Genomic DNA, 115,343 nt, shown 5'->3' with positions numbered 1-115,343 from the left:
ACGATCTGAATAAACTTAGCCAAACGCAGCAGAAAACTTCAACCCTTGCCGGGCTTAGAAAACTGTTGCAGTTAATTGCGCACGAAAAGAAGGTGCTTTTACTGGCTCTTTTGGCTATATTAACCAATTCCTCGCTCAACTTATTGGGGCCTCTTGTTATTGGACATACAATTGATAAGTATGTGCAGCATAAGGATTATAGTGGGGTTATACATAACGCTGTTATATTGTTATGCATGTATTTGCTGGCCTTGTTTACAAGTTATAATCAAACCAAGTTAATGGGAGGTGTAAGTCAACGTATGTTGTTTACCCTTCGTAACTCTATATTCAACAAATTGCAGCAACTGCCGGTAAGCTTTTTTAATCAAAATAAAGCCGGTGACCTGATATCGAGGGTAAACAATGATACTGACAAGTTGAACCAGTTTTTTTCCCAATCGCTGATGCAGTTTATCGGCAATATCTCTATCATGGTTGGCGCGGGTGTGTTTTTATTATTGATCAAGTTTGAATTGGGCGCGGCTACGCTTGCTCCGGCTGTACTTATATTGATACTGACGCTGGCTTTGTCGCCATGGATAAAACGCAAAAACGCCCGGAACCTGAAAAGTGTAGGGGGGATGAGTTCGGAGATACAGGAAAGCTTGCATAATTTTAAAGTGATCATCGCCTTTAATCGCCGCGATTATTTCCGCAAACGCTTTGATACGGCCAATCGCGATAATTACAAAACCGCCATCGGGTCGGGTTTGGCCAATAGTGTATTTGTACCTGTTTATGGCTTGTTTGCCAGCATAGCACAATTGATTGTATTAGCCTTCGGTATTTATTTGATCACTATCGGGCAGTTTAGTATTGGGTTGCTGGTGAGTTATTTATCATACTCTACCAACTTTTACAACCCGCTAAGGCAATTGGCTGCATTATGGACAAACTTTCAGCTGGCTATGGCGGGTTGGGACAGGATATCGCAAATATTATCACTGGAGACAGATCTGCCCGTTATTGAAAATGGCATAGCCGAATCCAATGTAGCTCTGCTGGAATTCAGAAACGTGTATTTTGGTTATAACGAAGATCAGGAAATACTGCACAATGTTTGCCTTAAGCTGGAACAGGGCAAAACCTACGCGTTGGTTGGGCCAACCGGCGGAGGCAAAACCACAACGGCATCACTGATTGCCCGGTTATATGATCCCTCAAAAGGGTTGGTGATGCTGGATGGCCGCGACATCAGAACTTACAGCGCGGAAGAGCGTACGCAAAAAATAGGGTTTATTTTGCAGGAACCGTTTTTATTTACCGGTACAGTTAAAGACAATATTTTGTACGGTAATGATTTGTATAAGGATCATACCAATGAACAACTGGAAAAAGTGATCGTTGATGCCAACCTGGGTAGCCTGCTGGCTATTTTTGAGAGTGGGTTAGATACGCAGGTGCTTTCTTCCGGTGATAGTATCAGTCTTGGTCAAAAACAACTGATCGCTTTTATGCGGGCAGTATTGCGTAACCCGCAGATACTGATATTGGATGAGGCTACAGCAAATATTGATACGATAACCGAACAGCTATTGAGTGATATATTGAACAAATTACCGGATACCACCACCAGGGTAATTATAGCCCATCGACTGAATACTATTGAAAATGCCGATGAGATATTCTTTGTTAACTCAGGCGAAGTATCACGTGCAGGCTCGTTGAATGATGCCATGGATATGTTGCTGCAGGGGAAAAGGGTTAGCTAAGAAATTTGCGGCAAAATATTTCGGCAAAACATCGTTTTGACATAAAACTTCCACAGTATAGAATAGAGTTAATATGCTGATTTTGTCATCCTGAACGGTGTGAAGGATCTGTTAACAGGCTTTGTGTACTGGTAAATAGATTCTTCGTTCCTCAGAATGACAATTTTTATTGAGACCTAAGTTGAAAAATAAAAAATGCCGTCCCGAATAAAATAGTTGTAGTATCGACACTAAATATTTGCATAATTATTTTTACACTTGTAAATAAACTTTAACCAAATTATGCATAAGTATACCGGCGAGACACGCATTTTAGCTGCGACAGATTGTATCATTTTTGGATTCGACGGATTTAATATCAAATTATTGCTTGTACAGCGTGGTCTTGAACCCGAGAAAAATAAATGGAGCCTGATGGGCGGCTTTATACAGCCTTCGGAGTCGCCTGATGATGCTGCCAATCGCATATTAGAATTACGCACCGGGCTTAAAAACGTGTACATGGAGCAATTTCATGTATTTGGAGCGCCTGATCGCGACCCGGTGGAAAGAACCTTGTCTATAGCTTATTTCGCACTTATAGATATTCATCAGTATGAAAAACAGCTGAGTGAAGAGTACCATCCCGAGTGGTTTTTACTGAATGAGATGCCCGAGCTTATATTTGACCACACAGAAATGGTAAGGCTTGCCTTGCGCCAGCTGCGCTATAAGGCCGCGCTGCACCCAATCCTGTTTCAGCTGTTGCCCGAAAAATTCACCATTCCGCAATTGCAGGCGCTTTATGAAGGTGTTTATGAAACCAAGTTTGACGATCGTAACTTTAGCCGTAAGCTATTATCAACTGGCTTGCTTGTAAAACTGCCCGAAAAGGATAAACTGTCGTCAAAGAAAGGCGCTTTTTATTACAGGCTTGATCAATCACATTACGAACAGAATTTTGAATCGTTCCTTAACCTGGTACCTAATCCCGAGAAGTTCTTTTAGTTAAGACGGAAGGTTGGGTTAGTCCATTGGGGATTCTTTATGCTTAAAAAGTGGGTTTACATGTAAATCCACTTTTTAAGCATAAATTTAATATATATAATTGATTTTCAATTATATATATTGATATAAACCCTGAAAAGTGTAAACCATGTAAACCCACTTTTTTAACCAAATCTGCCGCCTTTTAGGGTTTACTAAGCTAAGCTTTTAGGGATCGATACCTTAAACGTAGCACCTTTATCGGGCGAGGATATTACTTCGATACTGCCGCGGTGTTTCTCGATGATACCAAATACGATGGAAAGCCCCAGACCTGTACCTTCACCAATACCTTTAGTGGTAAAAAAAGGTTCGAAAATGCGTTGTTTGGTTTCTTCGCTCATGCCTATGCCGGTATCGGTTACTTCAATAGAAATATGGTCTGGATGATCCCTGGTGATGATCATGATACACTCATCACTATGATGATGCTTACTTTTTATGGCATATATGCTATTGTTGACCAGATTAATAATGAGCTGGTTAATTTTACCAGGATAACAGTTTAAAGGCTCCAGCTTGTCAAAAACAGGTCTGATCTCGATGTAATACGGAATGGTGCTTCTTAAGATCAGCAGGTTATTCAGGATCGATTTATTGATATCTGCCGTTTTTAATACCTGCTCATCGGTGCTGCTAAAAGTGCGCAAACTGTTTACTATTTCTGCTGTCCTGTTAGCGCCATCCTCTATTCCATTCAATAAGATAGTTATTTCATCCTTTATGAAATTAAGATCGATCTTTTGTTTATAATCATCAAGCGCCTTTAAAAAAGGAACTTGGTCCGGGTTGTTCAAAGCATCTTCATATTTGTCCAATAAAATCAAAAGCTCATCAAAATCAAGTCGTAAGGGGGCTATATTGGAGCTTACAAAATTAATGGGGTTATTAATTTCATGTGCTACGCCGGCTGTAAGCTGTCCCAGCGAAGCCATTTTTTCATTATCGATGAGCTGCTTTTGTGTGGCTGTAAGATTATCTATGGATAAGGAAAGACTTTTATTGATCTTAATTAATTCCTCGGTACGTTCTTTTACCTTGCTTTCCAGCAGGATGTTTTGCTGTGTTATTAGTCGTTCATTTTCCCGGGCAATGGTAAGGGCAAAGCTTTGCGATTCGTTTTTTTGATACCGGTAAAAGTTAATCTTCTCGGCCAAAGCTGCCGAAAACAGGATCAGTTCTAACACAGAACTATAAATAACAATGTTAGCTGTGATATTACTGTATGGAATAAGTCCTTTATTGCGTGCAACAGATATTAATAGGCTTATTAAGAACAGCCCCCAACCCAGTAAAAAGAATTTGGCCGGCTTGAAATTACTTTTATGGTAAACGTAGGCACCTATAATAAGTAAACTAATGGCGGTGATAGTAGTGCTAATGGTAATTAAATTATAGGCAATAGCAGTCATACCAGTCGCAATCACAATAAGAATTACGAAGAACAATAAATAGAGCAGCAGGTAATACTTATACCATTGTTTTAAGTGTTGCTTGAGCTGTAAAAACGTGCTCATAAAAAGCAAAATAGAAAACCCAAGCAGTACCCTAACCACGGGGATTACATAGTTATTTAAGGTGATTATGTCTGTTGTAAATAAATCGGTTCCATAGCCACGTTTAAGTAATTGCGATAAGCCCAAAAAGATGATATAATTTACATAGTACAGGTAACTATTGTCGGCAACTATAAAAAACAACAATAAGTTATATAGTGTCATTACGATAAAAATACCCGCTATAACCCCATTGGTTATATTTTCAAGATTACGACTTTCTAAAAAAGTGGATGTGCTGTAAATTTTTACCGGAATAATAGCAGCAGCATTACTTCTTATTCGTAAGTACACGGTGCCTGTGGCTCCAGGTAATAGTGGATAATCTATAAAAGCGAGATTTTGAGTGTGGTCAGGACTTAAGTGTTGTGGTGCCGTGTTTGTATTTTCGGTATAATAAAGATCAAATTCATCAATAACGCTGGCATTTATGCCAATGGTCACCATCGGTTCCTTACTGTTATTTTTTAAAATAAATTTTATCCATGTGATAGATTTAGAGAATTTTAAAGCCGGAAGTGTTTGCTTAATGCGATGGAACTTAGAACTGTTTAAAACCTGGGCAATGGTTAAATTATTATCAGGAGCGTCAAGTTCATAGAAGTATCTGTTGGTTAACAAGATTGATTGATCATTATTAATAACCAAAGTATCAGTTGAGTAGGCAAAAGCTGCAAGCCCAACTAGCATGAGATACCCGATTAGTAATATTTTTTTCATGATATAATTGTTACATATATACAGAACAATAATTATAATAAAAATGTGCAATAAGTTAAACTTTGCATAAATTTACTTTTGTAAGCCTATTTGAAGATATTACCCGTTCACTAAAGTGTTTTGCTATGGCCGTAGGAGTGTTGTATGTTGATGATGAAATTAATAACCTGAATAGTTTTAAAGCGGCCTTCAGGCGTGATTTTAATATATATACGGCCAGTTCTGCTGCCGAAGGTCGGAGGATACTGGATGGAAATGAGGTGGGGGTGATTATAACAGATCAGCGCATGCCCGTTACTACAGGTATTGAATTTCTGGAATCGGTTTTGCAAACCAACCCCGATACGATCAGGATATTATTAACCGGTTTTTCAGACATCAATGCTGTTATTGATGCCATTAATCGCGGGCAGGTTTACAAATACCTGGTAAAGCCATGGCAAAATGATGAACTCAGGATCCATATCCAAAATGCCATCGAAATTTATAACCTGCGAAAAGAAAATAAAGACCTCACCTACAAATTGCAGATAGCAAACATGGAACTGGAAACCCTGTCGAAAGCTTTTCGGTAATCCACCGGTTCCACGGCTCTATACAATATTATTTATAAAGGTTATCTTAGTTTATAGCGCACATTTAGGGCTGTTTGACCTTGAAATAAGGCTAAATTGTGCCGGCTATAAACGTTTAATTGATGAAAAGGTCCTTATTCATAGCCTTTATTTTTGTTCTTTTTATTCAGTGTGTTGTGGCGCAGCAACGGCCACAATATACCCAATACATTTTTAACAGTTACCTCTTAAATCCTGCTTTATCAGGTATCGAGAATTATACGGATGTAAAAACAGGTTACCGCAGCCAATGGACAGGCCTGGATGGTGCGCCCGTAACGGCTTACCTGTCAGTAAATATGCCCATTGGCCAAAAATTTATACAAGGCGATGCCAATGCTTTCCCGGCCAGCGGGGGCCTTAATCCGGCTAGTAGGTTGTATACACAGCAATACCAGGCTGCAGAGCCACATCACGGCGTTGGGTTAACGGTGGTATCAGATAAAGCAGGTCCTTTTACGCAAACCAATATCGATGCTAGTTATGCCTATCACCTTGGATTATCCAGCAAGCTAAATCTGGCAGTTGGGGTATCAGCTGGCTTTAGTCATAATGTGCTAAACCTGTCGGCGCTGAGCACCGCGGATCCCTCGGATCCTATATTAAGCAGTTTGAATAATAATCAATGGAAACCTGATTTGGGGATAGGTGTCTGGGCCTATGCTTCTGATTATTTTATAGGTGTTTCGGCTCAGCAGATATTGCCGCAGAATTTGTATGTAATTAGCAAAGCAAACCAATATCAGAACAAAACTGTACCTAATTATTTTTTAACGGGCGGGGTTAAATTGTTTCTGTCGGATGAGGTTACGCTTATTCCATCGGTTATGCTGAAGTATATAAAACCGTTACCAACAAGTTATGATTTTAATATGAAATTATCCTTTGCAGATAAGCTTTGGATAGGTGGTTCATACCGTCATAGCGATTCTTATGCAGGACTGGTTGGGCTTAATCTGAGCTCATTTGTAAATATTGGTTATTCCTATGATGTCACCACATCGGCCCTGAATACGGTAAGTAATGGTACACATGAAATTGTGATAGGTATATTACTTAATAACCGTTACAAAGTAAGTAGCGCACAGCATACGTTTTAGGCCCCTAGCCCCCTAAAGGGGGAACTTTACTTTTTAGTGTTCCTGTATTTTGCTCCCCCTTTAGGGGGCTGGGGGGGCTTATAGCTCCCTTCTGAGCCTTGCAACCGGGATATTCATTTGTTCGCGGTATTTGGCCACTGTTCGGCGGGCGATGTTATAGCCGGCGTCTTTCAGGATATCGGTTAATTTTTCATCGGCCAGAGGATGGCGCTTGTCTTCTTTGCCTATATGCTCTTCCAGGATCTTTTTTACTTCTTTGTTAGATACTTCTTCGCCGCTTTCGGTCTGGATAGCTTCGGAGAAGAACGATTTGAGCAGAAAAGTGCCAAATTCGGTTTGTACGTATTTGGAGTTGGCCACACGTGACACAGTGGAGATATCCATATTTATCCTGTCGGCAATATCTTTCAGGATCATCGGTTTCAGATTTTTATCATCTCCTGTCAGGAAAAACTCATATTGATACTGCATAATGGAGTTCATGGTTTTTAGCAAAGTTTGCTGACGCTGTTTGATAGCATCAATGAACCATTTGGCCGAATCGAGCTTCTGTTTTACAAATTGTACTGCTTCTTTGAGTTTTTTATCTTTTTGCGCTGCTTTATCGTAATGCTGAAACATTTCCTGATAGGAGCGGCTTACCCTTAGTTCCGGAGCATTCTTAGAGTTTAGGGTTAATATCAGCGTACCATCATTATTGGTGATATGAAAATCGGGTATCACCTGCATTTGCTTGGTATTGATCTCGTTGGAATCGCCTGGTTTGGGATTAAGCTTGAGTATTTCGTTCACTACACCACGTAATTCGTCGGAGTTCATGTTTAATGATTTCTCCAGTTTATCGTAATGTTTACGGGTAAACTCGTCAAGGTATTGTTCAACCACAATAATGGCTTTCGCGATGATGGGATCGTTAGGGTCTTTTTTACGCAATTGTATTAAAAGACATTCCTGTAAGCTCCGGGCACCAACACCAGCCGGGTCAAATCCTTGTATCACCCGCAGCATATCTTCTACCTCTTCATCTTCGGCCATTACATTTTGTGAAAATGCCAGGTCGTCGGTAAGTGACATGATGGGGCGGCGTAAATAGCCGTCATCATCCAGGCTGCCGATAATTTGTTGACCGATCTTGAAATCTTTATCACTTAGCGGTAGCAGATCGAGCTGTAATTGCAGGCTTTCAAAAAAAGAATTTTGTACCGCTATTGGGATCTCCTTGCGTTCATCTTCATCATCACCGTTTTGATCATAACGTGAACCGTAATCGTTTACGCTATCATCCTGCAGGTAATCATCAATATTAAACTCATCCATTTCGCCCTTTTCTTCGTCACTATTAAAAGTGTCTTCGTCTGGATCCCGATCTGGATATTGCTCTTCGGGTTCGTTTAAATTTGTTAAGCTCAGATCTTCAAGCGCTGGATTTTCTTCCAGTTCCTCTTTAATACGAGTATCCAGAGAAACTGTAGGAACCTGCAGCAATTTTATAAATTGTATTTGCTGCGGTGAAAGCTTTTGTAAGAGTTTTTGTTGAAGATTCTGTTTAAGCATAATTAAGATGAGCCCAAAAATACATCAATTACCATTAACTTTAAAATATCTTATGGCATATAGACGCTGGTATTAAATACCAGAAAATATAATTTGTTTGAACGGCATTAAAATTTATTCGTTACATTAGTTAAAACTAAAACCTATTTATACCGTTACCTGAACTAATTATTAACTAAAATCTATCAATATGGCAATAATCAAAGAGTTTAAAGAGTTCGCCATGCGCGGCAACGTTGTTGACCTGGCAGTGGGTGTTATCATTGGTGCAGCTTTTGGTAAGATCGTTACCTCCCTGGTAAATGATGTTATCATGCCACCAATTGGCTATTTAACCGGTGGCATTGATTTTAAAAATTTGAAAGTGCTTTTAAAACCAGCTGACCCGGCAAATAAAGTGGCGGAGGTTGCTATCAATTATGGTAATTTCATCAATACCGTGATCGAGTTTCTGATTGTTGCCTTTTGTATTTTTATGGTTGTAAAGGCTATCAACTCGCTTAAAAAACCTGTAGAGGAAGCTCCTGCTGCAGAACCGGCACCAACAAAAGAAGAAACTTTACTTACCGAGATACGTGACCTGTTAGCTAAAAAAGCTTAACTGGATCAAAGACAAGAAAATATATCAAAGGATCATGGATGGAGATGCTTTTTGTCTTTAATCCTTGATCCTTTTGTCCTTAATCTTCTTTATTCTTTACTTAATTTTGTATCTGTTAGAATAACGTAATCTGCCAGGGATTTAAATTTTGTCCAATCGGGATTGTCAAAATTTTCTCCGCTGTAAGAGGCTATGGTTAGTATCCTTGCTTTTGGAGCATATTTCTTGAGTTGAGCTACTGCGCCCAACCTTTCTTCACTGTGAAAACCGCCATTAAGCTGTAATATTTTAAATCCGCTATGGGTTTTAAAAAATTGCGCTATCGACCAGGCCATGGTAGCATCCCACAAATTTTGTGATTGATAGATCTGTATGCCGGCCATGGCTTCGTGCCCACCCATGATCTTTATAAATTTATCATAATATGCACCGGTAGCGGTATCAATAGGAAGGGGCGCCAGGTAGCCTTTGGCTTGTTTGCTGAGTTGTTCCAGGCTGCCGAGACCATTACGTGTTACCATATTGGTATAACGCGATGGCGCATTGGCGGCCACCACTGGTAAATGATTGACTTTGGCTAATTCAACCAGCGGGCGGTAATCTTTATAGTTTGGCCAGGCACGGGCATCGGTTAGCAGGTTCTTTTCGCGGATGAAGTCATTAAGATATTCATTTAACATCAATTGACAATCGGTTTGAAACATCTCCATGGATAGAGCCGTGCGCTCAGGATATTTTTCTGTTAAGCCTTTAAATATGGCATATTCCAGTGAATGAGCTGTTGAGTCATTATGTTCTTCGCCAAAAAATAGTACGTCAATTTTGTCGGTTTGCTGAATAATATCAGTAATTGTTACCAGTTTTTGTTCGGTCGTGCTATATATTTTGTAATGAGAAGGCGATGCACCCTGCCCTAAAACAATTGATGGTAAAGCTATTAAGAGCAGGATAAGCAGTGATTTCATATTACGGTTTTAAAACGCTTAATTTACAGTAAGAAACATAGAGCAACAAATAAGAAAAATAGTATTTGAAATGTTTTGAAAAATTACTACATTTGCGCTCTTGTTTTTAAAAAGATCGAAATAGAATAAAAATATACAGTCATGAAAAGAACTTTCCAGCCTTCTCAAAGAAAAAGAAGAAACAAACACGGTTTCCGTGAGCGCATGTCAACTGCTAACGGTAGAAGAATATTAGCAGCCAGAAGAGCTAAAGGCAGAAAAAGATTAACAGTTTCTGACGAAGGTCGTCATAAAGCATAAGCCTGGTTGCTTGGTCCTTTCATAAGGGACATGGACCGTTTATATGCTCAAACTCCGGTTCAATTATGGCAACTATGTATACTTTTAAAAAAGAAGAACGATTATGTAACAAAAGGCTTATTGATAAGCTTTTTCATAACGGTTCTTCTTTTTTGTGTTATCCCTTCAAAGCTTCGTGGTTATTTCATTCCGAACCACAACTATTCCCCGCCCAGATTTTATTTTCGGTTTCAAAAAAGCGTTATAAGCACGCTGTCGACCGTAATTTAATAAAAAGATGCATGCGCGAGTCGTACAGGCTGCACAAGCAGCAATGCCTGTATGATTTATTGGTAGCTGCAGATAAAACCATAGTGTTGTCGGTAGGGTATATCGGAAAGGAAATCGTGCCCTATAGTGTTATTGAAAAAAAGATGCTGAAGATGCTAAACCAGCTTGGAGAGCAATTAACGACTGCAAATAACATCCCGGTGAAATGATATGAAGGGGCTGATCAGGATATTGAAGGCAATTGTTGGTGGTATTTTTATACTGTTGATCAAAATATATCAATATTTTATTTCCCCGCTTACAGGTGCTTCATGCCGGTATACACCAACCTGTTCGCAATACGGCGTAGAAGCTATCAAAAAACACGGCGCTTTTAAGGGCGGATGGTTAACTTTGAAACGCATTGCCAGCTGTCATCCGTGGGGAGGGCACGGCCATGATCCGGTACCGTGATTGGTATTTGTTCATTAGTTCAATGGTTCATTAGTATTTGTAGTGTGATATACTGTACTAACGGATATAACTGACATTGCAACCAATAAACAAATGAACCATTGAACTAATGAACTAAAAAAAATGAGTGTTATTTTACAAATAGAAACCGCGACCACTTCCTGTTCAGTAGCCCTGGCTGTTGACGGTAAAGTTGTTGCCTTTAAACAGATCAACGAACGTAACATACACGCCGAGGTGATTACGCTTTTTATTGATGAGTTGGTGACTTCTGCAAATTTAACTTATGCCGGGCTTGATGCTATTGCTGTAAGCAGTGGCCCTGGTTCCTATACTGGTTTAAGGATTGGGATTTCGACGGCTAAGGGGCTTTGTTTTGCCCTGGATAAACCACTCATCGCCATCGAAACATTGGAGGCTATGGCTTATGGTGTTATCCATAATGATGATTTTACAGTTAATCAGAATACGCTTTTATGCCCTATGATAGATGCACGGCGCATGGAGGTATATTGTGCCTTGTTTGATGCTGCTGGCCAAAAAGTACGCCCAACCTCGGCAGATATTATAGATGAGCAAAGTTTTGCCGACGAACTCAATAAACAGCAGATCCTGTTTTTTGGTGATGGGGCCGATAAGTGCGAGGCTATATTAGGTAACAACCCTAACGCTAAATTTTTGTCAGGCTTTGTTAATTCGGCAACTTTTCTTACCCAAAAAGCCGCTGACAAATTCGGGAAGAAGGAATTTGAAGATGTAGCTTATTTTGAACCTTACTATCTCAAAGATTTTATAGCCGGAAAGAAAGCGTTATAAATAGCTTAATATTTAGATCCCTTTATTGGTGCTGGTTTTGAATAATCGCCCAAACAGGCGACCAAAAAAGCCCTTTTCGCCCATCGGAATGATGCTGGCGTTCATGGGGTGTTCAATTACGCGGCCGAATTTCAGGGTAAATCCTAAATAAAAATCACCTCCCGAATAATTACCCACATGATTTATTTGTGAGTTATTGTTTACAGCCGCTAATGCCAACTTGCCGGTATTGGTCAATCTTTCGGTACCTATATAAAATTCGGTATTAGGAGATTTGATCATGAGTTGTGTACCAATATTAAAAAAATGCATGTCGCTATAGCTTGTACTGAGCGTTGCAGTAAAAATACCCCGATAATTAAAATGGTTAACCAATGCTCCTGTAAAATCCGGATAGAATAAAGATTTTGAGGCTATAAGTGTTGGCGAGTATTTCCATAAATTGCCGTAGCCTATCCAATAGCTTTTGGTAGCACTCAATTCAGCAAGACCGTTTATGGGGGTAGTAAGTGGTTTAACTGTTTTATGATTATCGTCCTGCATTATTTTATGCACCCGGTCATAAAGCGTATCTGCAAAGTGCTGGGATCCTAAATTGTTGATCACACCACTATTATTAAAGTCATAAGTGGCCGACCGGTTACTCCAGTGAATAAAACCAAGATCTTTAATATTGCCCTGTATGGTTATGCGGTCATCTGTGGTGTAAGAGGCGCCCAAACTAATAGCGGCACCTGGATTGCGTAGATTGGGCAAGTAATCACGTGCATCGCGTTGGCCGGGAATATAGTTGGCATAATACCTGCCGGTTAAGCCGAGCAAGGCGCTTGGGTTGTTTGGATTGGTACGATCAAAATCGATTTGCGAATGAGTAATGTTAAATTGCTGATACTGTATACCCAATAATGCGCTTATTTTAAAACCAAGGGCTATTTTTTTATTGATACGCTCGCGATATGAAAAACCTATCTGGTGATAAGCCTGGTACCTGTAATTGTCATTAAAGATATTGGTATAATTATCGTTAGGAAAGTTCCTTGTTCCATTTAACAGGGCAAATGATTCGTCTGAAAAAAGTCCCCGGGCTTCTGCTTTAACCTGTGCCGAAAAGCCTATCTCTACATCGCCATTAAAACTTGTAAATAGCTTAAACATAATAGCATAAGCATTAATATTGGCGTTGAAATGATTGTATTTACCCTGACCTATTTGTAAATTATCGGTAAAGTATTGTGAATTATTGCCGAATATTTTGCTTTTAAGAGTACGTTGCGCATTTCCGGTTAAATAGGTATTCACATTAAAACTCGGGATAAAAAAGTTAAAGGCGTATTGCCGGCTGGAATCCGGGATGAATGATCGTTGTGAGGGATTTTCGAAAGAATCATACAACGTGCCCGTATTGTATTGCGAAAATTGTTGTGCAGAAACTGATAAAGAGAAAAATAGTAGCCCAAAAAGAATTAATAGCTTATTTTTATTCATACGACAATTTGCCAAGTTTCTGTTTATTAATGGTTTATTTTAAACCAGTAGTAAATATTTCCCTAAACTCTAAGGAAATATTCAGACACAATAGCCCCTTTTAACGGGAATTGATAGCGTATGGTTGTATGTTTTTTTATTTAATTTGAGTAGCAGTGCTGTCTGTATTATTCAGGCGCATGCATAGGTTGGTGTAGAAGTTTTTGTCAGAGGCACTAAACTGATAAGCAGCGGCATAAAAGCTTTTCCAACTGAGATCGGAGTTTTCAAAAGCGTCATAAAAAACATCTTTCAGATCACGTTTGAGTATTGATTGTGAGTTTTTAAAGTTGATGAAAAAAGCGATGTTACTTCTTTCGGCCAGCAGGTTATCAAACTGGTTATATTGATCAGTTTTACTGATAAACTTACGGTTAAAATAGGTATCTGAGTAACTGGTAAGTTCAGAGGCAGTTGCCGCCAGTACCAGATAGTTGTCAATGATCATAAAATAGGGTTTCCTGAAAATGCTGAAAGCATCACCTAATAGATAAAAGGGAATTTTATCGTAATTAAACTGCCCGATGTTATCATTGGTCATGGTACTCACATTCATCATAATAGGGCGTAATTTTGATCCGTCTTTAACAGAAACGATAGCGTATTTTTCCTGGTAACGGGTAGTTACTACTGCAAACTCGTTACCCAACAGGTGCTCAAATTCTGGTTTTAAAAGTACACCGGTTTCTGTCTTGATCTTGCTAAAAAGATCAACCTTGTCTTTATTGATACCTGCCTGGATATGCCATTGCGAAAGCTCAGCAGAAAATTTTGTAGGATCAGAGACAGCGAAGTTGATAGTATAGGCTGTAGTGGACGGAAAAATATCTTTTAAATGGTTCACCACTGGCTGCTGATCGGCGAATAGATTTAAATAGCTCGCTGTATGGTTATGCTGTATGGTAGTAAAACCACTAAACATCAACGCGTCGTTCTTAAAATTTAAAGTCAGGGCAGCTAAAGCAGGTAATAGCTTAAAGCTTTTAAAAATATCGGTATTCTTGTTTTTAAATACCTGGTCAAAGAGGGGGATAAGCTGGCTGTAATTAATATAAAGGTTAGCCAGGGAGTTGGAATTTTGCTGTTCGGGCAGCGGAACAAAGACGTTTTTGCTTTTATCATCCCGGTATAGTATACTTTGATCTATCAGCTCTTTTGAAAAGCTACCAGCAAAAATATTGTTTTCCTTTTGGGTGATGTAAAAATGTTTGTTAATGGCCTTGACCAATACATCATAGGTTACCCCAACAGCAATACGTATGGAGGCTACAGACAGGCCACTGGCAGGCTGGGTATTTAAGGCAGTGAGGGCATCGGTTTTAAAATCATTCGTAGTGGGCACGGTAATAAGCAGATTTATATCGTTGCTATTTGACGGATGTACCGAAATAAATACGTTTTGCCCATCGAAAAAATGTTCCAGTTGTGGTGAGGTGATCAATAATTTGCGGAGTGTATCCAGATCGGCCAGTTTATCTTTACCAATAATGGCGCCTAATAGCTGGTTGCCTTTAAAAATGTCGTAGAATCCTTTTTCGCTGTTAAATTCAAATACTGCGGTAGCATTATCAGGTATAGTATGCATCACCTGCCCGGTGCGTACCCCTGGCGGACTTAAATTTTTAAAGTAAACAACTGTTATAGCTATAGCAGCAGCAAGTAAAATTAAGGTGATAACTATCAGACGTTTCATAGCGGATTGCTTTACAAAGATAGAATTTTACGCTGCGGCATTAAAGTAATACTTTCAATTGGTTAACTTAGCTTTTTATATCTGCATGAACAAACAAATAATTATCACGGCTTCGTTTTTTGGTATGCTAGCCGTTATTACCGGAGCGTTTGGTGCTCACGGTTTAAAAGGGCGCTTATCTGCCGCTGATCTTGAAGTTTGGCACACTGCGGTACAGTACAATTTTTATCATGTATTCGCTTTGCTTTTCTTATCAACCTTTGCGCGCTTTAAAAACAACCAGATAACTCTGGCTTATTACTTTTTTACTTTTGGTATTCTTTTCTTTTCGGGATCATTATACTTGTTATCCTGCCGGAGTATTCTTGGCTGGGATTGGTTGATTGCCCTTGGCCCAATTACACCATTGGGTGGCTTGCTGTTTATTTTAGGTTGGCTGATGCTGGCTGTAGCTGCTTTTAGGAATAAATGATTTTTGGAGCAAGGCTTTTGGGGTAAAAGATCAAGGACTGGAATTGGAGTTGAGTATTTAGTTTTTAGAATTTCCCCTTTAGGGTTTAGAATTTAGTCTTTAGAGTTTAGGATTTACATGATATTGGAATTTGCTGAAATTGATCATACCGACCGTAAAACGCTTTTTGCCGAAGTGATTTTACCACTGGCAATTTCAAAAAATTATACCTATCGGGTGCCGTATGAACTGAATGATGCCATCGCCATAGGTAAAAGAGTAGTGGTGCAATTTGGTAAAAGTAAGTTGTACACTGCTATTGTTAAGGAAATCAGCACGCTTGCTCCCGAAAAATATGAAGCTAAATACATTATTGATATTCTGGACGATCAGCCGGTTGTAACGCCTCATCAGTTACATTTTTGGCAATGGCTGGCCTATTATTATATGTGCAATATTGGCGAGGTAATGAACGCCGCATTACCCGCTGCCCTAAAACTGGCCAGTGAAACCCGCATTGTGCTCAATAAAGAGTATGATATTGACCGCTCAACGCTACATGATAAGGAATTCTTGATTGTAGAAGCCCTGGATATCCAGCCGGAGCTTACCGTAAGTGATATTGCCAAATTATTGGGTCAGAAAACGGTAATGCCTATCCTGAAACTGATGTTCGAGAAAAACATCATCCATATATCCGAGGAAGTAAGCGAACGTTACAAACCCCGCAAGCGTACTTTTATTACATTGAACCCGGTTTATAACAATCCGGATAATTTACGTGAGCTTTTCCCGATACTGGAGAAGCGCGCTCCAAAGCAAGCTGATGCGCTGCTGGCTTATATAAAACTGGCACGTCATCAGAAAGCCATCACCAAAAATGAGCTGATAGAAGAAAGCGGAGCAGGTGAATCGAGCATTAAATCGCTTATAGAAAAAGAGATTCTTATCGCAGAGGAAAAAAATGTGAGCCGTTTGCATTTTGAAGAGGAAGAAGAACTGAACAGCAACTTTGAGTTAAGCGAACAGCAAACCGAAGTGCTGCAAAGTGTGCGTACGCAATTCCAGGAGAAAGATGTGGTACTGCTGCATGGAGTTACCTCATCGGGCAAAACACAGATCTACATCAGGTTGATAGAAGAAATGATGCGCAGCGACCGGCAGGTACTTTACCTGTTGCCCGAAATTGCCCTCACCACACATATCATTGAACGGCTACGCCTATATTTTGGTGCCGACATCGGTGTTTATCACTCCCGGTTTAATGATAACGAAAGGGTAGAGGTTTGGCAAAAGGTGCTGAACAATGATTATAAAGTAATACTGGGTGCGCGCTCATCGGTTTTTTTGCCATTTAATGATCTCGGCCTGATTGTGGTGGATGAGGAGCACGAAACCTCTTATAAACAATTTGATCCGGCTCCGCGATATAATGCCCGTGATGCAGCCATTTTTCTGGCCAATACGCATCAAGGTAAAGTGCTTTTAGGTTCGGCTACACCGTCGTTTGAAAGCTATTATAATGCCCGTACCCATAAGTATGGCTTTGCTGAACTTACTGAACGTTATGGCGGTGTACAACTGCCCGATGTACAGGTAGTAAGCATCAGTCATGAAACTAAGCAAAAAACTATACAATCGCATTTTACCAGTGTGCTGATGGAGGGTATTAATCAGACCCTGACCCATCAGGAGCAGGTGATCCTGTTTCAAAACCGGCGTGGATATGCCCCGGTGTTGATGTGTAAAATATGCGCATATACGCCAAAATGTATCAATTGCGATGTAAGTTTGACCTATCATAAGAGTAGCGGCAAACTGCATTGTCATTATTGTGGTTACCGGGAAGATTCACCGTCTATTTGTCCGGCATGCGGTTCAACGCACCTGGAATACAAAGGTTTTGGTACCGAGAAGATAGAGGACGAATTAAGTCTGTTACTACCCGAAGCTCGTATTGCCCGCATGGATCTGGATACCACCCGCGCCCGTAACTCCCTGCAAACCATATTAAACAACCTGGAAGAGAAAAAGATAGATATCCTGGTAGGTACCCAAATGGTGGCCAAAGGACTTGATTTTGCCGATGTTACCCTCATAGGAATCATCAATGCCGATAGCATGCTTAAATTTCCAGATTACCGGGCCAATGAGCGTAGTTTCCAGATGCTGGCACAGGTAAGCGGTCGTGCCGGACGACGGGGTAAACAGGGTAAAGTGGTGATCCAAACCTATGATCCTAATCACCGGGTTATCAAACAGGTGATCGCCAATGATTATAACGATCTGTATTTTACGGAAATGGAAGAGCGTAAAAGCTTTAAATATCCGCCGTTTTACCGCATCATCAACCTTGATATTAAACATAAAGACCCGGAAGTGTTATACAATCAGGCCAATTACCTGGGTAATGAACTGCGCAAACATTTTGGCGAGCGGGTAATAGGTCCTGAATCACCGCTCATCAGTCGCATCCGTAATTATTATATCAAATCTATCATGCTCAAATTTGAGCGGGATGGTATATCCATTGTTAAAGCTAAGGCTATACTGCGCGATGTGATCACCCAATTTCAAACAACCAAATTAAGCAAAGGCAGTATTATTCAGCCCGATGTTGATCCGTATTAAAGGGATGTTCTCCGATGCGTCATTGCGAGGAGGAACGACGTGGCAATCCCCGAATACCCGAGCCTTTCTGCACAGTTAAGGATTGCCACGCTATCGCTCGCAAATGAATCACGTTTTTGTTTATTGTTAATTATCTTAATTTTTTTACCGGCTAACACATAATGAATTACCCATCTCTACGTTACCCGCATCCCCTAAATGCTGAATTTCCTGTTACCTTTGCCTTATAAATGGCTTATAAGTATATTGATAATTATCGCGAAAAAGGCGCCCGTAAACGATTGGTTGACATCCTGCGAAAAAAAGGTATCCAGGATGAAGAAGTATTGCTGGCCATAAGCAAAGTACCGCGCCACTATTTTTTTGATGAAACTTTCTGGAACCAGGCCTACAGCGATATTGCCTTTCCGATAGGCGAGGGGCAAACCATATCGCAACCCTATACTGTTGCTTATCAAACAGAATTGCTCCATATACGCAAAGGCGATAAGGTACTGGAGATAGGCACAGGTTCAGGTTACCAAACCTGTATATTACTGGAACTCGGCGCCAAAGTTTATACCATTGAGCGCCAGGAAAAATTGTATGAGCGCACCCGGTTTATCCTGCCCGAAAAGATGGGTTATAAACCCAACTTTTTTTGTGGTGATGGTTCTATTGGTATAGCCAAACACGCGCCTTATGATAAGATCATCGTAACGGCCGGTGCACCTACAGTGCCTGATGTGCTTTTGAAACAACTCAAAATAGGTGGTATCCTGGTAATTCCGGTTGGTGACGAAGAAACTCAAAAAATGGTAACTATACTCAAGGTTGCCGAAAATGACTACGAAAAGATTGTGCTGGATACTTTCAGATTTGTGCCTTTGGTGGGAGATAAGGCATGGTGAGCCCCCAACCCCCTAAAGGGGGAGCTTTTGATTAGCAAATTCACTTAACAAAACAGCCTGCTTTAAATATTTAAAGCAGGCTGTTTTGTTAAGTGCACGCCCCCTTTAGGAGGTTTGGGTGGCTTACCTTTTCATTGCCCGGTCCATTTCAACTTTAGTGTCGCGCTCTTTCATTGTTTCGCGTTTGTCAAATGTCTTTTTACCTTGTGCAAGTCCAATTTCCAGTTTAGCAAAACCACGTTCGCTGATGAACAGGGCTAATGGCACAATGGTCAGGCCCTTTTCTTCGCCACGGGTTACCAGCTTTTTAAGCTCTTTTTTGGTAAGTAATAGCACACGGTCGCGTTTGGCCTCGTGGTTATAGAATGATCCGTATGAATATTCTGATATATGCAAATTGCGTACAAACAGTTGGTTATTGATAAAGGTGCAAAAGGCATCGTTGATATTGGCCTTGCCCTCACGTATCGATTTTATTTCAGTGCCCAGCAATTGAATACCGGCTACATACTTATCCAGTATGTGGTATTCAAAATAAGCCTTCTTGTTTTTTATATATATTTTATCCTGAGTAGTCATGTTTTTCCTTTCGGTGAGGTGCAAATTTACGCAAAATAACCAAAACAGGTCTTGCTATATTATTACCTGCTTGGTTTTACCACCAATACCGGCACATTCACCATATGCCTAACCGAGTTTACAGTGGTACCAAAAATAAGATCTTTCAGGGCCTTGTGACCATGCGAACCCATCACAATAAAATCGACATTTTCTTCATTTACAATCTTAGCGATAGCGCTTGCCGGGTTACCATAACCAATTTGCGCCTGTGCTTTATAGCCCAGGTTTTCCAGGGCAGTAACATACTTATTCAGGTTGTCTACATCGCTTTGGGTTTCGTTATCCATAACCTGTTTACCATAGTAACGCGCGCCGGCAGTTTCCACCACATGGATCAGAGTATAAGTAGCCCGTTTGCCGCCCTGCATAATAGCATGGCGCAGGCAGTCGTTGTCGTTTTTTGAAAAATCGATGGTTATGGCTATGTGTTTATAAGTAATGGCATCAAGCTCGGTGATGGCACTGGCAATACCATGAGGTGCATAAAATGGCTGATCTTTATGTTTGTATAACATCGGTCTGAAAAATACATATATCAGCAGTAACGCTACAGCAAGAACAATGGGGAAAACCAGGGCATAGATCCAGGCGGCGGCGGATGGGTATTCTTTTATCCAATCAAATAATTGTTCGTATACCAATTTGCCGTTTAACGCAACAATAAGGATGGCGCAGGCCCAGGCCAATACTTTTACTTTAAGACTGATGGCAAATTTACCCATCCGTTTTTTGTCAGATGTAAAGTGGATAAGCGGGATAACCGCAAAACCCAGTTGCAGGCTCAGCACCACCTGGCTTAATATAATCAAGCTACCCAATCCCTCTTCTCCAAAATATATGATGGTGAAAACGGCCGGTACAATAGCCAGCACACGGGTAAGTAAACGGCGCAGCCAGGGCTCAATACGCAGGTTGATGTGGCCCTCCATAATAATTTGTCCGGCAAGTGTCCCCGTGATGGTAGAGCTTTGTCCTGAGGCTATCAAAGCGATGGCGAAAAGTACCGGGGCAACCCTGCCAAAAATATGCTCAAGCAGCTTATAGGCATCCTGTATTTCGGCAACTTTAAAATAGCCGTTTTTATAAAAGGCTGTAGCTGCCAGTATCAGGATTGCGGCGTTTACAAAAAAGGCCAGGTTAAGTGCTATAACGGTATCAAACAGGTTGAATTTAATAGCCGATTTAATACCCGCGTCTGTACGGGTGATTTGCCGGGTTTGCACCAGCGAGGAGTGCAGGTACAGATTATGCGGCATCACTGTAGCTCCAATAATACCTATGGCAATGTAAAGCGCGTCGCCACTTAAATTGCCGGGCGCAAAACCTTTGGCTATTTCAACTACGTTGGGCTGCACAATGAACATCTCTATTAAAAATGAAAGCCCTACAATAAATATCATGGATATGATAAAACCTTCCAGTTTACGCATGCCTTTGTTCATTAAATAAAGCATTAGGATGGTATCGGTTATGGTAAGCGATACGCCCCATATCAATGGCAGGTTAAATAGCAATTTTAAGCCGATGGCCATACCGATGATCTCGGCCAGATCGCAGGCTATAATGGCTATTTGCGCTAATACGTACAGCCAGAAATTCACAAAGCGGGGATAAGCATTTTTGGATGCCTGCGCCAGATCGAGCCCGCGAACAATGCCCAGGCGTGCGCTGAGCGACTGCAGCAGCAATGCGATGAGGTTGGAGGCAAATAATACCCATATTAGTTTATAACCAAAAGCGCTGCCCCCGGCAATGTCGGTAGCCCAGTTGCCCGGATCCATGTAACCTACGCTTACCAGGTAGGCCGGACCCAGAAAGGCCATTATTTTACGCCAGCCTGTTTTATTTTCGGTGCTAACCGAGCTGTGTACATCTCCTAATGATTGGTTATGGGTATCTGTCATAAAGCTATCAGTAAATTATTAGCCACTTCGCGGCTGATGTGTATCTCTTTTTTATTTTCTGTTTGTAAGATCACAGAATGATCAAACTCCACGATTTCTGTGATCGATATTTTTTTTCCCAGCGTAAGCTGTTGCTTTTCGAGGTATTGCAAAAAAGATGAGCTGTGATCACGCACCCCGGCTATGGTTCCGCAATTGTTTACACTTAATGTAGATATGGCTTTTAATTCAGAAGCGTTAAACCTGCCATTACAATCGGGGATGGGTTCGCCATGCGGGTCGTGCTGCGGATAATCCATAAATTCATCAAGCCGGTCAATCAGTTCGGCTGATGATATGTGCTCCATTTCCTCGGCCATATCATGTACCTGGTCCCACTTAAATTTAAGTTTCTCTACCAGGAAATACTCCCAGAGCCGGTGTTTGCGGATGATATTAACAGCGATCTTCTCGCCTGCGGGGGTTAAGCTTACGCCCTGGTAACGCGTATAATTGATCAGCGCCTTATCGGCTAGTTTTTTCAGCATGTCTGTTACCGAGGAAGCCTTGGTGTTTAATGACGCGGCAATTTGATTGGTGCTCACATTTCCGGCATCAATTGACAAATGGTAGATCGATTTTAAATAGTTTTCCTCGGCTAACGTATTCATTTATACAAATCTAATAAAAAATTTAGACTTATCTAAATTATGAAAATCGTGGGAAATATATTTTTGCTGAATTACTTTTAAGAGAAATATAATTTTGTGAACAGAGGAAAACTGTATATTTGCGTACATTATTGTAACCTAATGGCTGCGGAATTAGATAAAATCGATCTTCAAATACTTAAGATATTACAGGAAAACGGAAGAATAACCAACCTTCAACTTTCAAATGAAATAGGCCTTTCACCGGCCCCAACCCTGGAGCGTGTACGCAAGCTGGAGAACGCTGAGTACATCAAGAGTTATCATGCCCTGGTTGACGAGGAAAAACTGGGCCTGGGTATTAAAACCTTTATACAGATATCGCTTGATTTTCACCAGAAAAATACCATTCAAACATTTCTGGATGAGATCAAACACATTAAAGAGGTAACAGAGTGCCACCATGTAACCGGACAGTGCGATTTTTTGCTGAAAGTATACGTACGCGACATTAAATCATACGAACAACTGATCATGGAAAAGATAAGCCGTATCACGGTTGTAAAAACTTTCCAAACCATGATGATCATGTCAACCAGTAAAAAGGAACCAATAGTTCCTTTGGAGTATTAGTTCGAAAAGATGCAAGAGATTAGAGTCAAGAAGCAAGATCAAAACTTAGCTTCTTGACTTTTTTGTTTTACAACCGATCAGCAAGACTCTTGCTTCTTGACTCTAATTTCTTGATTCTCTTTTCAACTTATCTGCCAATTGATCTCTGCTTTTCCTTCTCTTTTTAATATCTCATTGGTTTTTGAAAATGGCTTGCTGCCAAAAAAGCCACGATCGGCAGAAAAAGGTGAGGGGTGGGGCGATTTAAGGATAAAATGTTTATTCTCATCAATTAATGCCGCTTTTGATTGCGCGAAGGCTCCCCAGAGTATAAATACAATGCCTTGTTTTTTGTCGGATATGGTTTTGATCACTTCGTCGGTAAATTCCTCCCAACCCTGTTTCTGGTGCGAACCTGGACTGCTGGCCCTAACCGTCAAGGTAGCGTTTAATAATAGCACTCCTTGTTTGGCCCAGTCTTCCAGGTTACCATGAGCTGGTATCTTAAATCCGGGAATATCGGTTTGCAGTTCTTTATAAATATTAATGAGCGAACGGGGAGTGGCGATGCCTTTTTGCACCGAGAACGAAAGCCCATGCGCCTGGTGTGCACCATGGTATGGGTCCTGGCCAAGTATCACCACTTTTACATCATCAAAATGGGTGGTGTTAAATGCGTTAAAAATTTCGCTGTTTTTAGGGTAAACCACCTGGCCTGCTGCCTTTTCTTTCTGTAAAAAATCCTTTAGTTTTATCATGTAGTCTTTCCCAAATTCGTCTTTCAGAACTTCCATCCAGGAGGGGTCTAATGCATTTGCCATAAATATTGATATAATGTTGATTAAGCGTACAAATTAACGGATATTTGCACTCAATATATAGTATCATAAATTATGTCAAATATTGTTAGGCTAATTATAGCCTGTGTACTGTTCGGTGCGGCGGTTGCGCTTTGTGCCTTCGGGTTTTGGGGCTGGGGAATTTTAGTTTTGTTTTTGGGCGGTATTGTGCTATTGAGCTTCTTCTTTAACGAGAATATGATCGTATCACAATTTTATCTGCGTAAGGAAAACTCTGAAAAAGCCGAAGCCTGGTTAATGAAGATCACTGATTACGAAAAACAGCTGCATAAAAACCAGCATGGCTATTATAACTTACTGATCGGTTTGATTGAATCGCGTAAGGCGCCAATGAAATCTGAAAAATACTTTAAGAAAGCGCTTCAGTTGGGTATGAAAATGTCGCACAATACGGCTTTGGCTAAATTGAGCCTGGCGGGTATCTCTATGGCTAAACGTAATAAACGCGAGGCGCAAATGTACCTTTCTGAGGCTGCCAAGGATGATAAGAATAAGTTACTGGCCGAGCAGATCAAGATGATGAAAACACAGATGGCTCAAATGGATAAGCAACAGGTAGTAAGGGGCGGATATCGCCAGTTCTAACAGGACAAGAAAATAATATAATAAGGATAAAATAAAAAAGGGACGCGAAAGCATCCCTTTTTTATTTCTCGTCGATAGCGCTGAAATAATCGGCAGTAGCAGAATGGTTCTGGTAAGGCGATACTACACGGTCGCTATAAGAATAGTCGCTTTCTTCGGTCGGGTTGGCCACTTCGACCATCTTTAATAAACTCCTGATGAACGATAAGTTGAAGTTACTTCTGTTCAGTTTGATCAGGTATTCGTTCTCGGTGATCTCCAAAATTGAATTGGTCATGACTTTTTTTAATAGTTGTTTATTGCAAGTATAACCAACATAATTAAACACAAAGTACTGTTTATTTTAAGCTTTTATTAATAAATTGTTATTAAATTGCTGATACAGAGTTGGGTATCAAAATAGCCCTGATTATGGCCTCGTTAAGTGCTTGGCCGGGACAAAAGTAGCATAAAAAGAAGCACCAACAAGCGTCCTTTTATTGTTATTTTCAGAACACCTGCATTATAAATAATTCCGGCAACAGACCGACAGCGTTTATCTGTGATACTATTCTTATTTAATGTTGTTTACGATAAGCTACCGGGCTAATACCTGTTTCTTTTCTGAAAAGCCTGGAGAAATAGGGTGGATTTTCAAACCCAAGCTGATAGGCAATCTGCGCTACGGTAAGGTCGGCGCCAATCAGCAGGTTTTTTGCTTCTGTGGTCAGATAACTATGGATGTGGTCGATGGCTGATCGGCCTGTTTCCTGTCTTAACAGATCACTTAGATAATGAGGCGACATTTTGAGTTGGGCGGCAATTGCTGTAACGGTTGGCAAGCCATTGGTTTGTAATTCGCCATTCTCAAAATACTGCCGGATAGCTTTATTAAATTTAGAAATTACCTTACCCGTAAGTTCCGCCCTATTCAGGAACTGGCGTTTATAAAAACGCTGCGAATATTTAAGGATAGCTTCAATATGTCCCAAAATGATCTCCTTGGTATACTCATCCTGATTGTTGTTGTATTCCGTCTCAATCTTACGGAACAGCTCCCACATAATTTCTTCCTCTCGGGGAGAAATATGGAGGGCCTCATTGGTTTCGTAATCGAAAAAACTATATTTTTTGATAGTTTGGTGCAATGATTCGCCATTTAGGAAATCAGGATGAAACATGATCGTAAATCCGCTTCCTTCCAGCTGGATATTTTTAAGTTCGACTACTTGACCAGGTTTAATATAGATCATAGAACCCTGGTTGTGATCATACTTGGTGCGTCCGTAATAAAGACCGCCAGACAGTACCTTCTTAAACGCGATTATATAAAAAACCGTTGTATATTCATTTGAGGCCGTGCCGCATGAAGCCGGACATGTATTTACACACGTCATCAAACTAAGTAAGGGGTTTTCCGATATGGGCCAGCCCCGGGCTTTATGCAGATCGCTTAAATTTTTGAAATGCTTCATTTTGATAAAGATACGGCATCCGGCCAACGGAATGCCGTATCATTTTTTAATTTAACTGATTAATGACCATGTGCTGCCGCTGCAACTTCTTTCCAGGATTCCCAAACCGCCAGCCGGTCGGCATAAACCTGTTGCACACGCGGTAAAGCTACTTTTCCTAAAAGTAAGCGCAATGGTGGCTGATCACTGTCAACCAATTTAATAATAGCAGGTACAGTTGCCTCGGGGTTGCCGACCATTTCAGGGGTAAAGTAGCTATTGAATGTTTCCTTAATACCATCGTACACCGCTATAGATTGTGTTTTGATAGCCGAATCTCCGCTCCAGTCTGTGCCAAAGGCATTTGGTTCAACAAGACTTACATTGATGCCAAATCCTTTTACCTCTGCAGCAAGGCTTTCGCTTAATCCTTCAACTGCCCATTTAGAGGCTACATAGATACTTATAATAGGTGCACCTGTGTGACCCGCCAAACTTGATACTTGTATAATATGCCCATGACCTTGCTCCCGCATAACCGGGATAACGGCCTGGGTCATCCACAACAAACCAAATACATTGGTTTCGAATTGATCCCGGGCTTCCTGCTCGGTAGCCTCTTCAATGGCACCAAACAAACCATAACCAGCGTTATTGATCAGCACATCAATGCCGCCAAAATGTTCATTAGCTTGTTTAACAGCAGCAAAACATTGCTCGCGGTTATTCACATTCAGTTTAACAGGTAATATCGATTCTCCATAAGTGGATACCAGATCACTTAATGAATCAATATTTCGGGCGGTAGCGATTACTTTATCACCACGTTTTAAAAATGCTTCGGCCCATATTTTTCCAAGCCCCCGGGATGCGCCTGTTATTAAAATTACTTTAGATTTCATATCAATTATTTTATGATACAAAATTACAGGCAGCCGGTACCGGCAGACTTATACATATCGCTGAATATCGGATACATATTTTGCCCGGTGTAGAGTTATATTTTCAGTTTCAATAGCTTATCCGCATTGCTATGGGCAATTTTAGCCACTTGCTCATCGGGAAGGTCAATCGCGTTCAGGAATTCAATACCCATTTCGTTGGTACTAAATGGATAATCGATAGAGAACATAATATTATCAATACCGAAAGTATCTAAAGCGATTTTTAAAGGTGGCTGCGTAAAAAAACCACTGGTAGTGATATGAACCTGTTGATGGAAAGTATCGCTAAGGGAACGCTGGTTGGCACCTCCATTGCCGGGTTTAAATGCCCGTTCAGATCGAGCCATCATCATAGGTAGCATTTCGCCCATGTGTCCAATAATCAGGTTTAGTTTCGGATACTTATCGAAAACGCCGGAATATAGCAGGCGTAAAACATGCAAAGCAGTTTCTGCGTGCCATCCCCAGCCGTAACAGGCCAGTGCTTCGGCCATCCCCAAATGATTGGGCGATCCACTGTAATAAATATCGGCTATCCCTTTTGGCGGCAATCCGGGGTGGAGGTAAATGGGTACATCCAGCTTTTCGGCCCTTTCAAATATTGGGGCAAATTCGGGTTGATCTAAAAATTTGTCATTAGTCAGTCCCCTGATCATGGCTCCGCGGAAATGGTATTCTGTCACAGCGCGTTCCAGTTCATCAGCCGCGGCAAGAGGAGCTGTCATAGGGAGATGGGCAAAGGCTGCAAAACGGCTCTCAAAACCGGCTATCCTCTCAGCAATCAGGTCATTATATTGTGTAGCAAAAGCCGGGCCTTCTTCCGGGCTTAAAAGATTGGCCCCAGAACTATCCACAGAGAGTACCTGCATGCTAATGCCATTATCATCCATTGATTTTAATCGCTCGCCGGTAATATCAGCCAGCTTGGGAACCAACTGCTGCATCCTTTCTGATTGACCAAAGCCACCCAAAGCAGCTTTGGGTATTTGATCAGCCATTTCCGGAAAAGAAATATGTTCTTCAAGTGTTACTATTCTCATGTTAAATTGATAAAATGTTTGTCGGGATAGGAGAAACTATTGACTACCAGGGAACCTCGCCTCCGTCTTTAAAAAACTTAGCGGTAGTGTTTGGATGGGATTGTGTTGCCAGTTGTACAATAGGCACTGCGCCTTGCTCTACGGTTTTTGCTCCCTGAAATTGATTTAGATCGGTAGCCGTATATCCTGGTGTAACACTGTTGACGCTAATACCTGCGTCACAAAGTTCATTGGCCAGCATTACCGTAAAAGCGTTTAATGCAGTTTTAGAAGAACCGTATGCATTGTATTTATCCCGGTTTGTGTTTCTTCCTGCGTCAGTGCGCAGGGAGATAGAACCAACTTCACTGGAAACATTGATGATGGATGGTTCAGTTGATTTTCTCAGTAGGGGCAAAAATTCCTGCGTAGTTTGTATAGGGCCAAAAAAATTAACATCGAATACCTTGCGTAGGTTTTCCATGTCACCTGTAGAAAAATCTTGAGGTTGGTCGCCAGAAATACCAGCATTATTGATCAAAATATCCAAAGAATTAATTTTATTCTCCAATTCCTGCTTTGCCTGTCTAACTGATTTAATATCAGCTATATCAATTACAATAGTTTCTACGTTAGTTATACCCAGATCATTTAACTTTTGAATTGCTGCAAGTCCATGTGCTTTATCCCTGCTGCCTAAATAAACAAAATAGTTCAATTGTGCCAGTTGTTTGGCGGTTTCAAAACCGATCCCTTTATTGGCCCCGGTGATTAATACTGTTTTCATAATAATAGTTTTTGACAGATGTATCTTTCTCTGGAAAGAAAGCCCGTTACATTTAGGAAACCCTCCCTGAAATACATCAGCACAAAGAAACGCACACGTGTTTTAAACCGCAATGCATCATTAATGGTACTTATAGGACTATTGTGGGTAACACCATCCCGATTAAGTCCCATTTAAAAGAATTTTTAAATAAAATTTGCGAAACCGATCGGTTGCTTATATATTTGCAACTGATCGGTTTCTTATTTAATTAAAATAACTCATTATGAAAAGTAAAATACTCTTTGTTTTATGCCTGTTGGCTGGTTTGATGTTTATGAATGCGGGCCTGGATAAATTTTTACACTACATGCCCGTGCCTAAAGATATGCCCGAGAAAATGATAAAACACGGGAAGGCATTTATGGAAATTGGCTGGCTTTTGCCCTTGGTTGGTTCGGCCGAATTTGTTGGCGGTTTGTTACTGATCTTTGGCAGAACCAGGGCACTTGGCGCTGTTATTATCGTGCCGGTTTTAATTGGTATACTACTGACCAACATCAGCGTAGCCCCCTCGGGTTTACCTATTGTGTTTGCCTTGATAGCGATTATTCTATGGGTAATTATTGAGAACAGGGAAAAATACCTGCCCATGATCAGGAAGTAATTTTTTCAATGAGACGAGATATTTTTCAAGCTATAGCAGACCCAACACGCAGGGCTATTATCGCTTTAATTGCCATACAGGCTATGACACCTAATGCTATTGCCGAGCATTTTGATACAACAAGGCAAGCTATTTCAAAACATCTAAGGATATTAACCGAATGTGAATTGGTGGAACAGAAACACCAGGGCCGGGAAATATACTATCAGTTGGAAATTGATAAGATGAAAGAAATAGACAAATGGCTGGAACAATTCCGCCAGATATGGGAGACCCGCTTTCAACAACTCGATGAACTTTTATCAATTATTAAAAAAACATAAGAATGAAACACAATTTGTACTTCGACTTTATTGCTGATAAACAAAAAAATACACTGACCATCAAGCGAGAGTTTTTAGCCGGCCGGCAATTGGTCTGGGACTGTTATACCAAGAATGAGTTGCTTGACCGCTGGTTTGCCCCTAAGCCATTAACCACCAAGACAAAGTCAATGGATTTTAGTGAAGGGGGGCATTGGCACTATGCAATGGTAGAGCCAAATGGTACAGAATACTGGGGTTATACAGAATATGTAAAAATCAAGCCGATTGACTACTATACATCTTTGGATGCTTTCTCTAACGCTGATGGTGAAATAAATAAAGACCTGCCCCGTGCAGAATGGCTGGTAACTTTTACCGACAAGGGCGAAAACGCCCTGGTAGAAACTGTTGTTACCTACAAATCGCTTTCGGATCTGGAAGCTGTTATACAAATGGGTATGGAGCAGGGGATGCTGGCAACGCTGGAAAAACTGGATGAACTGTTAGTAATCCTGAAAAAATAAAATGAACCATTTGCTGGGGTATGCATGTCGCATATGCCAGCAAATAATCATTATGCTTTAATAATTTGAGTTTAAAAGCTATTTAACGGATTTTAAGAATCGTTGATTCACATAACTCAAAACCGAACGGCCAAACGTTCGCTTTTGTTACAATTTACTCAATGGGTAGTCTATAATATATTATCTGTCAATATATTAGTAAATTGGAACAGCGATTGCGCTATTTAACTCATTGAACCCTTATATATTCCATATCAACCTGTATGATCTGTTCTTTCTCGGAACGATATTTATCGGGCTAACTTTTATCCTGCTGTTAGTAACTACTAAAAGATCCAATCAAGGGGCCAGCCACTTCCTGGCCATTGGCCTTGCCACTGTTGTTTTGTGGATGGCCTGGCTATTAGGCACCGACATCCGTTTGGAGAACTATTTTCCACATTGGAGCTGGCTACCAATGCGGCTTTCGTTGGCATTTGGTCCGCTGATTTTTTTTTATGTGCTTAAAATGACCCGGCCGGAATTTAAGTTCCGGTATAAGGATTTGCTCCACTTTAGTCCGTTGTTGCTGGAACTGGGGGCACACGCACTGCAGATAAAGGAGAGTTTGAGAACAAGCCTGGCCACCTACGATACCATGACCTTTCGGCAGTTGAACCCGGTATTGCAATTCCTTGCTTTTATCTCGGTTATTATCTACCTATACCAATGCCATAAGCTTATCCAAAACTACTATCAACAGCTAAAATTTACTGAGGGCGACCGGTACCGGTATGAGTTACGGTGGCTGCAACGCTTATTGATGGGTTTTGGCTTGATATGGCTATTGTGGGTGCCGTATACTGCCATCGATTATTTTTATTACCATGGTGAATTGGACTTACCGGCTTATTATCCTTTGTATCTCCTTTTAGCGGTCGTCTTCATCCGGATAGCTATTGTGATATACTTAAGACCAGAGGCTGGCGCACCGGCTGAAATACCTTTACTTTCAAAGCCATTGCTCCCGGCAGAACTAAGGCAAAAAGCCACCTGGTTAAAGAAAACTATGAAAACCGGTCTATATTACCAGGATCCGGAACTCAGCTTAAGCTCATTGGCCGGAAAGCTTGATCTAAGTCTTCATGAACTATCGCGCATTATCAACACGGTATTCAAGAAAAGCTTCAATGATTTCATCAATGACTATCGCGTCGCGGATGTTGTTCGGAAAATGCAGGACCCGGCTTATGCCCATCTTACCCTGCTTGGTATTGCATTTGAATCGGGGTTCAATTCCAAAACTACTTTTAACCGCATTTTTAAACAAATAACCGGGAAAAGCCCCGTTGAATATAAAAATGAACTTAAAAAAGAGCGCCCATCTTATAACTTGGGACGTCAATCCCGTTTTGCGCCGGTAATTTCGTTGCATGAAATCGCCCCTAAGTGGTTTCATTGGAAATCAAATCGCAACTTTATGTTTAAGAATTATTTGAAAATAGCACGGCGCAACCTGATGCGTAATAAAAGTTACGCTGCTATTAATATTACCGGCTTAGCTGTTGGCATTGCCGTTTGCATGGTGATATTTATCATTATACAGTTTCAAACAGGCTTTGATAACTTTCATGAAAAGAAAGATCGTATCTATCGTGTGCTAACCGAATATCATCGTTCGGAATCAGCAAATATTTCTTATGGTAAGGACGTCCCTTTGCCAATGCCTACAGGACTGAAAACATCTTTTCCGCAAATAGAACAAGTGGCCCCTATTTTTGCAAGCCGCGATGATGAGTTGCTGATAGGTGATAATAATGGAACCCCAATAAAAACATTTAAAGAACAACGGGGGGTATTTTTTACAGGGCCCTCATTTTTTAAAATATTTGATTTTCCTTTGCTTGCCGGTTCGTATACCTCATTAGAAGATCCGAACAATGTATTGCTTACAAAAGAGATCGCGGAAAAATATTTTGGCGACTGGAAAACAGCAATAGGCAAAACTATTAAACTAAGAGCTGGCGGCTATATATTTGAACATGGCACCGAAGTATTGAAAGTTTCGGGCATTCTTGCCCCCGTACCTGCAAATACAGACTTTCAGCTAAAAGTTGTTGTGGCTTATGGAACAGGTTTTACCGGAAGTATTATAGAAAAATCTACCAATTGGGAGGATAGGACAGGGACTGATTTTGGTTGCTATGTTTTGTTACCGCCGAATATTTCGGTTGATAATTTTAATCAGCAATTAAGAGCTTATTCACAAAAGGTGCAATCTCCGGAAAATAAGGATAGTCATATTGTACAACCATTAAGCGCGGTGCATTATGATACCCGGGTGGGTAATTACAGTAATATAACCATCAGTCATCAACTGCTCAATGTATTGTGGCTGATAGCGGCATTCATCCTGTTAATTGCCTGTGTAAATTTTATCAACCTCTCTACTGCGCAGGCTGTTAATAGGGCAAAGGAGGTTGGTGTAAGAAAAGTGTTGGGGAGTAGTAAATCTCAATTGCAGATCCAATTCATCGTTGAAACATTTTTGATAGTGATAAGCGCGGTAATGTCTGCAGTGGTTATCACCATATTGGCATTGCCTGCTGTAAGCCGACTTTTAGAACTTTCGCTTTCATTCAATATATTCAGCAATCCGGCAATTATTTTATTTCTTTTGATTGTAACCATTGCCGTAACGGTGCTCGCCGGTTTCTATCCCGCTATTGTTTTGTCGCGTTTCAATCCGGTAAACGCTTTAAAAAGTAAACTGACAGCAAATACCGGAAACGGAATTTCATTAAGAAGGGGGTTGGTGGTTTTTCAATTCATCATTGCCCAGGCACTCATCATCGGGACGCTCATCATTGTAAAGCAGATGGATTATTTTATGGATCAACCCTTAGGCTTTGATAAAGACGCTATTGTAAACGTCCCTTTCCGTACAGATAGTCTTCGTCTTAGTAGAATGGATTATTTGAAAAAACAGCTACTATCGATAAGCGGGGTGCAGGTAGTAAGTTATAGCTCCAACACACCGGTTGAAAATGGTAATGATATGTGGAGTACGCTTAGATTTGACCATGCAACAAAAGAAACAGATTTTAAGGCAATCACCAAATTCACCGATAACGAATATGTTCCCGCTTACAAGCTGACTTTAATAGCCGGAAGAAATTTGCAACCTTCAAATTTAACAAAGGAGTTTTTAGTGAATGAGTCGCTGCTGAAAAGTCTGGGAATAAAAAATCCTGAGGATATATTAAATAAAGAAATAAGCATCTGGAACGACCAGATAAAATGCCCGGTTGTTGGAGTATTGAAAGATTTTAATGACCGATCTTTTCGTAATGATCTTGCACCATTACTTATTACCACAGACGTTGTAATGTACAACCAGGCGGGAATAAAACTGGCAACCAAAAACATTTCCTCCACAATGGAATCTGTTAAAAAAATGTTTGAGCAAACATTCCCGGATTATGTTTATGAGTACAAGTTTTTGGATGATAAGATTGCCAGTTTTTACAAACAGGAAAGTCAGTTAGCGGCTTTGTACAAAATTTTCGCGGTAATTGCCATATTCCTTAGCTGCCTGGGCCTGTATGGTTTAGCTTCATTCATGGCCGTGCAACGGATAAAAGAAGTTGGCATCCGTAAAGTACTTGGTGCCACTGCAGGGAATATTGTCTATCTGTTTTCAAAAGAATTTATAATACTCATTACCATTGCGTTTGCCATTGCCGCGCCCATCGCGTGGTATTACATGCACCAATGGTTGCAGGCTTATGCCTATCGTATAAGCATCAGTTGGTGGTTATTTGTAGTGGGCGGGCTTGCTGCAACAATTATTGCACTGGTAACTATAAGTTTCCAGGCAATAAAAGCGGCAAAAGCAAACCCTGTGAAGAGCTTGCGAAGCGAATAATATAAAAGCCGCTTCTGCGGTAAAGAGCTTGGGTCAAATAAGGTGAGATCTGAGGTTTAGTTGACACGTTAATGTGGTGCGTTCCGGGGTGAGATCCGGAGCGCATTTTTATATTTTAACAGATAGATTTCCAGCTTTATGCCGGCAGATATTTCTGGAGTATTTTCCCGTTTTTGAAGGCGGTTGAACTCTCTAATCGCAGCACTTTTTTATCCTTAAAAATAGAAAGGCCAGTTCCGATAGCAACCGGGTTCCGGATAATGTAATATTCATCAATAAGGTTATGGCTGATGAGAGAGCTTGCAAAGTCGGCGCCTCCATAAACAATAATATCTTTACCCGGTTGTTTTTTCAATGCTTGCACTGCAGTAGCCAGGTCCCCGTTCTCCACTTCTACGTTTTTGCCCTTGATGGTGGTTTGTGTACGGCTGAAAACGATCTTGCGCATACTCACCATACGTTGCGCTAAAGATTGGTGAGGACTGACGCCATCGACAACTAATCCGTTCTCCCAATGATCAATGAAATCGCGGGTCATTTTGCGGCCCAGCAAAATGGTGTCGCAACTGTCGGCCAGCTCAATCGCTTTGTTGAAACCTGTTTCATCCTGGTCGCCCGGAATCCACATCCAGTCCAGCTCGCCATTTGGCCCGGCTACAAAGCCATCAATGGTCATTTGTACCTGTAATTTTAATTTTCGCATAACATTCGTTTTTAAATGTGATGATGTTTGTTTCCATTATAAATGTCTGTAAACTGCTCTGGATGTTAAGGGCATACACGATATCATTCATAAGCAGTATATAGAAAAGTGAGGCAGACGCTGTTCATTTATTAAATTACAGACAATTATGTAGGCACACGCGCTATGCGTGTACCTACATCAGGGAAGATCATTTTTTCAGTGGCCCAAGATGCTTATAAGTGCTCACGAGCAAGCCAGTAGGTGTGGTTTTCGAATCGACAAAGGCAAGTTCCCTGGCGTCAATACTGTCGGCCAATAAGCGTTTACCCCGACCCAGCAAAACAGGGTAGGTGATGAGTACCACCTCGTCGGCCAGCCCCTGGTCAAGCAATAGAGAGGTTAATGTTGAGCTTCCTACAACGATCAGATCGGGACCGTCTGTTGATTTAAGATCGCGGATGGCCTTTATAGTGTCCTCATCCAAACTCTTTACCGGGCCCCATTCCAGGCTGTCGGGCCGGTGGGTTGCAATGTGTTTTGTTGCAGCGTTTATAGCATTCGCCATTGGAAAATCACCAGCAGTAGGCCAAAAGTTACTAAATATATCGTAGGTATGGCGGCCAAGCAGTAGGTCAAAGTTTGGCCCGTATGCTTCAAATAGTAAGGCTGCTCCGGCAGGGCTTCTGTAAGGTGTGGTCCATGCGCCATAGGTGTAATCTCCATCGTGCTCTATCACGCCATCCAGCGAGATGTGTTCGAAAATTCTGATCTTTCTCATGTTGTATCTATAAGTTTTAGTTATTAATCAAATTTAAAGAGTATAAGATACAAACATGCGGTGCAATCGCGACAATATAAGGGGGGGGTTAGCCATTTTCTACCATAGGGGGAATGTTTGCAGAGCAAGCGGAGATCAAATACAGGTTGTTTAAATACCAGTAACATTTACCTAAAACATCCCTGTGAATTTTACAGGGGTGTTTTATTACAGATCCTTCAATCTAAAATTAGCTGAGTCGCTAAAATAACTTCCCGCTCCACCAGCAATGGAACTATCTGCCCAATAACAAGCGTTTGAAAATGTTCCGAATTTCGGTGTTCTGCCACGGCTTGTTCATCTGTGTAGCCTTCAAATAATAACAAGGTGTTTACATCTGAATTGCTTTGGTTGATATTGTAAAAGAGGTTCCCTTCTTCCTGGATGCTTTTTTTCGCAACCTCCCGAAGTAAGTTGAGTACTATGCTTAGCTGGCCTTCTTTAACCTGCCATTTGGCGAATACATGAATGGGTTGTTTGCTCATCTTTTTATAATTTTGGTACTGAACCATTTAGTTATACGCTCGGTTAGTAAATTATGCTTTAGTGGCTTCTAAAAGTGCGACTACTTTTTCGCCTACGCCCTTTGCCGAAGCTGGATTTTGCCCGGTTACCAGGTTACCGTCCTGCACACTATTGGCAGACCATGGCGCTGCAACTTGATAAATGGCACCCTGTTGGGTCAATGCGGTTTGCAAATCAAAAGGAACATCCTGCCTGGCGTAATTATCTTCTTCCTCGGTGGTAAAAGATGCGATATTTTTGCCATCCACCAGGTAAGAACCATTGCTCAGTTTTACATTAAGCAAAGATACCGGGCCATGACAAACGGCACTTACAACAGCATTGCGTTCGTAGGTTTCTTTGATTACTTGTTTAAGTAGAGGCGCTTCGGGCATGTCAACCATGGGGGCAAGGCCACCGGGCATAAATATGGCATCATAAGCGCTTACATCTACGGTATCCAGCTTCGACGCCTTTTGCATATCGGCCCAGCCATTACCTGTAAGAAATTTTAAATTATCCGGATCATCGGCCAGATTAAGGGCATCCAGGTAAGGTGTATCGCCCGATAAACTGGCAAAATCTATCTGGTAACCGGCTTTATCAAATTCGGCGTAGGGGTGGGCTACTTCGGGTAAAAAGTTGCCTGTTCTTCTGTTATGCGGGCCAATGGTGTTAGCATTGGAAACGATGATTAAAATTTTCTTTTTCATGACTTTAAATTTTAAATGATCAATTAGTTGTTTTGATATTTCAAATTTCAACATTTGAGCAGCCCCGCCGCGAGGAGGCAAGTCACAAAAAAAGTGTGACGGGAATCACACTCGTTAATGGTTATTTGTTTGCAGAATAGAGCCGGCTTAAGGTTTCTCGACTTACTCCCAGGTATTCGGCGATATATTTTTTGGGGATCTTTTGCATCAAATGCGGATAAAGTTTACCAAACTCTTCATACCGTTGTTGCGGGTTACCGGCAAGCAGGGAGATGATCCTCCGTTGTTGTGCTACGTATCCTTTGGTGAGTTTCACCCTGAAAAAATGCTCCATTTTATGCAGATCGGCCGACAGCTTTTCCCGTCCCTGAAGGGTCATGCATAATACCTCGGCATCCTCCATACAGGTGATGTACAGATCGGCCTTTTTTTCATTGAAATAGGCTTGATAGTCGGCCATCCACCAGTTTTCCCCTGCAAATTGTACAATGTGCTCCTTGCCTTCACTATCGAGGTAAAACATTCTGAAAATACCCGACATGATCAAATATTCGAAATTGGCCTGGTCTCCCTCCTGAATCAGGTATTGGTGTTTTTTAACTCTTTTTAGCGTAAAAAACGTTTTAATATGCGCAAACTCTTCATCACTTACCGTAATTATCTCCTCAATATGTTTCCGTAATTTATCCATAAATAGCCGATGGTTCCCTTAGCAAATTGAATGTAGGAAAAATAAGCAAATAGCGGTTAAGAGCGATATAAAAATATGGTTATTGTTATAGCTGGTGCACGCGTTTCGCGTGTTTCCTCCGATATATGCTTAATGAAAGCACACGCGGCACGCGTGCGCCAGCGAAGGGGGGATAAACTGGCTAATGAGATGGTTTCTTTTTGTCGCTGGTCTCCTGGATTTGTTGAATTTCTGAATTCAAGGTCGTTTCTATTATTTCTGTTACTGATCCACAAGTCGCTATAACTTGTTTAGAGACCATAGCTTCCATTTTTTTTAGATAGTCCATGAATTGAATAACTGTATTTATTCTAGCTTCCATTTGTTTATATTTTGCAGTAATAGTACGTGGAAAACTCGCTTTAATATTATCAAAACTTTCGGTATCATAAATAGGTGTATCTTGGACTACTAAATCAAGATAATGAAATCTGCCCATTAGCGCTTTTACGTAATAATAACCTTTGGCTGTAAGGCTGATTTGCTGTATAATAGGTAAAGTTTTCCATTGAATATCACTGACCTGCTGATCAGAGTCTATAAAGTTATGAGCAAGCAGAGTAGCCACTGAAGCCAAAATTGCATCCGTATTAAAGCCTAATCCATTAAATGTTTCAACAAACGCTTCATATTCAATTGTTTTGCTTTCACCAATCTGATCATGTTGTTGTTGTAGGTTTAATAACATGTACCATTTCAGAAAATGACTGTTACTATTAGTTGGCGGCAAAAAAAGATTGTGAACAATACTAGTATCTGAATGATAATAGGTCTTATTTTGTAAGCCTATGGATTTAATGAACTCGTGTATTGGAACTGGATGGAAATATTGATTATCTTGTCGAAATCGCTCTTGGATAATATATTCGGACACTTTTGTATGACCAGATGTCAAAAATGATGAAAAGATCCGCAGTCCATCCCTAATATTAGGAAATGTTGTGAAACTTAAGAAATCGACAAGTTCAGAGTTCTGGTCAGCGAATAAAGAATGCTTTAAACCGTGCAAAAATTCATAAATTGATTGATTCGGCATTTCTATCTTAAAGCCCTCCACTGTTCCTTTTGTACTACCATTAACAGAAGTCTTATTTAAAGCAAAATCAATCCTTTTTTGTAGTACCTCAGAATACTTGGGTGCTGATATATGATAAACATTACTTTCATAAGCATCGAAAGGCGGTGCTGACCGCCATTTGTGATAATATCCTTCTCGCAAAGAAATTACTGTACTGCATAAGCTTTGTTTTGAAAGTGAATGTGAGAATACGAACACCTTCTCCTGTATACGCGTTTCAAACTGGTCAGCGTTATCGATAATGATAATCAATCGTTTTCGACGTTCACGTATTAAATATTTTGATAGCTTTTCAAAGAAAATAATTTTATTTTTTTGCTCGTTTTCTAAAAACTCAGACAGTTTTTGATTATAAACCTGCTCATCATTTGCTTTACACCATTCCCATATGTTCGTATCATTTCTTTGTATCTCCTTATAAAAAATACGTTTTAATGCTGTCAGAGAATATAAATTCATGTTAGCATATTTTTCAAAAACAAGTTCAATAATGTCGCGGCATATATGTTCAGCTTCGAAATATTGTTCTTTATCAAAGTATCTTCTTAGATCAAGATATACCGTCATGTGGTCAGGTATGTCCTTGTCAACAAGTCTATACTTGAAGAGATAGTTTAAAAATGTTGTTTTGCCTGAACCTTTTGAGCCGATAATAATTATTGGTTTGGGTGGTGCGTGTCTGATCGATGCAACTTGATTGAGTTCATTTTTAATTTGTCCACTTAAACTACTAAAGTTTTGGGCTGGCACAACTTCCGCTAGTTTAGGAGCGGTATCACTGAATAACTTTTGAATTTCATTCCGGTTCTTCTTAACCTCTTCATTCTGAACAAAACATGAATTAATAAATTCGAGGTCATCGTCTTTTTCTTCGGAAAAAATTTCTCCAAAAATATTAGTGATAATAGGAGCGAGTTTAGCACTTAAGGTATTTCGTATCTGTTCTTTGTCTCGATCAATAAGTGTTGATAAGACCGTTCGGTAAGATATAGAAGCGCTAGCCTCTAAATATTTGAACCCGCCGTTATTGATAATGGCAAACTTTGAAAAGTTCTCGTAAAATTCAACAAAGCGCTCTTTAACATCTTCTAATCCATTGAATAAAAGACATTGGTTGTCTTTCCACGGTTTTCCATCTATGTTGAATAATTTCAAGAAAATAAATTGCTTGCCGTTAGTAAAGATTCCGAACTGAGTACCCAAATCAACTGAATACTTCTGAATTTGATCAATTACTTCAGCATTTTCCTTATAAATTGATTTGATCAAACAGTTTTTATGCTTATTAGGTAAAACGAAATCGACAAATTGCTTTTTGGCTTCAATCAAAAAGTGAAAACCTGGCAATGAAACTTTGTAGTCGAAATATCCAGAGTCGACACGCCCTTCCCGTTGAATGTCAAGCTCATCCCACCCAAGTACATTGATTAATAACGAATCGATTAACTTGGAGCGTGTATCGGATTCAGATAGGTCAATAGTGATATAAGTTGATATGTTTTTGCTGTATGCGTCAAAGTTTTCAAAGCTTTCATCAATAGTAAACATCAAGTGATCTCATTAGGTTATTTCAAAAATAACAAATATCTTTTGAAAAGCGATCATAGGGTGACTAATAGCGATGAGGACATTAAAACCTTAAATTTTTTTAATACATTTTTTAGTTTTTTGCCAATTTAAATATGGATACTCAAATTGGCGAGGTTTTAGTGCCTTCCAACAAAAAAAGAGACGCACATCGTGCGTCTCTTCAAAAATCATATCAATCCTGAAATCCTACAAATCAAGATTCAGAAGATTTATGCAAACCAGGCCATTACCTCTTCTTTGGTGGGCATAGTGATATCCAGTTTTAGTTTTTTGCGCATACCGCCCAGGTCATTGAATACTTTGTTGGGGTTGGTGGCTTTGAGCTCTTCAACCGTGTTAAAACCCATTTTATTGAGTACGGGTACCCATTCGGCTGGTACGCCAATGTTTACAAAATCCTCGGCTGCAGGCGCTTTCGCTTTTTTCTCGGGACGCATCTGTGGGAAGAACAGTACTTCCTGAATGGTGCTTTGGTTGGTCATCAGCATCACCAAACGGTCGATACCGATACCCAGGCCCGATGTTGGCGGCATACCATATTCCAGGGCGCGTAAAAAGTCGTCGTCCATGGCCATTGCTTCGTCATCGCCGCGGCCTGCCAGTATCAATTGCTCCTCTAAACGCTCGCGCTGGTCAATAGGGTCGTTCAATTCAGAGTAGGCATTCGCTATCTCCTTGCCGTTCACAAACAGCTCAAAACGCTCTACAAGGCCATCCTTGCTGCGGTGTTTTTTGGCCAGCGGGGTCATTTCGATAGGGTAGTCGGTAATGTAGGTCGGCTGTATCAGGTTGGCTTCTACTTTGGCGCTAAAAATCTCGTCGATCAATTTGCCTTTACCCATAGTTGGGTTAACTTCTATTTTGAGTTCGGCACAGGTTTGGCGCAAAGCAACTTCGTCCATAGCCGATACATCGATACCGGTATATTTCAGGATAGAATCATACATCGACAGTTTTTCGTACGGACCTGCAAAGTTGATCTCGTTGCTACCTACCTGCACTACTGGGATGCCATGTACTGCACGGGCCACGGTTTCCAGGCATTCCTCTACCATTTTCATCATCCATATATAGTCTTTGTAGGCTACATAGATCTCCATGGCGGTAAACTCCGGGTTGTGGGTGCGGTCCATGCCTTCGTTACGGAACATCTTACCAAACTCATACACACCGTCGAAACCGGCCACAATTAAACGTTTCAGGTAAAGCTCGTTGGCGATGCGCAAAAACAGCGGCATATCCAGCGTATTGTGATGCGTAGCAAACGGACGTGCCGCAGCGCCGCCATGTACGGGCTGTAGTATCGGGGTTTCTACTTCCATCCAGCCTTGCTCATTGAAGTAACCACGCATAGCGCTAATCACCTTAGAGCGGCTGATGAATATATTCTTGTATTCGGGGTTAACCGTTAAATCTACATAACGCTGGCGGTAACGCAGCTCCGGATCGGTAAAGCCATCATGTATGGTGCCGTCTTCCTCGCGTTTTACAACCGGCAGGGGTTTCAATGATTTGGAAAGCACGATCAGCTCACGAACGTGAACGGAGATCTCGCCGGTCTGGGTTAAAAATACATAGCCTTTAACGCCAATGTAATCGCCAATATCCAGCAGCTTTTTAAATACGGTATTGTACAGGGTTTTATCTTCATCCGGACAAATATCATCGCGTTTCAGATAGATCTGCACACGACCGGTTGAATCCTGGATCTCGGCAAATGACGCGCTACCCATAATACGACGGGTCATGATACGACCGGCAATCACTACATTTTGATAATTCTCGGGTTTATCCTTAAAGTTATCGGTAATATCCTGTGCCCAGGCGTTAACATCAAAAGCTTCGGCAGGGTATGGGTTAATGCCCAATGCCCTTAATTCTTGTAAAGATTTGCGGCGTATAATTTCCTGTTCGGATAGTGCAATACTCATGCTATAAACGGTATTTTAAATAGTTTGCAAAAATAGTGTTTTTAATGAGTTTGATGGAGGGTTTTTTTAACCCCCTCTAAATCTCCCCCAAAGGGGGAGACCTTTAAAAAATGTTTTTCAAAGCCCTCTCCTTTGAAGAGGGTTGGGTGAGGCCTAAACCGCGACATTGCGTGTTTGCTCTTCTCTCAACATTTTCGTATCTTTATATCAATCAACAGCCCGATACTCTGAAACAAGAGTACCGGGCTGTTGAGTTTAAGAGAAAATAGGATCAAAAATTAACATGTTTTTGTGTAGTTATTTGTTAGTCAATAATTTAATACTTTTTAAAGTTTAAAAAACTGCTCAAAATCACGCTAAAATTTGTTAAAAAGTGTTAAAATGGGGGCTTTTTAAACAATTTCGACCTGTTTTTATGCCGTTTTTGATCAAAAAAGTGTTAAAATTAAAGGTTTAAAAAGTTTTTTGAATGTGTATTTTAACCCGCTGAAACCTAACATAACCATGATGAAGAAACTAATTTCAATATTTCTTTTTTTGATAGTGGTATCAGCCAGGGCCTTTGGCCAGGATGCTACCGACCTGTACGATCCGGGCACCAAACCACAGCTGGTATCCAGGCAATTTTCCTTTACCGAAGGGCCAGCAGTAGATAAACAGGGCAATATATTCTTTACCGATCAGCCCAATAACAAGATCTGGAAATATGATACCGATGGCAAACTGTCGGTTTTTCTGGATAGCGCGGGCAGGTCAAACGGGATGTACTTTGATAAAAAAGGCAATCTCATTAGCTGTGCAGATGCTAAAGACGAATTATGGTCTATCAGCCCTAAAGGAAAAATAACTGTGCTGCTGAAAGATTATGAAGGTAAGCTATTTAATGGCCCGAACGATGTTTGGATTCACCCTAATGGCGGTATGTATATCACAGATCCTTACTACCAGCGCGATTACTGGACCCGCAAAAAGCCCGATCTGGATGGCCAAAAACTGTACTACCTCGCTAAAGGTCAGCATAAAGCAGTTATTGTCGACGCTAAATTTGTACGCCCCAACGGTATTGTAGGTACGCCTGATGGTAAAACATTATATGTGGCCGATATTGGGGATAGCAAGATCTATAAATATGATATCAATAAAGATGGATCATTAAGCAACAGAGCCTTGTTTTTTGCGCAAGGATCAGACGGTATGGCTATCGATGAGCGCGGTAATATTTACCTATGTGGAAAAGGCGTTACCATAGTAAATCCCAAAGGCGAAAAGATAGGCCATATTGATATTGACGAGCCATGGTCGGCCAATGTATGCTTCGGCGGTAAAAACAGGGATATCCTGTTCATTACGGCTTCCAAAGCGGTATACACCATGCAAATGAAGGTGAAAGGCTTTGATTAAAAATCTTGCTTTTCTATAAAACTGGCGATCTGTTGCTGTTCTTCAGGGTTGAGCAGGTCGCCGGTGTATTTCCATTGTTGACGCATGGGTTCTATAATGATGCTGCCCAGGTAATCGGGATTGGCTTCATCTGGGAGGTCGGCAGCACCTTCGGTGATCTCCAGGTCCTCGGTAAATAAGGTCGATTCGTTGTCAATGGCGGTTTTATAGATCTTGTAGGTGCCTGTATCTGTAAGATCTGGCCATAGGATGGGCTCAATAATGATATTTCTTGCACTGCCATCAGCATGTTTTAAAACGAGCGTCGCCGGATTTTTCATGGGTTATTAATTTAAAATAATACAGCAGGTTTTAAGCTTTGTTTGCTTGCTAATTTCAAAAATGTATAGAAACAAGAAGCGCCCCTGATGGGCAGGGGCGCGTTCTAACCAATTATAAACCTAAATTATGAGAAGAGTTGCAAGGGAGGAGTCGAACCATCGTTTGCTGCCTGTCAGCTCCTTACAAATAACTATGGGACAAATATACAAAGTATGTTCTATATTGCAATAGTTTCAATGATAATATTTATGTGTTAACAATTTGTTAATCATATAGTATTTAGAATATGATATTAATAATCAATTAAGTGTCTTTTTTACAGCTACACCCTGAATATCAATTAGATTTATCATGTAAGGTATATTAACAATTAGCCCTATAATGGTCAAATTTTATGATCTGAGCATGGATTTGACACTTGGTTTGTAATTTAAATTGCTTTTGGCTGACAAAGTAAAGCCCAAAAACCGAAACATTTCCTTCATAACTGACGTTGCCTCGGCTTTTTAGATAGGTAAATAAAAAAGCTGTCCCAGATGTGAACAGCTTTCCGAATTTTTATTAATTGCATTAAATTATTGCTTTGGAGCAGCGCTGGCCGCAGCGGCAGCTTTTTTCTGATCGTGTTTCGCCTTTTTAGCGGCTTTCAGATCGGCAAAGGTCTTTCTCTGGTCTGCGGTTAAAATAGTATTTAATTTTCGATCGGTTTGTGACTGGATAGCTTTGTGAGCGGCTTTGTTTGCTTTTTTATCAGTTTTATGTGCTTTTAAACTATCCAACCTGGTGGCTTCTGTTAAGAATAGAGCATTCACCTCCTTGGTTTGACTTGTGGTAAGCATCAGCTTTTTCTGTAGGTTTTGTGTTTTATGCGCGGCCTTTTGTACAGGTGTTTTCGCTGGTTGCTGTTGTGCATTGGCCAATACGTTTAACCCGGTTACCAATGTTATGATTAAAATTAATTTTTTCATTACCTTTTATTTATGATTTGTGATGATATGACAAACGGGAGGCTATTTGGTTTAATAAACATAAAATGGAGCATAATTAATGAAAACTTAACACAAAAAACTCAATTTTATGGTTAAACCAAAACGTCATATTAACGTCAAAGTATCTGTAATTCATGATCCTGCGCAAATGATCATCTATGAAAAACACCATAAAGCACATCTGCTGCATCGCGCTACTTAGTCTGGGCATAGTATCGCTTTCCTCGTTTTTTATTGTGCATAGCCACAATTCATCTTTCAGATGGAGATTTCCGTATGAGCGGCAAGGTTTAACAGAAAGACAAGCGGCTGCGCACCTGTTGAGCCGGTTTACTTATGGAGCTACGCCCGGCGAAATTGATGAAGTTGTAAAATCGGGTCTTGAAAACTGGTTTAAGCACCAAATGGAGGCTAATCTTCCTGATGATTCGCTGAAGCGTATGTTATCGCAATATGATGCTCTTAGCTTGAGTAATACCCAAGTGGCTAAGGAGTTTCCGAAAAATGCGCAGGTACTGCGTATGGCTATAAGCGCGGGGGTAGTGAACAAAGATTCGGTGAAGGCCGACCAGAAAGCTTACCGTGATGTGCTGCAAAACTACATGCAGCAAAACGGTATGAAACCTGAGCAAGAGCTATTCAGGCAGTTTATCAATCAAAAAATATTACGCGCTGCTTATACTAATAATCAGTTACAGGAGGTAATGACCAGTTTCTGGTTCAACCATTTTAATGTGTCGCTTACTAAAAACGATTGCGCGCAATTTATACCTGCCTATGAGCGGGATGTGATCCGGCCTAATGCTTTGGGTAAATTCAATGATATTTTGCTGGCTACTGCTAAATCACCAGCCATGTTGTATTACTTGGATAATTTTACCAGCTCAGCTGCTAACAATGATATGCAGGCGGCTAAAAAGCCGATTCGTGCCACGCAACTGCAGAATATGATTGGTCAACCGGTAGATACCGGCAGACGTGCAACCTTAATGACTAAACTGAAAAAAGCAAAAGGTATACAGGGCCTAAATGAAAATTATGCCCGGGAAGTGATGGAATTACACACCCTGGGAGTCGACGGAGGGTATACGCAACAGGATGTAACCCAGGCGGCCAAAGTATTAACCGGCTGGACAATATATCCAATAGGAGAATATGGTAAGCTGGGGAAAAACATTATGGATAAAATAGGGACTGATCGTTTGGAAAAGCGGGGTTTTGTTCGTGATAGTGATTTTCTGTTCAATGCTAATCGTCATGATAAAACGGAGAAAGTTGTTTTGGGTAAGCATTTCGGTCCGGATGAAGGATATCAGGAAGGCGTACAACTACTAACCATGCTGGCCCATAGCCCTGCTACAGCAAAGTTTATCAGTCGTAAAATTGCGGTACGCTTTGTGAGCGATACCCCACCACAAAGCCTGATTGATAAAATGGCCAAAACATTTTTGGATAAAGATGGAGATATTAAACAGGTGCTTATTACGATGGTAAGTGCGCCAGAATTTTGGAGCCCTTCGACCCTGCGCGAAAAAACAAAATCGCCGTTTGAGCTGGCTATTGGCTCTGTTCGCAGCCTGCATGCCACTATCCAGCAACCGTATCAGTTATACAACTGGATCAATAAAATGGGTGAGAAAGTGTATTATTACCAGGCACCAACCGGTTTCCCGGATAAGGGGCAATATTGGATCAATACCGGTTCATTGCTTAACCGGATGAATTTTGGTTTGGCACTGGCAACGGGTCGTATACCGGGTGTAAAGGTAGATCTGGCCGCGTTGAATAATCATCATGAACCGGAAAGTGCGCAGGCAGCTTTAACTATCTACAGTAAACTGATCATGCCGGAGCGTAAGCTAGACGAAACCATCAAACGGCTTACACCATTATTAACCGATCCTAACCTGGCGCAAAGAGTTGATGAAGCGAGCTCGAACAAACTTTACGTAAAAGAAGGGCAGCCTGCCAGCATGACCATGACCGCTCCTGAAAAAATGATGGCAGATAATAAATTGGCCGCGCAGGGTAAGCAACCAAATAATATAACAGCCATGCAGCCAAAGGGCGCTAATAATAACTCCATGTTGGGGCAGGTAGTAGGAGTGATCATCGGTTCACCTGAATATCAACGGCGTTAATCTATAAAAACATACGATCATGGTATCAAGAAGAGGGTTTTTAAAATCAGGCGGTTTAGCCTTATTGGGTGTAGGTTTAATGGGTGGCATTCCAGGTTTTTTAGCCGAGGCTGCCGCGAGCGAAAAGATCATATCTCCCTATAAAAAACGTAAAACGTTGATCTGTATATTTCAACGTGGCGCTATGGACGGTCTGATGGCAGTAACGCCATTTACCGATCAATATTTAAAAGATGCCCGGCCAACGCTGTTTATGTCGGCAGCAAAAACGGGGAATAATTCTCCGTTGATAGATCTGGATGGTAAATTTGGATTGCATCCTTCTATGAAATCTTTTGAGGCCTTATTTCGCGAAAAACGCCTGGGCATAGTGCAAGGTATCGGGTCGCCCAATAATACTCGTTCGCATTTTGACGCGCAGGATTATATGGAGTCGGGCACGCCATTTAACAAGGGTACATCAAGCGGCTGGCTTAACCGGGCGGTTGGTTTACTGGGGCATGATGCCTTAACGCCTTTTACCGCTGTGAGTATGACATCAGCCATGCCGCGGTCTTTTTATGGGGATAACCCTTCGGTGTCTATCAGTAATTTGCAGGATTTCGCCATCCAGATGCGCGGTAATCCCATGGGGGCCAATATGGCTTCCAAAAGTTTTGAAGATCTGTATGATCAAACTTCATCGGGCTTGTTAAAGCAAACCGGTAAAGAAAGCTTTGAGGCGGTTAAAATGCTGCAGAAAACAAATATCAAAAATTATACGCCAGCCAATAACGCGGTATATCCCAATTCGGCCCTGGGTAATTCCTTAAAACAAATTGCCCAATTGGTTAAAATGGAGGTGGGATTGGAGGTAGCTTTTGCCGAATCAAACGGCTGGGATACGCACTTCAACCAAGGAACCGAGAACGGGATATTTGCCCGTAACGTGGCCGATTTGAGTGATAGCATCGCCGCCCTATGGTGTGATCTGGAAGCTTACCAGGATGATGTGACCGTGATGACCATGACCGAATTTGGGCGCACTGTACACCAAAACGGTACCGGTGGCACCGATCATGGCCGGGCGTCATGTAATTTTATCCTGGGGAATGATATTAACGGCGGCTTGGTGCATGGCAATATGCAACCCTTAGCTGTGGAAAACCTGGAAGATGGGCGCGACCTTGCGGTTACCACCGATTTCAGAAGCGTTTTTAGCGAAGTGGCGGATAGACATCTGAGTATTAACAATGATCATATTCTGTTTCCGGATTGGAAAGGGGATAGGATAGGAGTAATGCGGGGATAATTTCCTATCCCAGCCACGAAATAGGTAGTTTGATATAAAAAACTGTACCACGGCCCACGATGCTTTCCACATCGATGATGCCGTTATGTTTTTCGACTATCTGGCGTACAATGCTTAAACCCAGGCCGGTTGACTCTTCGCCTCTGACGCCTGTTCTGCGTGCTTTTGAAAAGCGGTTAAATATGTCAGGAAGTATATCGGCTGGTATGCCCAGGCCGTAATCCTGTACCTCAATAATCAGTTCCTCGGCTTTTTTATTCAGCCTGACGTCTACACGACTGTTATCTTTCGAAAATTTGATGGCGTTGCTAATCAGGTTGTCTATGGCTCGATGCAACTTTTCCTTATTTACTTTGGCATAAGCCGGATTTACATGGCTGGTAAATATCACATCCGTTTTAAGGTCCTGCTGTATCTCCCAGTCGTTCACGATGCTTTTTAACAATTGATTCAGCTCCGTTCTTTCCATTACAAAAACATCGTTGGTATCATTACGGGCAGCTTCCAGGAGGTCGTCAATAATATTTCGGGCTTTAATACAGGATGCTTTCATCATGTTAAGATTCTCCTGCATTTCATCGTTTAAGTCATGATCCATTTCCATGATCATGGCCAGTGATTCTACCGCGGCGATAGGGTTACGCAAGTCATGTGCTACCATACCCAATACCTGGTTCTTAAACTCGCCTGCTTTTTCTATCTCTACGTTTTTTTCCCTGATCTCGATCACCTGCTGGTAATAATTAACCTTGTAGGAGAAAAAATACCTGGAAGTAAGGTAAAAGGCCGAAAGCAAAATAGCCGATATCAGCTGATTATACACCATTTGAGTAGAGCTGGTTTGGCTATAGAATAGCAGACCGGTAAACAATATTTCAATAGTTATGATCAATATAATGGTTTCATAATATTCAAATACGTATATAGCACTTATCAAACTTAAGGCAATCAGGTACAAGGTTAAAGCATTACTGGGATCTGATGTGGCAATAAAGCTGGAATACATACCACAGGAAATGATGTAGACCGAAAACAGGAATACCAGGAGTGCCATTGCGGCAGTCGCTTTCTTGTGGCTTTTGAAATTAGCGATCAACAGATTGCTGAAGATCAAAAAAACAGGGGTGATAATAATAAACACCCAATTACTTAAACTAAACTCCGGGAAGTTTTGAGCGCGCGTAAGACTTACCGGGAAAACAAAGTATAATATCCTTATAATAACATTCAGTACAAGAAATATAATGCTTCCAGCTCTTATAGCCACCAGATTTTGATAGGTATAATAGTCCCGGTATGACGCCCTGTATTTTGCCGGCAGGCTATTAAAAAAGAAATGAGTATTCAATGGTATCGCATATAAGGCTGTGTGGCAAAAATATCAAAATTTAATAAGAAATTTTTCAAATAATAACAAGTCAAAATGTCGTTTCAGTTTATATTTACCTGACTTTTTTTCACTTAACATTAAGTGGCAAGCGTTTTGATTAATACTCATCAAACATATCAGTATGAACTTTAACAACTTTACCATAAAAGCCCAGGAAGCTGTACAAAAGGCTTCGGAAATTGCCGTTGGAAATCAACAACAGGCAATAGAACCCGCGCACCTGTTAAAAGGCTTGTTGCTGGTTGATGAAAATGTTATAACCTATTTATTAAAAAAATTAAACGTAAACCTTAACCGGCTAAATGAAACGCTCGATGCGCAGATCAGCTCGTACCCAAAGGTAAGCGGAAGCAATATTTATCTGTCATCAGATGCCAATTCGGCCTTGCAAAAAGCGCAGGGGTATTTAAAAGAATTTAAAGACGAATTTGTTTCGGTTGAACATATACTATTGGGCATACTATCAGCTGGTGGTACTATCAGCTCGTTGCTAAAAGACCTTGGCGTAAACGAAAAAGACCTGAAGAAAGCTATTATAAGTTTACGTGGCGATAGCAAGGTAACCGATCAGAATGCCGAAGCTACTTATAACGCCCTGAATAAATATGCCCGTAACCTGAATGAATATGCCGGATCGGGCAAGCTTGACCCGGTTATCGGCAGGGATGAAGAGATCCGCAGGGTGATCCAAATTTTGTCGCGCCGTACCAAAAACAACCCGATATTGGTGGGAGAACCTGGTGTGGGTAAAACAGCCATAGCCGAAGGTATCGCCTTTAGGATCATTAAAGGTGATGTGCCTGAAAGTTTGAAAACCAAGGTGGTTTATTCCCTGGATATGGGTGCCCTGATAGCCGGTGCCAAGTACAAAGGCGAGTTTGAAGAGCGCCTGAAAGCGGTGATCAAGGAAGTGACTCAAAGCGATGGCGAAATTATCCTGTTTATTGATGAGATCCACACGCTGGTAGGTGCCGGTGGTGGCGAAGGAGCCATGGATGCGGCCAATATATTAAAGCCTGCATTGGCCCGTGGTGAGCTACGGTCAATTGGTGCTACCACGCTTAACGAATATCAGAAATACCTGGAAAAAGATAAAGCACTGGAACGCCGTTTTCAAAAGGTAATGGTGGAAGAACCTGATGCTGCCGATGCCATATCTATTTTACGTGGCTTAAAGGAACGTTACGAAACCCACCACAAGGTGCGGATCAAAGACGAGGCTATTATAGCCGCGGTAGAGATGTCGCAACGCTACATTTCTGACAGGTTTTTACCCGATAAAGCGATTGACCTGATGGACGAGGCCGCCTCTAAATTACGTTTAGAGATGGATTCGGTACCCGAAGTGGTTGATGAACTGGAACGCCGTATTATGCAGTTAGAAATTGAACGCGAAGCTATCAAAAGAGAAAAGGATGATCGTAAAGTAGCCGAATTGAGCGAAGAGATTGCTAATCTCTCGGCTCAGCGCGATTCATTACGTGCCAAATGGCAGGGCGAAAAAGACCTGGTTGACGGTATCAATCAAAAAGTTGAACTCATTGAGAATTACAAACTCGAAGCTGAACAGGCTGAGCGAGCCGGTGATTATGGAAAAGTAGCAGAATTACGCTACGGAACCATTGTACAGGCCCAGGCCGAAGTGGAAAAATTGAAAGCCGCCCTGCTCGAAAATCAAAGCGATAGCCGCATGCTCAAAGAAGAGGTTACTGCCGATGATATTGCTGGTGTGGTGTCCCGCTGGACCGGCATCCCGGTTTCGAAAATGATACAAAGCGAGCGCGAAAAACTGCTGCACCTGGAAGAAGAACTGCACAAACGTGTAGCAGGACAGGAGGAAGCCATTGAAGCCATCAGCGATGCTATACGCCGCAGCCGTGCCGGTTTGCAGGACAAACGTAAACCTATTGGTTCGTTTATATTTCTGGGTACAACCGGCGTAGGTAAAACGGAGTTGGCGAAAGCTTTAGCGGAGTATTTGTTCAATGACGAAAGCGCCTTAGTGCGTATTGATATGAGCGAATACCAGGAACGCCACGCGGTTTCCAGGTTAATTGGTGCGCCTCCGGGCTATGTGGGCTATGATGAAGGTGGTCAGTTGACCGAAGCAGTACGCCGCAAACCTTATAGTGTGGTACTGCTGGATGAAATTGAAAAGGCCCATCCGGATGTGTTTAATATCCTGTTGCAAGTATTAGACGATGGCCGTTTGACTGATAATAAGGGTCGTGTGGTGAACTTTAAGAATACCATTATCATCATGACCTCTAACATCGGCTCAAACATCATTCAGGAAAACTTCCAAACGCTGGAGGATAGCAACCGTGAAGAGCTGATAGCCAAAACCAAGAATGAGTTATTCCAGTTGTTGCGTACTACCATTCGTCCGGAGTTTTTGAACCGTATCGACGAGATCATTATGTTTACTCCGCTGAGTCGTGATGAAATACATGATATCGTGAAACTGCAGTTTAACCAGGTAAAACAAACCCTGGCCGAAATGGGTATCACGATGGAAGCTACCGACGAGGCATTGGATTGGTTGGCCCAGTTAGGTTATGATCCTCAATTTGGTGCCCGTCCATTAAAACGTGTCATCCAGAAAAAGATCCTGAACGAGTTATCGAAACAGATCCTGGCAGGCACAGTTGATAAGGACAGTACCATTAAAGTAGATATGTTTGATAATAACTTTGTGTTTTTAAACACGCCCAAAGCTGCCGACGAACCGGTAAAAGAATAAATAATAATTCTATCATATAGCAAAGGGCCACCCATTTGGGTGGCCCTTTGCGTTTATTCTCCATGTGTCATTGCGAACGTAGTGTGGCAATCCCCTACTTACAGAGTAGCTCCGCTTATTGGGGATTGCCACGCTATCGCTCCAATGACGCGTTTTTTATGAGCTCCAAATTATATAGTTAGATTAAGGTTTTTCCTCGTCGTCTTCTTTACCTTTTTCTTCAACCATTTCAATTAAGGTTTCATTGTCAATAATTCTATCCCTGTTTTTTGATTGGGTTGGTGCTGCCCCGGTAATGGCCACACCGGTAACAGCCAGTAATAACAATACCACCAGGCAAAAAAGCCTGATGATTTTTTTTAGCTTTTTCATGCCGATAGCAATGTGAGCTTAATATGCCCTAAGCATACTAAGCCATTTGATAAAATTTATAAATACGGTGTTAATTGATAAACAGGCAGATTAGCCTATTAGAAGAGACGAGATGTATTGCGTTGATCGGCTGTGCGATACAAGTGATCGATGGTGTATGTGAAGTAATATTTAGCAGATGAAAATATCTGGCTTAAATGCCGGTAGCGGATTACTGCAAGCTTGTTATCGGTAAAGATACTTTGAATAGTATAGCTACTCTTTGCAAAGTAAGGTAATGCATTGCTACGAAAAGCTAATGCAGCTCTTTTATAACTGATCCCGCCTTTTAAAATAAAACTCTTATTGGCAAACAGTTCTGTTGTCGAAACCCTGTTGCCTCCGGGAATGCTCTGGCTTACATGGCCCGACAGCGCAAAAAAACTAAGCAGCAGACTAAATGCCAGCAGGTATTTTTTAAAAGTAGTCTGGATATTGCTATAAACCATATGTAAATATAGCTAAATAAGGTGATTTATGAATGTGTTATATTTTTATTTAAATGCCTTGCACTCATGTTGTTGATAATATTTAATAATATGTTAATATTGTGTAAATGTTTGAGTATAAACTTTTACAGAAGTTTACCTCACAATTATTTAGTACCGACACATATACAAATTTACCGAAAATCACTATGCTTAAATTTACCCAACCCGGGCTATTATTCGTAGCCTCTGCCCTTACCGGAATGCTGGTAATGGGTTGCCAGAAAAACAATGCTCCTCAAAGCCAAACTCCTGATGCGGCTACCGGAATCAGCAAAAACATCAAAACACAAGCGGTATCGCTTACCCAGGGTTTTGAAGTTGGCTCAACCAGCCCTAAAACAGCTTATGACGTAGCACCAGCCGGCTCAAGCAGTGGCGACAACGTTACCCTGTCTGGCAATTCATGGAACATGTTCGATGCGCTGATAGGTAACCTGGCCGCAGATCAAAAAGCAGGCTCATGGAGCGCCCGTATACGCAATACTGGTAAAATTACCATGTTATTTGATGTAACCGGTGGCATAAGCACTGTTACCATTAAATCCGCAACTTATAATGGTGATACTGCCAGCCAGTGGGGATTGTTTTACTCTGTTGATGGTGGCACCACCTGGGCTCAATCGGGTTCAAACGTAACAACCGGCGCATCATTGGCTTTACAAACTTTTACTATTAATGTAACCGGTAATGCACGTTTAGAAATCCGCAAATTAACAGGCGGCAGCAACCGTATCAATATCGATGATATCACTATTAATGATAACGGTGGTGGTACAACTCCTCCAGTGGTGGTTACAGGTAAAAAATACCTGTTTGATGCCAGTCATCTGGAAAACGCCGGCAGCGCCGATTGGCAGATAGATGCTGATGGTACCGAAAACGTGCCAATTTATACTGGTGGTACTACTGTTGAAACCAAAGCACAACGTATCCCAACCCCGTCATATACTGGTATCACTGCCAGCACTCCCGAAACTTACTGGAAAGGTGGAATATCATCATGGGCAGTTTCATTGGTGAAACTGGGCGAACTGGTTGAAACTTTACCGGTGGGTACAGCAATTACTTATGGTAATTCATCAAACCCTCAGGATTTGAGCAACTATGATGTATTTGTTGTAGTTGAGCCAAACCGTTTATTTACCGCTGCAGAAAAAACTGCTTTAATGAACTTTGTTTCAAACGGCGGTGGTTTATTTATGATTGCAGACCATACCGCTGCTACCACGGCCGGAACCGATGCCAATGGTTATAACCCATCTGACAGAGATGGTGATGGTTATGATTCACCACGTGTATGGAACGACCTAATGACCAATAACGGTATTAACAATAGCAATCCATTTGGTTTCAATATCAATTATGTTGATATCAGCGAAGGTCCATCAACCAATGTTTATACCGGTACTAATGCCAATGCGCAAAAAGTATTGAATGGCGCTACTGGTACAGCTTCAAAACTGGCTTTCTATAATGGTTCAACAGCCACTTTAACGCCAACAAATAACTCAAGCGTACAAGGTTTATTCTGGCGTAATTCAGCCACAAACGGTGGTAACAATAACGTAATGGCTTTATTGGCTACTTACGGAAGCGGTCGTATAGTTTGGATAGGTGATAGCTCGCCTGCCGACGACGGCACAGGCGATACTGGCGATAATCTGTTTAACGGCTGGTCTGGTGATTCACCATCTGGTTTTACCTCACACCCGGCTTTGCACTTAAATGCCTCCTTGTGGTTAGCTAAGGCTATATAAACACATTCCTGTAGGGGAAACTTTAAAAAAAAATATCCTGAAAACTTACGAAGTTTTTAAAACTTCGTAAGTTTTTTTGTTTTAAACCCGGCTTATTCAAACAAGGAAGATGTTTTATGGTTGTACATGTAAGCAGCTTATGCTGAATCCTGTTACATTAAACAACCATCACCACCATGAGAAGTTACGAAACCTTAGTGGATGCCACTAACGATCTTATAAAAAGAGGATATACCGCCAACCTGAGTCTGGATGGTGATACCATAGATGATAAAGCACAGAATATCCACATGAGTGCTGATGATTTTGAAATTGATGAATTTTATCGCTTCGAAGGAGCCAGTAATCCAGACGATATGTCGATAATTTATGCTGTATCATCACCTAAGTATAATATTAAAGGTGTATTGATCAACGCTTATGGGACTTATGCGGATAATAGCGAATCGGCTATTGCCGCAAAGCTAAATCATCACCAGGTAAGCCATAATCTGCACAGAGAAGACAGGCCAACTTCGGATTAAATCAAAATTCAAAAGTAAAAAGTCAAAAATTGAAACTAGCTTGGTTATCTAAATTACAGATATAACGGATTTTAAAACTTTTGACTTTTTACTTTTGAATTAACTTCAGCGTATTTTTCGCGGCCGATCGCATACCTGCGCTCTTGTTGCAGAGGAATATTTTGAGCTGACCTTCTAATTCTTCTGCTATCCAATCATAACGGTCTTTTAAATTAAAAAGCGCTTTACCGGCAAAGGCTTTTACAGCCACCTTAACTTTGGGATCAATCATCCAGTCAAAAAGCTGTTCAACCACGGGCTCCAGGTCTATAGTTTGAAGTTTTTGCTTTACCGGGACCGGTGATGTAGTGTCGGTCATGTGCATGATCAATTTGGTATAGTGCCGCATGCAGCTGGGATTTTTCACCTCTTTGAAACGGGATGCAAAGTATTCCAGGTCATTAAGATAATGTTCCGGATCTTTCAGATACATATTCTCCAATATCCACACTGCACGAAACCCGATCACCTTATCCGGATGAAAGGTAATATCGATCAGATCGCGCAAGGCAAAATGCTGTTCCTCTAAGATGCGAGTCAGTTTCAATACTTTGGTTTTACCCAATGTGTGCGATAATTCTTCAGTAAGTTGTTGACGGGTAAGCATCTGATACAAATTTAAGACTTTTAATATAATCGACGATGTTTTATTGGTCTGAAAATTGCTGGTTTTTCAAGTCACCTAAAACATATGTCATGAAACCGTATCTGCCATTACTGATCTGTTTGTTGTTTTCAATTAATCTTTTTGGTCAGGTAAATATTGCACCTATTCCGGGGTGGAAAATGGATGTAAGTAATGGCCATTATTCTTTCACCCCACCTGCTGGCAATGGGAGTTATGGGTTTAAGTATGAAATATTTCCTCCGGCAAATAATAAAGGCGATTTGATGGAATGGCTTAAAACGGTTACAATACAGGATCTGCGAACATCCGGATATTCGGCTCCTTTACCCGGCGAACCTCAGGAGGCTAAAGATATTCAAACGTTAACTACTTATTCTGTTATTGTTCAGGACGCCTCAAAGCGTAAAATAACAGCAATGTATTTCGCTTATTTAAGGCCCGATCATACTATCCGCTACGGAAAGGTGATGCGTTTGCGTGAATATTCCGGTAATTATATCAATATTGCTGCTACTCATTTTGTGTCGTTGGTGAAGCAAGAGGCTCTAACTCAAAATAGTGCTAATGGAGCCATAGCATCTGCCCCTCAGCAAAATACGAGCGCCTCCCAATCAATGCCTCAAATGAGTGGGAAAGGCATGTCATCTGCAGATATAAAAGGTATAGTATTACACAGCGAGAGTAGCTATGGCGTTGGCGGTATGCTTATATTTATATATAAACCATATATTTTGTTCAATAACGGCAGTCTTTACGAACATCCTGAAGTCAGTCCGAATGATTTAAATGTAACCCAATCCCGCCAGTCAGAACCCGAAAAGTGGGGCACCTGGAAGCTGAATGGAAAAACTTTAACTATTGTACATGGCAGTAAAAATGGCCCAACGGGCAAATCCAACAATTGGACAGGCGGCTGGACATGGGCTGCCCCAGCCAAAAAAGGCGAGAAACTAACCGCCACTTACGGCAGCATTTCTGGAGGGGGTAATACGGCTATAGGTGGTGGTTCTATTACGGTATCATCCAAATACATTACGTTTAACAATCAGGGGCAGTTTACTTATGAAACTGTAGGAGGGGGGAGTTACCATGATAACAGTGGCGGCGTATCAGCCTATTCGGCAAGAAACACCGCCGGGACATACCTGCTCGACGGCTATTCCATAGAATTTCGTTTTAACAATGGGAAAGTACAACGGCAATGTTTTTATTTTTATAACGAAGGCGATAAAGAAATATTTGGCATTGGTAACCGCCCCTATACCATTTCTAAATAAATTAATCAATCGGAGGTATTAATTTATCGATCTGTTTTTAAGCTTTTTGTAATTTATACTTTGTAAGTATATACACCCAAAGCTAAAAATTATACCTTTACCCGTTTTTAAATTAAAATTACTACATGGTTAAATTCAACCGTTTCACACTGGATAATGGTCTTCGGGTTATTGTTCACGAAGATAATACGACACCTATGGCGGTGCTTAACATTCTGTATGATGTAGGCGCCCGCGACGAAGATCCCGAGCAAACCGGTTTCGCGCATTTGTTTGAACACCTGATGTTTGGTGGATCTGTAAATATACCCAGCTTCGATGAGCCCTTGCAAAGGGTAGGAGGCGAAAACAATGCCTTTACCAGTAACGATATCACTAACTATTATATCACGCTTCCGTCGGCTAATATCGAGACCGCCTTTTGGTTGGAGAGTGATAGAATGCTGAGCCTGGCTTTTAGCGAAAAAAGCCTGGAGGTACAGCGTAACGTGGTTATAGAGGAATTTAAGCAACGTTACCTGAACCAGCCCTACGGCGATGTGTGGTTAAAATTGCGCCCACTGGCATACAAACATCATCCGTATCGTTGGGCTACCATTGGTAAAACCATTAAACACATTGAAGATGCCCGCATTGAGGATGTAAAAGCCTTCTTTAAAAAACACTATAACCCTCAAAATGCCATTATGGTAGTTGGGGGTGATGTAACTACCGAGCAGGTAAAACAGCTTGCCGAAAAGTGGTTTGCGCCGATCCCCGCTGGTGAAAAATATCATCGTAACCTGCCGCAGGAACCGGAACAGCATGAAGAACGCCGCGAAACGGTTACCGCTAAGGTGCCGTTGAACGATGTTTACATTAGTTTTCAGATGGGTGGCCGATTGGATGATGACTTTTATGCAACAGAGTTATTGTCTGATGTGCTTTCCCGCGGTAATTCCTCACGTTTATACCGCAGTTTAGTTCAGGACAGACAGATATTCAGCGAAGTACACGCGTACATCACCAGTAGCCTGGATAAGGGCATGTTTATACTGGAAGGCAAGCCGCTTGAGCATATCAGCATTGAACAGGCGGAGGCCGCTTTGTGGGAGGAATTAGAAAAAGTTAAAAATGAAGAGATCCCGGCTGATGAACTGACCAAAGTGCAGAACAAAACTGAATCGACGATGGTTTTTTCGGAAATGTCTTTATTGGATAAAGCGATGAACCTGGCTTCGTTTGAGTTGTTGGGTGATGCCGAAATGCTTAACCAGGAAACATCTAAATATCTGGCGGTAACAGCTGCTCAGATAAAGGATACTGCCACTAAGATATTCAGAAAGGATAATTCTTCAACCCTCGTTTATTTAGCCGAAAAAACTGAATCGGCGTTGGCTTAAAAATAGTCTGAATCAGAATTTACAGGATTAATGAATTTACGGAATAATGAGGTCATATTTAATTCTGTAAATTTTTAAATTCAGTAAATTCTGATTCTGACAACTAAACAAACAAAATATGATCGATAGAAAATTAGCCCCGGATTTTAAGGCTATTGAAAATATAAACCTCATCAAACCCGAACATAAAAAGCTGGATAACGGCTGTAATGTTTATTGCTTTAACTCGGGCGATCAGGAACTGGTACGGATAGAATGGATATTTAACAACCTGCGTTTTGACGCGGCTAAGCCATTGCTTAACATGGCTGTAAATACCATGCTTACAGAAGGCACAACTACCTTATCGGCCTCTGAAATTGCCGATAAAATTGATTTTTATGGCGCTTTTTTACAGGTTGATTACGGGTATGAAAATTCTCTGGTTACCTTGTACAGTTTAAATAAGCATTTACATCATACGCTGCCCGTAATTCTGGATATTCTTACAAATTCTGTATTCCCCGAAAAGGAACTGGAAACTTTTAAGCGTAATCAGCAACAAAAACTGCAGGTTAGTCTCCAAAAGAATGATGTAGTTGCCCGCCGCGATTTTAATAAAGCTATTTACGGCGAAACTATCTATGGACTGGGAGCAACCTTTGATAATTACAAAAGTTTACAGCGCGAAGACCTGCTGGCACATTTTAAACAAATGTACCAGCCATCAAACTGTACCTTGATCATCGCCGGAAAAATTGAGCCCGAAACCTTAACGCTCATCAAAGATACTTTTGATAAAAACTGGACAAATGGTCCTGTCGCTGCAGATACCAGCCAGCCTGAGTTAAAACCAGCCACCGAGTTGTTTTACTTTACCGAGAAGCCGGATGCCCTGCAATCAGCTATCAGGATAGGGTTACCAACTGTTAATCGTAACCATCCCGATTTTCAACCTTTACAGGTATTGAACACCGTATTAGGTGGTTATTTCGGATCACGACTGATGGCTAATATCCGTGAGGATAAAGGATATACCTATGGTATAGGCTCTGGGCTCAGCTCATTTAAACAGGGTGGCGCTTTCTTTATCGCTACCGAAGTTGGTGCTGATGTATGTAAAGCCGCCGTGGGCGAAATTGAAAAAGAGCTCGGACTGCTCAAAACCGAATTGATACCTGAAGAAGAATTATCACTGGTTCGCAATTTTATGCTGGGATCTTTATTAGGCAGCTTGGAGAATGTTTTTTCCCATGCCGATAAATTCAAAAGCATTTATTTTGCCGGTTTAGATTATGATTATTACGACAGGTATGCAACTACAGTAAAAACAACAACCGCTGTTGAATTACGTGACCTCGCCAATAAATACCTCAACTTTAATCAGTTTTACAAAGTGATTGTAGGGAAATATTAAGATTTACTAATATGAAATTGTCATTCTGAGCGGAGCGAAGAATCTTTGGGACGCTATGCAAGTCTTTGAAAAATAGATCCTTCGTTCCTCAGGATGACAAATAATAAATTTAAGGGCAATCAAATCCGAAATCGAACATCCGAAATCCGAAATAGAGATTTATCATATAAAGGCAATTTTCCCTGTACTTTTAAATAAATCCGAAATCGAACATTTGAAATCCGAAATATTTATTACCTTTGCCCGGCAAATAATAACTCCAAAATAATTATTTGCTATGCAGTTAGACCCATCAAAATTTGTTGCCGAAGGATTAACTTACGACGACGTTTTACTACTCCCGGCTTATTCAGAAGTTTTACCGCGCGAAGTTAACACCAGTACTTTTTTAACAAAAAGCATTCGATTAAACATCCCAATTATCTCAGCAGCTATGGACACCGTTACCGAATCTGGTTTGGCTATTGCTATTGCCCAGGCTGGTGGTATAGGCATGTTGCACAAAAACATGACCATACAGGCCCAGGCCGACGAGGTACGCAAAGTTAAACGTTCTGAAAGTGGCATGATACAGGATCCTGTAACACTATTGGAAGATGCGCTGCTTGCAGATGCTTTTCAGATCATGAAAGAGTTTAGTATTGGTGGTATCCCGGTAATTGACGCTGACCACAAACTGAAAGGTATCATCACCAACCGCGATCTTCGTTTCCAGAAAGATATGTCGGTGCCGGTAAGCGATGTAATGACCAAAACAGGTTTGATCACAGCGCCCGAAGGTACTACGCTGACTGAGGCTGCTGCTATTTTACAAGGTAACAAAATTGAAAAGCTGCCTGTAATAAACAAAGATGGTAAACTGGTAGGTTTAATTACTTACAAAGACATACAAAAAGTAAAAAACTTCCCTAATGCCTGTAAAGACGAATTTGGTCGATTACGTGTAGGTGCCGCTGTTGGAGTTGCTGCGGATAACATTGACCGCGTAACCGCGCTGGTTAATGCCGGTGTGGATGTGGTTACGGTTGATACGGCCCACGGTCATTCAAAGGGAGTTATTGATATGGTTAAGGCGGTTAAAAAATTATATCCAAACTTACAGGTTATAGCCGGGAATATAGCAACCGGCGATGCTGCGCTTGCACTTGCTGACGCCGGTGCAGACGCTGTAAAAGTAGGTATTGGTCCGGGTTCTATATGTACTACCCGTATTATTGCTGGTGTAGGCGTTCCACAACTTTACGCAGTTTATGAGTGTGCCAAAGCACTGGAAGGCCGTGGTATACCGGTAATTGCCGATGGAGGTATTAAACAAACCGGTGATATTGTTAAGGCTATCGCTGCGGGTGCAAGCTCTATCATGGCTGGCTCACTGTTTGCCGGTGTTGAAGAATCACCGGGTGAAACCATTATCTATGAAGGCCGTAAATTTAAATCATACCGGGGTATGGGTTCGGTTGAAGCTATGGCTAAAGGCTCAAAAGACCGTTACTTCCAGGATGAAACCGATGTGGTTACCAAATTGGTTCCGGAAGGTATCGTTGGTCGTGTGCCGTTTAAAGGCAATATGGCCGAAGTAATATTCCAGTACATTGGTGGTTTACGCGCAGGTATGCACTACTGTGGTGCTGCCAATATCGAAGATCTGCAAAGAGCCAAATTTGTACGCATCACCGCAGCTGGTATGCGCGAGAGCCATCCGCACGATATTACGATCACTAAAGAAGCACCAAACTATACCAGCAGGTAATTTCAGGAAAGAATGTAATAAAAATAATAGAAAGGAAGCCGGCTGGTTTCCTTTTTTTATGCCTGTAGAAACCGTATTTTAAGCGCCAATATCTATTCATAGCATGAAAATTATCTCCCCGAAATTAACTTACCGTTTATTGATTGCGTTAAGTGCCAGTGTTACAATTTATTTACCCCTAAAAGCCCAAACAGTAAGCAATACAGACAGTCACGAAATAGTGACCAAACTTGCCGATAAACTGGTTGATGTGTACCCTTTTCCCGAAATCAGCGCGAAATACAAGGAGGCACTTTTAAAAAATGAAGCTTCGGGGCGTTATAATGGTTTAACCGAAGATGAACTTGCCACAAAGTTAACAGCAGATTTGCGCACCACCCATAAGGATGTTCATTTGAGGGTTATGCGCAATGAAGCCACCTATAAAAATATGACCGCTCCACGCAGCGAACGTGGCCATAATCAGGAAGATAATTCAGAAGCGAAAGCTAACTATGGTTTTAAAAAAGTAGAGATAGACGGTATAACATCAACGGCGTATATTGATGTTCCTGGTCCGTTTTATGGCTCGCAGGAAGCGTTCGAAATGGCTGCTGCAAGTATGAACATGGCTGCTTACAGTAAAAATATTATTATCGATATCCGCCATAATCCGGGAGGTACAGGACAGATGGGCCGCTTTTTAGCCGCTTATTTCTATAATCCTGGCCAGGAGCAGTTTTATCTTAACGGGTTTTATAAAGATCGCAAGCATGATGAACAGGAATGGACTTATGCTTACGTGCCCGGCAAGCACATGCCCAACGCCAATGTATATATTTTGGTAGGTCGGGGTACGGGCTCAGCCTCTGAGGGTTTTGCTTATGCGATGCAAAAATTGAAGCGGGCAACCCTGGTAGGCGATACCACAGCAGGCGCGGGAATAGCCGGTACCTTTGTTGCACTTAAAAATAACCTCATTGTGTTTACTCCGTTTAAAATGGTTGTTGGCCCTAACAGCAATGTGGGCTGGGAAGGAACGGGTGTAATCCCCGATGTGCAAACCGGCAAAGAAGATGCCTTACTTATTGCTCGTAAACTGATCCTGGAAAATATGCTGAAAACTTCGGCTGATTCGGCTCAGCGAGAAATTGCCCAATGGCTGGTGGATGACAGTAAAATTCCCGTGAATTCATCGGTGAATATGAAAGCCAAATACGGCGCTATTATCGGGAAGTATAATAATAACATCACCGTAACCTACGCTAAAGGAGATTTGCTCTGGAACCGGGTTGAACCTGGCAAACCGGTTGAAAGTTTTGTAATTAAGGAAGTTAAGCCAGATGTATTGGTGATAACTGGTCTTAATGGCAATATCGGGCCAAACGTATCAAGAGCTTATATCAACCGGGATGCTAAGGGCAATATAGAAAGCATAACCCGTAAAACGCTATTGGGCAATGGTACTATATCTGCAAGTTCACAGCTCTTAAAAAAGATTAAATAAATAAATGGCAGCCAGCTGGCTGCCATTTATTTTCACTGACCATTTCCAACAGGTGATAAAATACCGCCGGTTATAATGATTTTTAACGCCTGGTCCTGCGCAAAACCTTCTTTTACCAGCGCCTGGAAATATTGATGTGTCAATTTCGCTATTTCGGCAATTTTGCCTGGTTGTTTGTAATAATCAAGACGGGCATTCAGCATGGCTTTGGCCATATTGCCATACACAGGGCCCATGGCATTTTGCATATCTGTTTCTTGTTGTGATAACCCGCTAACTGCATCCTGGCGTTCCACCGGCGGTGGGGGTAACAATACCACGTCGGTTACTTTTACTTTCCGGGTAGATCCGGCAGGCAATGATTGGGTAAGACTTACATTATAATAATTGAAAAACTTGATGCCGTCGCTTCTGTAGCCTGGTCTTTCAATAATGTCGATAGTTTTAGCGGTGGCAGGTATTTTTTTAAAATAGATCTTAAAAGCCAGTTTATCGCCGGCTTTGGCAAAAGTATGCTTGGCCGGTACCATCGCTATATTATCTGATTTTATGTAATTATAATGCTCATTGTCTACATCGGTTTGAATAAAAATTTCCTTATTAAGTTGTACCCAAGAACTGTCGCTGCGGGCCGTATATTCAAAGCTAACAGTTGTAAATTGTTTGTCGGTCTCTATTTTGGTTATTCTGCAGTTCCAGTCTTCGGGAACCCCCACCGAGGGGTTTTCAATACTTTGTGCAAAAGAGGTGAATCCTGTTATCAATAGCAGCAGGGTTACTAAGGCGAAAAACTTTCTCATTATAGATAATTTATGATTTGGTTTAAGATGTATAAATGTAAAGGTTAAATGTACTACTGACAAATAAAATATATGCATTATTCCTGTTTTCATAAGCTTCAAAACAAACAGGTCTGATATATTTGTGGTATGAAAGCTATCTGTGTATTCTGTGGCGCCAACTTTAATGGCGACCCGGTATTAAAACAAGCGGTTGAACAACTGGCCGAACTCATGGTGAATCGTAACATCACCCTGGTGTATGGTGGTGGTAAGGTAGGTATAATGGGCCTGCTGGCTGATAATGTTCTGCAACGGGGAGGTAAAGCCATTGGCATTATCCCACAGTTTTTGATGGATAAGGAGGTTGGCCATACCGGTTTAACCGAATTGCATATTGTTGAAAACATGCACCAACGTAAGCAAATGATGAATGACCTTTGCGATGCTATCATCACTTTGCCGGGAGGCATAGGTACACTCGAAGAATTTTTTGAGGTGTTAACCTGGCTGCAATTAGGACTGCATAAACACCCGATAGGTTTACTCAATGTAAATGGTTTCTACGATTTTCTGCTTAAACAGTTGGATGTAATGGTTGAGCAAAAATTTATGAAACCCGCCAACCGCGACCTGGTGATCACATCGGGCGATCCTATCGAGTTAATTAACCTCATGGATGGTTTTAATGTTGCACCAGATGAAGTTTGGTTTAAAGATAGAAACCTTACGTAGATGTGCAAATTTGCGGATATGATGTGCAGATGAAAAACAGGAACCTCATTTAGAGGTTGCGAATGTGTATATTTCAGATGTTTTGATTCTTTTATCTGCATATCCGCACATCATCTGCACATCTCAAATTTATTCCCCGCCTTCCGGGCCGTAAAAAATAACCCAGGTGGCAAAATCATCGGTGAAGTTTTCAAAACGGTGTTCAACTCCCGCTTTAACAAACAATACATCACCCTGCTGAAAACTGGTGCGAACACCATCGTTCAGAAATTCGCCGTAACCACTGATGATCACATATAATTCATCCTGCAGATGCGGTGTTTGAGGGTCGATGTTTACCGGCCGGTATATTTCAACCGACATACTACCATGCTCAATAACTTTAACAAATAAATTTTCGGGCTTATTGCTTAAATGCTGCAACGCTTTAATGACCGATGATTTCATTTTTATAGGGATTAAAATGTTGTACGTTTTACGTGGTACGTATTACGTTTAAGTAATTCGTGTTGAATTTGTATAGCACATTGTACATTATTGTATAAAAACGTATAACGTAATACGTACAACGGGAAAAAATTATGCTACCTGGCTAATAATCCAAAAATCGTCGGCCAGGTTAGTACTGGTAATGTAGTCATAAGGCATATAAAAATAGCCTTTAAGTCCCCAGCTATCACCCCAGCTGTTACGTACAATAAATGCGCTCTTTTGATCATCGTAGCCTACCGCCATTACCGCGTGCCCGCCTATTACACTCTCTGTATCAGAGGGCATTGGTAAAACGCCGCTTTTGGCTACAGCATCACCTTCAAAACTTTGATACGCCGTAAAACCAAACACAAACGGATTGCCACCAGCAAGGCAGGTTTTTAACTCATTAATTGCGGCGTTATTTAAGCGGGTGTATTGCAGTGCTTTGTTTTTCAGGGCGCTTGTATATAACGTTTTAGTGGGTTTCGTAGCAAATTTACTCACATTATATGGCCACAGGCTTTCGTCGCAAACACCAAGGGTAGCAACAGACTTAACACCATCACGTAATTGCGCGCCGCTATCAGCTTTAACATGCCCTTCTAAAACCCGTTCATTATAATAAATGAATAAACGTGATGGACTAAATACCGTCAGTTTTTGCTTTATGAGTTCAAACTGAAAGGCTGCTGCTATGGCGTTGGCTGTGCATGATCCTAATTCGCCCTGATCGTAAACCGGCGGACACTGCGCGCGCAAGTCGACCAATGGGGGAGTAGGTTGAGCAAGGGCGGCGTGGCGTACAACTGCATATTGAAAATCGCGGTGATCGGGCAGGTCGGGTAACCAGCCATAACGTTTGGTTTGTTGTATCATATAAGGGATAAAATATTTATGCAATAAAGGTATAGCGTTTGGCAATAATTCAGGTGCGTGTTTTTACGTTATCTGGTACGTGCTACCACCTGAATATTTAAACAAGATAAATAGTTGATTAGCAATGTCAAAAGATTTGTTACTCAGTAATGTGTAAAACAAATCGGCAATTGATTAGCTTTTGATCCTTTAATTTTTCCTATTTTACATTTTTCCCATTATAAACCAATTATGGATATCGCATTCAATATCAATGAGGATATAAACAAACAGCTTGTTTATGAGCTCAATACCAGGCTCAAAAAAATACACGAGGGCGGGGGCGAAAAGGCCGCGGCCAAACAAAAAGAAAAAGGAAAAATGCTGGCCCGCGAGCGTGTGGCCTATCTGATAGACGATAACAAACCCTGGCTGGAAATTGGCGCATTTACTGCCGATGGCATGTATGCCGAACATGGCGGCTGCCCATCAGGCGGGGTAGTATGTGGCATTGGTTATGTATCGGGAAGGCAGTGTGTGGTGGTAGCTAACGATGCCACAGTGAAAGCCGGTGCCTGGTTCCCGATAACCGCTAAGAAAAATCTACGCGCGCAGGAGATATCTATGGAGAATCGTTTACCTATTATTTACCTGGTCGATTCTGCCGGCGTTTATTTGCCCCTCCAGGATGAGATATTTCCTGATAAAGAACATTTCGGGCGCATCTTTCGCAATAATGCCATTATGAGCAGCATGGGTATTATCCAGATCTCGGCCATTATGGGCTCCTGTGTGGCAGGCGGTGCTTATTTACCTATCATGAGCGATGAGGCTATGATTGTGGAAGGCACAGGTTCGGTTTTCCTTGCGGGATCATACCTCGTAAAATCGGCCATCGGTGAAGATGTGGACAACGAAACACTGGGCGGCGCCACAACCCATTGCGAAATATCAGGTGTTACCGATTATAAACAACCCAATGATAAAGCCTGCCTGGATTCTATCCGCAACATCATGAGTATGGTGGGCGATTATAACAAAGCCGGGTTTGATCGTATAAAACCTGTCGCTCCAAAGCTCAACGAGAAAGATATATACGGCATCCTGCCTGATAACCGCGAAAAAGCCTATGACATGAAAGAGATCATTTTACGCTTGCTGGATGATTCGGCTTTTGAGGAGTATAAGGAAGGCTATGGCCAGTCTATTATTTGCGGCCTGGGCCGTATTGATGGTTGGGCGGTAGGTATTGTGGCCAATCAGCGCAAGGTGATCAAATCAAAAAAAGGCGAGATGCAGTTTGGTGGCGTTATTTATTCCGACTCGGCCGATAAAGCCACTCGCTTTATTATGAACTGTAATCAAAAGAAGATTCCCCTGGTGTTTCTGCAGGATGTTACCGGCTTTATGGTTGGCAGCCGCTCAGAGCAGGGAGGTATCATTAAAGATGGCGCCAAAATGGTGAACGCGGTAGCCAATTCGGTAGTACCTAAATTTACTATTGTAGTTGGCAATTCTTATGGTGCCGGTAATTACGCCATGTGCGGCAAGGCCTATGATCCCAGGTTGATATATGCCTGGCCATCAGCTAAAATAGCGGTAATGGGCGGCGGACAAGCGGCCAAAACCTTGTTACAGATACAGGCGGCGGGTTTAAAAGCCCGTGGCGAAGTAGTTGATGAAGTAAAAGAAGCCGAGCTGCTGAAACAAATAACCGACCGGTACAATAGCCAGACAACCCCATATTATGCCGCTGCAAGGCTTTGGGTTGATGGAATTATCGATCCGCTGGAAACCCGCAAGGTGATCTCGATGGGCATAGAGGCCGCTAATCATGCACCTATTGATAAAGCATTTAATGTAGGAGTGATACAGACGTAAAGTTATGAATGCCACCATCGATGAACTGCTGTTACTTGCCGGCGGTGCTTTTTTAGTCGTATCAGGTATAGGCAAACTAAATGAGCGTCGGAAATTGCTTAAAACCGGTGCCAAAGTAGAAGGTGTGGTTTTTAGCCTGGAAGAGGAGTGGGGTATAGGGGAAAAGCGCTCAAAATTGTATTACCCGGTGATCGGATTTGTGACCATGGAAAAAGAGTGGGTAACCAAGCGCCATGGAATTGGTACATACCCAGCAGCGTATACCGAAGGTGATAAAGTTATTGTGATTTATGACAAGTTTGATAATGAGCATTTTATATTAGATAACACGCTAGCCAAGTTACTTGGTCCTTTATGTATAGTTATAGGGGTTCTGCTGATGCTTGGTGTGGGCGTCTATTACATTTTAAATCAATATCAACAGGTTTAAACAGATCGTCATTCAACGAAATCATCTAAATCAAAAAAATCAACGGTCAAAACCTTATCTTGAAATATGAAAAAACGGTTACTCCCTTTCCTGCTGATCTCTTTAAAACTTTCGGCGCAAAACGCGCAGCAAATACATCAAAAAGCCATCCTGATAGATACGCATAACGATGTGTTGTCAACACAACTGATCACCAAAAACGATCTGGCCAAACGGCAAAGCGTGGGTAACTTCGACTTGGTGCGGGCTAAAGAAGGCGGGCTCGATGTGCAGATATTTTCGATCTGGTGCGGCGAAAAATATGGTAAGGGGACAGCTTTTGCTCAAGCCAATCAGGAGATTGATTCCTTATATGCGCTCATCAAACGCAATCCTGATAAAATAACACTGGTGCGTAATAGTGCCGAGCTGAAAAAAGCCGTTGATCAGAAAAAGCTGGCCGCACTGATAGGTGTGGAAGGTGGGCACATGATCGAAGACCGGATGGATTATATCGATAGTCTGGCCAAGCGGGGCATGAGCTACCTTACCCTTACCTGGAACAACAGTACCTCCTGGGCTACATCCGCTCGCGACGAGGTGACCAAAAAAGATAGCTTGAAACACTTGGGGTTAACGGATTATGGTAAACAGATAGTTCATCATTTAAATGATCTGGGTGTGATGGTGGATGTATCGCACGTAGGCGAACGCACTTTTTATGATGTGCTGGCCACTACCCGTAAACCGGTTATCGCCTCGCATAGCTGCGTTTACAATATTGACCCAAACAGACGTAACCTCAAAGACGATCAGCTTAAAGCCCTGGCAAAAAACGGCGGCGTAGTATGTGTGAATTTTTACAGTGGTTTTGTCGATAGCGCATACACTCCAAAAGTGACTGCCTTTTATTTAAAGTATAAAAAGGAAATCGACTCACTAAGCAAAGTATATAATGATGCCGACCTGGGGTTTATCAAAGCAAGTTCCATGCACCAGGCCGAGGCTGACAAATTACGCCCGCCTTTAACCATGCTCATCCAACACATTGATTACATCGTTAAGCTGATCGGGGTTGATCATGTGGGTATAGGATCTGATTTTGATGGTTCCGAATCATTCCCGCTGGGTATGGATAGCGTGGCCGATTATCCCAAAGTAACAGCGGAGCTGTTTAAGCTTAACTATACCGAAAAAGATATCGACAAAATACTGGGTGGTAATGTATTGAGGGTGCTCAAAGCTAATACAGGTAAATGATGGCACAGCATTGACCATTCGCCCCTTGCCTGATAAACAGATAAATCGTAAATTCGCCTACATTTTTTTATAACAATGTCTCAAGAAACTGAACACATCAAATGCCTTATCATAGGCTCAGGGCCGGCTGGTTATACCGCCGCTATATATGCTTCAAGGGCCGATCTGAAACCCGTTATGTACACTGGTTTATTGGCCGGAGGTCAACTTACCCAAACTACCGAGGTTGAAAATTTTCCCGGATATCCTGAAGGTATCATGGGTCCCGAAATGATGGAAGATCTGCGTAAACAGGCCGAACGTCTGGGCACCGAGATTCGTTTTGGTTATGCCAGCTCGGTTGATTTTTCAAGTCTGCCCCATAAAGTGGTTATTGATGAAACCAAAACCATTACTGCCGATACGGTGATCATTGCTACCGGTGCGTCAGCTAAGTGGCTGGGCCTGGAGTCTGAACAAAAATACAGCGGTTTTGGTGTTTCGGCATGTGCTGTTTGTGATGGCTTCTTTTTCAAAGGACAGGATGTGGCCATTGTAGGCGCCGGTGATACCGCGGCCGAAGAAGCTACTTACCTGGCTAAACTTACACGCAAGGTTTATATGATCGTTCGCCGCGATGAGTTCCGCGCCTCAAAAGCAATGGTACACCGCGTGTTGAATACCCCAAATATCGAGATATTATATAATACCGAAACCAAAGAAATCCTTGGCGACGGGCAAAGTGTAACTGGTGTAAGAGTGGTTAATAACCAAACCAACGCCGAAACCGATCTGGATGTTACCGGATTCTTTGTCGCTATAGGTCACCACCCGAATACCGATATTTTTAAAGGCTGGTTAAATATGGACGAAACCGGCTATATCCTTACTCGCCCAGGATCAACAGAAACCAATGTAGAAGGTGTGTTTTGCTGCGGCGATGCCCAGGATCATATCTACCGCCAGGCAGTTACCGCTGCAGGTACAGGCTGTATGGCCGCTATTGATGCTGAGCGTTACCTGGCCGCAAAAGAGCATGTAGTAACCGCGTAATAGCACCACCCAACCCTCCCCATCCCGATAGCTATCGGGAGAAAGGGCTTTCTAAAATATAGCAAAGCGCCAACTGGAAACAGTTGGCGCTTTTGTTTTAATTAATGTGAGTTCCATACAATTAGCTCTCTAAGCCATTTCAATCAGTATTAACGAACAAAAGTGGGTTTACACTGTAAACCCACTTTTTAACATTAAAATAAATTAAATTATTGATTGTTAGATGTTTATGTAAATGTAAACCATGAAAAGTGTAAACCATGTAAACCCACTTTTGAAATCTCTTCCGAACGGCGAAGTGCGCATGTAATAATTCCCCTCCCATTGCCTGTGTCCTCACAGGCAATTTTAATACAAGCTGCCTGTGAGGGCACAGGCATCGGTTTAGAATTTTGCAAACCCTATCGGGGTTAAAGCCTTGTAGGAGAAGGTTAATTTTAATATCAGTGCCGTAGGTACTGCACTCAGGTTGCATACCTACGGCATGCTAATCACTCATTTCCGTTTTCTACAAAGCTTTTACTCCTACAGAGTATCTCTAGCTTACTGACATTGATGGGGCGATGGCCTGTGCAATGATAGGAAAGAGAGGAAAGCGATTCGGTAAAAATGCGATAATCGGCTACAAATACGTTTTAGCACACATTTTTTACACATCAAACTTCTTGTATTTTTTTAAAAACATCTATATTCACCATTCAGTACCAACCTGATTAATAAATATGTACAAAAAAGCATCTTCCGTGCTTTTTGCAGTGTTTACAATATTTGTAACCATGGCAAAAGCTCAGGAATCCGATCCTAATCTGGGTATCATCCCGGCTCCCGTTTCATTGAAAAAAGCTTCCGGTCAGTTTGTATTGAGTGAGGAAACCATTATCCAGGCCGATTCGCCCTCCAACAAAGCGGTTTTGTTTTTTAAAGATTACCTGGCCAATAATATGCGCTATCGTAAGTCGGTTGTGGTGAAGGCGATGATGAAAAATCATCCAAACGCCAATTTTATCAAACTAACAGCAGAAGGGACGGATAATTTGCCTGCCGAAGGTTATCGCTTAAATATTACTCCCGAACAAATTACCATTGCGGGTAAAGGATCGGGCCTTTTTTATGGGATACAAACGCTTTTACAGTTGATGCCATTGGAAAGGAGCGCTACCGCTAAGTTTCCGTGCTTACAGATAGAGGATTATCCGCGTTTTGGTTATCGCGGGGCGATGCTGGATGTAGGGCGACACTTTTTCTCGGTCGAGCTGGTTAAAAAGTACATTGATCTGTTGGCCGCTTACAAACTGAACACTTTCCACTGGCACCTGACCGAAGATCAGGGTTGGCGCATCGAAATAAAGAAATATCCAAAGCTTACACAGATCAGCAGCCAGCGCGCACAAACCTTAATTGGTGGTTATCGCGATCGTACCCCGCAGCAGTTTGATGGAACACCTTACGGCGGTTTTTACACCCAGGATCAGATCCGCGATGTGGTCAAATATGCGTCGGACAGGTATATTACCGTTGTTCCCGAAATTGAGATGCCTGGCCACTCTTCAGCGGCTTTGGCTGCCTATCCCGAATTAGGGTGCGATCCAGGTACGCCAGTTAAAGTAGCCGAAACCTGGGGTGTTTTTCCGGATATCTATTGTCCATCTGATAAAACATTCGCTTTTTTGGAGGATGTGTTAACCGAAGTGATGGCGCTTTTCCCAAGTAAATATATCCACATCGGCGGTGATGAAGCACCAAAAGATGCCTGGAAAAAATCGGCCTTTTGTCAGGATCTTATCAAGAAGTTAAAACTGAAGGATGAGCATGGCCTGCAAAGCTATTTTATCCAAAGGATCGAGAAATTCCTGAATTCCAAAGGACGCAGCATTATTGGCTGGGACGAGATACTGGAAGGCGGCCTGGCTCCTAATGCTACTGTAATGAGCTGGAGGGGTGAAGAAGGCGGTATTGCAGCTGCTCAGCAAAAACATAATGTGATCATGACCCCGGGAAGCGGTGGTTTGTATATTGACCACGGTCAGGGTAAACCAAGCCAGGAGCCATTGAGCATTGGTGGTAACGAGCCTTTATCAAAAATATACAGCTATAACCCAACTCCGGCCGTGTTAACTGCCGAAGAACAAAAATATATAGAAGGCGTACAAGCCAACTTATGGACAGAATATATCCCGACTGGTGCCAAGGTGGAATACATGCTGTTGCCGCGATTGATGGCCCTGTCGGAAGTGGCCTGGTCTCCTTTGGCTAACAAGAATTTTAAAGATTTTTCGGAAACCCGCTTACCCGGTCATTTAGCCTGGCTGGATAAAAACAATATCAATTACCGTGTGCCGGTGGCTATTGGCGCTAAGGATACGGTGATGATAGGCTCGCAATTGAATGCCACCTTAAAACCATCGGTAGAGGGAGCAACGATATATTATACTATCGACGGCTATACCCCGCGTGAAACGGATCTGATCTACACTATCCCGCTGAGCTTTTCCATTCCCCCTGATCAATATCGGGAGTTACAAACCATAGTGATCACTCCATCGGGTAAAAGGAGTGTGGTGACGCGTACCGTAGTGTATAATAAAGCGCCGATGGCAGCCGTTAACTATACGGGATCAGCAAGAGGGGTAAAATACCAGTTATTTCCGGGTACGTATACGGCTACAAGCCAGTTACCCAATTTGCCTGCTGCCGATAGCGGCGCTGTTAAAACATTCAGCACTATTGATTTCCGGAAAAGCAAAGGCAAATATGGTATTATCTATTCAGGCTATTTGAATATTGATGCCGATGGTAATTATGGGTTTTCGACCCTTTCTGGCAACGGATCAGTACTACTGATCGACGGTCAGCCTGTGGTTGATAACGATGGTAAGCATGCGGTTACCGAACAGACGGGCGCAGTGCCCTTATTGAAAGGCTATCATAAGCTCACTTTAAAATATGTTGATGCCGGCGGCCCGAATACTTTAAAAGTATTTATCAATGCGCCGGGCAAACAAAAAGCTGAATTAACAGCCGATACTTTATATAATTAATATCCTGCAAAATAAAATGACTAACAGATTTTATCTTTTCGCGTTATTAATAGGTGTTGCAATTACCGGTTGTGGTGGTAACGAAAAAAAGCCTCTATCTAATGCGCCGGCAGCTAAAAAACCGGAGCTTATGCCACCTTTCAGGTTTCATAAACTAATTGAGGTATCTCCAGGGCAAAGCTATGATATATTGAGCTGGGGACGTGGTTCACAAGATGCAGGATCGTTTATGATCTTGCATTCCGATTCGTCGGCCATCAAATATACCACCACTACAGGCGACCTGGATGGGGCTATAGTGGATGTGTACAATGCCGATATGGATGTTGATGGTAACCCCGAGATATTGATCCAGGCTAAGTCAAAAGATACTACCAATTACGCCAGTATCTACGCTTTTGAGTTCAGTAACAATAAAGCCAATAAGCTCGATTTTCCACGGCTGAACAACTCACAGCGTAAAGGCTACCGGGGTAATGATAATTTTTACATTCGCGATGGCAAGTTGATGCGCGAATTTCCTATTTACAGCGGTACCGGAAAGGAGGCCAAACCCACAGGCGCCAAACGCCAGCTGGAATATGGCTTGCGCGGCAATGAGTTCACTGTAAAACAACTCAGCAAAGATTCAACCGATGTGGTTGATAAAAAAGGGACAGTGGCAACTCCGCCTGTTAAACAAAACGAGGAAAAGAAAAGCACCAGCGCAAAAAAATCTGAAAAGAAAAGCAAATCCTCTTCGTCAAAATCAAAGAAAAAGAAGAAACACAGGAGAAGGCATCAGGATGATGAATAAAAAAGAGCGGCACCCCAAGGGTGCCGCTCTTTTTTATGTAATTATATTTTTGTCATCCTGAGGAACGAAGGAGCTTCTTCAAAATGCAAAAGGCCTGTCAGTCTGAGCTTGTCGAAGACTCGTGCGTAGAGGCCTGCCCACCATGGTTCGACGGGGCTCACCATGACACCCTTATTTTAGCATTACAATTGGGGTATGTTCAGAAATTACCCCACAATCTCCAGATCGCCCAACTGGTTATTGATAAATTCCATTTCCTCGCCATTGATATGTATCTCGATAGCCTTGGCATTTTGTTTGGCCTGTGCGGCATTACGGGCGCCTACAAGCGCTATGGTAATGCCCGGATGGTTGATGGTCCAGCGGATTACTAACTGTCCCAGGGTGGCGCCTTTTTCATCGGCCAGGGGTTTTATTTTGGCAAGGAATTCGTTGGTACGTTTAATGTTCTCTTCCTGAAAATATTTTACACCAGCGCGATGATCGCCCGCTTCAAATTGGTGCCCTGGTTTTATTTTACCGGTCAATAAACCACGTTCCAGCGGACTATAAGCCAAAATTGACTTTTTATTTTCGATGCAGTAGGGGATCAGTTCATCTTCAATATCCCGGTTCACCATACTAAAAGGCACCTGGTTGGATGCCAGCTTGATGGTTTTTTCGGCGGTAGCCATTTGTTGTAAATCGTAGTTACTTACGCCGGCCTCACGTATTTTGCCCTGTTCTTTAAGCCGAAGCACGGCTTCCATAGTTTCATCGATAGGTGTGCTGGCATCCGGCCAGTGGATCTGGTACAGGTCAATATAGTCGGTACCCAAACGTTTCAGGCTATTTTCGCATTCCAGTATGATGCTTTCCTTGCCTGCGTATTTATAAACATCAATATCCTTACCATCATTATCCTGGCTTTTAAAGCCAAAAGTGCCTTTAGCTAAATCCCAGCGCATGCCGTATTTGGTGAGCAGCTGTACTTTATCGCGCGGTAAACCTTTTATGGCCTCGCCAACCAGTTCTTCGCTTTTGCCCTGCCCGTAAATAGGGGCGGTGTCAATAGAGGTAATGCCCATATCGTAAGATACGCGCATGGCTTCAATGGCTTCTTTATCGTCATTACCACCCCACATCCAGCCACCGGCGGCCCAGGCACCAAATGTTATAACCGAAACAGCAAGCTTAGTTTCTCCTAATCGTCTAAATTCCATAGATAAATAAGTGGTTTAAAATCCGGCAGCAAAATGTATTTAATTGTTGAGATTAAAAAATTATTTAACCAACGAAATCATATCATTTGCGTTACCCACGCCAACCGCGTCAAAATCATTATTAAAATAAAACCAGGCCTCGCGGGTACCGGGATTTTGTTTTACGGCGTTGATGATTTTTTGGAGAAAACCTTTAGAATAGGGCGAACGATACAACACCGGTACACCATGAAATCTGTAGTAAACAATAGGTGTATTTTGTATCACGTCGTCGGGTAAACTGGGATGGCTCATGCCGCAAAAGGTAATATGATGTTTGGCCAGTTTTTGATAAACCAAATCATTCCACCAGCTTACATGACGTAGTTCCAATACGTTTTTAAATGAAGGGTTAAGGCTGTTGATGATCCGTTCAAGCTTCTCCTCATCATAACTAAAACTCGGCGGCAGCTGAAACAACACCGGCCCAAGTTTCTCCCGTAATCCCTGGTTAATGGTATCATAAAAACTGGTGATGAGCTCAGTGGTATCGTTAAACTTTTTGTAATGGGTAATGGCACGCGGGGCCTTTACCGCAAAACGGAAATCGGCCGGACTTTTACCATACCAGTTTTGCAGGAACGAAAGCTGTGGGAAACGATAAAAGGTTACATTGAGCTCCAGCGTTTTAAAATGCTCGCAATAATAATCGAACCATTTGCGCTGCGGCAGATCCTCCGGGTAAAACTTACCCTTCCAGTCCTTATAGTGAAAACCCGAACAACCGATATGCCACTCCATTCTGTATAAAAGAATGCGAGTGGCGTTTTGTTTTAAAACTTAACCAATGATGTTGAGGAAGAAATCGATGGCTTTTGACGAATGCAGGGCCTCGGTTGATTCCATAGTGATCATGGCTGTTTCGCTGGCCCGTGACCGCATCTGCTTTTCGTAAGCAGCAATGGCCGATTGCGTATCAGCAAAATCATCACTGAGCAGGCATTCACTCAGTTCAAGGGCATCCAGCATAGCCATGTTTACGCCCTCGCCGGCATAGGGGGGCATCAGGTGCGCGGCGTCGCCAAGCATGGTGAGATTGGGTAATGCTTCCCAGGTTTGATCAAAAGGCATGCAATATTGTGGGCGGGGTACAAAGGCATAACTGGCGTTCTCGAAGAGTTCAAGCCATACGCTATCCCAGTCGGCATAATCTTTTTTGAACCAGGCAAGTACCTGAGCTTTGTCGCTAAAATCTATCCCCGAATCTTTAACCCAGTTCTCATCGGTTTTTAAGCCTGCATAAAACACCAGGCTGCCGTCGCCTTTGGAACTTACCAGTAGCGTTTTTTCATTACTCATGCCAAATATTTTACCACCTTTTAATAGCTGGTGTATTTTTGGGCTGGCTGTTTCTGAATAGGCCACCGCGCCTTCTATGGCTGTAACACCTGAGTAGAAAGGCTTAATAGGCGTAATATATGATCGTAATTTGGAGCTGGCCCCGTCGGCAGCGATCACTATATCGGCAATAATTGAAACTCCATTCTTGAATGCCAGTTTCCAGGAACTGCCTTCAGGTAGCATGCTTAAAAAATGACTGTCCCAAACAACCGTACCCGGCAGTAAAGAATCCAGCAGGATATTTTGCAGCGGGCCACGGTCAATTTCGGGCCGGTCCATGGGGCGTTTGGCGTTGGTATGTTCATCAAGAATAATGTTGACGTGCTGGTCAATGATCCGTACCCTATCTGCATCAGGACGATAATTGGCCTCGAAAGCTTCCATCAGCCCGGCTTCCCGGAGGGCTTTCAGACCGGATTCTTCATGCAGATCAAGCGTAGCGCCCTTTGCCCGGGCATCTTTGTGAGCGTCGCGTTCGTAAACTTTTACAGCGGCGCCGTTCATTTGCAGCAGTCGTGCCAGGGTTAATCCGCCCGGGCCGCCACCCACTATGGCTATCTTTTTATTTTTAATGTGGTTCATTTTTTGTGTTTTAATTTATTTGGTCATCCCTTTGATCACGGCATCGCAGCATCGCAGAAGTGTTTCTTCGGTGATGATCTGTTCGGGCCTTTCCTGGTAATCAAAATATTCGCTCATGAGGTCTGTCAAAGGCGAAAACAGTAAAGCCCGTTGTATATCATGATGAAAATTATGGATAGTACCGGCAGAGGCATGATGCTCCAGGAAACGGATGATAGGTCCAAAAAAATCACCCTGTTTAATGTTTTTTTGCTGGTAAGCCTTGTTGAGCAGGGGCGATGATTTGCCGTATTGGATCAGCGCAAAGGCATGTCGGTTATTTTTAAAATAGGCAAAGCCGTTGAGCCAAAGCTTTTTTACGCCTTCGGCAAAGCCCATGTCAAATCTGAAATCATGCAATATAGCCTGCTCATAATTACCCAAAACCTCTTCAATAAAAAGCTTTACCAGGAGATCCTCCTTATTGTCGTACTTGATGTAAATAGTACGGGGCGATATATTGGCCGCCTTAGCCAGCTTCTGCATGGTGAGGTTTTCCAGGCCTTCCTCGGCAATAATTTGCAGGGCTATGGTGCGGATGGCTTCTTCTTTTTCTAAGTTCTTTGGTCGCATAATGCCGGTATTTTAAATGTCGATACAAAAATAAGTAAATGTTTATTTACTTACAAATATTTTATTTGAATTGCTCTTAAATAGAAATATCTCCTAAATCCTCTCCAAAGGAGAGGACGTTACCTGGCACGTGTTTTTACTCCCTCTCCAAAGGAGAGGGTTGGGGTGAGGTCTTTCCGCCGCAGGCGAAGAGCGGGATGGCAAGCGCAGCGATGCCAGGGTGAGTCGACTTTTCGCATCCGCGCATTTGCATATCCGCACATCTGAAATCTGCACATTTATTCGCACATTTGTATATCTGCCTATTGCACCGATAAAATATGCGCTTTATATACCCGGCTTTTTTATTTGCACTGCTCACGTTAGCTATCCCGGTTATCATCCACTTATTCAACTTCCGTAAGTTTCAGAAGGTGAATTTTAGCAATGTGCAGTTTTTAAAAGAGATCCAGGAGCAGCAGGCATCGCGTCGTAATTTAAAGGAGAGGCTCATCCTGGCCGCCAGATTGCTGGCCCTGCTTTTCCTGGTGATGGCTTTTGCCAGGCCGTATCTACCGGGGCAAAATGCCGCCAATACCGGCCGGCAAAACGCGGTAAGTATTTTTGTGGATAACTCCTACAGTATGGAAACCCTCAACCGGGAGGGTTCGCTGCTGGATGATGCCAAACAAAAAGCCAAGGAGATTGCCTCGGCTTATAATATCAACGATCGTTTTCAGCTGCTTACGCAGGATTTTGAAGGCAAACACCAGCGCCTGTTGAGTCGTGATGAATTTAATGACGCTGTTGACCAGGTGAAGATCAGCGCGCAGAGCCGTACATTACAGCAGATCATCGCTCGTCAGCAAAGCCTGTTGCTTACTCAGCAAGGCACTATCAAATCGACCTATATCATTTCTGATCTTCAAAAAAACATGGCTGGTAAGCCGTTAAAAACAGATAGCGGCATAGCCACCAGCCTCATACAATTGAAAGCCGTAAACCTACCCAATGTGGCGGTTGATTCCGTTTGGCTATTAAGCGCCGTTCATCGCCCCGGAGAAAACGAAAAGCTGGTAGTACGCCTGCATAATTATGCCGGTGAAAAGGCGGAGAGGGTACCGTTGAAGGTAACGATCAACGGCGCGCAAAAAGCTTTGGGCAGTTATACCATTCCCGCTCGTACTGTACAAACCGATACGTTGGCCTTTATGGGCTTGCAAGCCGGCTGGCAGCAGGGCCTGGTTGAGCTGCAGGATAACCCGGTTACGTTTGATAATAAGTTTTACTTCAGTTTTAATGTAAGTGCGCAAATGCCTGTGTTGCTGATAGATGGTGGTACACCCAACCCATATCTGAAAGCCGTATTTGCTTCCGATCCGTTTTTTGCCGCCCGGCGCGTGCCCGATGGTAATGTAGATTATGCAGGGCTCAATAGTTTGCCCATTGTAGTCATCAGCGATGTAAAAGCTATATCTACAGGACTTGCACAGCAATTAAAAACCTATGTTTCCAAGGGCGGAACGCTGGTGGTTTTCCCGGCCGCGGATGCCGACCTGCCTAATTATCGCGCATTTCTACAGCTGATGAATGCAGCCTGGCCAGAGAAATTAGTAACGGAAGCTACCAAAGTATCAACCCTGAACAGGCAAAGTCCGGTGTTTAAAAACGTGTTCGAGAATTTTCCTGATAACCCCGATCTGCCCACGGTTAAAAAATATTACCAGTTAAACACCTCGGGTGCAGGGGGCGATAACTTGATGAAACTAAGCGGCGGGCAAAGCTTTTGGGCTGGTTATAACCATAGCAGGGGTAAGGTGTATGTAGCCGCTGTACCGCTTGATGAGGCATACAGCAGCCTGCCCAGGCACGCTCTTTTTGTGCCTACGCTATTCCGCATTGCCCTGTTGAGCGGGCACGATCTGCCGCTGTTTTACACTCTGGGCCAGGACGAAACGTTGGAGATACCACCCGTACAGGTGACCGAAAAGCAATTGCTCAAGCTGGTGAAAGGCGATCAAAGCACCATTCCGGATGTGCGGCAGCAGGAGGGGAGCACTTTGTTATACCTCTCTGATCAGTTACATGAAACCGGGATCTATACGCTAAAAAAGCAGGATAGTACGCTGGCCACGCTGGCCTTTAACGATAACCGCAGCGAATCTGACCTGAGTTATTTGAGCCAGGCCGATCTGAAACAGCTGATGCCTTCATCAACCAGCTTATTAACAGGCACAAAGGCTTCCTTAAAAGGTATTGTAGCCGAAACAAATTTTGGCACACAATTATGGAAACTTTGTATAATTTTGGCATTGATTTTTCTGGCCGCCGAAATTTTGTTGATCAGGTACTTTAACCCGGGTAAACAAGCCATCAAGCAGCCTGTTTGATCTATACAAATCCTTAAAGCAGTGCACATGAATTTGCTTATCAAATCTGCCACCATTCTTGATCCCGGATCAGCCTTTCATCAACAAGTTACCGATATTTTAATTGAAAACGGGGTGATCACCCGCATTGCCGAAGATATAGAGGCCGATGCCGAAGTGGTAGATGGCGAGGGCAAATATGTATCGCCCGGTTTTTTCGATCTCAACTGTAATATAGGCGAATTGGGACTGGAAACCAAGGAGGATATGCACTCGGGCACACGCGCTGCCGCTGCCGGTGGTTTTACAGGTGTTGCGTTAATGCCCAATACCACGCCTCCGGTTCACTCCAAAGCCGAAATTGAATACCTGCTTAACCGCGCCAAAAATAACCTGGTTGATGTTTATCCACTGGGAACCATATCGCACAAACGTGAGGGTAAAGACCTGGCCGAAATGTATGATATGTACCAAAGCGGTGCCCGCGCCTTTACCGATGGCAACCGCCCGGTGCAGGATGCAGGTTTGATGGAACGCGCCTTACTATATGCCCAGGGTTTTGACGCCCTGGTGTTCTCGTACCCGGAAGATACCGCCATTGCCGGTAAAGCCAAAGTGAACGAGGGCGAGATAAGCACACTGCTGGGCATGAAGGGTATACCATCACTGGCCGAAGAGCTGATGATAGCTCGCGACCTTTACCTGGCCGAGTATACCGTATCAAAAATACACTTCAGCACCGTATCAACCGCCCGTTCTGTGGAGCTTATTCGCGAAGCTAAACGCAAAGGACTGGAGGTTACCTGCGATGTGGCCGCGCATCACCTGGTACTTACCGATGAGGCCCTGATGGGTTTTGACAGCATGTACAAGGTTAAACCGCCCCTGCGTACCAAAGATGATGTTTTGGCGTTGATAAAAGGACTTAAAGATGGTACCATTGATGCCATTGTAAGCCAGCATACCCCACACGAAGTGGAGTTTAAGGATGTAGAGTTTGAAGTAGCCGAATTTGGTATAACCGGATTTCAGACCGCGTTGCCGCTGGCGCTCAGGTCAGGTTTACCGGTAGAAGTACTGGTTGAAAAACTGGCTATAAATCCACGCGAGATACTGGGCGTAGTCGTACCCGTTATAGCCGAGGGCGAAAAGGCCAACCTGGTACTGTTTGACACCGAAACGGAATGGGAATACAGTAATAAAAATAATCGTTCCAAATCGGTTAATTCACCGTTCTTTGGGCAGCATTTAAAAGGAAAAGTACAGCTAACCTACAATAAAAAACAAATCTTTAAATAACGACAATCATGATCGATCCAAAAATAGAAACCGCCTTTGAGGCCGCATTGGAGGCTTTTTCTAAATACAGTGTTTTTGACGCTACAGGTTTGCGCAATAGCTTCGGCGAAGTTTTCGCGCTCGACGAGGATTTTTTGACCAAGGTTGACGCCCTGGACGAAGTATTTGACAATAACCCGGCCATCGAATCATTGCGCGAGGTTTTTTTTGACCTCCTGCTCGTGAACTTCTTTAGTGCCGATGTTAAAAAACTGGAAGAGGATTACCTCGACTCGGCCGAATGGGAAGATATTGAAGAGCAAACGCTTGACCGCGGTACTGAGCTCCTGAACCTGCTGCTGTACCTGAACGAATGTGAGGACGAAGATATTGAGCCTGAATTGGAAGATTACCTGAAGGAATTTTTATTGGTTGATGAAGACGAGTTTCAGGACGAATACCGCATTTATGAACCGGTTATAGCTAACCAGATCCTGATCGAAAGCCCGGTTTCGGAAGTAAGCAAGGTAGCTCAAAGTCTTCCGCAGGATTCGGAGTTGAAAGAACTTTTTTACCCGATGATCTGCTTTTTCCAAACCATCGATCCAACCGACGAAACCAAGGCAGAGATTGCCGAATACGCCTTGGATAAGGAATTTGATATGGCCGTTTTAGATATATTAATCAATTTTCAGTAATCAATGGCCCTCGAAGTTGACAAAAAACGGTTAAGAACAACCGGTATTACCTTTGGTGTACTGTTGGGCGTGGTATTAACCGTATTGAGTATCATATCCTATTATATCATTCTGTCGGCCACATCGGTTGTGTTGATATCATCTACACCTTTTTTATTTTCGGTACTGTTACCCATAATACTGGTTGTTTTGCTATGTTTAAATTTCAGAAAAAGGGTTGGCGGCTGGTGGACTATGCGTGAAGCCGCAACAGGCATATTCATTATGTTTTTTACCGCCTTTGTAATACAGTTTGCCCTGCGCGACCAATTGTTTGCCAAAGTGATAGAACCACACATGGCCGAAAAAACACAGGCCGCCATGACGGCATCGGTAAGTAAATTCCTTACGGAAAAGAAAACCAATCCGGATATTATCAAAAAGAAGCTGGATGAAATACACCAGGATTTTGAGGCTCAAAAAGATGTTACCATAGGACGGCAAATTGTGGGAACCGGTTTTACAATAATTTTCCTGTTTGTACTGGCCATCATTTTTGCCGCTTTCTTTAAAAAGGAAGCACAGGTTTATAACCCGCCTGCGGCCTGATTGAGATCTTATTGAAATGACACAAAAGCGGCTTCCTTTTAAGGGAAGCCGCTTTTGTTTTGTGTGTTTTTCAAATAGTAGATGTTATCACCACGCCAATGTTGGTGTTGTTACCAACATTCTACTGGTTTGTCGATGATAATAAGTTGTTGGTGACAACACCAACAACGGCACGAGAAATAAAAAATATGTCATTTCGAACGAGGAACGAGGAGAAATCTTCTACGATTTGCAACGGAGGGCTTATATAATGCAAAAGATTTCTCTTTCGCACAACGCTCATCCCCACCCTTTGCTCTATCGAAATGACATTTTTTACGGAAATATAATCATCCGTACACCTATGGTGTTATCACCGCAATGTCTGTGGGCGTTTTACCAAACTTTTTCTTAAAAGAATGACAAAAATGGGAGAGGGTCTCGAATCCCAGATCAAGATAGATGGCAGACGGTTTTTTATTCTTGGTTTCTATCAGGTGCCGGGCTTCCAGCAGGCGTTTTTCCTGTAACCAATGCCGCGGAGCCATGCCGAATACCTTTTGAAAGTCGCGCTTAAAACCCGCGAGGCTTCTGCCGGTAAGCTGCGCGAATTTTTCGACAGGTACATTGAAATGAAAGTTATTAAGCATAAATTTTTCAATGTCTATCTTATAAGGTTCGGAAAAATCGAACAGGAAATCTTTGAGCTCGGGCATAATGTGTAAAAGCAATAGTACAACTTCTTTTACCTTGAGCATACCCACCGCATGAGTTATCTTTTCTTCTGAATGCCGCACATAGGGAATTACCGATTGAAAAAAGGCCTTAAGAAAATCATTCCCCGGAATAAGGATGTTAGGGGCGCCTGTGTATTTTTTTCCTTGTTCTATTTGTTCTTCCAGTGCGATCTGTCTGAGCAGGGGTTCTTTCAAACAAATCACTATGGTTTGGTAATTCTCACCATTTAAAGGGGTTTTAGTGAGCTCTCCCAATTGATTTCGTCGGATGAGCAACATTTCGCCTTGCTCCATCGAAAGCTTTTCGCTGGCAGTTTCTAATGTAAAGCGGCCCGAAACCTGTAATACCAGGGTATTATGTTCTAAAAACGCTACTTTATCCTTTCGCGCAGAAGCGTGATAGGAATAAAATAGGACTCCCGGAATTATTTCAGTCGGATTTATCATTACGTAAATATATAAAATAGGTGGGGCTTAAACAGCCCCACCCGGTTAACGCTGCAGATATGTACCTCCGAGTATGGAGCCCGGAGAAAAATGAGTGTTAAGGGCATTCATTTCTTCGGGAGTAAAAACTATCTCCATTGCCTGCATATTTTCTGGCAACCTTAATCTTCGGCTCATGCTCACCAATGGCATAATATGATCTCCCTGGGCATTCACCCAGGCTATAGCCAGTTGTGTTGGAGTATATCCTTTTTCCCTTGCCATTTGTTTTAATGCCTCAACTTTCTCCAGGTTCTTTACCAGGTTATCGCCCTGAAAACGCGAGAAGTGATTATGATAATCATCGGCAGCCAGCGGGGCTTTCATTTCGCCGGTAAGTAACCCTTCAGCGGTATTGGCAAAGGCTATTACACCTATACCCAATTCTTTTGCCGTAGGGAGCAAGTCGCTTTCTATCTGGCGGTCGGCCAGTGAATAGCCTATTTCCAAAGCGGTTACCGGGTGCACACTGTGGGCCTTGCGTAATTGATCGGCGGTAATTTCAGAAACACCGAGGTGACGTACTTTGCCTTCTTTGATCAGATCGGCTATGGTACCGATTATATCTTCTACCGGGACACTGTTGTCCATCCTGCAGGGTTGGTAAAGGTCAATAGTATCGATACCCAACCGTACCAATGAGTAGTTGATGAAATTTTTGATGGCTATAGGGCGTAGATCCAATCCAAGCCACTGACCGCCATAGAAGATAGCACCAAATTTTACACTGATAAAGGCATCATCTCTTCTGCCTTTAATGGCTTTGCCTACCAGTAGTTCGTTATGACCGGCGCCATAGAAATCGCCGGTATTCAGGAAATTAATGCCGCTGTCTAAAGCTGATTGGATAGTAGCGATACTTTCACTTTCATTATTTGCCGGGCCGCCCCAAACGGGCGACATGCGCATGCAGCCTAAGCCGAGTTTAGAAACAAGCGGGCCATTTTTGCCGAGGGCTATTTTTGTTATGTTTGACATTGCTGTATTTTTAATAAGTTAACGATACAAATATCAGTCTTATAGCTGATGACAGATGTCGTTCACGGCTCAATTTACTTGTCTGTATGGCTCGGGCTGATTTTATAATGGAAGGTGTTACCGCCCTGCCGACTGCTAAAAAGGTCTGAAATAAGGCCGGCTCGTAAGCGGTGAAAATGCCCAGGGAATAGAGGTAATAATGAGAACCAGTGCGATACTGAACCAGACGGCCATCGTTTTGAATTTTTCTTTATCTGTGGTTTTTCGCTTTGCTTTTGCTGAACCTATGGTAATTAAAACGATACTGATCAGCATCACCGTAATGTGCTCCATGCCAAAAAAGCGAATCTGCCGTTCATGAACGGCTGTATTAAAATGGCTAAGAAAATAGTGAACGATAGGACTGATACCATATAACCCAAGCCCAATGATGAGTTGGATATGCGCTATAGTAACAGTTATGAGCCGTATAGTATCATCAACCTTTAAAAACGGCTTATTAAGCAACCAACCTCTGTAAGCCCGGCCAATGGAAAAAATTAAACTAACTAATACCAGCCACCGGGTTAATGAATGTAAGGCTAATAGTATGGTATACATGAGGCTCAATGTTAAGAATTAAAGATAGAGTTAAGATGATCCAAATTTAATTTATAGTGATAACACTGACTTCAGGCGGAAGTAAAAAGTCAGACATAATTATCACTTTGTCCGATACATATTCGCCCGGATTTTTTGAATAGGCGGGAATAATAATTACTTTTAATAAATCATAAACCAATACAATATCATGGAAATACAAAAAACAAGTCCAATGCCGGTAATTATTAAATGGGGGGCTATATATGTAATAGCCTCTATTTTAGTTACTTATATTATTCAGTTTTTGGATATCGATCCAGATTCGCCTATTAAATGGTTAAGTACCTTATTGTTTATCGCCTTCATGTTCCTGACACAAAAAGAGTATAGGGATTTAAATGGGGGTTATTTAACTTTTGGTGAAGGGTTTAAAGCGGGATTTTTGTTTGCGATATTATCAGGTATTGTATTGTCGGTATTTACTTACCTGTATTTCGCGGTATTGAGCCCTGGAATGCTCCAAAAACTAACTGCCTCTACCGAGGCAAAACTGGCGGCAAAAGGCATGTCGCAAGAGCAGATAGACCAGGCGATGTCCATCACCAGCAAATTTCTTAGCCCGGTAGGTATTACTATCAGCGCGCTTATCGGCGCGGCTGTTATGGGAGCAATTATAGCGCTTATTGGCGCGGCTATCTTTAAAAAGGATCGCCCCCCGGTTTTAATAGCTGATGCTGATAATTATAAGGATCCAGCCGAGCCAACAGTTTAACCTGTCTTGAAACATTGTACCTGATGCAGTTCTAAAGATTTAGTATCTCTATAAAAAGCAACAGCCCGGTTCTTTTACAAAAGAGAACCGGGCTATTTGGTTAAAGGAGCAACCGGCTCAAAAATTGCCCATTTAGTGTGTTGTTAAATTAATACTTTTTAAACTTTTCAAAGCCAGCCAAAAATTTGTTAAAAAGTGTTAAAACGCATTGAAACGTTATTAAAACTGATAAAAACGAAGCCGTTTTGCCCCATTTTTAATCTAAAAATTGTTAAAATTTAAGCTTTAAAAAGTTTTTGCCTGATAGACTAAGCTGTTGCTACCAATTTACTGATGCTCCGGTAAACATAGTTGTTATAAATATGTCTGCGGGCAAAACGTCCGGGAGAGTCGGCGTTGATCAGTTTGATATAAACCGCCTTGGGTACATCAAAATACTCGTAAGTATTTCCATCCAGAAAACTGATCTTCAATACTTGTGATTTGTAATCAAAATCGGCTATGTTTGAGGTAGTTGTGGTAATGGTGTACTCGGCAAATGATTGTTCGCGGGTTTCCGGGGCGATACTCACCAGGAAATGATAAGCTTCAATAATGGTCTTGCTTTTTTCTTCGGCTTCGAGTTTACTTTCCGGGCTGTCCTGAAATTTATCCGGGTGCCAGGCCTTCATCAGGCTGCGGTATGTTGTTTTTAATTCCTGCAGTTCGGCAGCCTCAGTTACACCCAAAAGCTTGCGATAGTCGACAATTTTTTTCATTGTATTGATTAATAAGTATTTATTGTCGTTGAATAGTTAAGCAAATGGAAGTATGCCTCTTTTCAGGAAAATAATTGCGCGAAGGTACGCTTTTAAAGCTTATAAAAAATTGTGTAAGGTAAAGTTAGCGTAATGGCTGTTTTACTAAATTGCTCAAAAGGATGAGTATGGTAACAAAAAAGCCCCGGAAATCAATTTTCCAGGGCTGTAAATATGATGAGTTAAATGGCTTATTTTTTGACGATGATTTTCACTATATCGTTGCCAAAAACAAAAACCATAAGCGTAACCAGTATAACAAAACCAACAATTTGAGCACGTTCCAGGAACTTATCGCTTAGTGCTTTGCCTTTGATCATCTCGATGATCAGGAATACGGCATGGCCACCGTCAAGCGCCGGGATGGGTAACAGGTTCATCATAGCCAATGCCATAGATAAAAAGCCAACCAAACTCCAGAAACGCACCCAATCGATATGGCTGCCGAATAGATTGGCTATAGCAACAGGGCCACTTACTGCCTTGTTGAGCTTAACATCACCTTTGAATATTTTGCCCAGGCCTTTAGCATTGTCGGCAAATTGTCCCCAGGCCCTTGAAGCACCTACCGGCAATGAACCAAAGAAACCGTAGTAAATGGTTTTTACTTCGGGTAGGTCGTTTTTTGACTGAGCAAAACCAAGGGTTCCATCGGTGGTTACCTGTGCTTTTAAAGTGATCACCTGGTTGTTACGTTTTACCCCCAGGTCAACCGTTTTGCCTTTGTCTTTAAATAATTCAGTTTTCAGCTCGTCGTAAAAAGCGATAGGCTGGTTATTGATAGCTACAATGCTGTCACCCTTGGCCAGACCAGCTTTTTGTGCATTGCTTTTGGGTAATACAGAGTCTACAATGAACTTACTGCGGGGAATTCTGCTGATAAACTCCTCAATGTTGTGATCAGATAGATCATTCAAAATGGTACGCGGTATAGTAACGCTTACAGTTTCGGATCCGCGCTTTATAGTAAACACGGTGTTTTCCAATAATACTTTAGTGCTGGTTAGGTCGTCAAAGCGTTTAACATCTTTGCCGTTGATCTTTATAATTTTATCGCCAGCTACAAGACCTATCTTTTTACCTATCTCGCCGGGAACAATACCGTATTTGGCACTTGAGTTAGGGATATAGCTATCGCCAAAACGCATGGTGAGCACCCAGAATATCAATACACCCAGGATAATGTTTACAGTAACACCTCCAAGCATTACAATTAAACGCTGCCAGGCTGGTTTTGAACGGAACTCCCAGGGTTGCGGAGGGCCCGCAAGCTGATCAGTATCCATTGATTCATCTATCATACCGGCAATTCTAACATAGCCCCCCAGAGGTAGCCAGCCAATACCGTATTCAACTCCTTTATAGGTAAATTTAAAAAGGCTTATGTTCCAGGCATCAAAAAACAGGTAGAATTTTTCGACCTTGATACCGAATGCACGCGCTGCTAAAAAATGTCCCAGCTCATGCAGGATTATTAAAATTGAAAGGCCCAATATGAGCTGGCCCACCATGATCACTATACTCATTATCTAGTTTTATGTATATTAAAATTGTATTGCCTTTACCGGCATTTTTTCTATTAAATTTTGCGCAAAGATGCGTGTTTCTTTATCAGTATTCAAATAATCGGTTAAGGTTGGTTGCTTTATAAAATTTATCTTTTGCATGCACTCCTCAATAATTGTGCTCATAGCTAAAAAGCTGACAGACTGGCTTAAAAAGCCTGCAACTACTACTTCGTTTGCCGCATTGATAATGCATGGCATATTACCGCCTTGTTTTAACGCGGTATAAGCTAAACTAAGATTACGAAAAGTATCGAGATCTGGTTTTTCGAATGTAAGGGTGGGGTAGTCGGTAAAGTTAAACCGCTTAAAATCGTTTTTTATTCTGTTTGGATAAGTTAAGGCGTATTGGATGGGCAGTTTCATATCGGGTAAACCCATTTGCGCTTTGATGGAGCCATCCTTAAACTGAGCCATAGAGTGGATGATAGATTGTGGATGAATGATCACATCGATCTGATCGGCCTCTACATCAAACAGCCACCGGGCCTCTATCACTTCCAGTCCCTTATTCATGAGCGAGGCCGAATCGATAGTGATTTTGGCTCCCATTACCCAGTTGGGGTGTTTAAGCGCGTCTTGTGGCGTTACATGAGCCAAAAAATCAAGATCGCGCCCGCGGAATGGCCCACCCGAGGCGGTAAGTATTAGTTTTTCAACCGGGTTATGCTCTTCGCCGGCAAGGCATTGAAATATGGCCGAATGTTCTGAGTCGACTGGTAAAATCCTTACGTTGTGTTGTTTGGCCAGTCCGGTTATCAGTTCGCCTGCCACTACCAGAGTCTCTTTATTAGCCAGAGCTATATCTTTATCAGCCTTTATGGCAGCAATGGTAGGTTCAAGACCGGCAAAGCCAACCATGGCCGTTAGCACTATTGTAATATCCGGATGGGTTACTGTATCAACAATGGCCTGATGACCAGCCAATACTTTAACCGGTAAATGCGCAAGAGATGTTTTAACATGCTGATATTTACCTTCGTCGCAAATAATGACGTACTCAGGCTTGAATTCAATAGCTTGTTGGATAAGCAGATCGGCATTGGAATGCGCGGTGAGTAAAAACGCCCTGAACAAATTGCTATTGCTCCTGATTACCTCCAGCGTTTGCGTACCTATACTTCCCGTAGAGCCAAGAATGGCAATGTTTTTTATATGATTAATCAATGATATATCTTGTTTCAATTTTTATTCAGATGAACGGTTGTTTGATGAAACTGTTTAACTGAACAATGTCAAATTTACTTATTATATAGCGTATTCTTTCAATACGTCGGCAATCTTCCTGTCGTTGGCTAATCGCGGTACTTTATTTTGTCCCCCAAGTTTCCCTTGAGAACGCATATAATTAATAAACGCGTCCTTCTGCAGGCTTTGGATGATCAGTGGTTGTAAAATGTTACCTTCAATGAGGTCAAAATAGTAAATATTTTTCTTTTGTAAAGCTTTATCTACTTTAAGCGCAAAGGCTTTTAAATCAGCCGGAGCAGCACCAAATTCAACGAACCATTCATGGTAGGGCAGTTGTCCTGGCTGCGGATTAACCTGCGGAGCTACAGTAAATTCCACCACATCAACACCTTCCTGCTGCGCTACTGTCATTAATGATTGTTCTACTTCCTCTCCTATCACATGTTCGCCAAAAGCCGATATGTAATGTTTGATACGGCCTGTTACAACTATCCGGTAAGGGTTTTTTGATACAAACTTAATGGTGTCGCCCAGACTATAACCCCATAAACCCGCGCTGGTATTCATGATAAGTGCATAGTTTTTATCCAGCTCAATATCCTTCAGATTAATGCGGGTAGGGTTTTCATTGAAATATTCTTCGGATGGGATAAACTCATAAAATATACCCGAGTCAACAAGCAGCAATAGCCCTTTTTCTTTCTGCGAATCCTGGAAGGCGATAAAACCTTCGGATGCAGGGTAGGTTTCAATAGCATCTATCTTTGCGCCGATGCTTTCTTCCATGCGGGCACGATACGGTTCGAAATTTACGCCGCCATGCACATACAGTTTAAAGTTGGGGAATATATCCTTTACTTTTTTGCCACCGGCTTTGGCAGATAGCCTGTCAAAATACATCTGGCACCAGGGTGGTATGCCCGATATGAGGCGCATATCCTGGTTAAAAGTTTCTTCTACTATGGCATCAACTTTTTGCTCCCAATCCTCAATGCAATTAGTTTCATAGCTGGGAAGGCGGTTTTTTTGCAGATAGGCGGGTACGTGATGGGCTACAATGCCTGACAGTCTGCCGGTTGATATACCTGCTTTTACTGTAAGTATAGGACTGCCTTGTAAAAATATCATTTTGCCATCCACAAAATTGGCATTGCCGGTTTCATGAATATAGCTCAACAAGGCGTTGCGCGCTGCTTTGATATGCTCGGGCATACTTTTCCTGGATATCGGGATGTATTTTACACCCGATGTGGTACCCGATGTTTTGGCCAGATAAGCGGGTTTTCCGGGCCACAGTACATTTTCTTCTCCATTAACAACACGATCAATATAAGGGCGCAGGTCCTCATAATCATGTATAGGTACGTTTCGTTTAAAATCGTTATAGTTATTGATGTCAGCAAAACGGTGTTCGCGACCAAAAGCAGTGTCTTTGGCTGCATCTACCAGATCGGAAAAAGTATCTTGCTGCAGTGCTATGGCGTTTTTGCGCAGCTTGTTTAGCTGCCGGTTCACTGCGGCTGCAAATACTTTGCTTAGTGCAGATTTTAGTCCCATGTGCTAATTAGTTTCGGCAATATCATCATCCACATCAAGGTGGCTGTAAACCAGTTTGCGGTAAGCCACTATCAATATGATATTTACAAATGGAATAACCAATATTAACCCTACAACAGTTATAGCGCCCAGTATCATAAGTGCTTCTATCACTAAAAATATTAAGAAATATTTAAAAAAATTCCCCCTGATTAAGTGAAAACTCTGGGCTAAGGATTCAAGAGGACCGGATGCATCATCTACAATAAAGCAGGTGCATATAGGGAAATAGAACAGAAAGAAGAACTGTACAATTAAGCCGAGAATAAAGTTGAGAAAGTTTTTGACGTTAAGTACATTGATATTTTCAATCAGGTGGGTAACCAGAACCGCGAGCGTACTTACCAATACCAATAAAGTTAAATAGCTTACAAGCATTCTGAACTTAGGGATGATCTCGCTAAAATCAAAATCATAATAAGCTTTGTCCATGAGTTTGAACCCCAGCTTTATAAATGCTAAAAAAATAAATGTGATCTCGACCAATAAAACAATAAAGCCAACCGAACTAACTACAGCATCATCGTCAAAGTAAAACACCAGGAACCCGGAAATAAAAACGATAGCGAAGGCAATTACCGAGTATACTGTAATTGTAGCGAAGTTTTTCTTTAATACATTCCATGCAGTTTTAATGGTTTCTGCAACAGAAAATGGGTGGTACATAGGTTCTTATGATCTGTTAAAAATTACACGCTTCCAAAAATCCTGCATAAATCCTAACCCGTAGGCAATAAGTTGGGTGAAGGCGGCTATAATGCTCAAAAATGCAATTTTTAATGATTTATTTTTCCACCAGGCATGAAAAAATATTAACAAAATGTAAACTGCTAATACCAGGTTACTCAATAGGGCTATTTGCCAACCTAACAGGTTAAAAATAAGCGTAAGTATAACCCCAATAGTAAATACCGCCGGAAAAAAGTGCACTGCTTTTAACTCCTTTGGAAAGAATTTATAAATATTGATACGGGCCCTGCCAAAAAAATGAAGCTGTTTATAAAACTGTGAAAAGTTGGTTCGCCGTTTATGATAAACTATAGCATCGGGTATCAAGCCTATTTTAAAGCCCAGCGAATGAATGCGGATACTGTATTCAATATCCTCGCCCAGGCGGGTAATGATAAATCCGCCTGCTTTTTCCCATACCTGGCGCGATATACCCATGTTAAAACTGCGCGGATGAAATTGTCCGATAGCTTTTTTATTGCCCCTTATACCGCCTGTTGTAAAAGGAGAGGTCATGGAGTAGCTGATAGCCTTTTGCGTGGGTGTAAATGAACTGTGTGCACCATCCGGGCCGCCGTAGGCATCCAGGTAGTTGGTGGTAAGTGAGTTATTTACAATTTCGAGATAATCAGCAGGGATCAGGCAGTCAGAATCAAAAATGATAAAGTAGTCGCCTTTGGCGCGCTCAAAACCAAAATTACGGGTAAAACCCTGACCTTCATTGAGCTTTTTGAAATAACGTAAGTTAAGCGAACCCATAAAACTGTTGGCTATGGCTTCGGCATCCTGAACAGAACCATCCTCTATCACCAAAACTTCAAAGTTCCTGTAGGTTTGCAACACCAGGGTTTCCAGCAGTTCTTTGATCTCCTGCGGGCGATTATATAAAGGAATGATGATGGAAAAAAACATGCTTTAAAATAGAGTCAAGAAACAAGAGCCAAGAATCAAGAAATAAGAATAAAAAATGTCCTGATTCTTGGCTCTTTATTCTTGTTTCTTCAATTATATTATCTCTTCTATCTGGTAATTATTGCGTTCGCTTGAGTTTCTGGAAACCAGCTCGGCAACAAAGCCGGTTAAAAATAATTGGGAACCTAAAATAATGGCTACTATAGCTATATAAAACCACGGATTATCAGTTGGTTGGCGTACAGTTATATTATGGGCCAAATTATATAGCTTTTCGCTGATGAGCCATATGGCAATGATCAATCCTGCAAAAAAGCTCAGTGTGCCCATAGTGCCAAAAAAGTGCATCGGGCGTTTGCCAAATTTACCTACAAAAAATATCGAGAGCAGATCCAGAAAACCATTAACAAAACGGCTCATGCCAAATTTGGTTTTACCGTATTTGCGTGCGCGATGCTCAACCACCTGTTCGCCTATTTTGGTAAAGCCAGCCCATTTGGCCAGTACGGGTATATAGCGGTGCATTTCGCCGTAAACCTCAATGTTTTTAACTACAGCTTTACGATAAGCTTTTAAGCCGCAGTTAAAATCATGTAGGTTATCAATACCACTCATTTTGCGGGTTGCCGCGTTAAATAGCTTGGTGGGGATGGTTTTACTCAGCGGATCATACCGTTTGGCTTTCCAGCCCGATACCAGATCATAGTTTTCTTCAGTAATGCGGCGGTACAGTTCCGGAATCTCATCGGGGCTATCCTGCAAATCGGCATCCATAGTGATAATCACATTGCCATTGGCGGCTTCAAAACCCGTATTCAACGCCGCCGATTTACCGTAATTGCGCCTAAACTTAATGCCCTTTATAAAAGGGTTGTTCAGCTGCAGTTTCCTGATCATTTCCCATGAGCCATCTTTACTGCCATCATCAATTAGCACAATCTCGTAAGTAAAACGGTTTTCGTCCATTACCCGGCTTATCCATGAGGTTAACTCCGGCAATGATTCTATTTCGTCATAAAGTGGTACTACTACTGATATATCCATTTATTAGGAATGTGATTCGGAGCGGCGGTTTTGCGTGCTCGCAATCATCCGCAAAAATATAAAAAATAGATAATGGTTACACACTGTTTTTAGGGAAGCATATTAGTCTTTAAGAAGCATGTAACAGTAATGATATGTTAAAATATGTTATAACGGCCCAATTGTCATAAGGGCATCATCATAATTTTGATATATTGGCGTTCATTTATGATAAATCACCTACATGAAGCCTTATAGCCTAACGCTTTGTATACTGCTGTGTGCCATAACCTTTAAAGGATATGCGCAAAATACCGACCAGCCTGCTGTAAAATACGATCAGCACAAAGTATTCAACCCTAATTTCTATCCCGAAAAAGGTAACGCGTTCAGGAACGCCGGTGGGGCACCGGGCTCCAAATACTGGCAAAATAAGGCAGATTATAAACTGAATGTTACTTTAGATACGCTGAAACATCGGATTGACGGTACCGCGCTGATCACCTATACCAATAACAGCCCCGATGCACTGGGTTTTTTGTGGCTGCAGGTAGAGCAAAATATTTACCGGGAAGATTCAAGGGCCGAAGCTACCAGCCCAATAACCGGCGGCCGGTTTAACAATCGTACTTATACCAAAGGCGATGAGATAAAAGCCATATTCATCACTAAAAATGGCAAAACCGAAAAAGCAGATTATCTGGTGACCGATACGCGTTTGCAAATAAAGCTGAAAGATTCTTTACGTGCCGATGGGAGTAAACTGCAGATCAGGATTGAGTATGGGTTTGATATTCCCCAATACGGAACTGATAGGATGGGGCGCCTGCTTACTAAAAATGGCTGGATATATGAATTGGCACAATGGTATCCCCGTATGGAAGTTTATGACGACGTGAGCGGATGGAATACCCTGCCATACCTTGGAGCCGGGGAGTTTTACCTGGAATATGGCAATTTTGATTATACAATTACAGCTCCGGCCAGTCTGTTAGTAGTGGGATCGGGCGAATTACTTAATCCCAACGAAGTATATTCCCCAACTACACTGAAACGTTTGGCCGAAGCCCGCAACAGCGATAAAACCATCATGATCAAAGACTCCGCAGATGTTTTGCGAAAAGATGATTATCCTAAAAAGCCAAATCTTACCTGGCACTTTCTATGCAAAAATGCGCGTGATGTGGCCTGGGCTGCTTCAAAAGCATTTATATGGGATGCAGCGCGCATTAATCTGTCTGGTGGGAAGAAAGCGCTGGCGCAGTCAGTTTATCCGATTGAAAGTAAGGGAAAGCAAGCCTGGAGCCGCTCAACAGAATATGTGAAAGGCGCTATTGAACTGTACTCCAGTCAGTGGTTTGAATATACTTATCCCGTAGCTACCAATGTGGCTGGTACCGTTGGCGGTATGGAATACCCGGGCATCGTTTTTTGTAGTTCCGAAAGTAAAAGTAGTGATCTATGGTCGGTAACGAATCATGAGTTCGGCCACAATTGGTTCCCAATGATCGTAGGGTCAAACGAGCGTAAATACGCCTGGATGGACGAAGGTTTTAATACGTTTTTAAATAATGTAGATACCAAAGTGTTTAACAATGGTGAATATTATGTGAAACCCGATGAACAAAAAACAGCTATAGAACAGTTTGGCCCCGATGCCGAGCCCATCATGACGATACCGGATGTTCTCCAGGATAATTTTTTAGGTGTAGCTGCTTATAGTAAACCGGCACTGGGGCTTGCTATCCTGCGTGAACAGGTTCTGGGCGAGCAACGTTTTGATTATGCCTTTAAAACTTATATCAAACGCTGGGCATTTAAACATCCTACACCATGGGATTTTTTCCATACCATGGATAATGCCGCGGGAGAGGATCTGAGCTGGTTTTGGAACGAATGGTTTTTTACCACCTGGAAACTCGACCAGGGTATAAGGGATATTACTTATCCCGATGGCGATGCCTCCAAAGGAGCCCTGATCACCCTGGAAAACCTGGAAGAGATGGCCCTGCCCATAACCATACAGATCAAAGAAGAAAATGGCAAAACCGCCATAGTGAAACTCCCTGTCGAAATATGGCAGCGTGGCGGGCTTTGGACATTTCATTATAAATCGACCTCAAAAGTTGTTTCGGCTGTGGTCGACCCTGATCATCTTTTGCCTGATATTAACCCCGAGAATAATTCATTCAGCGGTTTGCCTGTACCGGCCGGTACAACTGCTTCCAGTGTTATCAAAACGTATATTGACGCTATAGGCGGAACCGAAAAGTTAAAAAATATTAAAGATCTGCAAATATCGTCAACAGGTACCATTCAGGGATCCGAAGTGCAAATGGTTAGTCGGTACAGGGCACCCGATATGTATTTTCAGCAAATAACCGTGCCATCATACAATAATTTGGTTGTAACCCATGTTTTGGTAAACGGCGAGCGTGTGAGTGTACAACAGTTAAGTCGCGAAATACCGCTGGATGAAGCCGGTAAAAAGATAATAAAAGCCAAGAGCAAACCTTTCCCCGAACTTGAATATGAAAAGGGGGGCTACACGATGGAACTCGATTCCACGCTTAAAATAGTGAATGGCGATCTGGCTTATGAAATTGATATAAACCTGGCAGAAGGAACCCAGATCAGGAATTTTTATAATCAGAAAACCGGTTTGAAGATAAAGCAGGTGGTTGAAGGCTCCGTAAACTCGGTAATTGAATTTGGCGATTATGAGGGCATCAACGGCGGCATCCGTATACCCTTCCTTATCAAAACTACCCTGCTGGGCCAATCAGCCGAATTTAAGGTGAAGGAAACTGCTGTAAATAGCGGTATGACTGCAGGGGGCTTTCAGTAGAAATGGCTCTTTAATTTGATAGCTCCTTTTTGTATATTTCAGTTTTAATACCATAGCCGGAGCCATGCGCAGTTTTTTCTACCTTCTTGTGATTATATTCATTTTTTGCACCGAAAAGGCAAGCGCCCAACGCGATACAGATTGGGTATACATGAAAAATGTTGGGTGGAATAATAACGTAGAAAGATCGGTAATGGCAGAAAATAAAGACAGCGCTGATTTTATACGCATGATCACCTCTCCTGATACAAATATTGACAGGAGCCTTTACCCCATAAATGATTTTTACCTAAATGGAAAATTAAAGCGAACGGCGCTATCAACGGTTCAAATAGCTGCTTATGCCGTTTTTCAGGGTCCCTGCCTGGAATATTATCCAGATGGACAAAAAAAAATGATCTGTAATTTTGAAAATGGTCATCTGGAAGGCGCTGCCATTACCTATTACCCTAATGGTAAAATGTATATTTCCGGTAGTTATCACCAGGACACTTTTACATTCAATGGATGTAGTGATTCTACAGGAATTGTATTGGCCGAAGATGGAAATGGTAAATGGATCAAATACAGTAGTGATTTTAAACAAATTATTGAGCAGGGTTTTGTAAACGACGGCTTGAAGGAAGGTAACTGGACTGGTCGTTTAAATGATAGTGTGGATTACCGATGCACCTATTTGAGGGGGAATTTAATTTCGGGAACGAGCTTTGTTAAAAACGGACATCAATACGAATTCAAAGCAACAGAAGTTATTCCAGAATTTGAGGGTGGGATTGACGCATTTGGACATTTTTTAACCAGGAATGTAAGGTATCCACAATACGCCAGAGAACATAAAATACAAGGTAGGGTAATCATAACATTTGTAGTAGAAAAAGACGGCTCCCTTCAGGGTATTAAAGTTGCTAGGGGAGTAGAGAAAAGCCTCGATGATGAGGCTGTCAGAGTTATTAAAATGTGCCCCAAATGGTCGCCCGCCTATTTCTATGGAATCCTGGTAAGGGTTCAATACTCGGTGCCGATTAACTTTACTGTTGACAAAGGAAATCAAAATCACAGGGCTTTTAACAAGTTAAACTAAACCAAGCCAAATGTTTTACTTGTGCCGGCCCTGGTAATCTGAAATCTCTCGCAGAATACCCTGAGGTATTAAGCTTGGCTAGCCTTCTCGTGATTCCTTTGAAGGCCCCCAAAGTGGGTTTACATGTAAACCCACTTTTTGATAATAAAATTTATATAACTATTTGATTGATAATTATTTATAACAATGTAAACCATAAAAAGTGTAAACCATGTAAACCCACTTTTTTTACAAAATGGTATGCCTGGTTAGGGAATCTGTCCTAATCCTAATACCCGGCTCGTTCTGGCCCGGGTAACTTCGCTCAGCGCTTCATCATTAGCTAATGACTGTCCGTATGAGGGTATCATCTCTTTTAGTTTTTGTTGCCACTCATCGGTTTTAATATGATTCTTAAAACAGCGTTCTATCAGATGTATCATGATAGGTACCGAAGTTGACGCACCCGGTGATGCTCCTAATAAGGCCGATATACTGCCATCGGCAGAGGTTACTACTTCGGTTCCAAATTCAAGTACACCGCCATGTTGAGCGTCTTTTTTAATTACCTGTACACGCTGACCGGCTATGTCCAGGTCCCATTCGTTGGCTTTGGCTGTGGGCATGTACTCCTGAAGGGCTTTTAAACGGTCGGCAGGCGATTGTAATACCTGGCTGATAAGATATTTGGTTAGCGGCCAGTTGTCGCGCCCTACGGCAAGTAAAGGCCATATGTTATTTAACTTGATAGAGCAGAAAAGATCAAGCAATGAACCTTTCTTCAGGAAGCGTGTAGAAAATCCCGCGTACGGGCCAAAAAGTAATTCTCTTTTACCATTGATAACCCGGGTATCCAGGTGCGGTACAGACATTGGCGGCGATCCTACAGATGCTTTACCATATACTTTGGCTTCATGGCGGGCAACAACATCCGGGTTGTTACATACCAGCCATTGTCCGCTTACCGGGAAGCCGCCAAAGCCCTTGCTTTCTGCAATGCCCGATTTTTGCAGCAGGGGCAAAGCGCCGCCTCCGGCGCCAACAAACACAAAGCTGGAGGTTAGTTTTCTTTTTTGCCCTGTTGTTTTATCTTTTACGGTTATTTGCCAGCTATTATCCTGATTGCGTTTAATGTTGCGCACATCGTGGTTCAGACTTAGCGAAACCCCATTTTTTTGTTTAAGCTGATTAAGCAGGCTGCTGGTTAAGCTGCCAAAGTTTACATCGGTACCTAAACCCATAAATGTGGCCGAAACTTTTTCGTTCTCGTCACGACCTTCCATCACCAGTGGGATCCATTGCTGAAGCTGTGCTTTATCTTCAGAATACAGCATCCCCTTAAAAAAATGGTGTTTGGTCAGTGCTTCCTGGCGTTTTTTAAGATAGCTTACGTTTTCGGGCCCCCAAACAAAGCTCATGTGAGGTACCTTACGAATAAAACTTTCCGGCGATTGGATGTATTTTTGTTCGATGAGGTATGACCAGAACTCTTTGGAGATCTCAAATTGCTCGGCAATTTTAATGGCTTTTTTTATTTCGACTGTTCCGTCGGGTAACTCAGGGGTATAATTCAACTCGCAAAAGGCGGAGTGACCGGTGCCCGCATTATTCATCGGGGCCGAGCTTTCGGCAGCTATAACATCAAGTCGTTCAAAAATTTCAATAGTTAAATCGGGTTGCAGTTCTTTAAGCATTACCCCCAGTGTTGCGCTCATGATACCCGCGCCAATTAAAACTACGTCAACCTTTGTTTCTGAAACTTTATCGCTATTAGCCATCTTTTTTATAATACCTGTAGGGGTATGCTCGAGTTAAATTATACCAGGTATAACCCGGTTTTTTAAAAATTGTTGTGATGATTAAGTCCTGCAGGCATGTTTAGCAGCAAGGGAAAATTAAATCAGACAATTTTAAGAAATTTTTATAAAAAACAGGGCCTGTTCATGTCCATTAAATGCAATAAATAACTTGTTTAAATTAAAATGGCAAGGTTTTACAGCTTTTGGCCAATGTTGTTTACATCGGGTTAACACAAAAAGCTTCCGTTGCTGTATATACAATAAATAACTGACGGATCTGGCATGAGGATATTAATATGGAATACTTGTTTTTGTATAATGATGATAGCACTATCTGCTTGCGAACACGCCAAACCAAAACCAATAATTACAAAGGCTATGGTGCTGGTGGAGGGGAAAAAGGATAGGGCAATCGATAATCCTCAAAAACAACATGGGACTTCTACGGTGACAGCTCCTTGTGTAAAGTGCTTGCTGCAAGTGATACAGACCAGCAAAAGTTATAAACAAAACACAGCATCGATATCATCGCAAAATATAAGTTATACGGTTAACTGGATCAGGTCGGTACCAGCCGAATCCGCTGGTAAATCAAATATGACAGATGGCCTGAGAATAGATGTGCGAAAAAATGAAGACGGAGAAGAACATAATTTATGTTCCTATGTCTACAATGATCAAAGCGGCGCACTGTACCAGCTCAATAATGAAGGTAAATATCAACAAGCCATATCAGATATAACACCCGATATATTGAAAAAGATCAGAAACAGTTGCTATTAGTGAGTAGTGAGTAGTGAGTAGTGAGTAGTGAGTAGTGAGTAGTGAGTAGTGAGTAGTGAGTAGTGAGTAGTGAGTAGTGAGTAGTGAAAAATCGCCCGTCAATTTAATCAAAAACGGGGATAACACTTTAATTCGGAAAATCGTAATTCAGATAAAGTTATCAATGGTCAAAAAAATAGCGATGGATTTAGATCCATCGCTATAGTTAAAAACATATTTAATGTTGTGCTAACTGCCAGCTGTTAGGTAGTATAGCCCAGAATTTTCAGTACTTGTTTGCTGTTTTGCTCTTCGCCAAATACCTCAAAGTTGAATGTTTCATCGCGGTTGCGGCGAATGATCACGTGTTTGGGCGAAGGGAGTAAGCAATGGTGTATACCACCATATCCGCTTAATACCTCCTGGTAAGCACCTGTGTTAAAAAAGCCCAGGTATTGTACTTTACGGGTTTTAGGCATAAAAACACTGTTCATGTGGGCTTCCTGGTTGTAATAATCCTGGCCATCGCAGGTAATACCACCAAGGTTTACACGCTCATATTCCGAATCCCAGTTGTTAATAGGCAACAGGATATATTTTTGATTCAGGGCCCAAACATCGGGTAAATTGGTGATGAATGAACCATCCAGCATCAACCATCTTTCGCGGTCGTTTTGTTGCTTCCGGCCTAATACTTTATATAGAATGCCCGAAGCTTCTGCCACGGTGTATTTGCCAAATTCGGTAATAATATCGGGTTCAACGGTATCGTTATCAGCACAGATCTCTTTGATACGGCTTACGATCTCATTGATCATATACTCGTAATCAAAATCAAATACCAGCGAATCTTTGAATGGCATACCACCACCGATGTCCAGTGTATCCAGGTGTGGATTCACTTTTTTGAACTTGCAATAAAGGGTTACGTATTTCTCCAATTCGTTCCAGTAGTATGGAGTATCAGAGATACCGGAATTGATAAAGAAATGTAACAGTTTTACCTGGAAATTAGGATTTTCTTCGATCTTGTTATGATAAAAGTCGATCACATCTTCCATACGTACGCCTAAACGTGAGGTATAAAACTGGGAGTCGGGTTGCTCTTCAGCTGCTATACGGATACCCAGGTTACAAGGGGTATCCATTTCAATCTCATCATCGTACAGATTAAACTCTTCCTTATTATCCAGTACCGGAATGATGTTTTTAAATCCATCATGCAGCATGTCGATAATATAGGTTTTATATTGAAAAGTTTTAAACCCGTTGCATATTACGGTGATATCTTTAGTTACCGCTCCTTTTTTCTCCAGGGCATCGATCATCGGCATATCAAAAGCTGATGATGTTTCCAGGTGGATCTCGTTTTTCAACGCTTCTTCCACAATGTGCCTGAAATGTGAACTCTTGGTACAATAACAGTATTTGTAACTGCCGCGGTAATTGTTTTTGATGATAGCTTGCTGAAACAACAACTTAGCCTGTTGTATTTTCTTGGTTATCATGGGCAGATAAGTAAAACGTAGCGGTGTGCCATACGTTTCGATCATCTCCATTAAATTAAGGTCTTGAAAGTATAGTTCATCGTCGATGATCTCAAAACCATCCTGCGGGAAACCTACACTCAAATCAAGAAATTCCTGGTAACTCTGCATCCTTAAAAAATTTGGGGCAAAAATGTGATTTTTAAACGGAATTAACGGCTAATTGTTGGGATAATTTTTATAGTTTAAATGTAATGTTTTAGTTAAGTTCAGTTATTGAGCTTTAAGCTTAATATTTTAAGAGCAAAAAATTGATAATCAGTTTATTTGAATTTAATGATAAGTTGGTTAAATTAGTTGTGCAACCAAACTTTATCCCATATGTTCAACCTGCCACTACCAACTGATAGCCTGTATAAATTCGCTTTTATGTTTGGGTTATTATTAATTGTTTTTTCAATCTATTATAATGATAAACATTCAAATACTTATAACAGTGGTTCAACTGCATATCGCATAGATTCTCTCCAAACAATTAAGCGGGGAATTAAATATGTTCGATATAAAGACTCCGTTAAATTCATTGAAATAAAAGAGAAGTTTAACGAAAATAGGGAAGCACGAATGTTCTGGCAAAAATTTCAGTCAATATAGCTGCGTTCAAACAATATAAAATTCAATCGAAAGCAGAACAAGATCAATTTGAGGGCTTTTTTAATGAATTTGACAATAACTCCAATGGTATCGTATCTCAGGTTGAAAAAGCATTAAAAAAGTTAGAATCTCAAATCAAAGAAGTGAATAGCGCAAGGATATACTATATAGATAACGCTATAAAGTTTTACGAGAAAAAGCTCGCAAAGGAATTTTGGATTTCTTTAACATTAACCGCAGCTGGGATATTCCTGTTTGTGACAGGAGGAATGTTTTGGTATTTTAAAGTGCAAATGATACAGGACGAGCTATTGAAATTACAATTAAAAGAAACTCGTATAAAAACGGCGGAGATAGCGAGAGATAAAACCAGTTATAATCGCAAACATTTTGAGCCTCAAATTTTACCACGAACTCCATTAAGGCACCGTTTATAAATTAAAAAAATGTTTGTTGTTTTACGATGCAATTAATTCGGTAGTTAAAAATATTTCAATTATTCCGCAACAGGCAAATGCACCTCGGCCATCATGCAACGGGCACTGCCACCTCCATTGGTCTCAATAGTATTGATATCAGCATAAACCAGTTTGCCATATTTTTGCAGTGTGCTTTTTTGTTCTTCAAAAAGCGCTTCAAACGCGTTTTTCGACATCACGATCAACGTTTCATCAGTCTTGTTTTTTACCTCCAGCATATTGCCTGCAAAGCGGTTCATCTGTTCAAATGATATTTCAATAATTTCTTTTTGGGTTGATCGCAGTGATTCCAGAACTTCTATCTTTTCATGCGGATTAGGAATACTATCAGTACAAATAACCACGTATTTACTACCCACACACATCAATACATTCGTATGGTAAATGGCTTTTCCATGTTCGTCAACTGCATCAAAACTAACGGCCCTATATCCTGCCTGTTCACAAAACAACCCAAATACTTCTTTATCTGTACGGGGAGAAAGGCAGGCATAAGCGATTTTGTTTTCCCTGTCGAGCACCATGCTGCCTGTGCCTTCCAGGAATTTATTTTCATCCTCAAAACGACTTAAATCTATTACGTGATTTATCTTGAAACGATCTTCCAGTTTGCTAATGATATCTTCCCTGCGCTCCAACCGGCGATTCTCGGCCTGCATCGGGTATAAAAATACCTGACCATCGGCATGAAAAGATACCCAGTTATTCGGGAAGATAGAATCAGGTGTATGCGGTTGGGGAGTATCATCAATTACAGTAACTTTTACCCCATTTTCTCGTAGTACTTTTACAAAGCCGTCAAACTCGGTTAGCGCTTTATCCTGAACAGCCTGCTGATCTGCTTCACGGTTCTGAAACGCATTACTTCCCGCCGTTTGTTCGTTAAAGCCGAAACTTACCGGCCTGATCATTAATATATTATTGGTTGATTGGTTGTTGATCATTTTATTTAAATTTTTGTCTGAATCAGAATTTACAGAATTAGGAAATTAACAGAATTATTATGGTATTCTTCTGTAAATCCTTTAATTCTGTAAATTCTGATTCAGACAATTTTATCCCTTAAAAGCGGCATGCTCATGCAATGGAAACCACCACGGGCCCTTGAAAGTTCTGCCGATGGCATTAAAATTAAAGTGTTGGTCAGTTTTTGCGGATCAAGCTCGCCCGACTCAAATTTCTGCAGCAGATCGTTCACCCGGATCACATCAAATCCATTTTGTTTAAAAGCCTCAACTGTTTTATCATTACGGTCGTACCCTAAAACCACACCTTCTTTTATAGCCAGCAGGTTGCAGGAATCTGTCCATTGTTCGCGTGCATCAAACGGAAAAGTGTTATTGCCCGAATAAATGAACTTTGTTTTATTATCGCTTTTGAGATCATTTTCACTGATATCGGCTAACAGATCTTCAATGCAAGCAAATAATCTTGGCTTTTCATCTTTTTCAAACTGTACAATTTCTGGCCGCTCCTTTTGTTTTTTATCAGCAAACCAGGACATAGGTTCCTGTTCTTCGATAGGAGCTTCGGCCACCGCCAGTGAGCGCAGCAATACCCAGGTGTCGCGTCGAACCTGTGTAAAAACCGTATCAATATGCATGTAATCGCGTTTGTGAGGGATTTTTACAATGGTTACTTTCTTAACTACATCGTTATCAAACAAGAGTTTAATGGCCTCATTGGCACCGCTGATAGAAGTGCGTTCGCTGCAACCGATAACCAGGTGCTGCGGACTTACCATCATCACATCACCACCTTCAAGTGTTGTTTTTTCGAGATTGTCTTCGCCGGGGCGTAAAAAGTGCTGGGCGGTTTCTGGTATCTCCAAAATGTTGTTGCGGTATTCGGCAAATAATGGGTGATTAAAAAATATGTATCGCGCCAGTAACGTTTCGCGGAAACGGGCCTTTTTTGCAGGCTTATTCAACAGCATATGATTGTTGATGGCTATGCCAATATCCCTTGAAAAAATAAGGTTAGGTATAGGGGCAAAGATCATCTCTTCGGTACTTAACGAACCTGATATGAAAATTTTGGCTAGTTCAATAGGGTCGGTATCTATTAGTTGCTGCTGCAAACGATAATTGCAGCTTTCAATAGCGCAAACCGATGCTACCAGTTTTTCGCGGATATCGGCTTGTTTTAAAATATCAGCCAGTAAAGTTTGTATCTCAATTACTTTTCCCGAAGCATGAAAGCCTGGGTTATCAGGTTTAAAAAACGTGCGCTCGGTATCATTATCAACTTGGTGCAGTTTTCCTTTAATCTTATCCTGATCTAAGAAATAAAGCAACAGTTTTACGTAATAATCATATTCGTTTTTACGCATGGTGTCCAGGTGCACAATGTCTTCAAAAAGCCAGTCCTGAGCTTTTGACGGTACTACTTTACCCAGGCCGCTATCGGGGCTATGGATGAGTAGGGTGCGGAGCGTTCCTATTTCGGAGGTTACATCTATTTTAAAATCGTTGTTTTTAAGTGTCATAAATAGGTATGAGAAGAGCAAATCTATTGAGAATAATCAACATTTTATTATAACAAGGATATTAGCAATTTAATTAATTTTGCCAAATGGATTTTATCATTGAGGCGGCTGTTAAAGCAATAAAACAACTATATCAAACAGGTGTAGCCCCGGCTGCTATAAGTTTACAGGAAACCCGGAAAGAATTTGAAGGGCAAATAACCATAGTTACATTCCCTTTTACTAAATTTTCGCGTAAAGGGCCCGAACAAACCGGCGCCGAGATAGGTGAGTATCTTAAAAATGAAGTAAAGGAGATTGCCTCATTCAATGTGATCAAAGGTTTTCTGAATATTTCTGTAACTGACGAGTATTGGATAGGACAATTATATAACCGCATACTACCTGACGATTTTGCTGTTGCAAAGCCCAACGGACAAAAGGTAATGGTGGAATACTCATCACCAAACACCAACAAGCCACTACACCTGGGCCATATTCGTAATAACCTTTTAGGTTATTCAGTAGCGCAGATATTGGGCGCTGCTGGATACGAAGTAGTAAAAGCAAACCTGGTGAATGATCGTGGTATTCACATCTGTAAATCCATGTTGGCTTGGCAAATGTTTGGCAATGGCGAAACTCCGGAATCATCGGGTATGAAGGGCGACCATTTGGTGGGTAAATACTATGTGCTTTTTGATAAGGCCTATAAAACCCAGATTGAAGAGCTGAAAGCCGAAGGCCAAAGTGAAGACGAGGCCAAAAAGAATGCCCCTGTTATAAAAGAAGCCCAGCAAATGCTTCAAAAATGGGAGGCTGGTGATAGTGAGGTGATCAACCTGTGGAAAACCATGAATGGTTGGGTATATGCCGGTTTCGCGGAAACCTATAAACAACTGGGTGTTGATTTTGACAAATATTACTACGAATCAAATACTTATCTTTTAGGGAAAGACATTATAGAAGAGGGGCTTGAAAAAGGTGTTTTCTTCAAAAAAACCGATGGTTCCGTTTGGATAGATCTAACGTCCGATGGACTCGATGAGAAACTGGTACTACGGTCAGACGGTACATCGGTTTATATCACCCAGGATTTGGGTACAGCCCAGTTAAAATATAACGACTTCCATATGGATAAATCTATCTACGTGGTTGGTAACGAACAGGACTATCACTTTAAAGTGCTATTCCTCATATTGCGTAAATTAGGCAAAGCCGGGGCAGATGGTTTGTTTCACCTGTCATACGGCATGGTCGATCTGCCATCGGGAAAAATGAAGTCTCGTGAAGGTACCGTAGTTGATGCCGATGACCTGATGGCCGAAATGGAAGCTACCGCTAAAGAACAAACCGAGGCTATGGGTAAAGTTGATGGTTTTAGCGAGGCTGATAAATTGCAGCTGTATCATACTATCGGCATGGGGGCGCTCAAATATTTTCTGCTCAAGGTTGATCCGAAGAAGCGCTTGCTGTTTGACCCCAATGAATCTGTCGATTTTCAGGGGCACACCGGGCCATTTATTCAATATACACACGCCCGTATCAAATCGGTACTGAGCAGGGCAAATTATGAGGTGAATACCAAAATTGAGGTAACTGAACTTGCCGGCGTGGAACGTGACTTGATTGTGCTGCTAAATCAGTTTCCTGATGTGATCAATACAGCGGCTAATGATTATAGTCCAGCAGTTATAGCCAACTATGTTTATGAATTGGCTAAGGTGTACAATAAATTTTATCATGAAAAATCGATTATCCAAGCTGAGGACGAGATATCAAAGCAGTTCCGCTTGCAGTTATCGGCATCATCGGCCAAAGTGATTAGCAAGGCCATGAACCTGTTGGGTATTGACGTACCCGAGCGGATGTAGTTTGATGTGTAAATGTGCGGGTATGCAGATGTGCAAATGAGTAAACGATTATTTACCCATCATTTGCACATCTACATATTTGTAGCTTATCTCCAATATCCTCTGTGCCATGCATAGCCACGATGAACCGGGTGCCAATATCCCTGCACATAAACACGACCAGGACGCGGGTGAACATAGTAGCCGTTAATATAAGCATATCTTCCGCCGCGCCATGCCCATTCACCGGGCACCCAATATGCCCCGGCATATGGAGCTACAGGACGTACATAAACGGGTTCGACCGGACGTTCTGCAACATAATAATCTGCAGCACAAGAGCTGAATAAAGTGCCTGTTAAAGCTAATAATAATCCTATTTTCAATATCTTTTTCATCTGTAAAATGGTTTAATTAGAAATATTTACAGATTATAGACCATTGGAATAATTATAGGTTTAATGAATTTTTGGTGAATTTGTCGGCTATAATCAATTCCTTACTGCCGGCTGTATACTTGTAAAAACCGCTACCCGATTTTGCACCCAGATGGCCTGCAGTTACCATGTTCATCAGCAAGGGGCATGGCGCGTATTTCTGATTGCCAAAACCAGTATACAGTACTTTTAGAATGGCGAGGCAAACATCAAGGCCAATAAAATCAGCCAATTGTAAGGGCCCCATTGGGTGGGCCATACCCAACTTCATTACGGTGTCAATCTCTTCAACCCCGGCAACTCCTTCATACAGCGTATAAATAGCTTCGTTAATCATCGGCATTAGGATGCGGTTGGCTACAAATCCTGGGTAGTCATTTACCTCAACCGGATCTTTACCCAAAGCTTTGGATAGCTGCATCACAGTTTGTGTAACCTCATCGGTGGTGGCGTAGCCTCTGATCACCTCTACTAGCTTCATTATCGGTACCGGGTTCATAAAGTGCATACCGATCACATTGCCCGGATTTTTGGTAACCGCGGCAATTTGTGTAATGGATATGGATGATGTATTGGAGGCAAGAATCACTTTATCACTACAAATATTACTGAGCTGTTTAAATAGCTCCAGTTTGATTTCCTGATTTTCGGTAGCAGCCTCTATTACAAGATCCGCATTTGCAGCTCCAGATGGCAGGTCAGTAAAGGTTTTGATACGACCAAGCGTGTCGGTTTTTAACTGTTCGTTAATGGTTCCTTTTTTTAATTGACGATCAAGGTTATTAGTGATAGTTTGTACAGCCTTATTCAAAGCATCTGTATTAATATCAACTAATGACACTTTAAAGCCATGTTGGGCAAAAGTGTGCGCTATGCCATTGCCCATTGTTCCTGAGCCTATTACGGTAATATTTTTCATCGTATGTGCTTATATCCTAAAAACTAAGTTGGTGCAAATTATTTGTTTGGCAAAATATTGTCTTATTATAAAGTGATATAAGTTCCCGCTTCAATAATTGCTTTGGGATTGATGTTATCAAAAGAGGGTACATGCCCCAGCTCTGTTACCCCGGAATAATTGAGGATGAATGTTTTTGAGTAAATGTCCTTATCACCATTAAATACGATGCCCATTACCGGTATATCGTATTGTTTAAGCATACTAAGTGATAGCAATGTATGGTTGATACTACCCAGGTAATTTTGTGATACCAGTATTACCTGTGCTTTTAATTGTTTGATGAGGTCAACAATCAGTATATTATCATTCAATGGTACCATCAGGCCGCCCGCCCCTTCAATGACTAATTGGTTATTGGTTTGTGGCGGAGCGATATTTTGAATGTTTATTACTATTTTATCAATAGCTGCCGATTTGTGCGGTGAAAAGGGCTGTGTTAGCCGGTAAGCTTCGGGATAGAAACGCGTAGCTTTGTTGGATACAAGATTTTGCACCTTTAGTGTATCGCTGTTATCCAGATCGCCAGATTGTATAGGTTTCCAGTAGTCGGCCTTTAATTTTTCTGTTATGATAGCCGAAATAATAGTTTTACCAACTCCGGTGCCTATACCAGTAATGAATATGGGTTGTTTATCAGACATTTATAAACTGATTAATAATGGTGGCAAGTTTGTTTATCTCATCGGCTGTATTAAACGAGTGCAGACATATCCTTACCCTTTCTGTTCCGGCCGCAACGGTGGGGCTTAGTATAGCTCTTACATCAAATCCTTTATTTTGTAAAATGTTTGCCATGTCACGGGCTTTGTTGTTACTTTTTAGTACGATACATTGAACAGGACTGTCGCTGTTCAATAATAAGTATAAGCTTTCGAGGCTGATCTGTTCTTTAAATAATTTGATGTTGTTTTTGAGAGTGGAAATCTCCTGTTCTGCACCATTTAATAACTGGTATGCCATTTTTACCGCCGCCAGCTGATGAAAGGAAGCCGCCGTGGTATAAATAAAAGAACGAGCAAAGTTGACGAGGTATTGTCTTAATGTATCGCTGCCTAATACAATTGCCCCATGACTGCCCAGTGCTTTGCCAAATGTAGCCAACGATGCGAAGACCCTGTTTTGCAAGCCGAGGTCAGCTATCAGGCCTTTAGGATATAGACCAACTGCATGAGCTTCATCAACAATTAAATGAGCGCCATATTTTTCGGTGATATTCAATATATCCAATAGTGGGGGAGTGTCTCCGTCCATGGAGTAAACACTTTCTATTACAACATAACAATTTCCTTTAGCCAGTTTTAGTTTGGCCTCCAGGCTTTCAATATCATTATGTTTGAAACTATAACGATTGGCGTAGCTTAGCCGGGCGCCATCAATAGCCGAGGCGTGAATCAATTCATCCAAAATAATAGTATCACCCCGTTGAGCTAGTGATGATAGCAGACCAATGTTAGCATCATATCCCGAATTGAAAAGAAGACCCGCCGCATACTGATGATGCGCGGCAATGCTTTTTTCCAGATCTTCAGCATATTTTAAGTTACCTGATAATAACCGCGATCCGGTTGATCCGTTTAAACTACGTGGGTGATTTTGTATTTCCTGATCAATACTGTTTTTTAAAACGGCAGATCGGGCAAAACCAAGATAATCATTAGAACAGAAGTCAAGAAGCTCGTTCTCGGACTTTAATGTCCGGTAAATACCCGATGATTGCCTTTCGTCAAGTTTACTTTTAAGATATATTTCTGCCGCCGTCAAATGAAAATGATTTGTGCAAAAATAAAAAAAGCGGCTTAGTGCCGCTTTTTATTATCAATTAATTTTGCGAGCTGCCTCCGCCGCCGCCTTGTCTCATTCTGCCCATTCTTTCTTTCATCCAGGCATCATAAGCTGTAGCTTGTTCCGGAGTTAAAACAGCTTTAACTTTGTCGTTGGTAGCTTTCATCATCGGCATCATGGCGCTTCTCATGGCATCCCTGTCACCGTTTGCGGCGGTTCTTACACTGTCCATTTTGGTAGCCTGCTCTTTATATATAGCTGTTATTTTAGTGGTTTGATCGTCACTGAGTTTTAGCTGTGTTTGCAGGTCTTTAGCTCTTTCTTCCGGACTTTTTCGCATGCCACCACCTTGCGCGTGGCTTACCGCTGAAATTCCCATCAGGAAACAGCACATTAACAATAATTTTTTCATAGCTTTTTTAAATTTATTTACGTTTTTATAATCTTAGGATAAAGATATATCGTAATGGTTTAAATAAGCCGATGTAACTTAATTGTTGCTTTGTTGCAAATTGGATATAGAGCGCTGCATTTGGGCCATCATGGCAGTAAGACTTTCCATAGTAGGCTCCGGTGTTGGTTGTGGCAGCTGGGTAGAAATGTAGCCTTTTGCTTTCCATATCTCCAGCACGTCATCTCCATTTATTTCATAAGGTTCATAAACGGGGTTATCAGATATTAGCTTGAGCTTTTTATTTTCCTTAAATTTATTGCCGATGCGTTTATATACTACGCCATCGTTTTTGGATATCACAACATAAGTTTCACCACTTTTAATATCGGCCCAATTTTCCAGGTACTCACCTATAATAATATCACCAGATAATATAGGTAACATGGAATCACCTTTGATTTCGAAAGCTCGGTAAGTGCCCTGCTTAAACATAGGCAGATAAAATTTAGGTAATTGAGATACATATTCCGGATCGGCGTAGCCATTCAAATAACCGGCGCTGGCTTTTAGCGGTACCATTTCAATATTTTCGTTATCCTCTTTATCAACAGATATACTTAATATACGCAGGTTAGCTGGATTGCCTTTGGGTTTAGGAGCCCATTTTTCATCGATGGTTTCATTAATAAAGTCATCAATGGTAACGTCAAAAAATATTGCTAAAGTTTTTAGTAGTTCGTATTTTGGTTCGGCTCTTTCTTCTTCATATGCGCCTACTAATGAACGTTTTATACCTAACTGATCGGCAAATTGTTGCTGGGTTAAACCCTTCTTTTTGCGGAGAAACTTAATATTTTGTGAAATTATTGACATAAATTTGCATTTGCTAAAATTATTAGTAATTTTATGCTCATAAAGTTAGTAATAAATATTGGTTCACCAAAATTTTTATCATAAAATGAAACGTTTTGTATATATCATCACCGACAGAAACAGGAAAAATCTTCACGTTGGTTTATGCTCAGATCTTGTAAAAACACTGCAATTTTACAGCGATATGCCTACCTTATTTTTCGACAGTGCGCAGCAGCTTAACCGTTTGGTTTATTTTGAAGAGATCAATACTGAAGAACAAGCTATGGAACGTTTCAAAGTAGTAAGCACTTACACACGGCCTCAAAAAGAAAAAATGATCAGACCTGTTAACCCCGACTGGGTAGATCTGACCATTGGTTTAAAATATGAAAATGGTTTACGCGTACGCCCGCAATTGCGTCCGTCTGTAAATGCTAATCGCCGGGCGGTTACTTTTTAATAAATTTTAATGCCCCTGAATTCATGCAATATCTTTTGCCGCCACGATCTGCAGGACCGTCATCAAAAACATGACCCAGGTGTAAACCTGTACTTTTTTCAATAACCTCGTCGCGGCTCATGCCATAGCTGTCATCATGTACAATGGCAACTTTTTTGGGGTCGACAGGTTTAACAAAGCTTGGCCACCCTGTACCGCTGTCAAACTTATCATCGGAGCTAAATAATATCTCTCCGGTGGCGGCGCTTACATAAACGCCTTTTTGATGATTGTTCCAGTAATCGTTTTGGTAGGGAGGTTCTGTTCCGCTTTCAACCATGATGTGGTATTGGTTGGATGTTAGCGTTTTTTTCCACTCTGCTGCTGGTTTGCTCAACTTTCTTTTGGTATCCTGTCCACTGCTGTTCTGACAGCCAAATGCCGTTACAACCAATAATATCGCTATTGCTAAAACTAACCTTTTCATTTCTAAGTATTTAATTCATATAAATAAAACAATGAGCCATCACTCATCGTACCTCTGTACGTTTAGTCGTTATTAACAACTAAACCTTACAATTCATTATATCTTAAATACGCAGTACTCATTCGGGCAGATTGTCACTCGCCTGTATTATTCTATATTATACAGCCTTTGGTTTAGGTAACAGCACCTTGTTGATGATATGTACCACACCGTTACTTTGGGCAATATCAAACCGACTGATGATACATTGGCCACCGGTTTCATCCTCTAAAACGATGTTATTATTAGCGTCCACTTTCGCAATTAGTTTGCCTCCACTAATAGTAGTTAAAGTGGTTGCCCCTTTATGCTTATGGATTTGTTTATGTAATTCTTTAGCGCTCAATTTCCCGGCAACAGCATGGTATGCAATGAGGTGGGTTAATTCCCAAACATGTGAGGGTTTTAAAAGCGTATCGAGTTTGCCAGTAGGTAAACTTTCAAATGCTTCATTAGCGGGCACAAATATGGTGATTGGGCCTTTACTTTTATAGGTATCGGCTAAATTGGCCGAATTAACAAATTGATAAAATATGGACAGGTCTTTATCTGCAGCTATATTTTGTACAATATCGTTGGCGGGTTGCATGCTGTTGCCTGCCATGCTTTTCATTGAACCTGAGGCTGGAACATTACTAACCGGATCGGTATCAGCTGTCTGGGCGAGTACGGCGAAACCACACATTATCAGAACCAAACTCAATAACAGTATTTTTTTCATATCAGGTTGCAAATATAAACAGATATTATTTCATAACTATTTGGAGTCGTTTAGGTTTTAAATAAAAAAAAGCGGCTTTAGCGCCGCTTTTGCTTTTATTGCTTTTATATGATCATTATCCTACCATCCGGGTGTAAAGCCTATACCAAATAATGGCTTTTTAACATCCGTACGGTTAAACGGAACGGCCAGGTAGGGCTCCAATACAAAAGCTCCAAATACATTGATCCTTAGTGATATACCTGCGCTTAGTGCCGGAACCCGGCCATACACTGGTTCGGTAACCGGTTGCCCGTTCACTACAGAAGGTGTACCATCATCATTAAGTACCGGTTTTTCGCCTATTACTGGTGGATTTTTCTGAAAATAAATATGGTCGCCGGCGTTCCAGGCTAAGCCCGCATCGAAAAATAAGTTGAGATCGGTAAACAGGAATTTTGATTTGATCTGGGCCAATTTTTCCGGACCTGTAAAAGGTAAACGTACCTCGAAATTGAACACTGCTATGCGGCTTCCTGATAACTGATCAATGGTGAAGCCATTAGTTCCTGCTTTCCCGTTGTTGTAGAAAGTTTGCCCTTCGTAACCGCGTATATAAAACGGATAACCTACATATAATGGATAAAGCCCGGTGGCATCACCCCCAAAACGACCATAACCATAAAACCTGGCAGCAAAGGTAACCGGTTCAACCCGTACATATTTTCGCAGATCGATAGTTGGCGCGAAGAAATGGTAAGTACCGAAGTTATATTCAGCTTCCAGGCGATACCTGAATCCATTGAGCGGCGCGGTTACACCAAAGAAGGAATTATCACCCACTAAAGCTGTGGATACCTGGAATAAAGAGTATGATTTTAAGCTGGTGCCAATTAATTTACTTTCGTCATCGTTGGATACCTTTTTCTTGTCAGATGTTAAATAATTTGTGGTGATGGTTTTGCTTTTATCAGCATTTACAGTAGTATCCAGGGCATAATAATCGCTGTAACGATCAACCCGGTAGGTGTTATATGATGCGCCGGCACCAACTTCAAAACGTGTGGTTTTTGAAATAGGATAGGAGGTAAATACCCTGGCCGCATCCTCAAAGTTGCGGATGATGTCGATATTATCTGAAAGTACGGTTTCGTTTTTGCCGCTCACACTTTTTGTTGGAAACGTTCGTGTTTGTACACCAAATTGGTAAGGGATATGTGATATGCCAAAGCCAAGGTTCCAGCGGCCTGTTTGGTTTACATAAGTTATAGCCGCTCCCGAATCATAGATTTGCCCGTTAACCGAGGCCGCTGCGAATATCTGGTTACGACCCAATATGTCGCTAAATACTCCCTGTATGCCACTTGATAAACTTGTGCCATAAAAA

103 protein-coding genes (2 of these 103 cut by a window edge) are annotated in these 115,343 nt (G+C 41.7%); 46 read left to right on the top strand and 57 right to left on the bottom strand.

Features of this window, described 5'->3' with window-relative positions:
• Nucleotides 1–1,754, top strand: partial view of an ABC transporter ATP-binding protein gene (locus FHW89_RS10660; RefSeq protein WP_172335026.1) — the 3' portion only. Its footprint begins 7 nt before the window's first position; 1,754 of the gene's 1,761 nt are visible here — the last part of the coding sequence; its start codon lies off the left edge, out of view; the stop codon is at nt 1,752–1,754.
• Between the two features lie 282 nt (nt 1,755–2,036).
• Nucleotides 2,037–2,741, top strand: a complete 705-nt coding sequence (locus FHW89_RS10655) for an NUDIX domain-containing protein (RefSeq protein WP_172335025.1) — start codon at nt 2,037–2,039, stop codon at nt 2,739–2,741.
• A 194-nt stretch (nt 2,742–2,935) separates the two neighbouring features.
• On the opposite strand, the gene FHW89_RS10650 is transcribed toward FHW89_RS10655, so the two are convergent.
• Entirely contained in the window at nt 2,936–5,056 is a 2,121-nt protein-coding gene (locus tag FHW89_RS10650) for a 7TM diverse intracellular signaling domain-containing protein (protein ID WP_172335024.1), read from the bottom strand.
• A gap of 125 nt (nt 5,057–5,181) precedes the next feature.
• Here FHW89_RS10650 and FHW89_RS10645 point away from each other — a divergent pair, with 125 nt between their 5' ends.
• Together FHW89_RS10645 and FHW89_RS10640 are read left to right on the top strand one after the other, a co-directional pair.
• Nucleotides 5,182–5,631, top strand: a complete 450-nt coding sequence (locus tag FHW89_RS10645) for a response regulator (RefSeq protein WP_172335023.1) — start codon at nt 5,182–5,184, stop codon at nt 5,629–5,631.
• 122 nt (nt 5,632–5,753) lie between these two features.
• Nucleotides 5,754–6,770: a type IX secretion system membrane protein PorP/SprF gene (locus FHW89_RS10640; RefSeq protein WP_172335022.1), complete on the top strand. Its 1,017-nt coding sequence runs from the start codon at nt 5,754–5,756 to the stop codon at nt 6,768–6,770.
• Nucleotides 6,771–6,848: 78 nt separating this feature from the next.
• Here the strand turns inward: FHW89_RS10640 and rpoN are convergent, their stop codons facing one another.
• Complete coding sequence (gene rpoN / locus FHW89_RS10635) at nt 6,849–8,324, bottom strand: RNA polymerase factor sigma-54 (RefSeq protein ID WP_172335021.1); 1,476 nt, start codon at nt 8,322–8,324, stop codon at nt 6,849–6,851.
• A gap of 190 nt (nt 8,325–8,514) precedes the next feature.
• On the opposite strand from rpoN, the gene mscL reads away from it, so the two are divergent.
• Complete coding sequence (gene mscL, locus FHW89_RS10630; RefSeq protein ID WP_216650535.1) at nt 8,515–8,925, top strand: large-conductance mechanosensitive channel protein MscL; 411 nt, start codon at nt 8,515–8,517, stop codon at nt 8,923–8,925.
• An 89-nt stretch (nt 8,926–9,014) separates the two neighbouring features.
• On the opposite strand, the gene FHW89_RS10625 is transcribed toward mscL, so the two are convergent.
• Entirely contained in the window at nt 9,015–9,890 is an 876-nt protein-coding gene (locus tag FHW89_RS10625) for a ChaN family lipoprotein (protein WP_172335020.1), read from the bottom strand.
• Between the two features lie 141 nt (nt 9,891–10,031).
• On the opposite strand from FHW89_RS10625, the gene rpmH reads away from it, so the two are divergent.
• The 4 genes from rpmH (at nt 10,032) to tsaB (ending at nt 11,729) form a co-directional block, all read left to right on the top strand.
• Nucleotides 10,032–10,190 carry a 50S ribosomal protein L34 gene (gene rpmH, locus FHW89_RS10620; RefSeq protein WP_110583460.1) on the top strand — a complete coding sequence of 53 codons (159 nt, stop codon included), beginning with the start codon at nt 10,032–10,034 and terminating at the stop codon, nt 10,188–10,190.
• Between the two features lie 65 nt (nt 10,191–10,255).
• The gene (rnpA, locus tag FHW89_RS10615; protein ID WP_371742441.1) at nt 10,256–10,669 is read left to right on the top strand and encodes a ribonuclease P protein component; all 414 of its coding nucleotides are present in this window, start codon (nt 10,256–10,258) and stop codon (nt 10,667–10,669) included.
• 1 nt (nt 10,670) lies between these two features.
• On the top strand, nt 10,671–10,913 hold the full coding sequence (gene yidD, locus FHW89_RS10610) for a membrane protein insertion efficiency factor YidD (RefSeq protein ID WP_172335019.1): 243 nt from the start codon (nt 10,671–10,673) through the stop codon (nt 10,911–10,913).
• Nucleotides 10,914–11,036: 123 nt separating this feature from the next.
• The gene (tsaB, locus tag FHW89_RS10605) at nt 11,037–11,729 is read left to right on the top strand and encodes a tRNA (adenosine(37)-N6)-threonylcarbamoyltransferase complex dimerization subunit type 1 TsaB (protein WP_172335018.1); all 693 of its coding nucleotides are present in this window, start codon (nt 11,037–11,039) and stop codon (nt 11,727–11,729) included.
• Between the two features lie 12 nt (nt 11,730–11,741).
• Here tsaB and FHW89_RS10600 read toward each other — a convergent pair whose 3' ends face one another.
• On the bottom strand, nt 11,742–13,214 hold the full coding sequence (locus tag FHW89_RS10600; RefSeq protein WP_172335017.1) for a DUF5723 family protein: 1,473 nt from the start codon (nt 13,212–13,214) through the stop codon (nt 11,742–11,744).
• Nucleotides 13,215–13,350: 136 nt separating this feature from the next.
• Complete coding sequence (locus FHW89_RS10595; RefSeq protein WP_172335016.1) at nt 13,351–14,946, bottom strand: hypothetical protein; 1,596 nt, start codon at nt 14,944–14,946, stop codon at nt 13,351–13,353.
• An 85-nt stretch (nt 14,947–15,031) separates the two neighbouring features.
• Between FHW89_RS10595 and FHW89_RS10590 the strand changes: the two genes are divergently transcribed.
• From FHW89_RS10590 to FHW89_RS10580, 3 genes are all read left to right on the top strand, one after another.
• Complete coding sequence (locus FHW89_RS10590) at nt 15,032–15,418, top strand: DUF423 domain-containing protein (protein WP_172335015.1); 387 nt, start codon at nt 15,032–15,034, stop codon at nt 15,416–15,418.
• 117 nt (nt 15,419–15,535) lie between these two features.
• Nucleotides 15,536–18,028, top strand: coding sequence for a primosomal protein N' (gene priA / locus FHW89_RS10585; RefSeq protein ID WP_172335014.1), 2,493 nt, complete (start codon nt 15,536–15,538; stop codon nt 18,026–18,028).
• A 230-nt stretch (nt 18,029–18,258) separates the two neighbouring features.
• Nucleotides 18,259–18,918 (top strand): protein-L-isoaspartate(D-aspartate) O-methyltransferase, encoded by a 660-nt coding sequence (locus FHW89_RS10580; protein WP_172335013.1) that lies wholly within the window; start codon nt 18,259–18,261, stop codon nt 18,916–18,918.
• A gap of 123 nt (nt 18,919–19,041) precedes the next feature.
• Here the strand turns inward: FHW89_RS10580 and smpB are convergent, their stop codons facing one another.
• The 3 genes from smpB to FHW89_RS10565 form a co-directional block, all read right to left on the bottom strand.
• Nucleotides 19,042–19,497: an SsrA-binding protein SmpB gene (gene smpB, locus FHW89_RS10575; protein ID WP_172335012.1), complete on the bottom strand. Its 456-nt coding sequence runs from the start codon at nt 19,495–19,497 to the stop codon at nt 19,042–19,044.
• Between the two features lie 62 nt (nt 19,498–19,559).
• A complete protein-coding gene (locus FHW89_RS10570; RefSeq protein WP_172335011.1) occupies nt 19,560–21,443 on the bottom strand; it encodes an Nramp family divalent metal transporter in 1,884 nt (627 codons plus the stop codon).
• The gene (locus tag FHW89_RS10565) at nt 21,440–22,093 is read right to left on the bottom strand and encodes a metal-dependent transcriptional regulator (protein ID WP_172335010.1); all 654 of its coding nucleotides are present in this window, start codon (nt 22,091–22,093) and stop codon (nt 21,440–21,442) included. Before FHW89_RS10565 ends, FHW89_RS10570 begins: the two co-directional genes overlap by 4 nt.
• A 141-nt stretch (nt 22,094–22,234) precedes the next feature.
• On the opposite strand from FHW89_RS10565, the gene FHW89_RS10560 reads away from it, so the two are divergent.
• Entirely contained in the window at nt 22,235–22,705 is a 471-nt protein-coding gene (locus FHW89_RS10560) for an Lrp/AsnC family transcriptional regulator (RefSeq protein ID WP_090465496.1), read from the top strand.
• A gap of 122 nt (nt 22,706–22,827) precedes the next feature.
• On the opposite strand, the gene ung is transcribed toward FHW89_RS10560, so the two are convergent.
• Nucleotides 22,828–23,505, bottom strand: a complete 678-nt coding sequence (gene ung, locus FHW89_RS10555; protein ID WP_172335009.1) for a uracil-DNA glycosylase — start codon at nt 23,503–23,505, stop codon at nt 22,828–22,830.
• Between the two features lie 72 nt (nt 23,506–23,577).
• Between ung and FHW89_RS10550 the strand changes: the two genes are divergently transcribed.
• Complete coding sequence (locus FHW89_RS10550; protein WP_172335008.1) at nt 23,578–24,129, top strand: DUF2892 domain-containing protein; 552 nt, start codon at nt 23,578–23,580, stop codon at nt 24,127–24,129.
• A 61-nt stretch (nt 24,130–24,190) separates the two neighbouring features.
• Here the strand turns inward: FHW89_RS10550 and FHW89_RS10545 are convergent, their stop codons facing one another.
• From FHW89_RS10545 to FHW89_RS10525, 5 genes are all read right to left on the bottom strand, one after another.
• Nucleotides 24,191–24,406: a hypothetical protein gene (locus tag FHW89_RS10545; RefSeq protein ID WP_076375321.1), complete on the bottom strand. Its 216-nt coding sequence runs from the start codon at nt 24,404–24,406 to the stop codon at nt 24,191–24,193.
• 280 nt (nt 24,407–24,686) lie between these two features.
• Complete coding sequence (locus FHW89_RS10540) at nt 24,687–25,583, bottom strand: AraC family transcriptional regulator (RefSeq protein ID WP_172335007.1); 897 nt, start codon at nt 25,581–25,583, stop codon at nt 24,687–24,689.
• 59 nt (nt 25,584–25,642) lie between these two features.
• Nucleotides 25,643–26,464 (bottom strand): SDR family NAD(P)-dependent oxidoreductase, encoded by an 822-nt coding sequence (locus tag FHW89_RS10535; protein WP_172335006.1) that lies wholly within the window; start codon nt 26,462–26,464, stop codon nt 25,643–25,645.
• Between the two features lie 95 nt (nt 26,465–26,559).
• Nucleotides 26,560–27,546, bottom strand: coding sequence for an amidohydrolase family protein (locus FHW89_RS10530; RefSeq protein WP_172335005.1), 987 nt, complete (start codon nt 27,544–27,546; stop codon nt 26,560–26,562).
• A 43-nt stretch (nt 27,547–27,589) separates the two neighbouring features.
• Nucleotides 27,590–28,312, bottom strand: a complete 723-nt coding sequence (locus tag FHW89_RS10525) for an SDR family oxidoreductase (protein ID WP_172335004.1) — start codon at nt 28,310–28,312, stop codon at nt 27,590–27,592.
• A gap of 265 nt (nt 28,313–28,577) precedes the next feature.
• Between FHW89_RS10525 and FHW89_RS10520 the strand changes: the two genes are divergently transcribed.
• From FHW89_RS10520 to FHW89_RS10505, 4 genes are all read left to right on the top strand, one after another.
• Complete coding sequence (locus FHW89_RS10520) at nt 28,578–28,958, top strand: DoxX family membrane protein (protein WP_172335003.1); 381 nt, start codon at nt 28,578–28,580, stop codon at nt 28,956–28,958.
• Nucleotides 28,959–28,966: 8 nt separating this feature from the next.
• Nucleotides 28,967–29,281 carry a helix-turn-helix transcriptional regulator gene (locus tag FHW89_RS10515; RefSeq protein WP_172335002.1) on the top strand — a complete coding sequence of 105 codons (315 nt, stop codon included), beginning with the start codon at nt 28,967–28,969 and terminating at the stop codon, nt 29,279–29,281.
• A 2-nt stretch (nt 29,282–29,283) separates the two neighbouring features.
• Nucleotides 29,284–29,787 carry an SRPBCC domain-containing protein gene (locus tag FHW89_RS10510; protein ID WP_172335001.1) on the top strand — a complete coding sequence of 168 codons (504 nt, stop codon included), beginning with the start codon at nt 29,284–29,286 and terminating at the stop codon, nt 29,785–29,787.
• A gap of 232 nt (nt 29,788–30,019) precedes the next feature.
• Complete coding sequence (locus tag FHW89_RS10505) at nt 30,020–33,694, top strand: ABC transporter permease (protein WP_172335000.1); 3,675 nt, start codon at nt 30,020–30,022, stop codon at nt 33,692–33,694.
• Between the two features lie 136 nt (nt 33,695–33,830).
• On the opposite strand, the gene FHW89_RS10500 is transcribed toward FHW89_RS10505, so the two are convergent.
• The 7 genes from FHW89_RS10500 to lysS form a co-directional block, all read right to left on the bottom strand.
• The gene (locus FHW89_RS10500) at nt 33,831–34,397 is read right to left on the bottom strand and encodes a dihydrofolate reductase family protein (protein WP_172334999.1); all 567 of its coding nucleotides are present in this window, start codon (nt 34,395–34,397) and stop codon (nt 33,831–33,833) included.
• A 190-nt stretch (nt 34,398–34,587) separates the two neighbouring features.
• The gene (locus FHW89_RS10495) at nt 34,588–35,157 is read right to left on the bottom strand and encodes a dihydrofolate reductase family protein (protein ID WP_172334998.1); all 570 of its coding nucleotides are present in this window, start codon (nt 35,155–35,157) and stop codon (nt 34,588–34,590) included.
• Nucleotides 35,158–35,375: 218 nt separating this feature from the next.
• A complete protein-coding gene (locus tag FHW89_RS10490; protein WP_172334997.1) occupies nt 35,376–35,681 on the bottom strand; it encodes a putative quinol monooxygenase in 306 nt (101 codons plus the stop codon).
• A 51-nt stretch (nt 35,682–35,732) separates the two neighbouring features.
• Nucleotides 35,733–36,413: a type 1 glutamine amidotransferase domain-containing protein gene (locus FHW89_RS10485; protein ID WP_172334996.1), complete on the bottom strand. Its 681-nt coding sequence runs from the start codon at nt 36,411–36,413 to the stop codon at nt 35,733–35,735.
• Between the two features lie 121 nt (nt 36,414–36,534).
• Nucleotides 36,535–37,104 (bottom strand): Crp/Fnr family transcriptional regulator, encoded by a 570-nt coding sequence (locus tag FHW89_RS10480; protein WP_172334995.1) that lies wholly within the window; start codon nt 37,102–37,104, stop codon nt 36,535–36,537.
• A gap of 181 nt (nt 37,105–37,285) precedes the next feature.
• Nucleotides 37,286–39,769 carry a P-loop NTPase fold protein gene (locus tag FHW89_RS10475; RefSeq protein WP_172334994.1) on the bottom strand — a complete coding sequence of 828 codons (2,484 nt, stop codon included), beginning with the start codon at nt 39,767–39,769 and terminating at the stop codon, nt 37,286–37,288.
• A 251-nt stretch (nt 39,770–40,020) separates the two neighbouring features.
• On the bottom strand, nt 40,021–41,742 hold the full coding sequence (lysS, locus tag FHW89_RS10470; RefSeq protein ID WP_172334993.1) for a lysine--tRNA ligase: 1,722 nt from the start codon (nt 41,740–41,742) through the stop codon (nt 40,021–40,023).
• Between the two features lie 504 nt (nt 41,743–42,246).
• Between lysS and FHW89_RS10465 the strand changes: the two genes are divergently transcribed.
• Complete coding sequence (locus FHW89_RS10465; protein ID WP_172334992.1) at nt 42,247–43,143, top strand: SMP-30/gluconolactonase/LRE family protein; 897 nt, start codon at nt 42,247–42,249, stop codon at nt 43,141–43,143.
• Here the strand turns inward: FHW89_RS10465 and FHW89_RS10460 are convergent.
• Both FHW89_RS10460 and FHW89_RS10455 read right to left on the bottom strand, forming a co-directional pair.
• Nucleotides 43,140–43,463, bottom strand: coding sequence for a hypothetical protein (locus FHW89_RS10460; protein ID WP_172334991.1), 324 nt, complete (start codon nt 43,461–43,463; stop codon nt 43,140–43,142). The two genes, FHW89_RS10465 and FHW89_RS10460, sit on opposite strands and share 4 nt — an antisense overlap.
• Before the next feature lie 576 nt (nt 43,464–44,039).
• A complete protein-coding gene (locus tag FHW89_RS10455; protein WP_172334990.1) occupies nt 44,040–44,432 on the bottom strand; it encodes a hypothetical protein in 393 nt (130 codons plus the stop codon).
• 179 nt (nt 44,433–44,611) lie between these two features.
• Between FHW89_RS10455 and FHW89_RS10450 the strand changes: the two genes are divergently transcribed.
• Nucleotides 44,612–46,594 (top strand): DUF1800 domain-containing protein, encoded by a 1,983-nt coding sequence (locus FHW89_RS10450; protein ID WP_172334989.1) that lies wholly within the window; start codon nt 44,612–44,614, stop codon nt 46,592–46,594.
• Between the two features lie 19 nt (nt 46,595–46,613).
• Entirely contained in the window at nt 46,614–47,885 is a 1,272-nt protein-coding gene (locus FHW89_RS10445; protein ID WP_172334988.1) for a DUF1501 domain-containing protein, read from the top strand.
• A gap of 4 nt (nt 47,886–47,889) precedes the next feature.
• Here FHW89_RS10445 and FHW89_RS10440 read toward each other — a convergent pair whose 3' ends face one another.
• Nucleotides 47,890–49,233, bottom strand: coding sequence for a sensor histidine kinase KdpD (locus FHW89_RS10440; protein WP_172334987.1), 1,344 nt, complete (start codon nt 49,231–49,233; stop codon nt 47,890–47,892).
• A gap of 163 nt (nt 49,234–49,396) precedes the next feature.
• Here FHW89_RS10440 and clpB point away from each other — a divergent pair, with 163 nt between their 5' ends.
• Nucleotides 49,397–52,018 (top strand): ATP-dependent chaperone ClpB, encoded by a 2,622-nt coding sequence (gene clpB / locus FHW89_RS10435; protein WP_172334986.1) that lies wholly within the window; start codon nt 49,397–49,399, stop codon nt 52,016–52,018.
• Nucleotides 52,019–52,201: 183 nt separating this feature from the next.
• Here the strand turns inward: clpB and FHW89_RS10430 are convergent, their stop codons facing one another.
• Together FHW89_RS10430 and FHW89_RS10425 are read right to left on the bottom strand one after the other, a co-directional pair.
• Nucleotides 52,202–52,390, bottom strand: a complete 189-nt coding sequence (locus FHW89_RS10430) for a hypothetical protein (protein ID WP_172334985.1) — start codon at nt 52,388–52,390, stop codon at nt 52,202–52,204.
• Nucleotides 52,391–52,488: 98 nt separating this feature from the next.
• A complete protein-coding gene (locus tag FHW89_RS10425; protein ID WP_172334984.1) occupies nt 52,489–52,878 on the bottom strand; it encodes a hypothetical protein in 390 nt (129 codons plus the stop codon).
• A gap of 188 nt (nt 52,879–53,066) precedes the next feature.
• Here FHW89_RS10425 and FHW89_RS10420 point away from each other — a divergent pair, with 188 nt between their 5' ends.
• Together FHW89_RS10420 and FHW89_RS10415 are read left to right on the top strand one after the other, a co-directional pair.
• Nucleotides 53,067–54,677 (top strand): hydrolase, encoded by a 1,611-nt coding sequence (locus FHW89_RS10420; RefSeq protein WP_172334983.1) that lies wholly within the window; start codon nt 53,067–53,069, stop codon nt 54,675–54,677.
• Nucleotides 54,678–54,853: 176 nt separating this feature from the next.
• Nucleotides 54,854–55,201, top strand: coding sequence for a phosphoribosylpyrophosphate synthetase (locus tag FHW89_RS10415; protein ID WP_172334982.1), 348 nt, complete (start codon nt 54,854–54,856; stop codon nt 55,199–55,201).
• 88 nt (nt 55,202–55,289) lie between these two features.
• Here FHW89_RS10415 and FHW89_RS10410 read toward each other — a convergent pair whose 3' ends face one another.
• Complete coding sequence (locus tag FHW89_RS10410) at nt 55,290–55,847, bottom strand: hypothetical protein (protein WP_172334981.1); 558 nt, start codon at nt 55,845–55,847, stop codon at nt 55,290–55,292.
• Between the two features lie 89 nt (nt 55,848–55,936).
• Here FHW89_RS10410 and FHW89_RS10405 point away from each other — a divergent pair, with 89 nt between their 5' ends.
• The 5 genes from FHW89_RS10405 (at nt 55,937) to FHW89_RS10385 (ending at nt 63,159) form a co-directional block, all read left to right on the top strand.
• The gene (locus FHW89_RS10405) at nt 55,937–57,145 is read left to right on the top strand and encodes a hypothetical protein (protein WP_172334980.1); all 1,209 of its coding nucleotides are present in this window, start codon (nt 55,937–55,939) and stop codon (nt 57,143–57,145) included.
• Nucleotides 57,146–57,270: 125 nt separating this feature from the next.
• Nucleotides 57,271–58,527 (top strand): pitrilysin family protein, encoded by a 1,257-nt coding sequence (locus FHW89_RS10400; protein WP_172334979.1) that lies wholly within the window; start codon nt 57,271–57,273, stop codon nt 58,525–58,527.
• A gap of 118 nt (nt 58,528–58,645) precedes the next feature.
• A complete protein-coding gene (locus FHW89_RS10395; RefSeq protein WP_172334978.1) occupies nt 58,646–59,923 on the top strand; it encodes a pitrilysin family protein in 1,278 nt (425 codons plus the stop codon).
• A 277-nt stretch (nt 59,924–60,200) separates the two neighbouring features.
• Nucleotides 60,201–61,673 (top strand): IMP dehydrogenase, encoded by a 1,473-nt coding sequence (gene guaB / locus FHW89_RS10390; protein WP_172334977.1) that lies wholly within the window; start codon nt 60,201–60,203, stop codon nt 61,671–61,673.
• A 103-nt stretch (nt 61,674–61,776) separates the two neighbouring features.
• Nucleotides 61,777–63,159, top strand: a complete 1,383-nt coding sequence (locus FHW89_RS10385; protein WP_172334976.1) for a S41 family peptidase — start codon at nt 61,777–61,779, stop codon at nt 63,157–63,159.
• A gap of 32 nt (nt 63,160–63,191) precedes the next feature.
• Here the strand turns inward: FHW89_RS10385 and FHW89_RS10380 are convergent, their stop codons facing one another.
• Nucleotides 63,192–63,959: a hypothetical protein gene (locus tag FHW89_RS10380; protein WP_172334975.1), complete on the bottom strand. Its 768-nt coding sequence runs from the start codon at nt 63,957–63,959 to the stop codon at nt 63,192–63,194.
• A 129-nt stretch (nt 63,960–64,088) separates the two neighbouring features.
• Here FHW89_RS10380 and FHW89_RS10375 point away from each other — a divergent pair, with 129 nt between their 5' ends.
• Nucleotides 64,089–64,673 carry a TIGR00730 family Rossman fold protein gene (locus FHW89_RS10375; protein WP_172334974.1) on the top strand — a complete coding sequence of 195 codons (585 nt, stop codon included), beginning with the start codon at nt 64,089–64,091 and terminating at the stop codon, nt 64,671–64,673.
• A 129-nt stretch (nt 64,674–64,802) separates the two neighbouring features.
• On the opposite strand, the gene FHW89_RS10370 is transcribed toward FHW89_RS10375, so the two are convergent.
• Together FHW89_RS10370 and FHW89_RS10365 are read right to left on the bottom strand one after the other, a co-directional pair.
• Entirely contained in the window at nt 64,803–65,120 is a 318-nt protein-coding gene (locus FHW89_RS10370) for a cupin domain-containing protein (RefSeq protein WP_090465617.1), read from the bottom strand.
• 132 nt (nt 65,121–65,252) lie between these two features.
• Nucleotides 65,253–66,023, bottom strand: a complete 771-nt coding sequence (locus FHW89_RS10365; protein WP_172334973.1) for a C1 family peptidase — start codon at nt 66,021–66,023, stop codon at nt 65,253–65,255.
• 231 nt (nt 66,024–66,254) lie between these two features.
• Between FHW89_RS10365 and FHW89_RS10360 the strand changes: the two genes are divergently transcribed.
• The 6 genes from FHW89_RS10360 (at nt 66,255) to FHW89_RS10335 (ending at nt 74,418) form a co-directional block, all read left to right on the top strand.
• On the top strand, nt 66,255–67,883 hold the full coding sequence (locus FHW89_RS10360) for an acyl-CoA carboxylase subunit beta (protein WP_172334972.1): 1,629 nt from the start codon (nt 66,255–66,257) through the stop codon (nt 67,881–67,883).
• Between the two features lie 4 nt (nt 67,884–67,887).
• Nucleotides 67,888–68,313 (top strand): DUF3592 domain-containing protein, encoded by a 426-nt coding sequence (locus FHW89_RS10355; protein ID WP_172334971.1) that lies wholly within the window; start codon nt 67,888–67,890, stop codon nt 68,311–68,313.
• A gap of 66 nt (nt 68,314–68,379) precedes the next feature.
• Nucleotides 68,380–69,552 (top strand): dipeptidase, encoded by a 1,173-nt coding sequence (locus tag FHW89_RS10350; RefSeq protein WP_172334970.1) that lies wholly within the window; start codon nt 68,380–68,382, stop codon nt 69,550–69,552.
• Between the two features lie 75 nt (nt 69,553–69,627).
• Nucleotides 69,628–70,584 (top strand): thioredoxin-disulfide reductase, encoded by a 957-nt coding sequence (gene trxB / locus FHW89_RS10345; protein WP_172334969.1) that lies wholly within the window; start codon nt 69,628–69,630, stop codon nt 70,582–70,584.
• Between the two features lie 776 nt (nt 70,585–71,360).
• On the top strand, nt 71,361–73,622 hold the full coding sequence (locus FHW89_RS10340) for a family 20 glycosylhydrolase (protein ID WP_253952215.1): 2,262 nt from the start codon (nt 71,361–71,363) through the stop codon (nt 73,620–73,622).
• Nucleotides 73,623–73,638: 16 nt separating this feature from the next.
• On the top strand, nt 73,639–74,418 hold the full coding sequence (locus tag FHW89_RS10335; RefSeq protein WP_172334967.1) for a hypothetical protein: 780 nt from the start codon (nt 73,639–73,641) through the stop codon (nt 74,416–74,418).
• 206 nt (nt 74,419–74,624) lie between these two features.
• Here the strand turns inward: FHW89_RS10335 and FHW89_RS10330 are convergent, their stop codons facing one another.
• Genes FHW89_RS10330 through FHW89_RS10315 form a run of 4 tightly spaced genes read right to left on the bottom strand, consistent with a single transcriptional unit; the run spans nt 74,625 to nt 78,194 of the window.
• On the bottom strand, nt 74,625–75,620 hold the full coding sequence (locus FHW89_RS10330) for an aldo/keto reductase (protein WP_172334966.1): 996 nt from the start codon (nt 75,618–75,620) through the stop codon (nt 74,625–74,627).
• A 60-nt stretch (nt 75,621–75,680) separates the two neighbouring features.
• Complete coding sequence (locus FHW89_RS10325) at nt 75,681–76,400, bottom strand: DUF72 domain-containing protein (RefSeq protein ID WP_172334965.1); 720 nt, start codon at nt 76,398–76,400, stop codon at nt 75,681–75,683.
• A gap of 39 nt (nt 76,401–76,439) precedes the next feature.
• Nucleotides 76,440–77,582, bottom strand: coding sequence for an NAD(P)/FAD-dependent oxidoreductase (locus FHW89_RS10320; protein WP_172334964.1), 1,143 nt, complete (start codon nt 77,580–77,582; stop codon nt 76,440–76,442).
• A gap of 15 nt (nt 77,583–77,597) precedes the next feature.
• Nucleotides 77,598–78,194 (bottom strand): TetR/AcrR family transcriptional regulator, encoded by a 597-nt coding sequence (locus FHW89_RS10315; RefSeq protein WP_172334963.1) that lies wholly within the window; start codon nt 78,192–78,194, stop codon nt 77,598–77,600.
• 320 nt (nt 78,195–78,514) lie between these two features.
• Here FHW89_RS10315 and FHW89_RS10310 point away from each other — a divergent pair, with 320 nt between their 5' ends.
• From FHW89_RS10310 to FHW89_RS10295, 4 genes are read left to right on the top strand one after another with little or no spacing between them, the layout of a single operon-like run.
• Nucleotides 78,515–80,563, top strand: a complete 2,049-nt coding sequence (locus FHW89_RS10310; protein WP_172334962.1) for a BatA domain-containing protein — start codon at nt 78,515–78,517, stop codon at nt 80,561–80,563.
• 27 nt (nt 80,564–80,590) lie between these two features.
• A complete protein-coding gene (locus FHW89_RS10305) occupies nt 80,591–81,841 on the top strand; it encodes a dihydroorotase family protein (RefSeq protein ID WP_172334961.1) in 1,251 nt (416 codons plus the stop codon).
• Between the two features lie 8 nt (nt 81,842–81,849).
• Nucleotides 81,850–82,518, top strand: a complete 669-nt coding sequence (locus tag FHW89_RS10300) for a hypothetical protein (protein ID WP_172334960.1) — start codon at nt 81,850–81,852, stop codon at nt 82,516–82,518.
• Nucleotides 82,519–82,521: 3 nt separating this feature from the next.
• Entirely contained in the window at nt 82,522–83,106 is a 585-nt protein-coding gene (locus FHW89_RS10295; protein ID WP_172334959.1) for a DUF4199 family protein, read from the top strand.
• A gap of 341 nt (nt 83,107–83,447) precedes the next feature.
• Here FHW89_RS10295 and FHW89_RS10290 read toward each other — a convergent pair whose 3' ends face one another.
• The 3 genes from FHW89_RS10290 to FHW89_RS10280 all read right to left on the bottom strand — a co-directional run bounded on the left by FHW89_RS10290 (nt 83,448) and on the right by FHW89_RS10280 (nt 85,886).
• Complete coding sequence (locus tag FHW89_RS10290; protein WP_172334958.1) at nt 83,448–84,269, bottom strand: AraC family transcriptional regulator; 822 nt, start codon at nt 84,267–84,269, stop codon at nt 83,448–83,450.
• Between the two features lie 45 nt (nt 84,270–84,314).
• Nucleotides 84,315–85,286 carry an aldo/keto reductase gene (locus tag FHW89_RS10285; protein WP_172334957.1) on the bottom strand — a complete coding sequence of 324 codons (972 nt, stop codon included), beginning with the start codon at nt 85,284–85,286 and terminating at the stop codon, nt 84,315–84,317.
• A 135-nt stretch (nt 85,287–85,421) separates the two neighbouring features.
• Complete coding sequence (locus tag FHW89_RS10280; protein WP_172334956.1) at nt 85,422–85,886, bottom strand: hypothetical protein; 465 nt, start codon at nt 85,884–85,886, stop codon at nt 85,422–85,424.
• 190 nt (nt 85,887–86,076) lie between these two features.
• Here FHW89_RS10280 and FHW89_RS10275 point away from each other — a divergent pair, with 190 nt between their 5' ends.
• Entirely contained in the window at nt 86,077–86,640 is a 564-nt protein-coding gene (locus tag FHW89_RS10275) for a DUF4199 domain-containing protein (RefSeq protein WP_172334955.1), read from the top strand.
• 308 nt (nt 86,641–86,948) lie between these two features.
• Here the strand turns inward: FHW89_RS10275 and FHW89_RS10270 are convergent, their stop codons facing one another.
• The 7 genes from FHW89_RS10270 to FHW89_RS10240 form a co-directional block, all read right to left on the bottom strand.
• Nucleotides 86,949–87,398 (bottom strand): KTSC domain-containing protein, encoded by a 450-nt coding sequence (locus FHW89_RS10270; RefSeq protein ID WP_172334954.1) that lies wholly within the window; start codon nt 87,396–87,398, stop codon nt 86,949–86,951.
• Nucleotides 87,399–87,628: 230 nt separating this feature from the next.
• Complete coding sequence (gene rseP / locus FHW89_RS10265) at nt 87,629–88,963, bottom strand: RIP metalloprotease RseP (protein ID WP_172334953.1); 1,335 nt, start codon at nt 88,961–88,963, stop codon at nt 87,629–87,631.
• Nucleotides 88,964–88,981: 18 nt separating this feature from the next.
• Nucleotides 88,982–90,157 (bottom strand): 1-deoxy-D-xylulose-5-phosphate reductoisomerase, encoded by a 1,176-nt coding sequence (locus FHW89_RS10260; protein WP_172335323.1) that lies wholly within the window; start codon nt 90,155–90,157, stop codon nt 88,982–88,984.
• A 93-nt stretch (nt 90,158–90,250) separates the two neighbouring features.
• Nucleotides 90,251–91,750 (bottom strand): GH3 auxin-responsive promoter family protein, encoded by a 1,500-nt coding sequence (locus FHW89_RS10255; protein ID WP_172334952.1) that lies wholly within the window; start codon nt 91,748–91,750, stop codon nt 90,251–90,253.
• 3 nt (nt 91,751–91,753) lie between these two features.
• Nucleotides 91,754–92,455 carry a hypothetical protein gene (locus tag FHW89_RS10250; RefSeq protein WP_172334951.1) on the bottom strand — a complete coding sequence of 234 codons (702 nt, stop codon included), beginning with the start codon at nt 92,453–92,455 and terminating at the stop codon, nt 91,754–91,756.
• A gap of 6 nt (nt 92,456–92,461) precedes the next feature.
• Entirely contained in the window at nt 92,462–93,430 is a 969-nt protein-coding gene (locus tag FHW89_RS10245) for a glycosyltransferase family 2 protein (RefSeq protein WP_172334950.1), read from the bottom strand.
• Nucleotides 93,431–93,523: 93 nt separating this feature from the next.
• A complete protein-coding gene (locus tag FHW89_RS10240) occupies nt 93,524–94,474 on the bottom strand; it encodes a glycosyltransferase family 2 protein (RefSeq protein ID WP_172334949.1) in 951 nt (316 codons plus the stop codon).
• 223 nt (nt 94,475–94,697) lie between these two features.
• Between FHW89_RS10240 and FHW89_RS10235 the strand changes: the two genes are divergently transcribed.
• Together FHW89_RS10235 and FHW89_RS10230 are read left to right on the top strand one after the other, a co-directional pair.
• Complete coding sequence (locus FHW89_RS10235) at nt 94,698–97,301, top strand: M1 family metallopeptidase (protein WP_172334948.1); 2,604 nt, start codon at nt 94,698–94,700, stop codon at nt 97,299–97,301.
• Between the two features lie 151 nt (nt 97,302–97,452).
• Entirely contained in the window at nt 97,453–98,382 is a 930-nt protein-coding gene (locus FHW89_RS10230; RefSeq protein WP_172334947.1) for an energy transducer TonB, read from the top strand.
• Nucleotides 98,383–98,630: 248 nt separating this feature from the next.
• Here FHW89_RS10230 and FHW89_RS10225 read toward each other — a convergent pair whose 3' ends face one another.
• Entirely contained in the window at nt 98,631–100,139 is a 1,509-nt protein-coding gene (locus FHW89_RS10225; RefSeq protein ID WP_172334946.1) for a malate:quinone oxidoreductase, read from the bottom strand.
• A 339-nt stretch (nt 100,140–100,478) separates the two neighbouring features.
• On the opposite strand from FHW89_RS10225, the gene FHW89_RS10220 reads away from it, so the two are divergent.
• Nucleotides 100,479–100,943, top strand: coding sequence for a hypothetical protein (locus FHW89_RS10220; RefSeq protein ID WP_172334945.1), 465 nt, complete (start codon nt 100,479–100,481; stop codon nt 100,941–100,943).
• 242 nt (nt 100,944–101,185) lie between these two features.
• On the opposite strand, the gene FHW89_RS10215 is transcribed toward FHW89_RS10220, so the two are convergent.
• The 3 genes from FHW89_RS10215 to FHW89_RS10205 all read right to left on the bottom strand — a co-directional run bounded on the left by FHW89_RS10215 (nt 101,186) and on the right by FHW89_RS10205 (nt 106,030).
• Complete coding sequence (locus tag FHW89_RS10215) at nt 101,186–102,580, bottom strand: arginine decarboxylase (RefSeq protein WP_166094420.1); 1,395 nt, start codon at nt 102,578–102,580, stop codon at nt 101,186–101,188.
• Between the two features lie 979 nt (nt 102,581–103,559).
• Nucleotides 103,560–104,486, bottom strand: coding sequence for a citrulline utilization hydrolase CtlX (ctlX, locus tag FHW89_RS10210; RefSeq protein ID WP_253952213.1), 927 nt, complete (start codon nt 104,484–104,486; stop codon nt 103,560–103,562).
• Between the two features lie 101 nt (nt 104,487–104,587).
• Nucleotides 104,588–106,030 carry an arginine deiminase family protein gene (locus tag FHW89_RS10205; RefSeq protein WP_172334944.1) on the bottom strand — a complete coding sequence of 481 codons (1,443 nt, stop codon included), beginning with the start codon at nt 106,028–106,030 and terminating at the stop codon, nt 104,588–104,590.
• Nucleotides 106,031–106,116: 86 nt separating this feature from the next.
• Here FHW89_RS10205 and argS point away from each other — a divergent pair, with 86 nt between their 5' ends.
• Nucleotides 106,117–107,883, top strand: coding sequence for an arginine--tRNA ligase (gene argS, locus FHW89_RS10200; protein WP_172334943.1), 1,767 nt, complete (start codon nt 106,117–106,119; stop codon nt 107,881–107,883).
• Between the two features lie 86 nt (nt 107,884–107,969).
• Here argS and FHW89_RS10195 read toward each other — a convergent pair whose 3' ends face one another.
• From FHW89_RS10195 to FHW89_RS10170, 6 genes are all read right to left on the bottom strand, one after another.
• Nucleotides 107,970–108,260, bottom strand: a complete 291-nt coding sequence (locus tag FHW89_RS10195) for a YXWGXW repeat-containing protein (RefSeq protein ID WP_172335321.1) — start codon at nt 108,258–108,260, stop codon at nt 107,970–107,972.
• Between the two features lie 52 nt (nt 108,261–108,312).
• Nucleotides 108,313–109,218, bottom strand: a complete 906-nt coding sequence (locus FHW89_RS10190; RefSeq protein WP_172334942.1) for a 3-hydroxyacyl-CoA dehydrogenase family protein — start codon at nt 109,216–109,218, stop codon at nt 108,313–108,315.
• Nucleotides 109,219–109,283: 65 nt separating this feature from the next.
• Nucleotides 109,284–109,901: a dethiobiotin synthase gene (gene bioD, locus FHW89_RS10185; protein ID WP_172334941.1), complete on the bottom strand. Its 618-nt coding sequence runs from the start codon at nt 109,899–109,901 to the stop codon at nt 109,284–109,286.
• Nucleotides 109,894–111,021, bottom strand: coding sequence for an 8-amino-7-oxononanoate synthase (locus tag FHW89_RS10180; protein ID WP_172334940.1), 1,128 nt, complete (start codon nt 111,019–111,021; stop codon nt 109,894–109,896). The genes bioD and FHW89_RS10180 overlap by 8 nt, the downstream gene beginning before the upstream one ends.
• 58 nt (nt 111,022–111,079) lie before the next feature.
• Nucleotides 111,080–111,454, bottom strand: a complete 375-nt coding sequence (locus tag FHW89_RS10175) for a hypothetical protein (RefSeq protein WP_172334939.1) — start codon at nt 111,452–111,454, stop codon at nt 111,080–111,082.
• Between the two features lie 78 nt (nt 111,455–111,532).
• Nucleotides 111,533–112,309 (bottom strand): LexA family transcriptional regulator, encoded by a 777-nt coding sequence (locus tag FHW89_RS10170; RefSeq protein ID WP_172334938.1) that lies wholly within the window; start codon nt 112,307–112,309, stop codon nt 111,533–111,535.
• Between the two features lie 85 nt (nt 112,310–112,394).
• On the opposite strand from FHW89_RS10170, the gene FHW89_RS10165 reads away from it, so the two are divergent.
• Complete coding sequence (locus tag FHW89_RS10165; protein ID WP_172334937.1) at nt 112,395–112,751, top strand: GIY-YIG nuclease family protein; 357 nt, start codon at nt 112,395–112,397, stop codon at nt 112,749–112,751.
• On the opposite strand, the gene msrB is transcribed toward FHW89_RS10165, so the two are convergent.
• The 3 genes from msrB to FHW89_RS10150 form a co-directional block, all read right to left on the bottom strand.
• Nucleotides 112,741–113,217, bottom strand: coding sequence for a peptide-methionine (R)-S-oxide reductase MsrB (msrB, locus tag FHW89_RS10160; RefSeq protein ID WP_172334936.1), 477 nt, complete (start codon nt 113,215–113,217; stop codon nt 112,741–112,743). The genes FHW89_RS10165 and msrB overlap by 11 nt on opposite strands.
• A gap of 157 nt (nt 113,218–113,374) precedes the next feature.
• A complete protein-coding gene (locus FHW89_RS10155) occupies nt 113,375–113,977 on the bottom strand; it encodes a fasciclin domain-containing protein (protein WP_172334935.1) in 603 nt (200 codons plus the stop codon).
• Nucleotides 113,978–114,097: 120 nt separating this feature from the next.
• Nucleotides 114,098–115,343 carry the end of a tolB protein precursor gene (locus FHW89_RS10150; protein WP_371742440.1) on the bottom strand. The gene runs 1,433 nt beyond the window's last position, so only the last 1,246 of its 2,679 coding nucleotides appear in the window; its start codon lies beyond the right edge, outside the window; it ends in the stop codon at nt 114,098–114,100.

Origin of the sequence: Mucilaginibacter sp. SG564, assembly GCF_013149275.1 — a bacterium.
Classification (GTDB): domain Bacteria; phylum Bacteroidota; class Bacteroidia; order Sphingobacteriales; family Sphingobacteriaceae; genus Mucilaginibacter.
This window is presented reverse-complemented; position numbering and strand designations above follow the sequence as displayed.

Coding starts and splice junctions, on each gene's coding strand:
- FHW89_RS10255 (WP_172334952.1), bottom strand. CDS start 91,750: ATGGGACTAAAATCTGCACTAAGCAAAGTATTTGCAGCCGCAGTGAAC.
- FHW89_RS10240 (WP_172334949.1), bottom strand. CDS start 94,474: ATGGATATATCAGTAGTAGTACCACTTTATGACGAAATAGAATCATTG.
- FHW89_RS10370 (WP_090465617.1), bottom strand. CDS start 65,120: ATGAAATCATCGGTCATTAAAGCGTTGCAGCATTTAAGCAATAAGCCC.
- FHW89_RS10195 (WP_172335321.1), bottom strand. CDS start 108,260: ATGAAAAAGATATTGAAAATAGGATTATTATTAGCTTTAACAGGCACT.
- FHW89_RS10515 (WP_172335002.1), top strand. CDS start 28,967: ATGAGACGAGATATTTTTCAAGCTATAGCAGACCCAACACGCAGGGCT.
- FHW89_RS10310 (WP_172334962.1), top strand. CDS start 78,515: ATGCGCTTTATATACCCGGCTTTTTTATTTGCACTGCTCACGTTAGCT.
- FHW89_RS10305 (WP_172334961.1), top strand. CDS start 80,591: ATGAATTTGCTTATCAAATCTGCCACCATTCTTGATCCCGGATCAGCC.
- FHW89_RS10565 (WP_172335010.1), bottom strand. CDS start 22,093: ATGAATACGTTAGCCGAGGAAAACTATTTAAAATCGATCTACCATTTG.
- FHW89_RS10595 (WP_172335016.1), bottom strand. CDS start 14,946: ATGAAACGTCTGATAGTTATCACCTTAATTTTACTTGCTGCTGCTATA.
- FHW89_RS10535 (WP_172335006.1), bottom strand. CDS start 26,464: ATGAAATCTAAAGTAATTTTAATAACAGGCGCATCCCGGGGGCTTGGA.
- FHW89_RS10225 (WP_172334946.1), bottom strand. CDS start 100,139: ATGGCTAATAGCGATAAAGTTTCAGAAACAAAGGTTGACGTAGTTTTA.
- lysS (WP_172334993.1), bottom strand. CDS start 41,742: ATGAGTATTGCACTATCCGAACAGGAAATTATACGCCGCAAATCTTTA.
- FHW89_RS10430 (WP_172334985.1), bottom strand. CDS start 52,390: ATGAAAAAGCTAAAAAAAATCATCAGGCTTTTTTGCCTGGTGGTATTG.
- FHW89_RS10295 (WP_172334959.1), top strand. CDS start 82,522: ATGGCCCTCGAAGTTGACAAAAAACGGTTAAGAACAACCGGTATTACC.
- smpB (WP_172335012.1), bottom strand. CDS start 19,497: ATGACTACTCAGGATAAAATATATATAAAAAACAAGAAGGCTTATTTT.
- FHW89_RS10170 (WP_172334938.1), bottom strand. CDS start 112,309: ATGTCAATAATTTCACAAAATATTAAGTTTCTCCGCAAAAAGAAGGGT.
- ung (WP_172335009.1), bottom strand. CDS start 23,505: ATGGCAAATGCATTAGACCCCTCCTGGATGGAAGTTCTGAAAGACGAA.
- FHW89_RS10290 (WP_172334958.1), bottom strand. CDS start 84,269: ATGATAAATCCGACTGAAATAATTCCGGGAGTCCTATTTTATTCCTAT.
- clpB (WP_172334986.1), top strand. CDS start 49,397: ATGAACTTTAACAACTTTACCATAAAAGCCCAGGAAGCTGTACAAAAG.
- FHW89_RS10215 (WP_166094420.1), bottom strand. CDS start 102,580: ATGCAGAGTTACCAGGAATTTCTTGATTTGAGTGTAGGTTTCCCGCAG.
- FHW89_RS10235 (WP_172334948.1), top strand. CDS start 94,698: ATGAAGCCTTATAGCCTAACGCTTTGTATACTGCTGTGTGCCATAACC.
- FHW89_RS10415 (WP_172334982.1), top strand. CDS start 54,854: ATGAGAAGTTACGAAACCTTAGTGGATGCCACTAACGATCTTATAAAA.
- FHW89_RS10465 (WP_172334992.1), top strand. CDS start 42,247: ATGATGAAGAAACTAATTTCAATATTTCTTTTTTTGATAGTGGTATCA.
- FHW89_RS10340 (WP_253952215.1), top strand. CDS start 71,361: ATGGCAAAAGCTCAGGAATCCGATCCTAATCTGGGTATCATCCCGGCT.
- FHW89_RS10495 (WP_172334998.1), bottom strand. CDS start 35,157: ATGAGAAAGATCAGAATTTTCGAACACATCTCGCTGGATGGCGTGATA.
- FHW89_RS10285 (WP_172334957.1), bottom strand. CDS start 85,286: ATGTCAAACATAACAAAAATAGCCCTCGGCAAAAATGGCCCGCTTGTT.
- FHW89_RS10400 (WP_172334979.1), top strand. CDS start 57,271: ATGGTTAAATTCAACCGTTTCACACTGGATAATGGTCTTCGGGTTATT.
- FHW89_RS10355 (WP_172334971.1), top strand. CDS start 67,888: ATGAATGCCACCATCGATGAACTGCTGTTACTTGCCGGCGGTGCTTTT.
- FHW89_RS10325 (WP_172334965.1), bottom strand. CDS start 76,400: ATGGAGTGGCATATCGGTTGTTCGGGTTTTCACTATAAGGACTGGAAG.
- FHW89_RS10165 (WP_172334937.1), top strand. CDS start 112,395: ATGAAACGTTTTGTATATATCATCACCGACAGAAACAGGAAAAATCTT.
- FHW89_RS10650 (WP_172335024.1), bottom strand. CDS start 5,056: ATGAAAAAAATATTACTAATCGGGTATCTCATGCTAGTTGGGCTTGCA.
- FHW89_RS10175 (WP_172334939.1), bottom strand. CDS start 111,454: ATGAAAAAATTATTGTTAATGTGCTGTTTCCTGATGGGAATTTCAGCG.
- FHW89_RS10335 (WP_172334967.1), top strand. CDS start 73,639: ATGACTAACAGATTTTATCTTTTCGCGTTATTAATAGGTGTTGCAATT.
- FHW89_RS10520 (WP_172335003.1), top strand. CDS start 28,578: ATGAAAAGTAAAATACTCTTTGTTTTATGCCTGTTGGCTGGTTTGATG.
- FHW89_RS10270 (WP_172334954.1), bottom strand. CDS start 87,398: ATGAAAAAAATTGTCGACTATCGCAAGCTTTTGGGTGTAACTGAGGCT.
- FHW89_RS10275 (WP_172334955.1), top strand. CDS start 86,077: ATGGAAATACAAAAAACAAGTCCAATGCCGGTAATTATTAAATGGGGG.
- guaB (WP_172334977.1), top strand. CDS start 60,201: ATGCAGTTAGACCCATCAAAATTTGTTGCCGAAGGATTAACTTACGAC.
- tsaB (WP_172335018.1), top strand. CDS start 11,037: ATGAGTGTTATTTTACAAATAGAAACCGCGACCACTTCCTGTTCAGTA.
- ctlX (WP_253952213.1), bottom strand. CDS start 104,486: ATGATCAACAACCAATCAACCAATAATATATTAATGATCAGGCCGGTA.
- FHW89_RS10250 (WP_172334951.1), bottom strand. CDS start 92,455: ATGTACCACCCATTTTCTGTTGCAGAAACCATTAAAACTGCATGGAAT.
- FHW89_RS10425 (WP_172334984.1), bottom strand. CDS start 52,878: ATGGTTTATAGCAATATCCAGACTACTTTTAAAAAATACCTGCTGGCA.
- FHW89_RS10640 (WP_172335022.1), top strand. CDS start 5,754: ATGAAAAGGTCCTTATTCATAGCCTTTATTTTTGTTCTTTTTATTCAG.
- FHW89_RS10280 (WP_172334956.1), bottom strand. CDS start 85,886: ATGTATACCATACTATTAGCCTTACATTCATTAACCCGGTGGCTGGTA.
- bioD (WP_172334941.1), bottom strand. CDS start 109,901: ATGTCTGATAAACAACCCATATTCATTACTGGTATAGGCACCGGAGTT.
- rpoN (WP_172335021.1), bottom strand. CDS start 8,324: ATGCTTAAACAGAATCTTCAACAAAAACTCTTACAAAAGCTTTCACCG.
- FHW89_RS10155 (WP_172334935.1), bottom strand. CDS start 113,977: ATGAAAAAAATACTGTTATTGAGTTTGGTTCTGATAATGTGTGGTTTC.
- FHW89_RS10655 (WP_172335025.1), top strand. CDS start 2,037: ATGCATAAGTATACCGGCGAGACACGCATTTTAGCTGCGACAGATTGT.
- FHW89_RS10385 (WP_172334976.1), top strand. CDS start 61,777: ATGAAAATTATCTCCCCGAAATTAACTTACCGTTTATTGATTGCGTTA.
- FHW89_RS10485 (WP_172334996.1), bottom strand. CDS start 36,413: ATGAAAAAGAAAATTTTAATCATCGTTTCCAATGCTAACACCATTGGC.
- rpmH (WP_110583460.1), top strand. CDS start 10,032: ATGAAAAGAACTTTCCAGCCTTCTCAAAGAAAAAGAAGAAACAAACAC.
- FHW89_RS10580 (WP_172335013.1), top strand. CDS start 18,259: ATGGCTTATAAGTATATTGATAATTATCGCGAAAAAGGCGCCCGTAAA.
- FHW89_RS10220 (WP_172334945.1), top strand. CDS start 100,479: ATGATGATAGCACTATCTGCTTGCGAACACGCCAAACCAAAACCAATA.
- FHW89_RS10300 (WP_172334960.1), top strand. CDS start 81,850: ATGATCGATCCAAAAATAGAAACCGCCTTTGAGGCCGCATTGGAGGCT.
- FHW89_RS10550 (WP_172335008.1), top strand. CDS start 23,578: ATGTCAAATATTGTTAGGCTAATTATAGCCTGTGTACTGTTCGGTGCG.
- FHW89_RS10570 (WP_172335011.1), bottom strand. CDS start 21,443: ATGACAGATACCCATAACCAATCATTAGGAGATGTACACAGCTCGGTT.
- FHW89_RS10420 (WP_172334983.1), top strand. CDS start 53,067: ATGCTTAAATTTACCCAACCCGGGCTATTATTCGTAGCCTCTGCCCTT.
- FHW89_RS10365 (WP_172334973.1), bottom strand. CDS start 66,023: ATGATACAACAAACCAAACGTTATGGCTGGTTACCCGACCTGCCCGAT.
- FHW89_RS10510 (WP_172335001.1), top strand. CDS start 29,284: ATGAAACACAATTTGTACTTCGACTTTATTGCTGATAAACAAAAAAAT.
- FHW89_RS10330 (WP_172334966.1), bottom strand. CDS start 75,620: ATGGAATTTAGACGATTAGGAGAAACTAAGCTTGCTGTTTCGGTTATA.
- rseP (WP_172334953.1), bottom strand. CDS start 88,963: ATGAGTATAGTGATCATGGTGGGCCAGCTCATATTGGGCCTTTCAATT.
- FHW89_RS10360 (WP_172334972.1), top strand. CDS start 66,255: ATGGATATCGCATTCAATATCAATGAGGATATAAACAAACAGCTTGTT.
- FHW89_RS10445 (WP_172334988.1), top strand. CDS start 46,614: ATGGTATCAAGAAGAGGGTTTTTAAAATCAGGCGGTTTAGCCTTATTG.
- FHW89_RS10545 (WP_076375321.1), bottom strand. CDS start 24,406: ATGACCAATTCAATTTTGGAGATCACCGAGAACGAATACCTGATCAAA.
- argS (WP_172334943.1), top strand. CDS start 106,117: ATGGATTTTATCATTGAGGCGGCTGTTAAAGCAATAAAACAACTATAT.
- FHW89_RS10525 (WP_172335004.1), bottom strand. CDS start 28,312: ATGAAAACAGTATTAATCACCGGGGCCAATAAAGGGATCGGTTTTGAA.
- FHW89_RS10245 (WP_172334950.1), bottom strand. CDS start 93,430: ATGTTTTTTTCCATCATCATTCCTTTATATAATCGCCCGCAGGAGATC.
- FHW89_RS10540 (WP_172335007.1), bottom strand. CDS start 25,583: ATGAAGCATTTCAAAAATTTAAGCGATCTGCATAAAGCCCGGGGCTGG.
- mscL (WP_216650535.1), top strand. CDS start 8,515: ATGGCAATAATCAAAGAGTTTAAAGAGTTCGCCATGCGCGGCAACGTT.
- FHW89_RS10590 (WP_172335015.1), top strand. CDS start 15,032: ATGAACAAACAAATAATTATCACGGCTTCGTTTTTTGGTATGCTAGCC.
- FHW89_RS10625 (WP_172335020.1), bottom strand. CDS start 9,890: ATGAAATCACTGCTTATCCTGCTCTTAATAGCTTTACCATCAATTGTT.
- trxB (WP_172334969.1), top strand. CDS start 69,628: ATGTCTCAAGAAACTGAACACATCAAATGCCTTATCATAGGCTCAGGG.
- FHW89_RS10405 (WP_172334980.1), top strand. CDS start 55,937: ATGAAACCGTATCTGCCATTACTGATCTGTTTGTTGTTTTCAATTAAT.
- FHW89_RS10380 (WP_172334975.1), bottom strand. CDS start 63,959: ATGAGAAAGTTTTTCGCCTTAGTAACCCTGCTGCTATTGATAACAGGA.
- FHW89_RS10410 (WP_172334981.1), bottom strand. CDS start 55,847: ATGCTTACCCGTCAACAACTTACTGAAGAATTATCGCACACATTGGGT.
- FHW89_RS10530 (WP_172335005.1), bottom strand. CDS start 27,546: ATGAGAATAGTAACACTTGAAGAACATATTTCTTTTCCGGAAATGGCT.
- FHW89_RS10455 (WP_172334990.1), bottom strand. CDS start 44,432: ATGAAAAAATTAATTTTAATCATAACATTGGTAACCGGGTTAAACGTA.
- FHW89_RS10460 (WP_172334991.1), bottom strand. CDS start 43,463: ATGAAAAATCCGGCGACGCTCGTTTTAAAACATGCTGATGGCAGTGCA.
- FHW89_RS10315 (WP_172334963.1), bottom strand. CDS start 78,194: ATGCGACCAAAGAACTTAGAAAAAGAAGAAGCCATCCGCACCATAGCC.
- FHW89_RS10230 (WP_172334947.1), top strand. CDS start 97,453: ATGAAAAATGTTGGGTGGAATAATAACGTAGAAAGATCGGTAATGGCA.
- FHW89_RS10205 (WP_172334944.1), bottom strand. CDS start 106,030: ATGACACTTAAAAACAACGATTTTAAAATAGATGTAACCTCCGAAATA.
- FHW89_RS10350 (WP_172334970.1), top strand. CDS start 68,380: ATGAAAAAACGGTTACTCCCTTTCCTGCTGATCTCTTTAAAACTTTCG.
- FHW89_RS10645 (WP_172335023.1), top strand. CDS start 5,182: ATGGCCGTAGGAGTGTTGTATGTTGATGATGAAATTAATAACCTGAAT.
- rnpA (WP_371742441.1), top strand. CDS start 10,256: ATGGCAACTATGTATACTTTTAAAAAAGAAGAACGATTATGTAACAAA.
- FHW89_RS10560 (WP_090465496.1), top strand. CDS start 22,235: ATGGCTGCGGAATTAGATAAAATCGATCTTCAAATACTTAAGATATTA.
- yidD (WP_172335019.1), top strand. CDS start 10,671: ATGAAGGGGCTGATCAGGATATTGAAGGCAATTGTTGGTGGTATTTTT.
- FHW89_RS10475 (WP_172334994.1), bottom strand. CDS start 39,769: ATGTTTACTATTGATGAAAGCTTTGAAAACTTTGACGCATACAGCAAA.
- msrB (WP_172334936.1), bottom strand. CDS start 113,217: ATGAAAAGGTTAGTTTTAGCAATAGCGATATTATTGGTTGTAACGGCA.
- FHW89_RS10480 (WP_172334995.1), bottom strand. CDS start 37,104: ATGGATAAATTACGGAAACATATTGAGGAGATAATTACGGTAAGTGAT.
- FHW89_RS10490 (WP_172334997.1), bottom strand. CDS start 35,681: ATGAGCAAACAACCCATTCATGTATTCGCCAAATGGCAGGTTAAAGAA.
- priA (WP_172335014.1), top strand. CDS start 15,536: ATGATATTGGAATTTGCTGAAATTGATCATACCGACCGTAAAACGCTT.
- FHW89_RS10395 (WP_172334978.1), top strand. CDS start 58,646: ATGATCGATAGAAAATTAGCCCCGGATTTTAAGGCTATTGAAAATATA.
- FHW89_RS10500 (WP_172334999.1), bottom strand. CDS start 34,397: ATGCGAAAATTAAAATTACAGGTACAAATGACCATTGATGGCTTTGTA.
- FHW89_RS10375 (WP_172334974.1), top strand. CDS start 64,089: ATGAAAGCTATCTGTGTATTCTGTGGCGCCAACTTTAATGGCGACCCG.
- FHW89_RS10600 (WP_172335017.1), bottom strand. CDS start 13,214: ATGAATAAAAATAAGCTATTAATTCTTTTTGGGCTACTATTTTTCTCT.
- FHW89_RS10450 (WP_172334989.1), top strand. CDS start 44,612: ATGAAAAACACCATAAAGCACATCTGCTGCATCGCGCTACTTAGTCTG.
- FHW89_RS10320 (WP_172334964.1), bottom strand. CDS start 77,582: ATGAACCACATTAAAAATAAAAAGATAGCCATAGTGGGTGGCGGCCCG.
- FHW89_RS10190 (WP_172334942.1), bottom strand. CDS start 109,218: ATGAAAAATATTACCGTAATAGGCTCAGGAACAATGGGCAATGGCATA.